At 59.0% G+C, this 115343-nt stretch carries 95 protein-coding genes and 1 pseudogene (1 of these 96 running past the window's edge); 46 read left to right on the top strand and 50 right to left on the bottom strand.

The genetic code is table 11. The features are described from left to right. Both ACM6IO_RS09515 and yedA read right to left on the bottom strand, forming a co-directional pair. Positions 1 to 489: the 5' end (the start) of a DEAD/DEAH box helicase gene (locus ACM6IO_RS09515; RefSeq protein ID WP_008031738.1), read on the bottom strand. The gene continues 846 nt to the left of window position 1, outside the view; only the first 489 of its 1335 coding nucleotides appear in the window; the start codon lies at positions 487 to 489; its stop codon lies off the left edge, out of view. Positions 490 to 541: 52 nt separating this feature from the next. Next, a complete protein-coding gene (gene yedA / locus ACM6IO_RS09510; RefSeq protein WP_414911337.1) occupies positions 542 to 1468 on the bottom strand; it encodes a drug/metabolite exporter YedA in 927 nt (308 codons plus the stop codon). Between the two features lie 166 nt (positions 1469 to 1634). On the opposite strand from yedA, the gene ACM6IO_RS09505 reads away from it, so the two are divergent. After that, positions 1635 to 2087 carry an Lrp/AsnC family transcriptional regulator gene (locus ACM6IO_RS09505; protein WP_008041273.1) on the top strand — a complete coding sequence of 151 codons (453 nt, stop codon included), beginning with the start codon at positions 1635 to 1637 and terminating at the stop codon, positions 2085 to 2087. A 105-nt stretch (positions 2088 to 2192) separates the two neighbouring features. On the opposite strand, the gene ACM6IO_RS09500 is transcribed toward ACM6IO_RS09505, so the two are convergent. From ACM6IO_RS09500 to ACM6IO_RS09490, 3 genes are all read right to left on the bottom strand, one after another. Then, the gene (locus ACM6IO_RS09500) at positions 2193 to 2804 is read right to left on the bottom strand and encodes a PolC-type DNA polymerase III (protein WP_008041272.1); all 612 of its coding nucleotides are present in this window, start codon (positions 2802 to 2804) and stop codon (positions 2193 to 2195) included. 22 nt (positions 2805 to 2826) lie between these two features. Then, on the bottom strand, positions 2827 to 3306 hold the full coding sequence (locus ACM6IO_RS09495; protein ID WP_008031749.1) for an NYN domain-containing protein: 480 nt from the start codon (positions 3304 to 3306) through the stop codon (positions 2827 to 2829). 127 nt (positions 3307 to 3433) lie between these two features. After that, the gene (locus tag ACM6IO_RS09490; RefSeq protein ID WP_414911336.1) at positions 3434 to 4177 is read right to left on the bottom strand and encodes a DUF2076 domain-containing protein; all 744 of its coding nucleotides are present in this window, start codon (positions 4175 to 4177) and stop codon (positions 3434 to 3436) included. A 178-nt stretch (positions 4178 to 4355) separates the two neighbouring features. On the opposite strand from ACM6IO_RS09490, the gene ACM6IO_RS09485 reads away from it, so the two are divergent. Further along, positions 4356 to 5030, top strand: a complete 675-nt coding sequence (locus ACM6IO_RS09485; protein WP_414911341.1) for a YciC family protein — start codon at positions 4356 to 4358, stop codon at positions 5028 to 5030. 66 nt (positions 5031 to 5096) lie between these two features. Further along, positions 5097 to 6176 carry an endonuclease/exonuclease/phosphatase family protein gene (locus ACM6IO_RS09480; RefSeq protein ID WP_414911335.1) on the top strand — a complete coding sequence of 360 codons (1080 nt, stop codon included), beginning with the start codon at positions 5097 to 5099 and terminating at the stop codon, positions 6174 to 6176. Between the two features lie 125 nt (positions 6177 to 6301). Here the strand turns inward: ACM6IO_RS09480 and ACM6IO_RS09475 are convergent, their stop codons facing one another. The 5 genes from ACM6IO_RS09475 to ACM6IO_RS09455 form a co-directional block, all read right to left on the bottom strand. Continuing rightward, positions 6302 to 7138 carry an ABC transporter ATP-binding protein gene (locus tag ACM6IO_RS09475; protein WP_008031755.1) on the bottom strand — a complete coding sequence of 279 codons (837 nt, stop codon included), beginning with the start codon at positions 7136 to 7138 and terminating at the stop codon, positions 6302 to 6304. Continuing rightward, on the bottom strand, positions 7126 to 7929 hold the full coding sequence (locus ACM6IO_RS09470; RefSeq protein WP_008031757.1) for an ABC transporter permease: 804 nt from the start codon (positions 7927 to 7929) through the stop codon (positions 7126 to 7128). Before ACM6IO_RS09470 ends, ACM6IO_RS09475 begins: the two co-directional genes overlap by 13 nt. 9 nt (positions 7930 to 7938) lie before the next feature. After that, positions 7939 to 8925 carry an ABC transporter substrate-binding protein gene (locus ACM6IO_RS09465; RefSeq protein ID WP_280162278.1) on the bottom strand — a complete coding sequence of 329 codons (987 nt, stop codon included), beginning with the start codon at positions 8923 to 8925 and terminating at the stop codon, positions 7939 to 7941. A 398-nt stretch (positions 8926 to 9323) separates the two neighbouring features. Beyond that, on the bottom strand, positions 9324 to 10694 hold the full coding sequence (locus ACM6IO_RS09460; protein WP_414911334.1) for an aspartate aminotransferase family protein: 1371 nt from the start codon (positions 10692 to 10694) through the stop codon (positions 9324 to 9326). A gap of 21 nt (positions 10695 to 10715) precedes the next feature. After that, positions 10716 to 12206: an aldehyde dehydrogenase gene (locus tag ACM6IO_RS09455; RefSeq protein WP_414911340.1), complete on the bottom strand. Its 1491-nt coding sequence runs from the start codon at positions 12204 to 12206 to the stop codon at positions 10716 to 10718. Between the two features lie 225 nt (positions 12207 to 12431). Here ACM6IO_RS09455 and ACM6IO_RS09450 point away from each other — a divergent pair, with 225 nt between their 5' ends. After that, positions 12432 to 13361 (top strand): LysR substrate-binding domain-containing protein, encoded by a 930-nt coding sequence (locus ACM6IO_RS09450; protein WP_008031766.1) that lies wholly within the window; start codon positions 12432 to 12434, stop codon positions 13359 to 13361. A gap of 170 nt (positions 13362 to 13531) precedes the next feature. Here the strand turns inward: ACM6IO_RS09450 and ACM6IO_RS09445 are convergent. Continuing rightward, a pseudogene (locus ACM6IO_RS09445) lies at positions 13532 to 13683 on the bottom strand (ATP-dependent helicase C-terminal domain-containing protein); the annotation flags it as partial. A 418-nt stretch (positions 13684 to 14101) separates the two neighbouring features. On the opposite strand from ACM6IO_RS09445, the gene ACM6IO_RS09440 reads away from it, so the two are divergent. Further along, complete coding sequence (locus ACM6IO_RS09440) at positions 14102 to 14608, top strand: hypothetical protein (protein ID WP_414911333.1); 507 nt, start codon at positions 14102 to 14104, stop codon at positions 14606 to 14608. A gap of 194 nt (positions 14609 to 14802) precedes the next feature. Here ACM6IO_RS09440 and hrpB read toward each other — a convergent pair whose 3' ends face one another. Beyond that, on the bottom strand, positions 14803 to 17322 hold the full coding sequence (hrpB, locus tag ACM6IO_RS09435; protein ID WP_192228043.1) for an ATP-dependent helicase HrpB: 2520 nt from the start codon (positions 17320 to 17322) through the stop codon (positions 14803 to 14805). 109 nt (positions 17323 to 17431) lie between these two features. On the opposite strand from hrpB, the gene ACM6IO_RS09430 reads away from it, so the two are divergent. Together ACM6IO_RS09430 and ACM6IO_RS09425 are read left to right on the top strand one after the other, a co-directional pair. After that, positions 17432 to 17851 carry a hypothetical protein gene (locus ACM6IO_RS09430; protein ID WP_008035153.1) on the top strand — a complete coding sequence of 140 codons (420 nt, stop codon included), beginning with the start codon at positions 17432 to 17434 and terminating at the stop codon, positions 17849 to 17851. 29 nt (positions 17852 to 17880) lie between these two features. Continuing rightward, positions 17881 to 18789 carry a cation diffusion facilitator family transporter gene (locus ACM6IO_RS09425; protein ID WP_414911332.1) on the top strand — a complete coding sequence of 303 codons (909 nt, stop codon included), beginning with the start codon at positions 17881 to 17883 and terminating at the stop codon, positions 18787 to 18789. Here the strand turns inward: ACM6IO_RS09425 and ACM6IO_RS09420 are convergent. Then, positions 18774 to 19802 carry a DUF6515 family protein gene (locus ACM6IO_RS09420; RefSeq protein WP_008044572.1) on the bottom strand — a complete coding sequence of 343 codons (1029 nt, stop codon included), beginning with the start codon at positions 19800 to 19802 and terminating at the stop codon, positions 18774 to 18776. The two genes, ACM6IO_RS09425 and ACM6IO_RS09420, sit on opposite strands and share 16 nt — an antisense overlap. A 435-nt stretch (positions 19803 to 20237) precedes the next feature. Between ACM6IO_RS09420 and ACM6IO_RS09415 the strand changes: the two genes are divergently transcribed. After that, positions 20238 to 20717, top strand: a complete 480-nt coding sequence (locus ACM6IO_RS09415; protein WP_007894448.1) for an Lrp/AsnC family transcriptional regulator — start codon at positions 20238 to 20240, stop codon at positions 20715 to 20717. A gap of 189 nt (positions 20718 to 20906) precedes the next feature. Beyond that, complete coding sequence (locus ACM6IO_RS09410) at positions 20907 to 21116, top strand: DUF2788 domain-containing protein (protein WP_007937369.1); 210 nt, start codon at positions 20907 to 20909, stop codon at positions 21114 to 21116. Here the strand turns inward: ACM6IO_RS09410 and ACM6IO_RS09405 are convergent. From ACM6IO_RS09405 to ACM6IO_RS09390, 4 genes are all read right to left on the bottom strand, one after another. Beyond that, a complete protein-coding gene (locus tag ACM6IO_RS09405) occupies positions 21111 to 21746 on the bottom strand; it encodes a pseudouridine synthase (RefSeq protein ID WP_008035145.1) in 636 nt (211 codons plus the stop codon). The two genes, ACM6IO_RS09410 and ACM6IO_RS09405, sit on opposite strands and share 6 nt — an antisense overlap. 75 nt (positions 21747 to 21821) lie before the next feature. Beyond that, the gene (amn, locus tag ACM6IO_RS09400; RefSeq protein WP_414911331.1) at positions 21822 to 23321 is read right to left on the bottom strand and encodes an AMP nucleosidase; all 1500 of its coding nucleotides are present in this window, start codon (positions 23319 to 23321) and stop codon (positions 21822 to 21824) included. A gap of 174 nt (positions 23322 to 23495) precedes the next feature. Continuing rightward, complete coding sequence (locus ACM6IO_RS09395; protein ID WP_414911330.1) at positions 23496 to 25142, bottom strand: acyl-CoA dehydrogenase family protein; 1647 nt, start codon at positions 25140 to 25142, stop codon at positions 23496 to 23498. 73 nt (positions 25143 to 25215) lie between these two features. Next, a complete protein-coding gene (locus ACM6IO_RS09390; RefSeq protein WP_223434722.1) occupies positions 25216 to 27600 on the bottom strand; it encodes a hybrid sensor histidine kinase/response regulator in 2385 nt (794 codons plus the stop codon). Between the two features lie 314 nt (positions 27601 to 27914). Here ACM6IO_RS09390 and ACM6IO_RS09385 point away from each other — a divergent pair, with 314 nt between their 5' ends. The 4 genes from ACM6IO_RS09385 (at position 27915) to ACM6IO_RS09370 (ending at position 31433) form a co-directional block, all read left to right on the top strand. After that, positions 27915 to 28712: a hydroxymethylpyrimidine/phosphomethylpyrimidine kinase gene (locus tag ACM6IO_RS09385; RefSeq protein ID WP_008044566.1), complete on the top strand. Its 798-nt coding sequence runs from the start codon at positions 27915 to 27917 to the stop codon at positions 28710 to 28712. Between the two features lie 18 nt (positions 28713 to 28730). Then, a complete protein-coding gene (gene thiE / locus ACM6IO_RS09380; RefSeq protein WP_008044565.1) occupies positions 28731 to 29354 on the top strand; it encodes a thiamine phosphate synthase in 624 nt (207 codons plus the stop codon). Positions 29355 to 29369: 15 nt separating this feature from the next. Further along, the gene (hemL, locus tag ACM6IO_RS09375) at positions 29370 to 30653 is read left to right on the top strand and encodes a glutamate-1-semialdehyde 2,1-aminomutase (RefSeq protein WP_008035126.1); all 1284 of its coding nucleotides are present in this window, start codon (positions 29370 to 29372) and stop codon (positions 30651 to 30653) included. A 225-nt stretch (positions 30654 to 30878) separates the two neighbouring features. Beyond that, positions 30879 to 31433 carry a tetratricopeptide repeat protein gene (locus tag ACM6IO_RS09370; RefSeq protein ID WP_008035122.1) on the top strand — a complete coding sequence of 185 codons (555 nt, stop codon included), beginning with the start codon at positions 30879 to 30881 and terminating at the stop codon, positions 31431 to 31433. Between the two features lie 119 nt (positions 31434 to 31552). Here ACM6IO_RS09370 and ACM6IO_RS09365 read toward each other — a convergent pair whose 3' ends face one another. Further along, complete coding sequence (locus tag ACM6IO_RS09365) at positions 31553 to 31882, bottom strand: DUF1820 family protein (RefSeq protein ID WP_007894425.1); 330 nt, start codon at positions 31880 to 31882, stop codon at positions 31553 to 31555. A 135-nt stretch (positions 31883 to 32017) separates the two neighbouring features. Between ACM6IO_RS09365 and miaB the strand changes: the two genes are divergently transcribed. The 5 genes from miaB (at position 32018) to lnt (ending at position 37420) form a co-directional block, all read left to right on the top strand. Then, a complete protein-coding gene (gene miaB, locus ACM6IO_RS09360) occupies positions 32018 to 33346 on the top strand; it encodes a tRNA (N6-isopentenyl adenosine(37)-C2)-methylthiotransferase MiaB (protein ID WP_032832882.1) in 1329 nt (442 codons plus the stop codon). A gap of 205 nt (positions 33347 to 33551) precedes the next feature. Further along, positions 33552 to 34556, top strand: a complete 1005-nt coding sequence (locus tag ACM6IO_RS09355; protein WP_032829221.1) for a PhoH family protein — start codon at positions 33552 to 33554, stop codon at positions 34554 to 34556. Continuing rightward, on the top strand, positions 34549 to 35043 hold the full coding sequence (ybeY, locus tag ACM6IO_RS09350) for an rRNA maturation RNase YbeY (protein WP_008035119.1): 495 nt from the start codon (positions 34549 to 34551) through the stop codon (positions 35041 to 35043). Before ACM6IO_RS09355 ends, ybeY begins: the two co-directional genes overlap by 8 nt. Before the next feature lie 5 nt (positions 35044 to 35048). Then, positions 35049 to 35888, top strand: a complete 840-nt coding sequence (locus ACM6IO_RS09345; protein WP_008035118.1) for an HlyC/CorC family transporter — start codon at positions 35049 to 35051, stop codon at positions 35886 to 35888. 8 nt (positions 35889 to 35896) lie between these two features. Beyond that, entirely contained in the window at positions 35897 to 37420 is a 1524-nt protein-coding gene (gene lnt / locus ACM6IO_RS09340; protein ID WP_414911329.1) for an apolipoprotein N-acyltransferase, read from the top strand. A 125-nt stretch (positions 37421 to 37545) separates the two neighbouring features. On the opposite strand, the gene ACM6IO_RS09335 is transcribed toward lnt, so the two are convergent. Both ACM6IO_RS09335 and ACM6IO_RS09330 read right to left on the bottom strand, forming a co-directional pair. Further along, the gene (locus ACM6IO_RS09335; protein ID WP_414911328.1) at positions 37546 to 38307 is read right to left on the bottom strand and encodes a YdcF family protein; all 762 of its coding nucleotides are present in this window, start codon (positions 38305 to 38307) and stop codon (positions 37546 to 37548) included. Between the two features lie 107 nt (positions 38308 to 38414). Continuing rightward, positions 38415 to 38735 carry a hypothetical protein gene (locus tag ACM6IO_RS09330; RefSeq protein ID WP_008044553.1) on the bottom strand — a complete coding sequence of 107 codons (321 nt, stop codon included), beginning with the start codon at positions 38733 to 38735 and terminating at the stop codon, positions 38415 to 38417. A 279-nt stretch (positions 38736 to 39014) separates the two neighbouring features. On the opposite strand from ACM6IO_RS09330, the gene leuS reads away from it, so the two are divergent. The 5 genes from leuS (at position 39015) to ACM6IO_RS09305 (ending at position 45135) form a co-directional block, all read left to right on the top strand. Beyond that, on the top strand, positions 39015 to 41621 hold the full coding sequence (gene leuS / locus ACM6IO_RS09325) for a leucine--tRNA ligase (RefSeq protein WP_414911327.1): 2607 nt from the start codon (positions 39015 to 39017) through the stop codon (positions 41619 to 41621). 87 nt (positions 41622 to 41708) lie between these two features. Next, positions 41709 to 42314: an LPS assembly lipoprotein LptE gene (lptE, locus tag ACM6IO_RS09320; protein WP_008044550.1), complete on the top strand. Its 606-nt coding sequence runs from the start codon at positions 41709 to 41711 to the stop codon at positions 42312 to 42314. A gap of 39 nt (positions 42315 to 42353) precedes the next feature. Beyond that, positions 42354 to 43391, top strand: a complete 1038-nt coding sequence (holA, locus tag ACM6IO_RS09315; RefSeq protein ID WP_226298101.1) for a DNA polymerase III subunit delta — start codon at positions 42354 to 42356, stop codon at positions 43389 to 43391. Positions 43392 to 43585: 194 nt separating this feature from the next. Further along, on the top strand, positions 43586 to 43750 hold the full coding sequence (gene arfA / locus ACM6IO_RS09310; RefSeq protein ID WP_008035105.1) for an alternative ribosome rescue factor ArfA: 165 nt from the start codon (positions 43586 to 43588) through the stop codon (positions 43748 to 43750). Between the two features lie 62 nt (positions 43751 to 43812). Then, positions 43813 to 45135 carry a lytic murein transglycosylase gene (locus ACM6IO_RS09305; protein WP_414911326.1) on the top strand — a complete coding sequence of 441 codons (1323 nt, stop codon included), beginning with the start codon at positions 43813 to 43815 and terminating at the stop codon, positions 45133 to 45135. 94 nt (positions 45136 to 45229) lie between these two features. Here ACM6IO_RS09305 and ACM6IO_RS09300 read toward each other — a convergent pair whose 3' ends face one another. The 13 genes from ACM6IO_RS09300 to ACM6IO_RS09240 form a co-directional block, all read right to left on the bottom strand. Next, entirely contained in the window at positions 45230 to 46180 is a 951-nt protein-coding gene (locus ACM6IO_RS09300; protein WP_414911325.1) for a S66 peptidase family protein, read from the bottom strand. A 159-nt stretch (positions 46181 to 46339) separates the two neighbouring features. Then, a complete protein-coding gene (lipA, locus tag ACM6IO_RS09295; RefSeq protein WP_008035102.1) occupies positions 46340 to 47365 on the bottom strand; it encodes a lipoyl synthase in 1026 nt (341 codons plus the stop codon). A 1-nt stretch (position 47366) separates the two neighbouring features. Beyond that, positions 47367 to 48014: a lipoyl(octanoyl) transferase LipB gene (gene lipB / locus ACM6IO_RS09290; RefSeq protein ID WP_008044547.1), complete on the bottom strand. Its 648-nt coding sequence runs from the start codon at positions 48012 to 48014 to the stop codon at positions 47367 to 47369. Then, positions 48014 to 48289 carry a DUF493 domain-containing protein gene (locus ACM6IO_RS09285; RefSeq protein WP_008022933.1) on the bottom strand — a complete coding sequence of 92 codons (276 nt, stop codon included), beginning with the start codon at positions 48287 to 48289 and terminating at the stop codon, positions 48014 to 48016. Before ACM6IO_RS09285 ends, lipB begins: the two co-directional genes overlap by 1 nt. Before the next feature lie 86 nt (positions 48290 to 48375). Continuing rightward, positions 48376 to 49533, bottom strand: a complete 1158-nt coding sequence (locus ACM6IO_RS09280) for a D-alanyl-D-alanine carboxypeptidase family protein (RefSeq protein ID WP_008035100.1) — start codon at positions 49531 to 49533, stop codon at positions 48376 to 48378. A 183-nt stretch (positions 49534 to 49716) separates the two neighbouring features. After that, entirely contained in the window at positions 49717 to 50727 is a 1011-nt protein-coding gene (locus tag ACM6IO_RS09275) for a septal ring lytic transglycosylase RlpA family protein (RefSeq protein ID WP_008044546.1), read from the bottom strand. Next, on the bottom strand, positions 50727 to 51737 hold the full coding sequence (mltB, locus tag ACM6IO_RS09270) for a lytic murein transglycosylase B (protein ID WP_008035098.1): 1011 nt from the start codon (positions 51735 to 51737) through the stop codon (positions 50727 to 50729). Before mltB ends, ACM6IO_RS09275 begins: the two co-directional genes overlap by 1 nt. A 17-nt stretch (positions 51738 to 51754) precedes the next feature. Further along, a complete protein-coding gene (rodA, locus tag ACM6IO_RS09265; protein ID WP_050550375.1) occupies positions 51755 to 52858 on the bottom strand; it encodes a rod shape-determining protein RodA in 1104 nt (367 codons plus the stop codon). 31 nt (positions 52859 to 52889) lie between these two features. Continuing rightward, a complete protein-coding gene (gene mrdA, locus ACM6IO_RS09260; RefSeq protein ID WP_008035095.1) occupies positions 52890 to 54785 on the bottom strand; it encodes a penicillin-binding protein 2 in 1896 nt (631 codons plus the stop codon). 9 nt (positions 54786 to 54794) lie between these two features. Continuing rightward, positions 54795 to 55262, bottom strand: coding sequence for a 23S rRNA (pseudouridine(1915)-N(3))-methyltransferase RlmH (gene rlmH, locus ACM6IO_RS09255; RefSeq protein ID WP_007937439.1), 468 nt, complete (start codon positions 55260 to 55262; stop codon positions 54795 to 54797). 9 nt (positions 55263 to 55271) lie between these two features. Beyond that, on the bottom strand, positions 55272 to 55766 hold the full coding sequence (rsfS, locus tag ACM6IO_RS09250) for a ribosome silencing factor (protein WP_008035092.1): 495 nt from the start codon (positions 55764 to 55766) through the stop codon (positions 55272 to 55274). Between the two features lie 72 nt (positions 55767 to 55838). Further along, positions 55839 to 56528: a nicotinate-nucleotide adenylyltransferase gene (gene nadD / locus ACM6IO_RS09245; RefSeq protein WP_414911324.1), complete on the bottom strand. Its 690-nt coding sequence runs from the start codon at positions 56526 to 56528 to the stop codon at positions 55839 to 55841. Position 56529: 1 nt separating this feature from the next. Further along, entirely contained in the window at positions 56530 to 57801 is a 1272-nt protein-coding gene (locus ACM6IO_RS09240; protein ID WP_192228053.1) for a glutamate-5-semialdehyde dehydrogenase, read from the bottom strand. A 177-nt stretch (positions 57802 to 57978) separates the two neighbouring features. Here ACM6IO_RS09240 and ACM6IO_RS09235 point away from each other — a divergent pair, with 177 nt between their 5' ends. Further along, positions 57979 to 58677, top strand: coding sequence for a DNA-3-methyladenine glycosylase (locus ACM6IO_RS09235; RefSeq protein WP_032832881.1), 699 nt, complete (start codon positions 57979 to 57981; stop codon positions 58675 to 58677). A gap of 175 nt (positions 58678 to 58852) precedes the next feature. Further along, the gene (locus ACM6IO_RS09230) at positions 58853 to 60169 is read left to right on the top strand and encodes a bifunctional DedA family/phosphatase PAP2 family protein (RefSeq protein ID WP_192228054.1); all 1317 of its coding nucleotides are present in this window, start codon (positions 58853 to 58855) and stop codon (positions 60167 to 60169) included. A 53-nt stretch (positions 60170 to 60222) separates the two neighbouring features. On the opposite strand, the gene ACM6IO_RS09225 is transcribed toward ACM6IO_RS09230, so the two are convergent. The 4 genes from ACM6IO_RS09225 to ACM6IO_RS09210 form a co-directional block, all read right to left on the bottom strand. Next, the gene (locus ACM6IO_RS09225; protein ID WP_008044534.1) at positions 60223 to 60390 is read right to left on the bottom strand and encodes a hypothetical protein; all 168 of its coding nucleotides are present in this window, start codon (positions 60388 to 60390) and stop codon (positions 60223 to 60225) included. Between the two features lie 129 nt (positions 60391 to 60519). Further along, positions 60520 to 61110 (bottom strand): LON peptidase substrate-binding domain-containing protein, encoded by a 591-nt coding sequence (locus tag ACM6IO_RS09220; protein WP_008035081.1) that lies wholly within the window; start codon positions 61108 to 61110, stop codon positions 60520 to 60522. 10 nt (positions 61111 to 61120) lie between these two features. Then, positions 61121 to 61837, bottom strand: coding sequence for an LrgB family protein (locus ACM6IO_RS09215; RefSeq protein ID WP_008035079.1), 717 nt, complete (start codon positions 61835 to 61837; stop codon positions 61121 to 61123). Further along, positions 61834 to 62196: a CidA/LrgA family protein gene (locus ACM6IO_RS09210; protein ID WP_008044533.1), complete on the bottom strand. Its 363-nt coding sequence runs from the start codon at positions 62194 to 62196 to the stop codon at positions 61834 to 61836. Before ACM6IO_RS09210 ends, ACM6IO_RS09215 begins: the two co-directional genes overlap by 4 nt. A gap of 183 nt (positions 62197 to 62379) precedes the next feature. Here ACM6IO_RS09210 and ACM6IO_RS09205 point away from each other — a divergent pair, with 183 nt between their 5' ends. The 3 genes from ACM6IO_RS09205 (at position 62380) to ACM6IO_RS09195 (ending at position 65326) form a co-directional block, all read left to right on the top strand. Beyond that, positions 62380 to 62835: a MaoC family dehydratase gene (locus ACM6IO_RS09205; protein ID WP_017341009.1), complete on the top strand. Its 456-nt coding sequence runs from the start codon at positions 62380 to 62382 to the stop codon at positions 62833 to 62835. A gap of 103 nt (positions 62836 to 62938) precedes the next feature. Further along, the gene (locus ACM6IO_RS09200) at positions 62939 to 64657 is read left to right on the top strand and encodes a C13 family peptidase (protein ID WP_192228055.1); all 1719 of its coding nucleotides are present in this window, start codon (positions 62939 to 62941) and stop codon (positions 64655 to 64657) included. A gap of 27 nt (positions 64658 to 64684) precedes the next feature. Continuing rightward, positions 64685 to 65326, top strand: a complete 642-nt coding sequence (locus ACM6IO_RS09195) for an oxidoreductase (RefSeq protein ID WP_008042977.1) — start codon at positions 64685 to 64687, stop codon at positions 65324 to 65326. 133 nt (positions 65327 to 65459) lie between these two features. Here ACM6IO_RS09195 and ACM6IO_RS09190 read toward each other — a convergent pair whose 3' ends face one another. From ACM6IO_RS09190 to ACM6IO_RS09175, 4 genes are all read right to left on the bottom strand, one after another. After that, positions 65460 to 65744, bottom strand: coding sequence for a YceK/YidQ family lipoprotein (locus tag ACM6IO_RS09190; RefSeq protein ID WP_008035760.1), 285 nt, complete (start codon positions 65742 to 65744; stop codon positions 65460 to 65462). After that, positions 65737 to 66369, bottom strand: coding sequence for a flavin prenyltransferase UbiX (gene ubiX, locus ACM6IO_RS09185; protein WP_008035761.1), 633 nt, complete (start codon positions 66367 to 66369; stop codon positions 65737 to 65739). The genes ACM6IO_RS09190 and ubiX overlap by 8 nt, the downstream gene beginning before the upstream one ends. Next, complete coding sequence (gene mpl / locus ACM6IO_RS09180; protein ID WP_414911323.1) at positions 66366 to 67715, bottom strand: UDP-N-acetylmuramate:L-alanyl-gamma-D-glutamyl-meso-diaminopimelate ligase; 1350 nt, start codon at positions 67713 to 67715, stop codon at positions 66366 to 66368. Before mpl ends, ubiX begins: the two co-directional genes overlap by 4 nt. A 169-nt stretch (positions 67716 to 67884) precedes the next feature. Further along, on the bottom strand, positions 67885 to 69798 hold the full coding sequence (locus ACM6IO_RS09175) for a sigma-54-dependent Fis family transcriptional regulator (RefSeq protein ID WP_414911322.1): 1914 nt from the start codon (positions 69796 to 69798) through the stop codon (positions 67885 to 67887). A gap of 299 nt (positions 69799 to 70097) precedes the next feature. Between ACM6IO_RS09175 and ACM6IO_RS09170 the strand changes: the two genes are divergently transcribed. From ACM6IO_RS09170 to ACM6IO_RS09105, 14 genes are all read left to right on the top strand, one after another. Continuing rightward, positions 70098 to 71618: an aldehyde dehydrogenase family protein gene (locus ACM6IO_RS09170; RefSeq protein WP_008035766.1), complete on the top strand. Its 1521-nt coding sequence runs from the start codon at positions 70098 to 70100 to the stop codon at positions 71616 to 71618. Between the two features lie 218 nt (positions 71619 to 71836). After that, positions 71837 to 73207 carry an ethanolamine permease gene (gene eat / locus ACM6IO_RS09165; protein WP_414911321.1) on the top strand — a complete coding sequence of 457 codons (1371 nt, stop codon included), beginning with the start codon at positions 71837 to 71839 and terminating at the stop codon, positions 73205 to 73207. Between the two features lie 198 nt (positions 73208 to 73405). Beyond that, positions 73406 to 74800: an ethanolamine ammonia-lyase subunit EutB gene (locus ACM6IO_RS09160; protein ID WP_414911320.1), complete on the top strand. Its 1395-nt coding sequence runs from the start codon at positions 73406 to 73408 to the stop codon at positions 74798 to 74800. Between the two features lie 8 nt (positions 74801 to 74808). Next, on the top strand, positions 74809 to 75633 hold the full coding sequence (gene eutC, locus ACM6IO_RS09155) for an ethanolamine ammonia-lyase subunit EutC (RefSeq protein WP_177318901.1): 825 nt from the start codon (positions 74809 to 74811) through the stop codon (positions 75631 to 75633). Positions 75634 to 75753: 120 nt separating this feature from the next. Then, entirely contained in the window at positions 75754 to 76215 is a 462-nt protein-coding gene (locus tag ACM6IO_RS09150; RefSeq protein ID WP_008042983.1) for a GNAT family N-acetyltransferase, read from the top strand. Between the two features lie 305 nt (positions 76216 to 76520). Then, a complete protein-coding gene (locus ACM6IO_RS09145; protein ID WP_192228060.1) occupies positions 76521 to 77177 on the top strand; it encodes a DedA family protein in 657 nt (218 codons plus the stop codon). 3 nt (positions 77178 to 77180) lie between these two features. After that, positions 77181 to 77993 (top strand): zinc-dependent peptidase, encoded by an 813-nt coding sequence (locus tag ACM6IO_RS09140; RefSeq protein WP_414911319.1) that lies wholly within the window; start codon positions 77181 to 77183, stop codon positions 77991 to 77993. A gap of 113 nt (positions 77994 to 78106) precedes the next feature. Continuing rightward, on the top strand, positions 78107 to 78634 hold the full coding sequence (gene ppa / locus ACM6IO_RS09135; protein ID WP_007990564.1) for an inorganic diphosphatase: 528 nt from the start codon (positions 78107 to 78109) through the stop codon (positions 78632 to 78634). Between the two features lie 226 nt (positions 78635 to 78860). Further along, on the top strand, positions 78861 to 79610 hold the full coding sequence (locus ACM6IO_RS09130) for a S24 family peptidase (RefSeq protein ID WP_414911318.1): 750 nt from the start codon (positions 78861 to 78863) through the stop codon (positions 79608 to 79610). Positions 79611 to 80132: 522 nt separating this feature from the next. Continuing rightward, positions 80133 to 81371 (top strand): tyrosine-type recombinase/integrase, encoded by a 1239-nt coding sequence (locus tag ACM6IO_RS09125; RefSeq protein ID WP_414868167.1) that lies wholly within the window; start codon positions 80133 to 80135, stop codon positions 81369 to 81371. Between the two features lie 321 nt (positions 81372 to 81692). After that, positions 81693 to 85013: an STY4851/ECs_5259 family protein gene (locus ACM6IO_RS09120; RefSeq protein ID WP_414911317.1), complete on the top strand. Its 3321-nt coding sequence runs from the start codon at positions 81693 to 81695 to the stop codon at positions 85011 to 85013. 9 nt (positions 85014 to 85022) lie between these two features. Beyond that, on the top strand, positions 85023 to 91286 hold the full coding sequence (locus tag ACM6IO_RS09115; protein WP_414868165.1) for a DEAD/DEAH box helicase: 6264 nt from the start codon (positions 85023 to 85025) through the stop codon (positions 91284 to 91286). A 1056-nt stretch (positions 91287 to 92342) separates the two neighbouring features. Further along, positions 92343 to 93743 carry a YfjI family protein gene (locus ACM6IO_RS09110; RefSeq protein WP_414868164.1) on the top strand — a complete coding sequence of 467 codons (1401 nt, stop codon included), beginning with the start codon at positions 92343 to 92345 and terminating at the stop codon, positions 93741 to 93743. Between the two features lie 320 nt (positions 93744 to 94063). Then, on the top strand, positions 94064 to 95044 hold the full coding sequence (locus ACM6IO_RS09105; RefSeq protein WP_414868163.1) for an integrase domain-containing protein: 981 nt from the start codon (positions 94064 to 94066) through the stop codon (positions 95042 to 95044). 351 nt (positions 95045 to 95395) lie between these two features. Here the strand turns inward: ACM6IO_RS09105 and ACM6IO_RS09100 are convergent, their stop codons facing one another. The 3 genes from ACM6IO_RS09100 to ACM6IO_RS09090 all read right to left on the bottom strand — a co-directional run bounded on the left by ACM6IO_RS09100 (position 95396) and on the right by ACM6IO_RS09090 (position 98397). Beyond that, entirely contained in the window at positions 95396 to 96301 is a 906-nt protein-coding gene (locus ACM6IO_RS09100; protein WP_414911316.1) for an Eco29kI family restriction endonuclease, read from the bottom strand. Between the two features lie 20 nt (positions 96302 to 96321). Then, entirely contained in the window at positions 96322 to 97536 is a 1215-nt protein-coding gene (locus ACM6IO_RS09095) for a DNA cytosine methyltransferase (RefSeq protein ID WP_414911315.1), read from the bottom strand. A 429-nt stretch (positions 97537 to 97965) separates the two neighbouring features. After that, positions 97966 to 98397, bottom strand: a complete 432-nt coding sequence (locus ACM6IO_RS09090; RefSeq protein WP_414868160.1) for a very short patch repair endonuclease — start codon at positions 98395 to 98397, stop codon at positions 97966 to 97968. Positions 98398 to 98792: 395 nt separating this feature from the next. Here ACM6IO_RS09090 and ACM6IO_RS09085 point away from each other — a divergent pair, with 395 nt between their 5' ends. The 4 genes from ACM6IO_RS09085 to ACM6IO_RS09070 are packed head-to-tail and all read left to right on the top strand — an operon-like array spanning position 98793 to position 104456. Further along, the gene (locus ACM6IO_RS09085) at positions 98793 to 101138 is read left to right on the top strand and encodes an ATP-binding protein (RefSeq protein WP_414868159.1); all 2346 of its coding nucleotides are present in this window, start codon (positions 98793 to 98795) and stop codon (positions 101136 to 101138) included. Continuing rightward, positions 101135 to 102811, top strand: a complete 1677-nt coding sequence (locus ACM6IO_RS09080) for a DEAD/DEAH box helicase family protein (RefSeq protein WP_414868158.1) — start codon at positions 101135 to 101137, stop codon at positions 102809 to 102811. The genes ACM6IO_RS09085 and ACM6IO_RS09080 overlap by 4 nt, the downstream gene beginning before the upstream one ends. Next, the gene (locus tag ACM6IO_RS09075; RefSeq protein WP_123394583.1) at positions 102808 to 103338 is read left to right on the top strand and encodes a hypothetical protein; all 531 of its coding nucleotides are present in this window, start codon (positions 102808 to 102810) and stop codon (positions 103336 to 103338) included. Before ACM6IO_RS09080 ends, ACM6IO_RS09075 begins: the two co-directional genes overlap by 4 nt. A 2-nt stretch (positions 103339 to 103340) precedes the next feature. Beyond that, the gene (locus ACM6IO_RS09070; protein ID WP_414911314.1) at positions 103341 to 104456 is read left to right on the top strand and encodes a PIN-like domain-containing protein; all 1116 of its coding nucleotides are present in this window, start codon (positions 103341 to 103343) and stop codon (positions 104454 to 104456) included. Between the two features lie 210 nt (positions 104457 to 104666). On the opposite strand, the gene ACM6IO_RS09065 is transcribed toward ACM6IO_RS09070, so the two are convergent. Genes ACM6IO_RS09065 through ACM6IO_RS09040 form a run of 6 tightly spaced genes read right to left on the bottom strand, consistent with a single transcriptional unit; the run spans position 104667 to position 114844 of the window. Beyond that, the gene (locus tag ACM6IO_RS09065; RefSeq protein WP_414911313.1) at positions 104667 to 105482 is read right to left on the bottom strand and encodes a YfaP family protein; all 816 of its coding nucleotides are present in this window, start codon (positions 105480 to 105482) and stop codon (positions 104667 to 104669) included. A gap of 3 nt (positions 105483 to 105485) precedes the next feature. Continuing rightward, entirely contained in the window at positions 105486 to 107105 is a 1620-nt protein-coding gene (locus ACM6IO_RS09060; RefSeq protein ID WP_414911312.1) for a DUF2300 domain-containing protein, read from the bottom strand. Between the two features lies 1 nt (position 107106). Then, entirely contained in the window at positions 107107 to 111672 is a 4566-nt protein-coding gene (locus ACM6IO_RS09055) for an alpha-2-macroglobulin family protein (protein ID WP_414911311.1), read from the bottom strand. Then, entirely contained in the window at positions 111669 to 112319 is a 651-nt protein-coding gene (locus tag ACM6IO_RS09050) for a DUF1175 domain-containing protein (RefSeq protein WP_008035794.1), read from the bottom strand. The genes ACM6IO_RS09055 and ACM6IO_RS09050 overlap by 4 nt, the downstream gene beginning before the upstream one ends. Beyond that, the gene (locus ACM6IO_RS09045; protein WP_414911310.1) at positions 112304 to 114016 is read right to left on the bottom strand and encodes a DUF2138 domain-containing protein; all 1713 of its coding nucleotides are present in this window, start codon (positions 114014 to 114016) and stop codon (positions 112304 to 112306) included. The genes ACM6IO_RS09050 and ACM6IO_RS09045 overlap by 16 nt, the downstream gene beginning before the upstream one ends. Positions 114017 to 114052: 36 nt before the next feature. Next, positions 114053 to 114844: a YfaP family protein gene (locus tag ACM6IO_RS09040; RefSeq protein WP_008042997.1), complete on the bottom strand. Its 792-nt coding sequence runs from the start codon at positions 114842 to 114844 to the stop codon at positions 114053 to 114055. Positions 114845 to 115343 lie beyond the last annotated feature (499 nt).

The following is a 115343-nucleotide window of genomic DNA, read 5'->3' as shown; positions in this document are numbered from 1 at the left end:
CAGGTCGAGCATGCGGTCGGCTTCGTCCAGCACCAGGGTTTGCAACTGGTTGAACTTCAGCGCGTTCTGGCGGAACAGATCGAGCAGACGGCCCGGCGTCGCCACCAACAGGTCGACGCCTTTGCGCAACTTCATCATTTGCGGGTTGATGCTGACGCCGCCATACACCGCATAAGTGCTCAGCGGCAGGTTCTCGGCGTACTGACGCACGGCTTCGTGAACCTGCTCGGCCAGTTCGCGGGTCGGCACCAGAATCAATGCGCGCACCGAGTTGGCGGTGACTTTCGGCCCTTCCATGGCCAGCAATTGCAGCAGCGGCAGCGCGAAACCGGCGGTCTTGCCGGTGCCGGTCTGGGCGGCGGCCATCAGGTCGCGACCGGCCAGCACCGCCGGAATGGCTTGCGCCTGAACCGGCGTCGGGGTCTGGTAGCCGAGCGTCTCGAGAGAGCGCAGCAAGGGTTCGATCAGGCCAAGGGTGGCGAAAGTCATGGGATTACCGTAGGAAAAATCAGCGCGGGTATGCAATGGCGCGCAGTTTACCCTAATTCACACGGGATTCTGTCGGCACCGCTACGGCCGGCTGCACAGGCGCCCGGCGCCACTGTGGCAAACCGATCAGCACCACGGCACTGATGATCACCAGCATGGCCAGCGCTTCTTCGATGCCGATGGTCTCGCCGACAAACACGATCCCCAGCAACACCGCCACCGCCGGGTTGACGTAGGCATAACTGGTCGCCGCTGCCGGACGCACGTTTTTCAACAGGTACATGTAGGCGTTGAAGGCGATGATCGAACCGAAGAAGGTCAGATAGGCCAGCGCCGCCCACCCTTCAATCGGTGGCATGGCTTCCATGTGTTCGCCGCTCAGCGCACTGCCGATCAGCAACGCCACGCCGCCCACCAGCATTTCCACGGCACTGGCCATCGCGCCTTGGGGCAACGGCAAGTGTTTGCTCCAGACTGAACCGAACGCCCAGGCCGCCGCCGCAAAGATCAGCAACATCGCACCCAGCGGGCTCGATTGCAGGTTGGAACCGAGGTTGAGCATGGCGATGCCGATCAGCCCGAGCACAATCCCCGCCCATTCAAGACGGGTATTACGCGCCCCCCAGAAATATCCGCAGAGCAAGGTAAACAACGGCACCGTCGCCACCGCCAATGCCGCGACGCCGGAAGCAACGCCCATGTGTTCCGCCACACTGACCCCGCCGTTACCGCACGCCAGCAGCAAAATCCCGATGATCCCCGCCGCTTTCCACTGCGCCCAGGTCGGTGCCGGCGCCCCGCGCCAGCGCAGGAAGGCGTACATCAACGTGCCAGCAATGACAAAGCGAATACCGGCGAGCAACAAGGGCGGCCAATACTCCACGCCGATACGGATCACCAGATAAGTCGAGCCCCAAATCACGTACAAGGCGAAAAAGGCAGCGATCAACGGTAGGGGAAAACGACGGAGGCCAGGCATGGGGGGCAGCTCGCAGGCAAGGACAAATGAACAGCTATTCTAGAAAGGCGAACAGCAGAAAATAAGTTACAAAACCTGTTTATAGCGCCGGTACACTTTTCAAATCACGGAGATCAGCGCTATATACCGTGTTTTCGAAAGCCAGCCATTTTTCAGGAATTCGCTCATGGACAAATACGACCGCATGCTCCTCAGCGCCCTACTGGAAAACGGTCGTGCGTCCTACGCCGACCTCGCACGCAAAGTGAACCTGTCCGCCCCGGCCGTGGCCGAGCGCGTGGCCAAACTTGAGGCCAGCGGGGTGATTACCGGTTATCAGGCGAAAGTCGACATGGCCAAGCTGGGGCTGCCGATTCAATGCGTGATCGAACTGCGGCTGAACCAGCACGGTAATCAGAAAGCCTACGACGACCTGATCAAAATCCCACAGCTGACCGAATGCCATCGGGTGACAGGTGATCCATGCGTGATCATGCAAGCGGCGGTGGGTTCGATGCCGGAGCTGGAAGAGCTGATCAACCGCATTGCCACGTTCGGGTTCAGCAAGACGTCGATTGTGTTGTCGAGCGCGATAGAGAAGCGCGTGCCGTTGGGGCAGTTGGAGGGGAACGGTAAGTAGTGATGCGGATGACGTTTCGCGGGCAAGCCTCGCTCCTACAGGATTTCATCGTACCCGTAGGAGCGAGGCTTGCCCGCGAAGAGGCCCGTCCGAACACCGCTGAACTTAAAACCCGCGATGGCGCTTGAGGTGTTCGTTGATTTTGGCCGCCGGGACTTTCTGCAAACTGACCAACAGATCATGGGACAACTCGCGCAACCCGTGCTTCTGCCGCAATTCCTGCGCCAGATGCGCCGTCAGGTTGGCCGCCATCTCGGCGTCAGCCATCGCCCGGTGAGCTTTACCGGTGTCAGGCAGTTGGGCGAAGGTGGTGAGGGTGCCGAGTTTGTGATTCGGCGCAGCCGGCATCAGCCGACGGGCCAGTAGCAGCGAACAAGCAAAGTTCTGCAACCGCGTACGCTTGATCCGACCCAGTTCAAAGTCCCAGAACTTCTGGTCGAACGCGGCGTTGTGCGCCAGCAGCGGCGTGGTGCCAACAAACTCGTTGACCTCGTTCATCACCTGTTCAGCCGATGGCGCGGTGCGCAGCATGGCGTTGCTGATGCCGGTGAGTTGTTCGATGAAGGCCGGGACGCGTACGCCGGCGTTCATCAGGCTTTGGTAACGCTCGACGATGCGCCCCTGTTCAAGGATCACCACGGCAATTTCCGTGGCCCGGCAGCTGCTGCTCGGGGAGATCCCGGTGGTTTCAAAGTCGATGACTGCTATGCGTTCCAAACCTGTTTCAACTCCGTAAAAATCAATTCTTGAGCAGCAACGCGCCTTCGATCGGCACGTAGCGGCTGGCGGCGCGGATCAGCGAGTTGGCTGTCAGGCCCGGCACGCCGTAGGCCACCGCTTGTACGCCGTGCTTGGCGATGATGCGTTCCAGCAACATGTCGAAATCACCGTCACCGGAGGCCAGAACCACTTCGTCGACGTGATCGGCGGCGTCCATGATGTCGAGGGTGATGCCCACGTCCCAGTCGCCCTTGGCCGAGCCGTCGCTGCGCTGGATGTAGGGTTTGAGCTTCACGGTGAAACCGAGGTTGCGCAGGATCTGCTGGAACTGCTGCTGTTTGCTGTCGCCGCGATCGATCGCGTAGGCATAGGCTTCGACGATATCGCCCTGCTTGCTGATGTCAGCCCACAGCGCGGCGTAGTTGAAGTGGCAACCATAGGCCTGACGCACGGTGTAATAGAGGTTTTGAACGTCGGCGAACACTGCAATTTTTTTCACCGTGCATCCTCATTCGCGCAGGCGGGATCAGGCACCGGGCCCGAAAAGTTGCCCAGTATGCCAGCCCGGAGGATTGTTCCGCGAATAATCGGCCCGGAGCGCCGCAGCGCTCCGGACGAATGGCGTGTCAGACGAAGGAATCGTCGTCGCCGCCGAAGAACGATGAACTGTCATCGTTGTAGTCGGTGTCGGCATAGTCTTGGGAGTTGTCAGCCACGCGCTGATCGTCGCCCCAGCCGTTGTCACCGCCGTGGTCGTTGACCTGCGCCGGCTCTTCCTTGATCACTTCCACCACTTCCGGCTGCTGGTTGTGATGGAACAGGCTGCTGATGCCCTGTGCCAGCATCACGCCACCCGCCACTCCCGCGGCAGTTTTCAGCGCGCCGCCGAGGAAACCGCTGCCAACCGCCGGCGCCTGCTGTTGCGGCGCGTAGTTCTGCTGCGGTGGCGGCGCAGCGAAATTCTGCTGTGGCGGCTGCGCGTTGAACGACGGCCGTCCCGGCTCACGCCAGCCGCCGCTGGAGGGCGGTGCACTTGGCGCAGGCGTTTCACGGGAACTGCCACCGAAAATGCTCGACAGGAAACCGCCGCTGCTCGGTGCCGGAGCAGGTGCCTGGGACTTGGCCGATTGCAGTTCGGCCTGCAATTGCTGGATTTGCTCGCTGAGTTGCTTGTTCTGTGTGTCGAGGCTCTTGATCGCTGCCTCCTGCACCAGAATCGCCTGGGTCATGAAGTAGCCCGCCGCGGGTTGGCGAGCCAGATGTTCCTTGATCCGCGCCTCGGCCAGGGCATCGCGTGGGGCTGCGTCCGTTTCGGCCTGTTGCAGCCGGGAAAACAGTCCATCGATCAGGGTTTGCTCTTCGGTGTTCATGGCGACCTCGTAGATTGCCGGGGAAATCGTTGACCTTCTCCAGGGAGGATACGGCGCTCGACCTTAATGGAGGCTGAAACAAGTTGTTTCAATGACCTTTACCGAACGTTTACGTTTGCGCCCCGACGCGCTGCATCGGTTAAAGTGGGCCACTGCTTTCAACCTGCGATACCGACTGATGAATCCGTTCGATGTACTGCGTGACTCGCTGTATTTCTTCAAGCGCAATCTGAGCCAGATCGTGCGGCTGTGCCTGCCGCTGGTGATTTTCGAAGCGCTGCTGCAACAAGTGGTCGACCACAACACCGTGCCGGACAGCTTTCCCGGCGTGAGCGTGATCGTCGGCCTGCTGGTATACCCGCTGTACACCGCCGCCCTGATCCTGTTTCTCGACGCGCGCAGCCGTGGCGAATCGCCGCGCAACCGTGACCTGCTGGCGAGGTCCGCGTACCTGTGGCCGCGCTTCGCCCTGCTCACGGCGCTCAATACATTGATGATCCTGCTCGGCCTGTCGTTGTACTTCCTGCCGGGCATCTGGCTGATGGTGACGTTGGCGTTCAGCGAATACCTGCTGGTGCTGCGCGGCCTGGCGCCGCTGGCGGCAATGAAGGAAAGCCTGCGCCTGACCCGCGGTCATTTCCTGCGCATTCTGGTGTGCATCCTGTGTGTGATGGGCCCGTTGTGGGTGCTCAAGGGTGTGACTATCAACGTGTATCCGGAACCGCAGAATCCGGTGATTTCCCTGCTGATCGACAGCGCCCACAGCTTCCTGCAACTGTTCACCAGCGTGGTGTTGTTCCGTTTGTTCATGCTGATCAGCGACGTTCCCGAGAAAATCGACCGGCCGCTCTGATCGTGGGCTTCGGCCCGGCTCTCGGTTATGCTCGGATCCATCTTTTGTAACGCTATAAGCCGAGCCATGACCCGACTACTGCGCTACACCCTGCTGGGCCTGTTGATAGCAATCGGCCTGATTGCCTTGCTGATCTACAGCCTGACCTGGCGCCCCGAAGCCAAGGAAGTTTTGCCCGTCAGTTGCAACGTTCAAGCACCGACACTGGTGCCCGGCCAGGCGTTGAAAGTGATGACCTGGAACGTTCAGTACCTGGCGGGTAAGCGCTATGTGTTCTGGAATGACCTGGCCGCCGGCGACGACGAAAAACCGACGACTGAAGACATGGCCTTCAGCCTCGATGAAGTGGCGCGGGTGATTCGCGACGAACAACCGGACCTCGTGTTGCTGCAAGAGCTCGATGACGGCGCCAAGGCCAGCGATTACCAGAACCAGTTCAAACTGCTTCAGGAACGCCTCGCCGACCTCTATCCGTGCAGCGCCCATGCCTTCGACTGGAAAGCCGACTTCGTGCCGCAACCGCACATCTTCGGCAGTGTCGGCCGGCAACTGGCAACCCTCAGCCGCTACCGGATCGAAAACGCCGAACGCCTGCAACTGCCGGTGGCGCCGACCGACTTCATCAGCCGTCAGTTCCAGCCGAAAAATGCCTTGCTGGTCACTTACCTGCCGTTGAGTGACGGCGGGCAGTTGGCCGTCCTCAACACCCATCTGGACCGCGCCACCCAACCTGACGAAACGCTACAGACCCAGGTGACGGCGGTGGCCAAAGTCCTCGACAAATACGAAAGCCATAGCACCCCGTGGCTGATCGGCGGCGACTTCAACCTGTTGCCGCTGGGGCAATATCGACGCCTGCCCACCGAACAACGCACGCCCTACTCCGCCGACAGCGCGTTGCACCTGTTGTGGGACAAGTACCCGATGATCCCGACCAACAATGAAGCCAGCGGCATCGATCGGGCACGTTGGCTGACGCACTACCCGAATGATCCAGGCTTGAACGGCCCGGACCGCACCGTCGATTACCTGTTTTACAGCCCTCGGATCAAACGGGTCGAGGCGACGGTGCGACAGGACGATACGGTGCGGATTTCCGATCACCTGCCGGTGATTGCGCGGTTCCTCCTGCCGGCTGCGCCGTAATCCGGGCCGGACACAAAACCCTGTAGGAGCCGGCTTGCTGGCGATAGCGGTTTACCAGCCGACACATTTATCGCCTGAAAGGACGCCATCGCCAGCAAGCCGGCTCCTACAAGGGGTCGCGTTGTTCAATGCACCTCCTCCAGGTCGTCATGCAGCAGACCGAAAATATCGCGCTTCATCTCGATGAATGAGCGCTCCATGACCATGTCCAGGGTCCGTGGGCGTTCGATCGGCACGTCCAGAATCTGCTTGATCCGCCCAGGCCTCGCGCCCATCACGTAGACGCGGTCACCCAGCAGAATCGCCTCGTCGATGTCGTGGGTCACGAACAGCACGGTCTTCTTGCTGTTGCCCCAAACGCGCAACAACAACTGCTGCATTTGCAGGCGCGTCTGGCTGTCGAGGGCGCCGAAAGGTTCGTCCATCAGCAGGATTTGCGGGTCATTGGCCAAAGCGCGGGCAATCGCCACCCGCTGCATCATGCCGCCGGACAACTGCTTGGCGTAGTTGTCGGCGAACCCGCTGAGACCGACTTCGTTGACGTAGTAATCGACGATGTCCTTGCGCTGCGCCGCCGCCATGCCGCGACGCTTGAGACCGAACTCGACGTTCTGCCGCACAGTCAGCCACGGAAACAGCGTGTAGCTCTGGAACACCATGCCGCGGTCCGCGCCCGGCCCTTGAACTTGCTGGCCGCCGACGTAGATCTCGCCTTCCGTAGGCTCGTTCAGACCGGCGGTGAGGTACAGCAAACTCGACTTGCCGCAACCCGACGGCCCGACCAGCACGGCGAATTGCTGATCCGGAACTTCGAACGACACCTGATCCAGCGCGGTGAACACGCCGCCGTCGGGCTTCTGGTAACGCAGGCTGACTTTGTCCACTTGCAAACGAGGCGCGGCGTAGGCCGGGGCAGCCATCGGTGTGACGATACGCGGGTTGACGGCAGTTACTGAGCCCATGCGGCAATCCTCAGACGAAGGAAACGGAACAGTTGATCGGTGACCAGGCCCAACAGGCCGATGATCGCAATGGCGAGGAAAATCACATCCACCTGAAAGCCGCGCATGGCTTTGAGGCTCAGGTAACCCAGGCCACTGGAAGCGGCGACCAGTTCGGCGACCACCAGGTACGTCCAGGCCCAGCCCATGGTCACGCGCAAGGTGTCGAGCACACCCGGCAACGAGGCCGGCGCGATCACATGCAACACCGCATCGCGGCGGTTCGAACCGAGTGTGTAAGAGGCGTTGATCAAGTCCTTGGAGATGCCTTTGGACACGTCCGCGATCATCACCAGTTGCTGGAAAAACACACCAAAGATGATTACTGAAACTCGCTGCTCCAGACCGATACCGATCCACAGAATGAACAGCGGCACGAACGAGGTCACCGGCAGGTAGCGGATGAAATTGACCATCGGTTCGAGGAACGCCTGAACGATGCGGAAGCTGCCCATCAGTAACCCCAGCGGCACCGCCACCAGCGACGAAACGACGAAACCGACCACCACCACTTCAAGACTGGCCCACACGTGCAAACCGAGCGTGCCGTCGCGGCTCAGGCGCACGGCGGCTTCGACCACCGCGCCCGGCGTCGGCAAGAACATGCCCGGCACCACGCCGCCGTAAGACAACCCGGCCCACAGGCCAACCAACAACACCCAGGCCAGGCCGCTCGCGCTCCAGATCACCGAAACCGGCAAGCCGGTCTTGGGCGTGATGCAACGACTCAGCCATGAATTGCGCTTGAACATGCGAACCTCCTACAGCGGGCTGACGAAACGGTTGTCGATCAGGTCGTCATTGCTGACGTTGTAGGGTTTGCCCTGCAATTCACTGGCGGTTTCGTTGGCCAGTTTGATCAACGGTTCGCTGTCACCCGGCTTGCCCGGAGAGCCCAGGAGTTTTTCGCTCATGGCCTGATCGTAGAAGCGTACGCCTTGCGCGGCAGCGGCCAGTTCCTTCGGATCGGCGAGGTAGCCGCCAACACCCTTGGCCATGATTTTGTAGGCTTCCTGCGGATGGTCCTTGGTGTACTGCACCGCTTTGTACAGACCGGCGACCAACGCCTTGACGTCTTCCGGCTGTTTCTCGATGACCGTGCAGTTGAGCGCGACCACATCGACAATCACGCCAGGCGTGCTGCTGCTGTCGATCAAGACTTTGCCTTGCTTCTTGTCACGCACCATCGACAGGTGCGGTTCCCAGGTCACGGCGGCAGGCACACGACCGGCGATGAACGCGGTGGCGGCGTCGTCAGCCGTCATGTTCTGCACGGTGATGTCGCTCATGCTCATGCCGTGTTTTTTCAGCAGGTACGACAGCCAGAATTGCGAAGTCGAGCCTTCGTTCACCGCCACGGCTTTGCCTTTCAGCTCCTGCAGGCTCTTGATGTCCTTGCCCACCAGAACACCGTCGCCACCATGGCTGTCATCGAGTGCGGCTACGGCCTTGAAGCAGAATTGCGGACGGTATTTCAGTACTTCGTCGATGGTCGACGCCGAGCCGGACAATTCGCCCGAGGCTTGCGCGGCCATGTACATCGAAGCCTCTTCGACGACAGGCAACTCGACGGTCAAACCGCCTTCCTTGAAGTAGCCCAGGTCCTGGGCGAGGTAGAGCGTGCCGTAACCGACCCATGTGGTATGGCCGATGGACAGGGTGCCGGCCTGGGCGCTGGTGGCGACCGTGGCGGCGATGGCGGTGATCGCCAGTGGATGAGCGACGCGGGTTAGCAAGGACTTGATCATGGAGCACTCCCAAAGCTGTTGATTTAGTTTTGTCATGGGCAGTACGGCCAGCAGCCCTGGAGAAGCGCTGCCACTTGTGGTCTCTGATGGACCTTTTGGTGGGCAGTGTTCGGCTGACTGGCGAGGTCGATGTTGGACCAAGGTGGGGAGAAGGAAAATTAGGAAATATGTCGGTGGGAGTGATGAAAAAACTGGGTAGCGTGCGCGGTAAAAGGGCGGGGTTGGCGGGGGTGCACGGGCTTTGTGCAAAAGGTGAGAGGTGGGGTGAATCGGCAAAAGCTTTCGCGGGCAAGCCTCGCTCCTACGGGTTATGTGTCAGGCCTAAAATCCGAGGCCGACAATAAACCTGTAGGAGCGAGGCTTGCCCGCGAAAAGGTCCGCAGGACCTTCCGGCAATTTTAAAGCCGGCCGTATTCCTGCGCCGTACGATCAACCGCTTTCAGCGTCTTGCCAACCAACTCATCAACCTCTTCCCGACTGGCAATCAACGCCGGCGCCATGATCATCCGCCCCAGCGTCGAACGAATAATCACCCCCTCCTCGAACCCAATCGTGCGGCAACGCCAGGCAATATCGTTCTCGTTGGCAAAGCGCTTGCGACTGGTTTTGTCTTCGGCCAACTGCAACGCCGCCACCATCCCGACACCCTGGATATCCCCCACCAACGGGTGATTGCCGAACACCTCTCGCAAGCACTGTTGCAGGTACGGCCCGATGTCATCCTTGACCCTCGTCACCACCCCCTCATCGCGCAACGCCTTGAGGTTGGCGATGGCCACCGCTGCCGCCACCGGGTGTCCGGAATAGGTCAGGCCGTGGGCAAACACGCCGCCCTGCTCCACCAACACTTGCGCCATTTTCTTCGACAGGATCAGCCCGCCCATGGGGATGTAGCCGGAGGTCAGCCCCTTGGCAATCGACAGCGTGTCCGGCTCGAAACCGAAGTGCTCATGGGCGAACCATTCGCCAGTGCGACCGAAGCCGCCGATCACTTCGTCGGCGCACAACAGCACGTTGTACTTGCGGCAAATCCGCTGAATTTCCGGCCAGTAGCTTTCCGGCGGGAAGATCATCCCGCCCGCGCCCTGGAACGGCTCGGCGATAAACCCGGCGACCTTGTCCGCGCCCAGTTCGAGAATCTTCGCTTCCAGTTGCTGCGCCGCCCGCAGGCCGAATTCAGCCGGGGTCAGATTGCCTTCGTGGGCGAAGAAGTACGGCTCGTCGATGTGCTCGATGTCCGGCAGCATGCCGCCCATTTCGTGCATGAACTTCATGCCACCGAGCGCCGTCGCCGCCAGTGTCGAACCGTGGTAACCGTTCCAGCGACCGATCATGACTTTCTTCTCGGGCTTGCCGAGGATGGCCCAGTAACGGCGCACGGTGCGGATCAGCACCTCGTTCGCTTCGGAGCCGGAGTTGGTGTAGATCGCGTGGCTGTAGTGCCCCGGCAGCAGACTGAACAGCAGCTCCGAAAGCTCGATCACCTGCGGGTGAGTGGTGTGGAAAAACATGTTGTAGTACGGCAGTTGCTCAAGCTGCCGAGCCGCTGCCGCCGCCAGATCCTTGCGGCCGTAACCGAGGTTGGTGCACCACAGCCCGGACATGCCGTCGAGGTAGCGCCGACCATCGTTATCCCACAGGTGCAGGCGCTCGCCACGGACCATCACCCGTGGTCCTTCATCGTTGAGCGCTTTCTGATCGACGAATGCGTGGATGTGGTGCGCAGCGTCGGCGGCCTGGTAGTCGCGGGTTTCACGTGGTGTGGTCATCGCCAGTTCTCCGTTTTGTTATTAGCGCAGTTGAAACCAGGTGGTCTTCAACTGGGTGTATTTATCGAATGAGTGCAGCGACAGGTCACGGCCGAAACCGGACTGCTTGCCGCCGCCGAACGGCACCGTCACGTCGAGTGCATCGACGCTGTTCACCGACACCGTGCCGGCGCGCAATTGCCGCGCCACGCGGTGGGCGCGATTGAGGTCGTCGGTCCACAGCGAAGCGGCCAGGCCGTAGACGCTGTCGTTGGCCAGTTGCAAGGCGTGTGCCTCGTCATCGAACGCCGTGATCGCCAGCACCGGGCCGAACACCTCGTCGCGAAACAGCGGCATGTCCGGGGTCACGTTAGTGAAAATCGTCGGCTGGATGAAGTTGTCGGAGCCGTTGAAAATCGACTGCCGACCACCGCACACCTTGGTCGCACCCTGGCGCTGGGCTTGCTCGATGAACTTCATGATGCGCGCGGTCTGACGGCTGTCGACAATCGCCCCGGCGCTGCTCGACGGGTCCAGCGGATCGCCCGGCAGCCAGCGTTCGGCCTGCGCCTTGAGGCGCTCGACGAACTCGTCATGGATCGAACGCTGCACCAGCAACCGCGAGTTGGCCGAGCACACTTCGCCCTGATTGAAGAAGATGCCGAACGCGGCTTTTTCGGCCGCCAGATCCAGGTCCTGACAATCGGCGAACACCAGGTTGGCGCTCTTGCCGCCGCACTCCAGCCACACCTGTTTCAGGTTCGATTGCGCGGAATACTGCATGAAAAACTTGCCGACTTCGGTGGAGCCAGTGAACACCAGGCAATCGACGTCCGGGTGCAAACCGAGGGCTTTGCCGGTCTGCTCGCCGAGGCCCGGCAGCACGTTGAGCACGCCTGCTGGCAAGCCGGCTTCAAGCGCCAACTCGGCCAGACGCAGGGCAGAAAACGGTGATTGCTCGGCGGGTTTGAGGATCACCGAATTGCCTGCCGCCAGCGCGGGCGCGAGTTTCCATGCAGCCATGTCCAGCGGGAAATTCCACGGCACCACGGCGGCAACCACGCCCAGCGCTTCGCGGGTGATCGTCGCCAGTACGTTCTGCGCGCTCGGTGCGATCTGGTCGTAGAGCTTGTCGAGGCTTTCGGCGTACCAGCGAAAAACCCCGGCCGCGCCCGGCACGTCGATGTTGTAGGCGTCCATCACTGGCTTGCCCATGTTCAGCGAATCCAGCAGCGCCAGTTCTTCGCGGTGGGTCATGATCAGATCGGCCAGGCGCAGCAGCACTTGCTTGCGCTCGTTTGGCGAACGCGCCGACCAGGTGCCGGCCTCGAACACCTGCCGCGCATTTTTGACGGCGGCATTCACTTCTTCATCACCGCACGCTGTCACGTTGGCCAGGCGCTGGCCGGTGGCCGGGTTGATCGCGGCGAAGGTTTGCCCCGACTGCGCCGAACGGGGTTTGCCATCAATCAGGGCCTGGTCGGGAAACGCCAGCGCAGCGGCCTTGTTTTGCCAGTAGGTAAGCTCGAACACGTTCAGATGCTCCATGGGCTTTTCTTGTGAATTGGATGGTGGCCCAGGCCCGTGTCGAGGAAAAATAGTAAAAATGTCTTCGCAGACCATGAAAAAACTGGGCAGCCCATCTCCCCGGTCGTGCGGTATGTGGTTATTGTTCAGGCACAACAACACCGTCGTCAGAACGGACGCAGTCGGCGCAAAAATTGCTGGATGTCGAGTCCATCCACCCCGAGGTTTGCCGTGGCTGCCTACAACCTGCGTCAATTGAAGTACTTCATCACCACCGTCGAATGCGGCAGCGTTGCCGAGGCGTCGCGCAAGCTGTACATCGCCCAGCCGGCCATTTCCACGGCGATCAAAGGCCTGGAAGACAGCTTCGGCGTGCAATTGCTGATCCGTCATCACGCACAAGGCGTGTCCCTGACGCCCAGCGGCGCACGCTTCTACCGCAAGGCCCAGGAACTGTTGCGCATGGCCAAGGAGTTCGAACAGAACGCCCTGGCCGACAACGACGTGGTGGCCGGACAAATCGACATCGGCTGCTTCGAAACCGTCGCGCCGCTGTACCTGCCGCAATTGATTGCCGGGTTCTCGGCGCTGTATCCCGGCGTGAAAATCCGCATCCGCGACGGCGAGCAGCAGGAGTTGGTGCAAGGCCTGACCTCGGGCACCTTCGACCTGGCGATCCTCTATGAACACGACCTCGACGCCACCATCGAAACCGAACCCTTGATGCCGGCGCAGCGGCCTTATGCCTTGCTGCCGGCGGATCATCGCTTTGCTCAACTCAAGCAAGTGTCCCTGCGCGATCTGTGCCTGGAGCCGATGATTCTGCTGGACGTGCAACCGAGCCGGACCTACTTCGTCAGCCTGTTCGAAGAACTGGGCCTGTCGCCGAACATTGCGTTCAGCTCACCGTCGATCGAGATGGTCCGGGGCATGGTCGGCCAAGGGTTCGGCTTCTCGATCCTGGTCACCCGCCCGCACTCGGAGTGCACCTACGACGGGCAGAAAGTGGTGTGCGTGGACATCGTCGAAGACATCACCGGCTCAGGGCTGGTGGCGGCGTGGCTGAAGCGCGGGCAGTTGACCAAACCGGCGCAGCTGTTTGCCGATTACTGCCGCGAACAACTCACCGCCAAGGCCGAAAGATCACACCCGACCTTGTAGGAGCCCGGCTTGCCGGCTCCTACAAGGTGCGTGGATGTTTGAGGAATTGGGGTGAACCCAACCCTGTAGGAGCCGGCTTGCTGGCGATGGCGTCCGTCCAACCAATAAATCATTGACTGACCCACCGCTATCGCCAGCAAGCCAGCTCCTACAGTGTCGGGGTGTGCATATTACTTGCGGGGTTTGATTCGTGCGGTCGCTTCGGCTACCAACGGGTCATCCGGCCAATAATGCTTCGGATACCGCCCCTTCAATCCTTCTTCACCTCGGCATACGTACTGCGCCAGAAGTTCGCCAGATCCTGCGTCACTTGCACCGGTTGGCAAAATGACTCAGCCGCGCAACCTTGCCCAGATACGGCATCAACCCTGTGGTTTCATACAAAGTTTCTAGCAGTGCGAATGAACATCCCGGTCCCAAAAAGCCGTATCGACGCGGCATGTTTAGAATGCCAAAGGTGTTGATTCGTTATCGATTAAATTCCGATTAGTTATAAAAAACTGTCAATTATCACAGTGCGCCGCCTTGAAATTTTCGGTGACAATCAACTAACGCCAAGTTTAATTTTTCCAACTTACCTCATGAGAAATATAAGTAGTGCAAAAGACAATCCGCATTAAAAAGCAACAAAACCCTTAACGACTTTAAAGACCGTTCGCAGCATTTATTTGCCCGGAATTTCTCGCACCAGACTCGTGCGGACGCCTGATTAACATAATCTTCAGTAAGTGGAGAACTCCATGTTCACAATCGTTACAAAGCCTCTACCCTTCATCATGTTCGCCTGCGCTGCATTGTTAAGCGTATATCAACAAGCCGCGGCACAGACGCCCATTAAAGAAACTGTGAAAACAACGAAGACTAATCCAGGCGACCCTTCTCCTGACGTAGATAAACATGTATATAGCTGCGATTTTTCACATCTAAATCAAGCCATCACCGCGGAGGTCGACGAATGGCGCGACACTACCGGCAAACTCAATGTGAAAGTCACAAGGGTTCACCTAACGGAGTATCCAAATCATTCCGAAGCGTCAGCCAATTTGACTGTAAACGCCCCCGGCGCCGTATCTCAGACTCAATATAAAATCCCTATGGACGGAAACTGGCATAGCTCGTCCATTCATGTAGTTGGCAACGGTGGACCTGAACTCCAAGGCAATATGGAGAGACCCTATCAAAACGGATGCAATTTGCACGAAGTAAAGGTACCGGTAGCTGGCCCGCACGTCCTCAAGGAAGAGTGAGGAAATCATTCGGTTCGGCGACTTTACCCGTCACCGCGCAATCGTAATTGAAGTTTTCAGCCAAACTGATGATACGGTAAGCCCATCGATGGCGCGGGGCCAAAGTTGGGCGGCATTTCCCATATCCAAGGGAGTGCCACACTAGATTTGTGGTGTTTGACTGCCGCAGCTTAGAACCCCGACCTGATACGACGTCAGGATTTTCTCGGCTTCGCCCGCGCCGTCGCCTCCGCCACCAGCGGATCATCCGGCCAGTAATGCTTCGGATACCGCCCCTTCAGATCCTTTTTCACCTCGGCGTACGTACTGCGCCAGAAGTTCGCCAGGTCCTGTGTCACCTGCACCGGCCGCCGCGCCGGGGACAACAGATGCAACTTCACCACCTGCCGCCCGCCAGCGATGCGCGGGGTTTCGGCCAAACCGAACAACTCCTGCAACCGCACCGCCAGAATCGGCGGCTGCTCGCTGTAATCCAGACGAATCGACGACCCTGAAGGCACGCTCAAATGATGCGGCGCCAGCTCATCGAGCCGTTGCGGCAGCGGCCACGGCAATAGGTTATGAACAATGCTTGTGAGATCCAGATTGGCAAAATGACTGAGTCGCGAAACCTTCCCCAGGTACGGCATCAACCAGTGTTCAAGGCTTTTGAGCAGCGCAGCATCACTGACATCCGGCCACTCACTCTCGCCCTTGCCGGCAATGTCCAACTGCCGCAACAAAGCCACCCGCGCCTGCCACTGACGCAACTCCGGCGTCCACGGCAACAACTCCAGCCCCTTGCGCCGCACCAGATTCACCAACGCCTGACTGCGCGCTGTTTCATCGAGCCCGGTCAACGGTTCACGGCTGAGGATCAACTCGCCAACCTTGCGCTGACGCTCGGCGCGCAACACGCCTTCACGCTCGTCCCAATCCAGCTGATCGACCACGCGTACCTGTTCGGCGAGCACCGAATCGAACAACGCCGGATCGAAATCCGCCGCCAGATAAATCCGTTCCTCACGCTGCCCCTGACGGCTGCCGAGATCGGCGATTACCAGCCACGGTTGTTTCATCAAGCTGTCGGCTTCGGCGAACAACGCGGCACGGCCGTTGGCCAGGCGATATTCCGCGCCACCCGCTCGACGTTGCTGCGCCACACGGTCGGGATAGGCCAGCGCCAACAGTGCGCCGAGCCAGCGCGGATGCTCCGGATCGCTGACCGGTTCCGACGCCTTGCCACGCAGATAACCACGGTATTGACGCGCCAGTTGCCGCGCTCGCTGAACACCGCCCTGAGCACCGCGTGCGGCACGCTCTTCGCCGGACAACAGCACCAGTCGACTGTGCAGATCGGCGCCGGCACCGCGCAAGATATCCCGCTCGCCGAGCAACGCCGCGACATCGCACGCCATGTCCGCCAAGCCCAGCGCCTGACCGCGCAGCAGCAAATGAGCGATACGCGGATGCGCCGGCAGTTCGGCCATGGCCTGACCGTGGCGGGTCAGCGCTTCGCCATCCAGTGCGCCAAGGCGATCAAGCAAGTCCTGAGCCTGGGCATACGCGGCGGCGGGCGGCACGTCGAGCCACACTAGTTGCGTCGGTGTCACGCCCCAGCGACCGAGCTGCAAAGCCAGACCGGCAAGGTCCGCCGAAAGAATTTCCGCACTGGCATACGCCGCCAGTTGCTCGTGTTGATCCTGCGACCACAAGCGATAACACACGCCCGGCTCCAGCCGCCCTGCCCGCCCCGCACGTTGCGTGGCGCTGGCGCGGGAGATGCGCTGCGTGTCGAGGCGAGTCATGCCGCTGCCTGGATCGAAACGCGGCACTCGTGCCAACCCGGCATCGATCACCACACGCACGCCGTCGATGGTCAGGCTGGTTTCGGCGATGTTGGTCGCCAGCACCACTTTGCGCTTGCCCGCCGGGGCCGGATCAATCGCGGCGCGTTGCGCGGCGAGGTCCAGTTCACCGTGCAACGGGCAGAGCAACACCTGGGTGTTCTCGCCCAACGCATCGGCCAGTTGTTGATGCACCCGGCGGATTTCCGCTTGCCCCGGCAGGAACACCAGGAGGCTGCCGGTTTCATCGTTCAAGGCTTCGAGGATGGTTTGCACCAGGCGCGGTTCGATGAACTCACCGGGCTGGAACGGTCGGCCCCAGCGCATCGCCACCGGGTACATGCGCCCTTCACTGCGCAGGATCGGCGCGTCATCGAGCAACCCGGCCAGGCGTTCGCCTTCAAGGGTGGCCGACATCAAAAGAATTTTCAGTGGTTGATCATCGCGGAACAGTTCCCGGCCATTCAGGCTGAGGGCCAAGGCCAGATCGGCATCAAGACTGCGTTCATGAAATTCGTCGAAGATCAGCAAGCCCACGCCTTCCAGCGCCGGATCATCCTGCAAGCGCCGGGTGAGAATGCCTTCGGTGACCACTTCAATCCGCGTCCGGGGCCCGACTTTGCTGTCCAGCCGAATGCGATAGCCGACGGTTTCACCGACCTTCTCGCCCAGCTCACTGGCCAAGCGCTCAGCCGCCGCACGTGCAGCCAACCGACGCGGTTCAAGCATCAGAATGGTCTGCCCGGCCAGCCACGGCTCGTTGAGCAGGGCCAATGGAACACGGGTGGTTTTACCGGCGCCGGGCGGTGCTTCGAGCACGGCTTCGTGGCGTGTCGCCAAGGCTTCACGCAGGGCGGGTAAAACTTCATCAATCGGCAAAGAAATCATGCTGGCTCCCAAACAGAGGGCCGAGTATAACGGCGAACTGCTCGGCGTTTATCAGGGTCCTAATTCATAGAGACGCCCTTTCGTTTTGAAATTACCCAGGAGATTTCATATGCGTGTTCCCTTTCGCCTGATTGGCGGTGTATTGGTTGCCACCTTGCTGACCCAGGTAACCGCTTGCGGATCGATCTTCTACCCTGATCGCCGCGGGCAGATCGAAGGCAAGATTGACCCGGCCATCGCCGCGCTGGATGCCGTGGGCCTGCTGTTCTACATCATCCCCGGCCTGATCGCGTTTGCCGTGGACTTCGCCACCGGCGCGATCTACTACGCACCGGGCGAGACCGCGCAGGTGGCGCCGGAAAAACTCAAGGAAGCGATCGGTGCTGACGGCAAGGTCGATACCCACAAATTGCAGACTATTCTTGAAACCGAACTGGGCCGCAGCTTCCCGCTGGACGACCCACGTTTGATTCAACACAAGGGCAGCACTCAGCAACTGGCCTTGCTCGGCCTGCAACCTGCCGCGTAATCCGTGCACATAAAGGAATAGCCGCACTTATGATTTCCAGCTCCGAACACGCCCGCCTGCTGCGGCTGGCGACCCGTGCCTCGGTGGCGGTGGCGTGCACGTTGATCGTCGCCAAAGCCATCGCGTGGTGGTTGAGCGGTTCGGTGAGCATGCTCGCCGGGTTGACCGACTCGGCCCTCGACGGTATCGCCTCGCTGCTCAACCTGCTGGCAGTGCATTACGCCCTGCGCCCCGCCGATGAAGATCACCGTTACGGGCACGGCAAGGCCGAATCGCTGGCGGGCATGGCGCAGGCGTTGTTCATTGGCGGCAGTGCGGTGCTGATTGCGTTGCAGGCGTTTGATCGGCTCAAGCATCCGGAACCGGTGGGTGCGCCGTGGATCAGCATCGGCGTGATCGTGTTTTCCCTGGCGCTGACGTTGGCCCTGCTGATGTTGCAGCATCGGGTCGTCAAGGCCACCGGCTCCAATGCGGTGCGCGCCGATTCCCTGCATTACCGTTCGGACTTGCTGCTCAATGGCAGCATTCTGGTTGCGCTGGTGCTGGCCGGGTTTGGCTGGCATCAAATGGACGCGTGGTTTGGATTGGGGATCGCCGCTTACATCTTCTGGAGCGCCATTCAAATCGCCCGGGAAAGTTTTAAGGTGCTGATGGACGAGGAGCTGCCGCCAGACGTCAGCCAACACATGCTCGAACTGGCCTGCAGCGTACCGGGGGTGCTGGGCGCGCATGACCTGCGCACACGGGTTTCCGGCAACCAGTGGTTCGTGCAATTGCACCTGGAATTGCCGGGGGAGCTGACCCTGTCAGTCGCCCACGGCATCAGCGATCAGGCGGCCGATGCAATTCACGCGGTGTACCCGCGAGCCGAGGTGCTGGTGCACGCCGACCCGCAGGAAGTCGTGAAGGCCGCCAGGGCAAATCAGAAACTCACCTGATACCCGCGACTGCTCAGGCAGTTGCCCTGGGCCTGGCGGTAGGCTTGCACCACCGACGGATCCGGCTGGTAGGTGGCCGTGCGCGGATCGAAGCCACTCTGCTGCACTGCGTATTGATAACACTCGTAGCCGTCCTGATTGACCTGCTGCGGCGACTGCCCGTTGGCGGGATACGCCACCACGTCATAGCCATTGCCGGTCGGTTGTGGTTGCACGGGCGGCTCGACCACCACGTAATCCTGAGTGCTTTCCTGATAGGCGTAGTACGAGCCCGCCGCCAGGAACAACAGCGCGCCGCCGATCCACACTTCACGGGCGTAATCAGGCAGGTAGCTGACGCGAATCCCGCGCGGCGGCTGCACCACGACATAACGCGGGCCGAGCGGGCGATACCAGTAGCCGCCGGAGAAGAAATAATCCTGCCCACGATACGGCACGCGGTAGTCGCGGTCCGGGAAGCGGTCGATCACATGCCCGGGACGGTACTGCGGGCCTGGCCCCCAACCGTTACCGTGGCCATTCGGGCGACCGGCCCAATGATGATCGTCGGGACGTGAACCCGGCCCGCCGGTCTGCCATTGCTGGTTGTAACCATTGTTTCGCGGGATGTCCTGATAGTAACCACGTTGCGGCTGCTGGGTCTGGCGCACGGTGTCGGGCCGGCCCTGGATCGGCAAGTCGTTGGCCGGCAATTGCGGCGGCGGCGGTGGCGGCCGCACGGGGCTGTTGAAGTCGCGCGGCGGGTTGTCTCGCGGCTGATTGTTTTGCCACTGCCCGCCATTGCGCGACTGGCCGTTGTTCTCGAACTGACGACTGTTGTCGCCACGAATGATGTCGTTGTTTTGCGGACGCGGCTGATTGTTGCCACCACGGCCCTGATTGTTGCCCTGATGACCGTCCCCACGCTGTCCGTTGTCGGGACCCCGGTTCTGCGGCTCATCGGCCAGCGATTGCGCAGTGACACTGACACACAGCAAACCAACACCGGCCAAACGCCAGATGCGCGACTTCATGCTTTTCCTCACTGCGGGTTAGGGCCTGTACGTAAGACTGGGAAAGCACAGGCCGGTTCTGCAACAGGTTATCAGTCGCGCAACTTATTTATTGAGGGCGGGTGAAAAATTGCGGGCAAAAGAAAAGGGAGACCCGTCGGCCTCCCTTTGAGAACTTCGTCCGTGCTCGACGCTTATGACGTCGGCTCACCTCACGCCGTCTTCTGGACAGTGTGTAGCTCGGGGGCCGGCACATCCCCGGTGGGGGTGGCGGCCGCGACTGGCCTGATTGGGCGAGTCGCTGTGGACTGTTTGTCCGAGCAGTGATTCTGGTGATAAGAATAGGCCTGGGGCGCCGGCAGAGGATTGCGAAGATTGCTCAAATAAACATGACTTGCGCAATTTTTAACCCTGGATAGATAATCTGCCGCAATCGATATGACAAAGGCCTGATTGATGAGCAAACTCGACCGATACGACCTGAGCATTTTGGCGGAATTGCAGCGCGACGCGCGCATCTCCAACCAGGAGCTGGCCGAACGCATCGGCCTGTCACCTTCACCGTGCTCGCGCCGGGTCAAGCAACTGGAAGACGACGGCTACATCACCCGCCAGGTGGCCCTGCTGGATCGCAAAATGCTTGGCCTGAGCCTGACTGCTTACGTGCTGATCGGCATGGACCGGCATACACCGGAGCGATTCGAGAATTTCGAAGCGGCGATTCGCACTTTGCCGCAGGTGCTTGAATGCAGCCTGGTGACGGGGATGGATGCGGACTATCAGCTCAAGGTGGTGGTGCCGGACATGGATCACTATCAGAAATTGCTGCTGGGGCACCTGACAAGGATTGAAGGGGTGACGAGTGTGCGGTCGAGTTTTGTGTTGAATCAGGTGCTCAACAGCACTGAGTTACCGCTGACTCATCTGCGCAGCTGACGACGCCTTCGCGGGCTAGCCTCGCTCCTACAGGTTTTGCGCGAGCCTTTGTAGGAGCGAGGCTTGCCCGCGAAGGGGCCGGAACAGGCGACGAATAGCTGCGACACGCTGCCGCAGGTCAATGCCGCGCCAATCCCCCATGCCGTATACTCCAGCGCCTTTTAGCCCCGCCCTCGCTGGAGATGTCCGATGGATCCTGCAGTATTCGAAGAGTGGATGATGACCGGACTGGTCAGCATTCTGATCATTTTCATGGGTTTCATCGTCTGGGATCTGGCAAAGAAATCCAAGGCCGGGCGCTTCGGTTCGTTCATCCTGTTCTTCGTGCTCGGCCTCGGTGTGGCCGCGTTCGTGATCAAAAGCGTGGTGATCGGCCTGATCGAATCCGGCACGTTATAAGCGCGCCGGCACTTCTTTCCACTGGCCCTGATCGAGCCCTTCGATCGACCAGTCGCCGATCCTGACCCGCACCAGCCGCAACGTCGGCAAGCCGACCGCTGCGGTCATGCGCCGGACCTGACGGTTACGCCCCTCGCGAATCACCAGTTCCAGCCAACTGGTCGGCACGCTTTTGCGAAAGCGCACCGGCGGGTTGCGGGGCCACAGTTGCGGCTCATCCAGTTGCCGCGCTTGCGCGGGCAAGGTCATGCCGTCATTCAGCTCGACGCCATCACGCAAACGCTGCAACTGCTCGGCACTCGGCTCACCTTCCACTTGCACCCAATACGTCTTGGCCAGTTTGTGCTTGGGGTCGGCAATCCGCGCCTGGAGCTGGCCGTCGTTGGTCAGCAGCAGCAACCCTTCGCTGTCACGATCCAGACGGCCCGCCGGATAGATTCCGGGAATCTCGATGAAATCCTTGAGCGTCGCCCGCCCTTCGCCGTCGCTGAATTGCGTCAGCACATCGAACGGTTTGTTGAACAGGATCAGCTTCGGCTCGGCCGGCGGCGCTTTGGCGACACGGCGCGGGGCTGATGACGGGGTGTTCGCGCCAGGGCGGCGGGACACGGGACGTTGGGGACGGGACATGAGCAAAGGAACATCTAGCGGTCAGGGCTGCTAATGCTAGTGCCCTGACCGCCAAATGACCATGACAACTCTCAATCAGCGGAACGGCGGCTCGTCGAAGCTGCGCAGTTTGCGCGAGTGCAATGAGTTGAGTTCGGTGCGCAACAAGTCCACCGCCTCGATACCGATCTTCAAGTGCTGGCTCACCGCGCGCTCGTAAAAGGCGTTGGCCGAACCCGGCAGCTTGATTTCGCTGTGCAGCGGTTTGTCCGAGACGCAAAGCAATGTGCCGTACGGCACCCGCAAGCGATAACCTTGCGCGGCGATGGTGCCGCTTTCCATGTCCACCGCCACGGCGCGGGACAGGTTGATCAACGGACGTTCCTGGGCCCAGCGCAATTCCCAGTTACGGTCGTCGTAAGTCAGCACGGTGCCGGTGCGCAGGCGTTTCTTCAGCTCGTCGCCCTTTTCGCCAGTAATGTTGGCCGCCGCTTGCTGCAACGCCATCTGCACTTCGGCCAGGGCCGGAATCGGAATGTTCGGCGGCACGACCCGATCGAGAATCCCGTCGCGGCGCATGTAGGCGTGAGCCAACACGTAATCGCCAATGGTCTGCGACTGACGCAGACCGCCGCAGTGACCGATCATCAGCCAGCAATGCGGACGCAATACCGCCAAATGGTCGGTGATGTTCTTGGCGTTGGACGGGCCGACGCCGATGTTCACCAGGGTCACGCCGTGGCCGTCGCTGGCGATCAGGTGATAGGCCGGCATTTGATAGCGATGCCAGACCACGCCGGCCGCAATCGCCGACGCTTCGCCGTGATCCATACTCTTTTCGATGATCACGTTGCCCGGCAGCACCATGCGCACGAAACGCGGATCGCTGCGCAACTGCTCGAGGCCATGAACAATGAACTGGTCAACGTAGCGGTGGTAGTTGGTCAGCAGAATCCACGGCTGCACATGGCGCCAGTCGCTGCCGGTGTAATGCACGAGGCGGCGCAGGGAAAAATCCACTCGCGCGGCATCGAACAGGGCCAGCGGCAGCGGGTCGGTGTTTTCCCAATCGTACAAACCGTCAGCGATGCCATCGGTGGCGGCGGACAGATCGGTACTCGGGAACACTCGCGCCAGCACGGCTGCGGTGACGCCGGAGCCGGCCAGTTCATCGCCCTGCTCGACCACATACGGATAAGGAATGTTCTGCTGGCTGATGCCGACTTCCACGGTCACGGTGAAGTCGTGCATCAACGGTACGAGCTGTTCCAGCAAGTATTTACGGAAAGCCGCCGGATGGGTGACGGTGACGCTGTAGGTCCCCGGCAACTGCACCTTGGCGTAGGCGCGGGTGGTTTGCGGGACTTCGCCCTGGCAGTGGTAGGTCAGACGCAGTTCAGGATAACGAAACATCGCACGCTGTTCGGCGTCCGGTTCAACCCGATCCTTGAGGTAACGCTTGAGCGCCTGACTCAGTGCGGTGGTTGCGCGATTGTGCAAGTGAGCAAGCCGGTCCACGGCTTGCTCGGCGGTTTGAACGATAATAAAAGCTTCGGTCACGATCAGCATCCTGTGTTCTGACTTGCAGACCTTCATCTTGCCTGCATCGTCGCTTCACGGGAACAGTGGTGGCTACACAAATGCCAAGTCCACCGCAGGACCAATGTGGGAGCGGGCTTGCTCGCGAAGGCGGTGTGTCAGTCGACATCTCTATCGACTGACACGGCCTCTTCGCGAGCAAGCCCGCTCCCACAGGGGATTCTGCGGTGTTTACAGTAATGGGGTCGAGCGGGCGACGATCGCTTCGACATCCAGCCCACGCGGCAACGCACCGTATACGCGACCGGCGTCGCCAAGACGGCTGGCGATGAACGCATCGCTGACCGCCGAATTGCCGGCCTCCAGCAACAGTTTGGCTTGCAGCCCCAACGCGATGTCTTCGGTGAGCTGCCGCGCACGATACTGAATGTCGCTGGTGTCCTTGAACGCCGCCTGCAATTGGCTGATGTGCGCGGCCAGCCGCTTGTCGCCGTGACCATCGCCCAACTCGCTGAACAACACATCCAGCACGCCCGGCTCTTTCGACAGCGCCCGCAACACATCCAGGCATTGCACGTTGCCGGAACCTTCCCACGTCGAATTGACCGGTGCCTCGCGGTACAAGCGCGGCAGGATGCTGTCTTCGACATACCCGGCACCGCCCATGCATTCGGCAGCTTCGTTGATCATCGCGGGCGCGCGCTTGCAGATCCAGTACTTGCCCACGGCGGTCACCAGCCTGGCGAATTTGGCTTCGTGCCCGTCATCCAGATGATCCAGCGCCTTGCCCATGCGCAGGCTCAACGCCAACGCGGCTTCGCTCTCCAAGGCCAGATCGGCGAGGACGTTCTGCATCAACGGTTGTTCGCTGAGCAGCTTGCCGCCGACGCTGCGATGAGCGCAGTGATGACTGGCCTGGGTCAGCGCCTGACGCATCAAGGCGCTGGAACCGACCATGCAATCGAAGCGGGTCATGGCAACCATTTCGATGATGGTCGGAACGCCGCGCCCCTCTTCGCCGACCATCCACGCCAGCGCACCGCGAAACTCGACTTCGCTGGAGGCGTTGGAGCAATTGCCGAGTTTGTTTTTCAGGCGCTGGATGTAGAACTGATTGCGTGTGTCGTCCGGGCGATGGCGTGGCAACAGGAAGCAGGTCAAACCTTTGTCGGTCTGGGCCAGCGTGAGGAAGGCATCGCACATCGGCGCAGAACAGAACCATTTGTGGCCCACCAGTTCGTAGGCCTGGCCCGGCCCGCTGGCACCCACCGGATACGCCTTGGTGGTGTTGGCCCGCACATCGGTGCCGCCCTGTTTCTCGGTCATCGCCATGCCAATGGTGACACCGGCCTTATGGGCCATGCCGACATTGCGCGGATCGTATTCGGTGGCGAGGATTTTCGGCAGCCACTGCCGGGCGAGATCGGGTTGCAAGCGCATCGCCGGCACACTGGCGAAGGTCATGGTCAGCGGGCAACCGCTGCCGGCTTCGGCCTGGCTGTGCAGGTAGGTCATGGAAGCGCGGGCGACATGGGCGCCGTCCTGTGGATGCGCCCAGGGCAGCGAGGTCAACCCGTGCTCGATAGCCGTGCGCATCAGCTCGTGATACGCCGGGTGAAATTCCACCAGATCGATGCGATGACCGTAGCGGTCGTGGCTGCTGAACACCGGTTTGTTCTGGTTGGCCAGGAACCCCGCGTCCATCAGCGGCCCGCCGGCCAGCGCGCCGTAAGCGTCGATCCGCGACTCGGCCCAACCGGCCCCGAAACGCCGCGACCACTCCTGCAAAGGCAGGTCGATGCGATACAGGTTGGCGCCGTCCAGCGACGGCGGCTGGTTGGTGACTTCGTGGGTTTCGGCGAACTGATGCAGGTTCATGACGGGGCTCCTTTGGTCAGCCAAGGAGTTCAGTTAAGCACTGCCCCGAGGCCGAACAAAGTGGCATATCCGCCTAACTGTCGGCGCTTTCGCCTTGTTTTGGACAAAGCACGCGTCGATACAACGCGGCCTGCAAGTCTTCGAATTTCACCGGTTTGCTCAAGTAATCGATCAGTGCACCGGTTGGGCAGCGCTCCCGATCAGCACTCAAGGCAATCATGAACACCGGCAATTCGGCACACCCCGGCAAGTCCCGGATCTGGCAGCAGACAGACTCCCCGTCGAGGGGCGGTAGCTGACAATCGAGGAGTACAGCGTCGAAGGTTTCACGCTGCAGGACTTCCAGTGCGGCCACCCCGTTGTCCGCCGTACGGACCCGAAACCCGAGCTTGAGCAACATGCCGCGCATCACCAATTGATTGATGCTGTTGTCGTCCACCAGCAGCACCGTGCAGTCCTGAGGCAAGCGCAGGCGCGGGAATTCCCGGGTCATCAATGGCGTTGTCACGCGCTCGACCACCGGCAATTCAAACTCGACGTCAAGCTGGAAGCGGCTGCCGCGACCAGGCTCGGAGCGGTGCGTGAGGTTCCCGCCGAGCAGGTCGACCAGTTGTCGACAGATCGCCAGGCCGACACCGAGGCCGCCATATTCACGGGTCATCGAGCCGTCGAGCTGGAAGAACCGCTGATACAGCGTCGCCTCGCCCAGATCGGTGAAACCGATGCCGGTGTCGATCACCGCAAAGGACAATGCCAGCTTGCCGGGCTCCGCGTTTTTACCCGAGACCCGCAGCGCCACCCCGCCCACTCGCGTGAACTTGATCGCGTTATCCAGCAGGCATTCCAGGCATTGCGCCAACTTGACGTTATCGCCGTACAAGCGGTCCGGCAGGCCCGGTGTCACCTCGACCTTGAAGTCCAGCGACTTGCCCGACGCGTTGCCTTCGAACTGCACGCGCAAGGTATCGACCACGCTGCGCAAACTGAAGGTGGACGCCGAAGCCTTGAGCTTGCCGGCCTGCAATTCGGTCAGGGTAAGAATGCCGTTGACCATGCGCATCATGTCGCGCGCCGAACCGGCGGCCGTTTGCTGGTATTGCTCCAGCTCCGGGTCCATCTCGACGGTTTGCATCAATTCCAGCGAACCGATCACGCCGTTCATGGGGGTGCGCAATTCGTGGGTCAGCGTGGCGAGGAATTCATCCTTGAGCTTGTTACTGTGCGCCAGTTGCTGGTTGAGCACTTCAAGCTTCTGCCCTGCATCGAACAAGGTTTGCGCCTGTTGCTCGCGCATGGCGTTGATGCGGTCGGCCAGGGCCAGGGACAGCAGCGCCACCTCGATGGCCGAACCGATCTGGCTGGAATACATGGTCAGGAATACGTTCGGCAGGTAACCCAGCACCATCATCGTATTGATGATGCCGCCGAGCAAAAACGCCGACCAGGCGATGATGAAATAGCGCGCCACCCGCAAGCCGCGCCACCAGGCGAAAAACCCTGCGGCGAAAATCACCACGGTGAACGACAGGGCCAGCGTCGTCGCCAGGCGCAGGGCCAGGGCGTAACTGGTCATCAATGACAACCCGACGACTACCGCACTGAACGCAATCAACGCCAGCAGCAAGCGATCGAGCCAGCGGCTGAGGGTCGCCGTTTGCAGGAAGCTGCGCGCAAACTGGCTGCCGAACAGCCCTGCGCAACCAATGAAGAACGGCGTCGCGGCGTTGGCCCACCACGGGTTGTCTGGCCAGAAATACTCTACGGCCGCGCCATTCACCGACAGCTGATACAGGCCGAACGAGGCAATATAAAAAATGTAATAGAGGTAGCTGGTGTCGCGCACGCTGAGGTAGATGAACAGGTTGTAGACCAGCATCCCCAGCAACACGCCGTAAATCAGGCCCAACACATAAAGCCGCACCGGCTGTTCTTCGAGGAACGCAGTGCTCGACCACAACGTGACCGGCGCCTGGATCGACCCTTCGCTTTGCAGGCGCAAGTACACGGTTTGCGCTTGGTCGGGCGTAAAGTTCAGATCGAACAGGTAGTTGTTCTGGCGAATCTCGCGACTGCTGAACGGCAAGGCGTCGCCGGTCTGACGGGCCAATTGATAGCTACCGCCGGCATCAGGCAAATACAGATCAAGGTGATCGAGGGGCGGATAGGCCAGTTCCAGCAGCCACGTCCGCTGTGCAGCGGGATTGGTCGGGCGGTAATGCAGGTCGATTTTCAGCCAGAACACCGAACGCGAGTAACCGGCGTTGAGCGTGGCCTTGTCATGGGGCTTGAAGTGTCCGGCAGCGGCTTGCGCGCGGATATCGGCAATACTCGCCTGACCATCGGCGTCTTCGAACACTTGCAGGGTTCGGCCCAAGGGCAGGCTTTGAGTGAACTCATCAAACTCGACTGCGCTTGCCATGAGGGGCAAGCAAAACAGCAACATCAGCAAATAGCGCATTTAAGCCCCAGCGTGGCCTGTCCGGTTATCTCAGGAAGCCCCTCATTCCTTTTGAGTAGACGTAAAACCGGCATTACCTGTTATTGGTTTGGATCCACTCTAGCATAGCCGTTGATGGCCATTGAACACCATTGAAATTTTTCTTGGAAAGGCTCTAGAACGGGTGTTCCAGAGAAGAATATAGAGCCAGAGCTGTTTGCTCGGTCAGATTGTGACAATCCCGGACGACTGCATTTCCTGCCCATGACACTCTATCGGCAGACCTGGCGGGCACTGCACCCGAAAATCGATGTTTGGTGGTAAGCTCGCGCACCATGAATATCTACAGCTCTCGCCCCGTTGTCCTCTGTCTCTCCGGCCACGACCCAAGTGGTGGCGCCGGCTTGCAGGCAGATATCGAAGCCCTGCTTGCCCAGGGATGTCATGCGGCTCCGGCCGTCACCGCCCTGACCGTGCAAGACACGGTCAACGTCACGGATTTCCGCGTCCTCGACCGTGAGTGGGTGCTGGCTCAGGCCAACGCCGTGCTCAACGACTCCGAAGTCGCCGCCGTCAAGCTGGGCATGCTCGGTTCCCTGGAAATGGTCGACACCGTCGTCGAACTGCTTCAGGCGCACCCGCATTTGCCGATGGTCTGCGACCCGGTGCTGCGCGCCGGCGGCGGCGGACGACTGGGCAAGGACGAAGTCGGCTACGCCATGCGCGAACGCCTGCTGCCCCTGGCTATCATCGCCACCCCTAACCTTCCCGAAGCCCGCATCCTCGCTGAACTGCCAGAAGGCACCGCCGACGAGTGCGCTGAAAAACTCCTGCCGTTCGTCAAACACCTGCTGATCACCGGCGGCCACGGTGATGAACACGAGATACACAATCGCCTGTACAGCCGCGACGGTCTGCGCGAAACCTATACCTGCCAGCGCTTGCCCGGCAGTTACCACGGTTCCGGTTGCACATTGGCGAGCGCCCTCGCCGGTCGTCTGGCCCAGGGTGAAAACCTCATCAGTGCCGTGCAGAGCGCGCTTAACTACACGTGGCGCACCCTGCGCGATGCCGAGCAGTTGGGCAAAGGCCAGTTCGTGCCGCGCCGCCTGCCACTGGATTTCTGTTCGTAACGCCATGAGGCTTGCCCGATGAAACTACGTGGCCTGTACGCCATTACCGACAGCCAGTTACTGGCCGGTAAATTTCTTTCGTACGTGGAGGCGGCGCTGGAAGGCGGCGTCACCCTGCTGCAATACCGCGACAAGAGCAGCGACGAGGCCCGCCGTCTGCGTGAAGCTGAAGCCCTGCGCGATCTGTGCGAACGCTACAAGACCCATCTGATCATCAATGACGATGCCGAACTGGCCGCACGCCTGAACGTCGGCGTGCACCTGGGCCAGACCGACGGCCCGCTGACCCCGGCCCGTGCGTTGCTCGGTCGCCAGGCGATCATCGGTTCGACCTGTCACGCGCAACTCGAACTCGCCGAACAAGCGGCCAAAGAAGGCGCCAGTTATGTCGCCTTCGGCCGTTTCTTCAATTCCAGTACCAAACCCGGCGCACCGACTTGCAGCCTCGAACTGCTCGACCAGGCCCGCAGCACATTGCACCTGCCGATCTGCGCGATCGGCGGCATCACCCTGGAAAACGCCGCCCCGCTGGTGGCCCACGGGGTCGATCTGCTGGCGGTGGTCCACGGCCTGTTTGGCGCCGAGAGCACGGCTGAAGTGACCCGCCGCGCCCGCGCATTCAACGAATTACTAAAAATCTGATTTGAGAGCCCCATCATGTCTCGTTCCGAAACGCTGTTTGCCAATGCCCAGAAACACATTCCCGGTGGCGTGAATTCGCCTGTTCGCGCGTTCAAGAGCGTTGGCGGCACCCCCCTGTTTTTCAAACACGCTGAAGGCGCCTACGTCACCGACGAAGACGACAAGCGTTATGTGGATTACGTCGGTTCCTGGGGGCCGATGATCCTCGGCCACAGCCATCCGGACGTGCTGGACGCGGTGCGCAAGCAGCTGGAACACGGCTTGTCCTATGGCGCCCCGACCGAGATGGAAACCGAGATGGCCGACCTGGTCTGCTCGATCGTGCCATCGATGGAAATGGTGCGCATGGTCAGCTCCGGCACCGAAGCGACCATGAGCGCGATTCGCCTGGCCCGTGGTTTCACCGGTCGCGACAGCATCATCAAGTTCGAAGGCTGCTACCACGGCCACTCCGACAGCCTGCTGGTTAAAGCAGGTTCCGGCGCCCTGACCCAAGGTGTGCCGAGCTCGGCCGGTGTACCGGCGGCCTTCGCCAAACACACCCTGACCCTGCCGTTCAACGACATCGACGCAGTGGAAACCATGCTCGCTGAAGTGGGCCAGGACGTGGCCTGCATCATCGTCGAGCCGGTGGCCGGCAACATGAACTGCGTACCGCCGGCACCGGGCTTCCTCGAAGGCCTGCGAACCCTGTGCGACAAGCACGGCGTGGTGCTGATTTTCGACGAAGTGATGACCGGTTTCCGCGTTGCCCTCGGCGGCGCTCAAGCGCATTACGGCGTTACGCCAGACCTGACCACGTTCGGCAAGATCATCGGTGGTGGCATGCCGGTTGGCTGCTTCGGCGGCAAACGCGCAATCATGTCGCACATCGCGCCACTGGGCCCGGTGTACCAGGCTGGCACCTTGTCGGGTAACCCGCTGGCAATGGCGGCCGGCCTGACGACCTTGCGCCTGATCAGCCGCCCAGGCTTCCACGCCGAACTGAGCGACTACACCAGCCGCCTGCTCGATGGCCTGCAACAGCGCGCCGACGCCGCCGGCATTCCGTTCGTGACCACCCAGGCCGGTGGCATGTTCGGCTTGTACTTCAGCGGCGCCGACGACATCGTCACCTTCGATGACGTGATGGCCAGCGACGCGAAGCTGTTCGGCCGTTTCTTCCACCTGATGCTCGAAGGTGGCGTGTACCTGGCGCCAAGTGCATTCGAAGCCGGCTTCACCTCGATCGCCCATGGCGAAGCCGAGTTGAAACTGACCCTGGATGCCGCCGAGCGCGCTTTCGCTGCATTGAAATAACGCTGTACCGCTGACGTTGGCGATTGCCAGCGTCAGCTTTCACCTACATTCCCGCCTCTTTTCCTACTCACCTGCCGATAATCCCCCGCAAAGTGGACGATATATTCCCCGTGCAGCAGAAAAACGAGTAAAGACTTTGTAAGGTTGGCCCTGCTTATTTCATAATGCGCGCTTATTGGATCCCCTCGTTGGGTCCGCGCGCCCTTCAGAGGTAAGTCGATTCCCATGAACCGCACCGGCCGCGCCCTTGCAATGGGCTGCCTGTTGCTCCTTCAGCCCCTGCTCGCGCTCGCACAAGCAGGCGGCAACTCGTTGTTAATCCCAGCGATGGGTCGCTGCACCCTCAATACCCAGCCGCAAGACCTGGCACAGGCGCTCGCCGCCTGTCAGAAAGCGTCGGATGAAGGGGATGCGCAAGCGCAATACGAGTTGGGTGAGTTCTACTACGACGGCAAAAACACCCCGCGCGATCTGAAAAAAGCCCTGGATTACTTCGAAAAGGCCTCGCTGCAAGGCCATGCCCAGGCGCAATTCAAACTCGGCACCATGTTCTTCCACGGCGAAGGTGTACCGGCCAATAACGTTCAGGCGTACATCGTGCTGAAAATGGCGGCGGTCAATGGTGCGGAAGAAGCGCTGGATACGGCGGATGAAGTCGCCGAGAAGATGCCGCGTGAAGAGCTTGAAGTGGCGACTCAGGTGCTTGGGCAGATCTTCCGCAAGTACCTGATGGAATTGCAAAGCGCCGATGGGCGCACGCCGTTTTCGCCTCTTCCCTGATTTCTGCCTCGATCTTTCTGGCCCCTTCGCGGGCAAGCCTCGCTCCTACAGGTCTTATGCGCACACATAACCTGTAGGAGCGAGGCTTGCCCGCGAAGGGCGCGACCCGGTCTTGAGGCTTACTTCTCAGGCATCGGCATCGGAAACGGCATCACATTGCCGACCGCGCCACGGGCTTCGCTGATTTTCGGGGTGCCCAGACGCTCGACTTCGTCGATGCGCACGATCGAATGCATCGGCACAAAACTGCGCACCACGCCCTCGAACTGAGCCTTGAGCTTCTCTTCGCTCGGGTCGACGACCACTTGCGTGCGCTCGCCAAAGACGAACTCTTCCACTTCCAGGAAGCCCCACAGATCACTTTGATAGATCTGCTTGGCGTACATTTCGTACACCTGGCCCTGATTGAGGAAAATCACCTTGTAGATTGGAGCTTCACGTTTGGTCATGGTGGGCGAGCAACACATCGGGGGATAAAAATGAGGGCGCGAACTATAGCATAGCCACCGGACGCGCAACGGTAGGAACCTTGGGACATGTTCCCTATAATGCGCGGTTCTTTGAATCACGTGATGACTGTATCCATGGCCAAGAAGCTTTACATCGAAACCCACGGTTGCCAGATGAACGAGTACGACAGCTCGCGCATGGTTGATCTGCTGGGTGAACATCAGGCCCTGGAAGTCACCGCTCGCGCTGAAGACGCCGACGTGATCCTGCTCAACACTTGCTCGATCCGCGAACGCGCCCAAGACCGGGTGTATTCCCAGCTCGGCCGCTGGCGTGAACTGAAACTGGCCAACCCGGAGATGGTGATCGCCGTCGGCGGTTGCGTCGCCAGCCAGGAAGGCGCCGCCATCCGCGATCGCGCACCGTACGTCGACGTGGTGTTCGGCCCGCAAACCCTGCACCGTCTGCCGGAAATGATCGACGCCGCCCGCGCCACCAAGCTGCCGCAAGTCGACGTCTCGTTCCCGGAAATCGAAAAATTCGACCACCTGCCCGAGCCGCGCATCGATGGCCCGAGCGCTTATGTGTCGGTGATGGAAGGTTGCAGCAAGTACTGCACATTCTGCGTGGTGCCCTACACCCGCGGCGAAGAAGTCAGCCGCCCGTTCGATGACGTGATTGCCGAGATCATCCACCTCGCCGAGAACGGCGTGCGTGAAGTGACGTTGCTGGGCCAGAACGTCAACGGCTATCGCGGCACCACTCACGATGGTCGCCTGGCGGACCTCGCCGAGCTGATCCGCGTGGTCGCCGCTGTCGATGGCATCGACCGCATCCGCTACACCACTTCGCACCCGCTGGAGTTCTCCGACAGCCTGATCCAGGCACACGCCGAGGTACCGGAGCTGGTGAAACACCTGCACCTGCCGGTGCAATCGGGTTCGGACCGCATTCTGTCGGCGATGAAGCGCAACCACACGGCGCTGGAATACAAATCCAAACTGCGCAAGCTGCGCGCCGCCGTTCCGGGGATCTGCATCAGCTCGGACTTCATCGTCGGCTTCCCGGGCGAAACCGAAAAAGACTTCGAACAGACCATGAAGCTGATCGAAGACGTCGGTTTCGACTTCTCCTATTCGTTCGTCTATAGCCAGCGCCCAGGCACGCCGGCAGCCGATCTGGCCGACGAAACGCCGGAAGAACTGAAAAAAGAACGCCTGAACGCTTTGCAACATCGCCTGAACCAGCAAGGTTTCGAGATCAGCCGACAAATGGTCGGTTCGGTCCAGCGGATCCTGGTGACCGATTACTCGAAAAAAGACCCTGGCGAGCTGCAGGGCCGGACCGAGAATAACCGGATCGTCAACTTCCGCTGCGACAATCCAACCCTGATCGGCCAATTCGCCGACGTGCACATCGATGCGGCACAACCGCACTCGCTGCGCGGCTCTCTAATTCAATGACACCACAAAACCTGTAGGAGCGAGGCTTGCCCGCGAAGGCCGCACCACGGTCTGCCTGACAAACCGCGTTATCCTTCATCGCCAGCAAGCCGGCTCCTACAGAATCGAGGTGTGTCAGGTCGAGATATTTAAGAGCTTTCGCACCCGCCTCACTGGCGTTATCCTTGATTTCATCTTAATTGCCCCAGGGCGGCTAAATACGACCTTGAACGCACCCATAGAACCACATCGTTTTATCCTCGAGCCCTTTGAGGCTCGCCGCTTTGCCAATCTGTGCGGGATGTTCGACGAGCACCTGCGCTTGATCGAGCAACGCCTGACCATCGAAATCCGCAACCGCGGAAATCAGTTCGAGCTGATCGGCGACCCCAAACACACCACCTCCGCGGAAAACCTCCTGCGCCGCCTGTACCGGGAAACCAAGGGTACCGAGCTGTCGCCGGACATGGTTCACCTGTTCCTGCAGGAATCGGCCGTCGAAGAGCTGGACAACGTTTCGCCGTCTGAACCCTCCGTGGCCCTGCGCACCAAAAAAGGCATGATTCGCCCTCGCGGCTTGAATCAGCTGCGCTACGTGAAGGAAATCCTCGGCAACGACATCAACTTCGGCATCGGTCCGGCCGGTACCGGCAAGACCTACCTGGCCGTTGCCTGCGCGGTAGATGCATTGGAACGCGAGCAGATCCGCCGCATCCTGCTGGTGCGCCCGGCGGTTGAAGCGGGTGAAAAACTCGGCTTCCTGCCCGGCGACCTGTCGCAAAAGATCGACCCGTACCTGCGTCCGCTCTACGACGCACTCTACGAAATGCTCGGCTTCGAATACGTCGCCAAGCTGATCGAGCGCCAGGTGATCGAAGTCGCGCCGCTGGCCTACATGCGCGGTCGCACGCTGAACAACAGCTTCATCATCCTCGACGAAAGCCAGAACACCACCGTCGAGCAGATGAAGATGTTCCTGACCCGGATCGGTTTCGGTTCCACTGCGGTCATCACCGGTGACATCACCCAGGTCGACCTGCCGAAAGGCACCAAGTCCGGGCTTCACCACGTGATCGAAGTGCTGAAAGACGTGCCGGGCATCAGCTTCACCCATTTCATGCCCAAGGACGTCGTGCGCCATCCACTGGTGCAGCGGATCGTCGAAGCCTACGAGCGCTTCGAGAATCGCGGGGCAGACGAAACACCAAAGGACAGCCGCCGCGATGCTTGAGCTTGATCTGCAACTGGCCACCGAAGCATCTGCGCCAAGTGAAGCCGAGTTCCGCCAATGGTGTGAACTGGCCCTGCGCCAGCGCACCGCCGACTCCGAAATGACCATTCGCCTGGTCGACGAAGCGGAGGGGCGCGAGCTGAATCACACCTGGCGGCAAAAGGACTACGCCACCAACGTGCTGTCGTTTCCTGCCGATGTGCCTGACGAGTTTCTCGACATCCCGCTGCTGGGCGATCTGGTGATCTGCGTGGCGGTGGTCGAGCGCGAAGCCGCCGAGCAAGGCAAGGAACCCAAGGCCCACTGGGCACATCTGGTCATTCACGGCTGCCTGCATCTGCTGGGTTACGACCATATAGATGACGACGAAGCCGAAGAAATGGAAGCACTGGAACGAACGTTGCTTGCTGAGTTGGGCTACCCCGACCCGTACGCGGACGACGAAACAGAAACATCCCCTATCGTTACAACAAAGGATTCAGAGTAATCGCTATGAGCGAAGATCGATCGAGCAACGGGCAGAAGTCATGGCTGGGTAAGCTCACCCAGGCTTTTGCCCACGAGCCGAAGAACCGTCAGGAGCTGCTGGAGCTCCTGCGCGATGCGCATCAAAACAAGTTGCTGGACAGCGAAGCGCTGGCCATCGTCGAAGGCGCCATCCAGGTTGCAGACCTGCAAGTACGGGACATCATGGTCCCGCGTTCGCAGATGATCAGCATCAAGGCGACCCAGACACCCCGCGAGTTTTTGCCCGCCGTGGTCGACTCGGCCCACTCCCGCTACCCGGTCATTGGCGAAAGCCACGATGACGTGATGGGCGTGTTGCTGGCCAAGGACTTGCTGCCGTTGATCCTCAGGGAGAACGGTGACAGCTTCAACATCAAGGATCTGCTGCGCCCGGCCACCTTCGTGCCCGAGTCCAAGCGCCTGAATGTGTTGCTGCGCGAATTCCGCGCCAACCACAACCACATGGCCATCGTCATCGACGAATACGGCGGCGTGGCAGGTCTGGTGACCATCGAAGACGTGCTGGAACAGATTGTCGGCGACATCGAAGACGAGCATGACGTTGAGGAAGACAGCTACATCAAGCCGCTGCCCAGCGGTGATTTTCTGGTCAAGGCCCTGACGCCGATCGAGAACTTCAACGAATTCTTCGACAGCGAGTTCTCCGACGATGAATTCGACACCGTTGGCGGCCTGGTGATGAGCGCGTTCGGGCACTTGCCAAAACGCAACGAAATCACTGAAATCGGCCCTTACCGCTTCCGCATCCTGAACGCCGACAGTCGTCGGATTCATTTGCTGCGCCTGACACCTATTGCCCGTTAAGGACTGACATGCTCCGCGTAACCCGCCCCGGCTGGCCCGGTAACCTGCTGGCCGTGGCGGCCGGTGCACTCACCACCCTGGCCCTGGCGCCGTTCGATATCTGGCCGTTGGCACTGCTGGCGGTCGGGTTCTTTTATGCCGGTTTGCGCGAACTGAACCCACGTCAGGCCTTGGGCCGTGGCTGGTGTTTCGGTTTTGGTCTGTTTGGCGCGGGCACCAGCTGGATCTACTACAGCATTCACAACTTCGGTGGCGCTTCCGTGCTGCTGGCCGGGTTCCTGATGCTGCTCTTCACCGCAGCGATTGCCTGGTTTTTCGCCCTGCCCGCCTGGATCTGGGCGCGCTGGCTGCGACGCAACGAGGCGCCGCTGGCCGATGCCCTGGCATTTGCGGCGTTGTGGGTCGGCCAGGAAGCGTTTCGTGGCTGGTTCCTGACCGGTTTCCCGTGGCTCTACTCCGGTTACAGCCAGCTCGACGGCCCGTTGGCCGGGCTCGCCCCGGTGGGCGGGATGTGGCTGATTTCCTTTACCCTGGCCCTGACCGCCGCACTGATCTACAACGCCTTGCGCCTGGTGAAAGCGGGGCGTAAAGGCTTCATCGCCGCCGGCGTATTGCTGTTGCTCGGCCCTTGGGTCGCCGGCATCGCACTCAAGGGCCATGCCTGGACCACCCCGGCCGGCGAGCCGCTGAGCGTCGCGGCGATTCAAGGCAATATCGAACAAAGCATGAAGTGGGACCCGGCGCAGCTCAATGCGCAATTGGCGCTGTACCGCGACATGAGCTTCAGCTCCAAGCCGGTCGACCTGCTGATCTGGCCGGAAACCGCCGTCCCGGTGCTCAAGGAGTCCGCCCAGGGCTACCTGAACATGATGGGAAACTTCGCCGCGGAACGTAAGAGCGCGCTGATTACCGGCGTACCGATCCGTGAAGAGGTTCACCACCAGAAACGCTTCTACAACGGCATTACCGTAGTGGGAGAAGGCGATGGCACGTACCTCAAGCAGAAACTGGTGCCGTTCGGTGAGTACGTACCATTGCAGGAAGTGCTGCGCGGGCTGATCGCCTTCTTCGATTTGCCGATGTCGGACTTTGCCCGCGGCCCCGCCGATCAGGCGATGCTGCAAGCCAAGGGTTATCAGATTGCGCCGTTCATCTGCTACGAGGTGGTTTATCCGGAATTCGCCGCCAGCCTTGCCGCTCGCAGCGATCTGTTGCTGACCATCAGCAACGACACCTGGTTTGGCACCTCCATCGGCCCGCTGCAACACTTGCAGATGGCGCAGATGCGCGCACTTGAGGCCGGTCGCTGGATGATCCGCGCCACCAACAACGGCGTCACCGGCCTGATCAACCCGTTTGGGCAGATCACTGTCCAGATCCCACAGTTCGAACGCGGCATTCTGTATGGCGAAGTGGTGCCAATGCACAACCTGACGCCGTATCTTGAATGGCGCTCGTGGCCGCTGATCATCGTGTGCGTGTTGTTGTTCGGCTGGGCGCTGATCGCGAACCGGATGGCCAAAACCGTCTGAATCTCTGTAGGAGCGAGCTTGCTCGCGATGGACGTGAACGATGACGCGTGTTTGCCGCAAACAAGCGCCGCTTTCAGACTCATCGCGAGCAAGCTCGCTCCTATAGGGAATGTGCAAGTTTTGGGCTATCGGTAAAACAGCGGATACCCCACCTGCCCCGCCGCCTCATTCAACAACATCCCGCTTTGCCACACCGACTTGAATTCCGGGACCCAGCCCGCCAACGGCCGGGCATTATCCACCCCGAGAAACCCCATCGGCGCCGCCACCACCTCAAAACCCGCCTTCTGAAAACTCCAGACCGCTCGCGGCATGTGCCAGGCCTGGGTGACAACGACCACGCGCTTGACCCCTTCCGGCAACAACACCTCAGCACTGAATTGAGCGTTCTCCCACGTGGTGCGGCTGCCCTCTTCCTGCCAGCGCACGGTCACGCCGAAATCATCGCGCAACGAATCGGCCATCAACCTGGCTTCGCTCGGTGGTGTCCCGTAATGCAATCCGCCGCTGGTCAGGATCGGCAAGCCCGACGCCTTCGCCAGCCGCGCCGCATAGCGTTCGCGCTCCAGCGCGACACCGGTCGGTTGGTCCGCGCCCCAGGCCAGGTCGCCACGTTCGCGCCCCGCACCGAGCACGATGATCGCGTCGGCGCGCTGAGCCAGGGTTGCCCACTCCTCGCGAGCCAGCGGCGGCTCGCGCTCCAGGGCTTTGGCGCCCCATTGCACAGCCACCGGCAGGCTCATCAGCCAGAAGCCGCCCGCCCCCAGCGCAAAGCACACACCGGCAAGGCGCGGTCTTGAGCGGCGAAACCACCAGGCAAGCACCAGCAACAGCAACAAAATGCCGGGCGGCATGAGAAGGTGTTTAACGAAGTAACGAAAAGGCATCGAGCATCTCCTGAAGATGCTCGAAGCCTAAGTGGGTTGACGCAATGCGACAACAAATGCGAAAGGACTATGCTTTAAAAAACCACACGCCATGGGTTCAAGTGCCCTTACTTGAATTGCAGAGACCGGACCTTTACCGCGTCTTTGCCGGGTGCCTTGTCCTTGAGCCAGATGATCTTGGCCGAACGTGGTGCGTCGAGTTGCTTCACTGCTTCTGACAAGCATCCGTGTGTTTCACGTTCACTGCGATCCAGATACGCCTTGACCAGTTCAAACTCTGCGGGGCTCAGGCCACGCAGTTCCAGCTCCAGGGGACGTTCATCGCGCAACCGGCCAGCGGTTTTTGCCGCGTCCAAGGCCAATCCCAGACGATCGATCAGTCTTTCGTACAACTCTGGTTTTGTAACTTTTTGCTGTGACTCAACCATCCCTCACCTCATTGAAGATAAGACTCACTCCCCATTTAGAGCTTAGCTTCCATGAACAAACCGGCTGAACGCCGCGACCAACGGCCCTCGCAGCCATTTCTGCGAGACGCGCGGCAGTAATCAGGGTTTCCCTCGGTAGAGTGCGGTCATGTATGCTACGGCGCTTCCTGTAACTCCACTTCCAGCTCGTCTGGGCACCGAAACGCCGATTTGGCGTGATCACCGTCCAGCGTCGCATTGAAGAGGATTAGGCCACCCCTATTCAGTTCAAAAGTAGCCATGCACGAACAATATCAGCCCCGTGAAATCGAAGCCGCCGCCCAGTCGTTCTGGGACGAGCAAAAGTCCTTTGAAGTCAGTGAACAGCCAGGCAAGGAGACGTTCTATTGCCTGTCGATGTTCCCTTACCCCAGCGGCAAGCTACACATGGGGCATGTGCGCAACTACACCATCGGCGACGTGATCTCCCGCTACCAGCGCATGCAAGGCAAGAACGTCCTGCAACCCATGGGTTGGGACGCCTTCGGCATGCCGGCGGAAAACGCCGCGATGAAGAACAACGTAGCGCCCGCCAAGTGGACCTACGAAAACATCGCCTACATGAAATCCCAGCTGCGCAGCCTGGGCCTGGCGGTGGACTGGTCGCGTGAAGTGACCACCTGCAAGCCCGATTACTACCGCTGGGAACAATGGCTGTTCACTCGCCTGTTCGAAAAAGGCGTGATCTACAAAAAGAGCGGCACCGTGAACTGGGACCCGGTCGATCAGACCGTCCTGGCCAACGAGCAAGTGATCGACGGTCGCGGCTGGCGCTCCGGCGCGCTGATCGAAAAACGCGAAATCCCGATGTACTACTTCAAGATCACCGCGTACGCGGATGAACTGCTGGAGAGTCTCGACGATCTGCCGGGCTGGCCTGAACAGGTCAAGACCATGCAGCGCAACTGGATCGGCAAGTCCCGCGGCATGGAAGTGCAGTTCCCGTACAACGTCGACTCCATCGGCGAAGCCGGCGCGCTGAAAGTCTTCACCACCCGTCCGGACACCCTGATGGGCGCGACCTACGTCGCCGTGGCCGCCGAACACCACCTGGCCACCCTGGCCGCACAGAACAATCCCGAGCTGCAAGCGTTCATCGCTGAATGCAAGGGCGGCAGCGTCGCTGAAGCCGACGTCGCCACCCAAGAGAAAAAAGGCCTGCCGACCGGCCTGTTCGTCGAGCACCCACTGACCGGCGAGAAACTGCCAGTGTGGATCGCCAACTATGTGCTGATGCACTACGGCGACGGCGCCGTCATGGCGGTTCCAGCGCACGACGAGCGTGATTTCGAGTTCGCCCACAAGTACAACCTGCCGGTCAAATCGGTGGTGCGCACCAGTTCAGGTGACACCAACCCGGCGCCGTGGCAAGACGCCTACGGCGAACACGGCACGCTGATCAACTCCGGCGAATTTGACGGCCTCGACTTCGCAGGCGCTTTCGACGCCATCGAAGTCGCGCTGATCAAGAAAAACCTCGGCGCATCGCGTACCCAGTTCCGCCTGCGCGACTGGGGCATCAGCCGTCAGCGTTACTGGGGCTGCCCGATCCCGATCATCCACTGCGGCACCTGCGGTGACGTGCCGGTCCCGGAAGACCAGCTGCCTGTCGTACTGCCGGAAGATGTGGTTCCGGACGGCGCCGGTTCGCCATTGGCCCGCATGCCCGAGTTCTACGAGTGCACTTGCCCGAAATGCGGCGCACCGGCCAAGCGTGAAACCGACACCATGGACACCTTCGTCGAGTCCTCGTGGTACTACGCCCGTTACGCCTCGCCGCACTATGAAGGCGGCCTGGTGGAAAAATCCGCAGCCGACCATTGGCTGCCGGTGGATCAGTACATCGGCGGTATCGAACACGCGATTCTTCACCTGCTCTACGCGCGCTTCTTCCACAAGCTGATGCGCGACGAAGGCCTGGTGAGTTCCAACGAGCCGTTCAAGAACCTGCTGACCCAGGGCATGGTGATCGCCGAGACTTACTATCGTCGCGAAGCCAATGGTGCTTACACCTGGTTCAACCCGGCAGACGTTGAACTCGAGCGCGACAGCAAGGCCAAGGTCATCAGCGCCAAGTTGATCGCCGACGGCCTGCCGGTGGAAATCGGCGGCACCGAGAAGATGGCCAAGTCGAAGAACAACGGCGTTGACCCTCAGTCGATGATTGACCAGTTCGGCGCAGACACCTGCCGCCTGTTCATGATGTTCGCCTCGCCGCCTGACATGAGCGCGGAATGGTCCGACTCCGGTGTAGAAGGTTCGCACCGCTTCCTCAAGCGCGTCTGGCGTCTGGCTCAGGCCCACGTGACTCAGGGCCTGCCGGGCAAACTGGACATCGCCAGCCTGAACGACGAGCAGAAAGTCATTCGCCGTTCGATCCACCAGGCCATCAAGCAGGCCAGCCACGACGTTGGCCAGAACCACAAATTCAACACCGCCATCGCCCAGGTGATGACGCTGATGAACGTGTTGGAAAAAGCCCCGCAAGCGACCGAACAGGATCGCGCGCTGGTTCACGAAGGTCTGGAAACCGTGACGCTGTTGCTGGCTCCGATCACCCCGCACATCAGCCATGAGCTGTGGCATCGCCTGGGTCACGCCGATCCGGTGATCGACGCCGGTTGGCCAGTGCTGGACGACAGCGCACTGGTGCAGGACAGCCTGACACTGGTTATCCAGGTCAACGGCAAGCTGCGCGGCCAGATCGAAATGCCGGCCAGCGCGACTCGTGAAGAGATCGAAGCCGCTGCCCGCATCAACGAAAACGTGCTGCGTTTTGTCGACGGCCTGACTATTCGTAAAGTGATCGTAGTGCCCGGGAAACTGGTCAATATCGTCGCCAGCTAATTGGATCAGGCGCCAGGTGAGCCTGGCGCCGAGTAAAACCTTTCGGGCCGCATGATCGGCCCACATGGTTTCAAGGGGAGCAACAAGATGATCAAACGCAATTTGCTGGTGATGGGCCTCGCGGTCCTGTTGAGCGCCTGCGGTTTCCAGCTGCGCGGCACCGGCACCTATGAAATGGCGATCAAGGAAATCGACCTGAGCGCGCGCAATTCCTACGGTGAAACCGTGACGCTCATGCGTCAGGTGATGGAAAACAGCGGCATCAATGTCCACAGCGGCGCACCTTACAAACTGGTGCTGGCCGACGAAAAAGAAACCCAGCGCATTCTCAGCTACGCAGGCGCCGGCCGTACTGGCGAGTATGAGCTGAATACCGTGCTCGACTACGTCATCCTGGGTCGGAACGACCTGCTGCTGGTGAGCGACAAGATTGAAACGCAGCGAGTCTTCATTCACGACGGCAACAACCTGGTGGGTTCCGACCAGGAAGCCGCCGATGCCCGCAGGGACACGCGTCGTGAAATGGTTCAACGCATGATGATCCGCATGCAACAGCTCACGCCATCTCAGCTGGATCAGTTGCAAGAGACTGCCGAAGCCAGGGCCAAGGCTGAAGCCGCGGCACTGGAAGCAGCGCAAAAGGCTGAAGCGGAAACGCCGCGTCAGTCGCCTGTCGAAATCCCGCAGCAATAAGACTTACGGGGCGCTCAGGCGCCCCGTTTGCCCTCGCCTATGAAACTCGCCCCCGCCCAACTCGCCAAACACCTGCAAGGTGCGCTCGCGCCGGTCTACATCATCAGTGGCGACGATCCGCTGCTGTGTCAGGAAGCCGCCGACGCCATTCGCGCAGCCGCCCGTCAACAGGGCTTCGATGAACGCCAGGTGTTCGCCGCCGAAGCCAGTTTCGACTGGGGAACGCTGCTGCAAGCCGGCGCAAGCATGTCGTTGTTCGCTGAAAAACGCCTGCTGGAACTGCGTCTGCCGTCCGGCAAACCCGGTGACAAAGGTGCAGCCGCATTCATCGAGTACTGCTCGCGACCGGCCGAAGACACCGTGCTGCTGATCAGCCTGCCGAAGCTCGACGGCAGCGCGCAGAAAACCAAGTGGGGCAAGGCGCTGGTCGAAGGTCAGCACACTCAATTCGTGCAAATCTGGCCGGTGGACGCCAGCCAGTTGCCGGGCTGGATCCGGCAGCGCTTGTCCCAGGCAGGCCTGTCCGCCAGCCAGGACGCCGTGGAACTGATCGCCGCGCGAGTCGAGGGCAACTTGCTGGCGGCCGCGCAAGAGATCGAAAAGCTCAAGCTGATGGCTGAAGGCGGGCAGATTACCGTCGAAACCGTGCAAGCCGCGGTGGCAGACAGCGCGCGCTTCGATGTCTTTGGCCTGACCGACGCGATTCTCAACGGCGAAGCCGCTCACGCCCTGCGCATGCTCGAAGGGCTGCGCGGTGAAGGCGTCGAACCGCCGGTGATTCTCTGGGCGCTGGCCCGGGAACTGCGCTTGCTGGCCAACCTCTCGCTGCAATACAGCCAGGGCGTGCCGCTGGACAAAGCCTTCAGCTCTGCCCGACCGCCGGTCTGGGACAAACGCAAACCGCTGATGAGCAAAGCCTTGCAACGTTACTCGGCGCAACGCTGGGCACAGTTGTTGTTGGAAGCGCAGCGCATCGACGCACAGATCAAAGGTCAGGCGGCGGGTTCGCCATGGATGAGTTTGAGCCGGTTGTCGTTGTTGATGGCTGGGCAGAGATTGTCGTTGCCCGCAGAGTAATCGCATAACGGCCGTTCGCGGGCAAGTCGGACCGCCGCACCGCTCGCTCCTACAGTCAATCGATGACCCCGTAGGAGCGAGGCTTGCCCGCGAAGACGTCCGAAAGGTCCTACGCAATGTGGGGTCTAGACAGAACCCCAACTTCGGCAGATTATTTCCCCCCGCAAAACCCCACTCAATCGAGAGATCAGATCATGAGCAAAAAGCCATCTAAACATGGCCCCAACAAGGCCAAATCCATCATCGCCCAGCCACTGTTCCGCAGCCGTCAGGAACGAGCCGGCAAGGGCAAAGGCAGCTACCGCCGCGAAGCCTTCCAGTCTGACAACTGGGAGGCTTCTTACTTTCTGGCGGCCTGAAGGGCAAGCCATCGCTCAACATGTTAAGGTCTGCACCTGATCCGTATTCCCTGGACCCGTGCATGCCCCTTTGTATTTCCCGTCGTTGGCATTTGCGCCAATTGATTGCTGCCTCCAGCCTCGTTCTGCTTGTCGCCTGCGCGGAAAAACCGACCGCCGCCGACGCCCAACCGCTTCAGACCCTTCCCGTCGCGACAGCCCCAGCGGTGATCCCGCCCGTGGTGCCGACCGGTGAAAATCTCGACATCCAGCCGACCCAGACCTTCGCCGAATGGCAGGCGGGTTTCCGCAAGGATGCGCTGGCCGCCGGCATCCGCGCCGACCTGTTCGACCGCGCCTTCGCCAATGTCAGCCTGGACACTAGCGTGATCCGTGCCGACCGCAGCCAACCGGAGTTTTCCCGCCCGGTGTGGGAATACCTCGATGGCGCCCTGTCGCCGTTGCGCGTGCGCAAAGGTCAGGCACTGGTCAGCCAGTACGCCGACATCCTGCAAAGCATCGAACAACGCTACGGCGTCGATCGTCAGGCACTGGTCGCGGTGTGGGGCATGGAAAGTAATTTCGGCCAGTTTCAGGGCAGCAAGTCGGTGATCAACTCCCTGGCGACCCTGGCCTACGAAGGCCGGCGCCCTGGTTTCGCCCACGCGCAATTGATCGCGGCCCTGCAGATCCTGCAACAGGGCGACATCGCGCCGGAGAAAATGCTCGGTTCCTGGGCCGGCGCCATGGGCCAGACCCAGTTCATCCCGACCACCTACAACACCCACGCCGTGGACTTTGATGGCGACGGCCGTCGCGACATCTGGGGCAGCTCCGCCGACGCCCTGGCGTCGACCGCGCACTACCTGCAAAGCTCTGGCTGGCAGAAAGGCCAGCCATGGGGCTTTGAAGTGCAGCTGCCGGGCAGCTTCAACTACGTGCTGGCCGATGGCTCGATTCGCAAGAGCGTCGCCGAATGGCAGCAATTGGGCGTCACGCTGCCTAACGGCGGCCGGGTTCCGGCCGGCTCGGAACACCTGTCGGCGGCCCTGCTGCTGCCGGCGGGCTATCGTGGCCCGGCATTCCTGGTGCTCGACAACTTCCGTGCGATCCTCAAGTACAACAACTCGTCGTCCTATGCGCTGGCCGTCAGTTTGTTGTCCGAGCGCTTCAACGGCGCGGGTTTCATCAATGGCACCTGGCCCAAGGATGATTTGCCGCTGAGCCGTACCGAACGGATCGAGCTGCAAAACCTGCTGAGCGCGCAGAAATACGAAGCGGGCACCGCCGACGGCATCATCGGCGCCAACACCCGCAAAGCGATCCGCAGCGCCCAGCAGTCGTTTGGCTGGCCGGCGGACGGGTATCCGACGCATAAGCTGCTCGAAGGCTTGCGTAACCGCTAAAAGCTTCGCGGGCAAGCCTCGCTCCTACAGGAAACATGTAACACCTGTAGGAGCGAGGCTTGCCCGCGAAGACTGACTATCAGGCGCTGTAGAACTATCGCTTGATAACTACATCCTGCTCCAACACCAATTCCTTATTGCCCGCATCCAGCCGGACCAATGCCCCCATCGGCAACGTCAGGTTCGGATCGCAATGCCCGCTACGCCACCCCGACAACACCGGAATCCGCAACGGCTCGAACGTCTGCTTGAGCAACCGCTCCAGCGCAATCGAATCGACCCCCGCCACATCCCCCACCAGAACCCCGCGCAACTTGCCCAGCGTGCCTGCGAGCCGCAGATGAGTCAGCAGCCGATCAATGCGGTACAACGGCTCGTTGATGTCCTCGATAAGCAGGATCACGCCCTCGGCCTCGATTTCATAAGGCGTGCCCATGGTCGCGGCAATCATCGACAGGTTACCGCCCAGCAAGCGCCCGTGAGCGATGCCAGGCTCGATTGTGGTCAACGGGTAAGCCACCGGGTGCGTCAACACACTGCCCGCCTTCACCTGCCCCCTGAGCATATTGAAAAACGAGGACTCGGTAGGTTTTTGCTTGTCCCCCAACAAATCAGCGTTGAGCAGCGGGCCATGAAAAGTCACGAACCCGGCATAACGGCTGATTGCCATGTGCAGCGCGGTGATGTCGCTGTAGCCGATGAACGGCTTGGCGTTGTTCTGCAATAGTTCGAAATCAATGCGATCGAGCAAACGCGGCGTGCCGTAACCACCGCGCAGGCAAATGATCGCATCGACCTCGCTGTCCGCGAACGCGGCGTGCAGGTCATTGAGCCGCACGTCGTCACTGCCGGCCAGGTAGCCATCCTGCTCATACACACCGGGGAAAATCCGCAACGCGTAACCGCGCGCGCGCATCCAGCTGATGGCCTTATCGGTGTCCAGCGCAGCGGGGCCTGCGGGCGCAATGACGCCGATCAGCCCTTGCGCGGGCAAGGCCGGAACGGGTTTATGGGGAAAAAGAGTGTGGGTCGGTCGAACGGTCATCCATGAATCTCCCTGCGCGAAAGCTTCTGCACACAGTAGTCAGGAACGGGAATAAACAGAAGAGGGACAGTCGCCCCACAGCGTGCAGGAAAAGACTGTAGTTGCCGTAGGCACGGCAAAAAAATGCCCGCAAGGCTGAAAAGCCTTGCGGGCGTTTTGTTACAACGACGAGATCAGTTCAGCTTTAACCAGCTTCGCCTGCTCGTCGGCGTGGTACGAGGAACGTACCAACGGACCGGAAGCGACGTTCTTGAAGCCCATCTTGTAACCTTCCTCGGCGAACCAGGCGAAGGTGTCCGGGTGCACGAAACGTTGCACCGGCAAGTGGCTGCGGGACGGTTGCAGGTACTGGCCGAGGGTCAGCATGTCGATGTCGTGCTCGCGCATGCGCTTCATGACTTCGATGACTTCTTCGTCGGTCTCGCCCAGACCCAGCATCAGGCCGGACTTGGTCGGAATGTGCGGCATCATCTGCTTGAAGCGTTGCAGCAAGGTCAGCGACCACTGGTAGTCCGAACCCGGACGCGCAGCCTTGTACAGGCGCGGCACGGTTTCCAGGTTGTGGTTGAACACATCCGGTGGCTCGGCGGCGGTGATTTCCAGCGCCACGTCCATGCGCCCACGGTAATCCGGGACCAGGGTTTCGAGCTGCACGTTCGGCGACAGCTTGCGGATTTCGCGGATGCAGTCGGCAAAGTGCTGGGCACCGCCGTCACGCAGGTCGTCGCGGTCAACCGAAGTGATCACTACGTATTTCAGTTTCAGGTCGGCGATGGCAATGGCCAGGCTTTCCGGCTCATTCACGTCCAGTGGTTTCGGACGGCCGTGGCCAACGTCGCAGAACGGACAGCGACGGGTGCAGATGTCGCCCATGATCATGAAGGTCGCGGTGCCGCCGGAGAAGCACTCGCCCAGGTTCGGGCAGGACGCTTCTTCGCACACACTGTGCAGCTTGTGTTTGCGCAACAACGCCTTGATGCGGTCGACTTCCGGGGAAACCGGGATGCGCACGCGGATCCAGTCAGGTTTCTTCGGCAGTTCGGTGGTAGGAATGATCTTTACCGGGATGCGTGCAACCTTCTCGGCGCCGCGCAGCTTGACGCCGGCTTCAACCTTGGCACGCGGGGCCGGACGCTCGGTGACATCCAGCGTCGGGATCATGGTTTGCACTGCATCAGTAGTCATATCAGTCGATTCCGCCCGTTAGGGTCGTCTGCTCAGCATAGTCGAGGTGTTTGACGAGCTGCGCGCGCAGCCGGGCACTTACCTCGGCAAATTCAATCGATCCTGCGTGATCGCTCAGCTGGGTCATCGCCAGCCCGGCGTAGCCGCAGGGATTAATCCGTCGAAACGGTTCCAGGTTCATGTCCACGTTCAGGGCCAGGCCATGAAAGGAACAACCGTGGCGGATCCGCAGACCCAGGGAAGCGATTTTCGCCCCATCGACGTAGACACCCGGTGCATCCGGCTTGGCCGCAGCCGTCACGCCGTAGCTGGCCAGCAGCTCGATCAGGCAGAGTTCCATGCGGGTGACCAGGTCACGCACGCCAAAACCCAGCTTGCGCACATCGAGCAACAGATAGGCGACCAACTGGCCGGGACCGTGATAAGTCACCTGACCACCGCGATCGACCTGCACCACCGGAATATCCCCCGGCAGCAACAAGTGCTCGGCCTTGCCGGCCTGGCCCTGGGTGAACACCGGTGGGTGCTCAACCAGCCAGATTTCGTCCGCGGCATCGCTGCCGCGTTCGTTGGTGAAGCGTTGCATGGCATGCCAGACCGGCTCGTACGCCATCTGGCCGAGCTCGCGAAAGCCCAGCGTGCCAGACATCACAGCACCATGTGCACGAAGCCGGTAGCCCGCAGTTCGCTGTTGATGTTGTACAGCTGGTCCTGGTCGGTGGCGACGATGTGCAATTGAATCGTGGTGTATTTGCCGTTGGTGCTTTGGCGTTCATCCACACGGTCATGGTTGATCGTCGCGTGTTTCTTGACGATCTCGATGATCCTGTCTTTGTTGCCAACACCGGTATCGCTGATCACCTTAACCGGGTAATCAACGTTGGGGAATTCGATCTTGGGCGCCTTTACTTCAGTATCGGTCATGGCGTAACGGCCTCGTAAGCGTAAGCCGTGGCGACGGGCATGACCCCGCGCCGGATGAGCGCGGGACCATGCAGGTGCACACTAATTCAGTTGAACAAGCCGTAGAAGAATAGACGGATGCTATCCCACATGCGACGGAAGATACCACCCTCTTCGACGCCATCCAGAGCGATCAGGTCAGCGCTGTGCACCACCTTGTCGTCCAGTTTGACTTCGACTTTACCGATCACGTCGCCCTTGGCGATTGGCGCAACCAGTTGCGGGTTCATGGTCATGCTGGCAGCGAGCTTTTTCAGCTGGCCTTTTGGCAGGGTCATGGTCAGGTCTTCAGCCAGGCCGGCCTTGACTTGATTGGTGGAGCCTTTCCAGACAGGGGCCTGAGCCAGCTCGGCACCTTTCTGATAGAAGGTCTGGGTTTCGAAGAAACGGAAACCGTAGGTCAGCAGCTTCTGGGTTTCCGACGCACGTGCCACTTCGCTGTTGGTGCCGAACACCACGGCGATCAGGCGCATGCCATCACGTACGGCCGAAGACACCATGCAGTAGCCGGCTTCGTCGGTGTGGCCGGTTTTCAGACCGTCGACCGTCTTGTCGCGCCACAGCAGCAGGTTACGGTTAGGTTGCTTGATGCCGTTCCAGAAGAACTCTTTCTGCGAGTAGATCGCATAGTGAGCCGGGTCTTCGTGGATGATCGCGCGAGCCAGCACAGCCATGTCGTGAGCCGACGAGTAGTGCTCAGGGTTCGGCAGACCGGTCGGGTTCATGAAGTGGCTGTTGGTCATGCCCAGGTCGGCCACGGTTTTGTTCATCATGTCGGCGAAAGCGTCTTCGCTGCCGGCGATGTGCTCGGAGAGCGCAACACTGGCGTCGTTACCCGACTGAATGATGATGCCGTGCAGCAGGTCGCTGACGGTCACTTGCGAACCGACCTTGATGAACATCCGCGAACCGCCGGTGCGCCAGGCGTTTTCGCTGACGGTCACCGGGTCGTTTTCGCCGATCTGGCCGCGACGGATTTCCAGGGTCGCGATGTACGCGGTCATCAGCTTGGTCAGGCTGGCTGGCGGCAGACGCTGGTCACCGTTGTTCTCGACCAGCACGTTGCCGCTGCTGGCATCCATGAGCACATAGGCTTTGGCGGCCAGTTGTGGCGGCGACGGCATCATCTCGACCGCGAAAGCGGCAGGCGAGAGGAGCAGCGGGACTAGAAGGCACAGGCGTTTGGCAAAGGTGGTGATGTTCATCCGTCTCTCGAAATCGCTAATGGAAACTGCCCGAAGGCAAAACTAATCTAGATGACCTTCTGACGGGCCATCGCGTGTTCAGTCGTTCACTCAGTACCCTTGCCGGGCTTTTGTTCTTCAACGAGCCAACAACCAGGTTCACCCCTCAAAACCGCAAGTGAACCGTCAATCAAGTACTACGTATTACTCGGCGGTGACCACGCTCGGCGAACCGAGATTGGCCAGGCGCACGCTGTTCTGCACTTGCTGGATTTCACCCGGCGAGCCGATCGGCCCCAGGCGCACCCGATGCAGTGTCTGTTGATTACGCACGATCGAGCTGATGAACACCGGAGCGCTCACCATCCCGCTGAGCTTCGATCTCAGGAGTTCTGCAGCGTCCGGGTTGGCGAACGCGCCCACCTGCAGATACTGGCCAGAGGCTGGTACAGAAGCGTTTTTTTTTGCATCGATCTGCACGGGCACAACGGCCGCGGCGTGTTGCTGCGGCGGCGGCGTCCATTGCTCGACCGTGCCGGCCGATGCGGTAATCGTCGGCGCGGCATTTTGCGCTACTTGTGGCTCGTTGAGCATCAAAGGCGCCGGACGGCCTTTGGCCGCCCACCATTGCTGCGGGTCGATGCCTTCGACCTTGACCCGTGCGGTGCCGGTTTCGGCGTAGCCGAGTTTCTTCGCGGCAGCGTAGGACAAGTCGATGATGCGATCCGAGTAAAACGGCCCGCGATCGTTGACCCGCAAAATCACTGACTTGTTGTTGTCCAGGTTGGTCACCCGAACGTAACTCGGCAGTGGCAAGGTCTTGTGAGCGGCGCTCATGCCATACAGGTCGTAAACCTCGCCATTGGCGGTGTTCTGGCCGTGGAACTTGGTGCCGTACCAGGACGCCGTGCCCGAGGCGACGTAGGTCTTGGATTCTTGCAGCGGGAAGTAAGTCTTGCCCAGCACGGTGTATGGGTTGGCTTTGTAAGGCCCGGTGTGCAGGGTCGGCGTGGCATCCGGGATGCGCGATACGTCGACGTCCCACCACGGTGCGCCATCTTTGTGGGCGCGGTTGATGTCCAGCCCCGGCGCCGAGCGCACGGCGGTGGATGATTTCTGTGACGGTGCGCGGCTGGTCGAACAACTGGCGACCAGCACTGCCAACGCGGCGAATGCCATCAGCTTCAGGGGTTTATTCATAGGCAATGCCCGCATTACTTGACGCCCCGTGCTTGGACCAGCTGTTCAGACAGTTGATGTACTGCCATGGCGTACATCACGCTGCGGTTATAACGCGTGATTGCGTAAAAATTCGTCAGGCCCATCCAGTATTCAGGGCCATTGTCACCTTCCAGGCGGAATGCCGTGACCGGCATATCATCGCGCAGCGCATCATGACTTGACCACCCTAGAGCCCGCAACTCCCCGACGGTTTTAGTCGGTTCGATGCCGGTGGTCAAACCTTCGTCGACCTGATCGCCACGCACATCGGCGCGGCTGACCACCGGTTCGCCGGCCACCCAGCCGTGACGCTTGAAATAACTGGCGACGCTGCCGATGGCATCGTCCGGATTGGTCCAGATATTAATGTGGCCGTCACCGTCGAAATCCACCGCATAGGCGCGAAAGCTGCTCGGCATGAACTGCGGCAAGCCCATCGCCCCGGCGTAGGAGCCTTTGAGGGTCAATGGATCGACCTGCTCTTCCCGGGCCAGCAACAGGAATTCACGCAATTCCTTGCGGAAGAATTCAGCACGGGGAGGATAGTCGAAACCCAGGGTCGACAAGGCGTCGATTACCCGGTAATTGCCGGTATTTCGACCGAAAAAGGTCTCAACGCCGATGATCGAGACAATCACCTGGGCCGGCACGCCATATTCCTGCTCGGCACGGGCGAGCACCGCCTCGTGCTGCCGCCAGAAATCCACGCCGCGTGCGATGCGCGCGTCGGTGATGAACATCGGACGATATTCTTTCCACTGTTTGACCCGTTCGGCGGGCTTGGAGATCGCGTCCAGAATCGACTGTTTGCGCTCGGCTTCGCGGAACACGCCCATCAGCTGTTCACCGGCAAAACCGTAGTCGCGGGTCATTTCACCGACGAAGCCGGCCACCTGGGGTGAGCCTTCGTAATCGCCGGCCAACGCGTCCTGCGCTGTGCCAAGGATGCTTACCAGGCCGACCCATGGCGCGTATCGAGTCGCCCAGCCACGCATTACTTGCATTGAAATCTTCACCTTATTCAAACCTGTGCGATCCACTTGCGATGGGTATGGATCGACATCAAAACCCCAAACGCTGACAGCAGCGTTACCAGCGAAGTTCCTCCGTAGCTAATGAACGGCAACGGCACCCCTACAACCGGCAACAGGCCACTGACCATACCGATGTTGACGAAAACGTAAACAAAAAACGTCATGGTCAGGGCGCCCGCGAGCAGTTTGCCGAACAATGTCTGGGCCTGGGCGGTAATCACCAGCCCGCGACCGATCAACAGCAGGTAAATCAGCAGCAGTGCGCAGATGCCCACCAGGCCGAACTCTTCACCCATCACCGCAATAATGAAGTCGGTGTGGCTTTCCGGCAGGAAGTCGAGGTGCGATTGCGTGCCCAGCAGCCAACCCTTGCCGAACACGCCGCCGGAACCGATGGCGGCTTTTGACTGAATGATGTTCCAGCCGGTGCCCAGTGGATCGCTTTCCGGGTCGAGGAACGTCAGGATTCGTTGCTTCTGGTAGTCGTGCATGATGAAAAACCACATCCCCACGGCCACCGGCACGGCGGCGGCCAGTACGCTGATGATCCAGCGCCAGCGCAGCCCGCCCATGAACAAAACGAATGCCCCACCCGCCAGGATCAACAGCGAAGTGCCGAGGTCGGGCTGACGCACGATCAGAATGAACGGCAAACCGATCAGGAACAGACTGACGCCCACATGCTTGAGCTGCGGCGGCAAGGTGCGCTTGGACAAGTACCAGGCGATGGTCGCCGGCATCAGGATCTTCATGAACTCCGAAGGCTGGAAGCGGATCACCCCCGGAATGTTGATCCAGCGCGTGGCGCCCATGGCGTTGTGGCCCATGACGTCCACCACCACCAGCAACAGCACGCCGACGACATAAGCGACCGGCACCCAACGGGCCATGAAGCGTGGCTCGAACTGGGCGATGACGATCATTGACACCAGGCCGATGCCGAAAGAAGTAGCTTGCTTGGCCAGCAGGTCCCAGCTCTTGCCGCTGGCCGAATACAGCACGAACAGGCTGCCGGCGGCGAGGGTCAGCAGCAGGATCAGCAACGGACCGTCGATGTGCATGCGTTGCAACAGCGTCGCACGGCGACGCATCACATCCTCGCTGGAGAGGATGCGATCGAAATTACTCTTCACGGGCCGTAGCCTCCGCACTGATAGGGCTGGCGTATTCGGCTTTCAGTCGGCCGTCCTGGTCGAGGAGCCAGGCGTCCATGACTTGACGCACCACAGGCGCGGCGACACCGGAACCGGACTCGCCGTTCTCGACCATCACCGACACCACGATTTTCGGGTCGTCGGCCGGCGCGAAGCCGACAAACAAGGCGTGGTCGCGATGACGTTCCTGAACCTTCGAGCGGTCGTACTTCTCGCCCTGCTTGATCGCGACCACCTGGGCGGTACCACTTTTGCCGGCGATCCGGTATTGCGCGCCGATCGAAGCCTTGCGCGCCGTACCGCGCGCACCGTGCATCACTTGCTGCATGCCGTGGTTGACCCGGGTCCAGTCGGACGGATCGCGCAGGATGATGTCCGGCATCGGATTGTCATCCTTCGGCCGCTCGCCTTCGACGGTCTTGGCCAGGTGCGGACGGTTCCACACGCCTTTGTTGGCCACCAGCGCCGTGGCCTGGGCCAGTTGCAGCGGCGTGGATTGCATGTAGCCCTGACCGATCCCGAGAATCAGCGTTTCACCCGGGAACCAGGCCTGGCGCCGGGTCGCGCGCTTCCACTCACGGGACGGCATCAGCCCCGGCGACTCTTCGAACATGTCCAGCGAGACCTTTTGGCCGATGCCGAACTTGCCCATGTAGGCCGACAAGCGATCAATCCCCAGCTTGTGGGCCAGGTCATAGAAGTAGGTGTCGTTGGACCGCATGATCGCCGTGTCCAGATCGACGTAGCCGTCACCGGTACGGTTCCAGTTGCGATACTTGTGATCGTAATTGGGCAGCATGTAGTAGCCGGGGTCGAAGACCCGGGTCGACGCGGTGACAACGCCCGAGTCCAGGCCCGCAATGGCCACCGCGGGCTTGATGGTCGAACCCGGTGGGTAAAGACCACGCAGCACGCGATTGAACAACGGCCGGTCGATGGAATCACGCAGTTCGGAATAAGCCTTGAAGCTGATGCCGGTCACAAACAGGTTCGGGTCGAAACTCGGCTGACTGACCATTGCCAGCACTTCGCCGGTTTTCGGGTCCAGCGCGACCACCGCACCACGGCGACCGCCGAGTGCCGCTTCGGCCGCTTCCTGCAACTTGATGTCCAGACTCAGGACGATGTCCTTGCCGGGAATCGGATCGGTACGCTTGAGCACCCGCAAAACGCGGCCTCGTGCGTTGGTTTCGACTTCTTCGTAACCCACCTGGCCATGCAACTCGGGCTCGTAGAAACGCTCGATGCCGGTCTTGCCGATGTGGTGGGTGCCGCTGTAATTGACCGGATCGAGAGACTTCAGCTCTTTCTCGTTGATCCGCCCCATGTAACCCACCGAGTGCGCAAAGTGCGCGCCCTGCGGGTAATGCCGCACCAACTGCGCAACCACTTCCACACCCGGGAGGCGGAACTGGTTCACGGCAATGCGGGCGATCTGCTCTTCGGTCAGCTCGAACAGGATCGGCACCGGCTCGAATGGCCGACGCCCCTGGCGCATGCGTTTCTCGAAGATCACCCGATCCTCGGGCGTCAGCTCCAGCACTTCGACGATCACGTCGAGCACTTGCTGCCAGTCGCCGGAACGCTCGCGGGTCATGCTCAGGCTGAAGCTGGGCCGGTTGTCGGCCACCACCACACCATTGCGGTCGAAGATCAATCCGCGGGTCGGCGGAATCGGCTGCACATGGACGCGGTTGTTTTCCGACAGGGTCGAGTGGTACTCGTACTGGATCACCTGGAGGAAATACAGGCGAGCGATCAGCACGCCGATCAGCACCACCACTGCAATAGCCCCGAACACGACGCGGCCACGCACCAGACGGGCGTCTTTTTCGTGGTCCTTGATGCGGATCGGCTGGGACATGAGGCAGAACTACTTGTGGTAAGGGTGACCGGACAGAACTGTCCAGGCACGGTACAGCTGTTCGCCGATCAGAATCCGCACCAGCGGGTGCGGCAACGTCAACGGTGACAACGACCAGCGCTGATCGGCCCGCGCACACACTTCCGGCGCCAGCCCTTCGGGGCCGCCGACCATGAAATTCACCGTGCGCGAGTCCAGCCGCCAGCGATCGAGCTCGACCGCCAACTGCTCGGTACTCCAGGGCTTGCCGTGGACTTCGAGGGTGACAACGCGCTCGTTCGGCCCGACCTTGGCCAGCATGGCTTCGCCTTCCTGACGGATGAAGCGTGCCACGTCGGCGTTCTTGCCACGGGTGTTGAGCGGTATTTCCACCAGTTCCAGCGCCAGCTCGGACGGAAGACGCTTGGCATATTCATGCCAGCCTTCTTCCACCCACTTGGGCATGCGTGAACCGACGGCGATCAGTCGCAGTCGCACAGCAATCCCTTACAGCTGGTCTTTGTTGAGCTTGGTGAAATGCTCGTGGGTGTTTTCCGGGCTGTGATGCGCAGCGCTGGCCGAACGGCTCTGCTCTGCACCGGCCCACAGGCGCTCCAGGTCGTAGAACTGGCGAGCCGAGGCGGTCATCATGTGCACGATGACATCGTCCATATCCAGCAGGACCCAGTCGCTGTCGCCCTTGCCTTCTTCACCCAAAGGCTTGACGCCCTGGGCTTTGACGGCTTCGCGGACCTTGTCCAGCATGGCGCCGATCTGGCGGTTGGACGTACCGGTAGCGATGATCATGAAGTCAGTGATGCTCTGCTTTTCACGAACGTCGATGACCTGGATGTCCTGGGCCTTCACGTCTTCCAGGGCTGCCACGGCAACCTTGACCAGCGCTTCGCCAGCCAGCTCAGGGCCGGTTGGCGCTTCTACTGGCAGCGGGGCGCTCTTGAATGTGCCTTTGCGCTTTACTTTAGCTACGTCTTTGTCAGTCATATAAAACTCGTTTTGCTCGTATGTTCGGGCGCTTCGCTACACGCATTCACGTGCCTTGAAGCGCACCCTTTTTCAGTTCGACGCACGGTAAAGTCCGTGCGCATCGATGTAGGCCAGGACCGCGTCGGGCACCAGGAAACGTACCGACTTACCGCTGGCCAGCAGTTGACGGATCTGGGTGGCGGATACCGCGAGCGGCGTCTGCCAGACGAATGCAATCTGTCCGCTCGGCCCTTTAAGGGCCAGCGGGTCGCTCACCGAGCGCGCTGCCAGCAGGTTGCGCAAGGCATCCGGCGGTTCGCTGTCGGCATCCGGGCGTTGCAGCACCAGGATGTGGCAATGCTGGAGCAACTCTTCCCAGCGGTGCCAAGTGGGCAGGCCGCAAAATGCGTCCCAGCCCAAAAGTAGAAAAACCTGGTCTTCAGCAGCCAGTTCGGCACGCATCAGTTCCAGGGTGTCGATGGTGTAGGACGGCTTGTCCCGCTGCAATTCGCGAGCGTCCACCACCAACGGCGCCACACCGGCCACCGCGCATTCGACCATCGCCAGACGGTCCTTCGCCGACACCTGCGGCGTACCGCGATGAGGCGGCCTGGCACTCGGTGTCAGGCGTAACTCGTCGAGCGCCAGCGCTTCGGCGACTTCCAGTGCACCGCGCAAATGGCCGATGTGCACCGGGTCGAACGTCCCGCCCAGCATGCCGATACGTCGAGGCGCAGGTTCGCTGGTGGTTGCCGGGGCCGACGGATTAAGGTCGCCCAAGTCAGACCGACGCCTGGCCGCGCAACTGGCCATCACCGACCACGATGTACTTCTCGCAGGTCAGACCTTCGAGACCCACCGGGCCGCGGGCGTGCAGCTTATCAGTAGAAATGCCAATCTCGGCACCCAATCCGTATTCGAAGCCATCAGCGAAGCAGGTCGGGGTGTTGATCATCACCGACGACGAATCGACTTCCGCGACGAAACGCCGGGTGTCCGCAAGGTTTTCGCTGACGATCGAATCGGTGTGATGGGAGCCGTACTTATTAATGTGCTCGATGGCCTGGTCCAGCCCGTCGACCACGCGGATCGAGAGGATCGGCGCCAGGTACTCGGTGTGCCAGTCTTCTTCAGTGGCCACTGCGGCCTCAATGATCGCCCGAGTGCGCTCGCACCCCCGCAGCTCAACGCCTTTTTCGCGGAACTGGGCAGCTATCGAAGGCAGGAAATCTTTGGCAACGGTTTGATCCACCAACAACGTCTCCATCGCACCGCAAATGCCATAACGGTAAGTCTTGGCATTGAAGGCAATACGCTGGGCCTTCGGCAGATCGGCGTGGGCACTGACGTAAACGTGGCAGATACCGTCCAGATGCTTGATCACCGGCACGCGCGCATCACGGCTGACGCGTTCGATCAGGCCACGGCCGCCACGGGGCACGATGACGTCGACGTATTCAGGCATGGTGATCAGCGCGCCAACGGCGGCACGGTCGGTGGTTTCGACCACTTGAACCACGGCGGCCGGCAGATCGGCTTCGGCCAGGCCGCGTTGAATGCAGGCGGCGATGGCACGGTTGGAATGAATCGCTTCGGAACCGCCGCGCAGGATGGTCGCGTTGCCGGACTTCAGGCACAGGCTGGCGGCGTCGATGGTCACGTTGGGCCGGGATTCGTAAATGATCCCGATCACGCCCAGCGGCACACGCATCTTGCCGACCTGAATCCCCGACGGACGGAAGCTCATGTCGCGAATGGCGCCGACCGGGTCCGGCAACGCTGCAACCTGACGCAGACCGACGATCATGCCGTCGATACGCTCCGGTGTCAGCGCCAGACGTTCCAGCAGCGCAGGTTCCAGGCCATTGGCTCGACCAGCCGCCAGATCCAGCTCATTGGCGGCCGTCAGCTCGGCACGCGCGGCATCCAGCGCATTGGCAGCCGCCTGCAAGGCGCGGTTTTTCTGCGCGGTGCTGGCACGGCCGATGATGCGCGACGCTTCACGGGCGGCGCGACCCAGGCGGGTCATGTAGTCGAGAACGGACTCAGTCATTGTCTGCTGTGATCTTGGCAAAGATGAAAGCGGCAGATTATAGCTGTCGCGTCCCCTGACTAACAGCGGTGACGGGCGGATGGTCGAAATGGAGGGCAATTTGCCGACGTTCAGCCGTGATTAAGCTGCAAATTGTTATCATCACGACTCAATCAGCTTTGATAAATGCCGTTCATCATGTCCAACCTGACTGTTCGTGCGACCGCTGCGGGCCTGCCCACCGGGCTCCCGGACGCATTTTTCGACCGGGATGCGCAAACGCTGGCCCGGGATTTACTTGGCAAAGTCATCCGGCATCGGGTCGGTGAACTGTGGCTCAGCGCCCGGATCATCGAGACCGAGGCCTATTACTTCGAAGAAAAAGGCAGCCATGCCTCTCTCGGCTACACAGAAAAGCGTAAGGCTTTGTTTCTGGATGGCGGCCACATTTATATGTATTACGCCCGGGGCGGCGACTCCCTGAATTTCAGCGCTCAAGGTCCGGGCAATGCGGTTTTGATTAAGTCCGCTTATCCGTGGGTCGATGAGTTGAGCGGCCCGGCAAGCCTGGCGCAGATGCTGCTGAACAATCCCGACGCCCAGGGCCGCCCTCGCCCGTCGCAAAAACTCTGTGCCGGGCAAACGCTGTTGTGCAAGGCGCTGGGTTTGAAGGTGCCGGTCTGGGACGCCAAGCGTTTTGATCATGAAGTGCTGCTGGTGGAGGATGTCGGCCCGGCGCCGGGTCACATCATTCAAACCACACGCCTGGGTATTCCCCATGGGCGCGATGAACATTTGATGTACCGCTTCGTCGATGCAGCTTACGCGCCGTATTGCACGCGAAACCCGCTGCGACGGGGGCAGGTCGAAGGTCGCGATTATTTTTTGCTCACTTGAACAATGAAAATCCCTTGTAGGAGCAAGCTTGCTCGCGATAGTGGTCTGACAGTCGAAGCAGATGTTGCCTGACACTCCGCCATCGCGAGCAAGCTTGCTCCTACAAGGGCCTGTAGTGTTTTGAAGATTGTGTTCGGCCCTTGAGGCCAATTGATTATTCAATGGAGTTGTTTTTATGGGCCCATGGCTCGATAGCGTGACCGGATGGCTGACGGTCAACCCGCAATGGCTGGCTGCGGCGGTGTTCATCGTGGCCTTCGTGGAATGCCTGGCGATTGCCGGACTGATCGTACCCGGCACGGTGTTGCTGTTTGCCGTCGCCGTGCTGGCCGGCAGCGGTGCACTGTCGTTGAGCGAAACCTTGCTGCTGGGATTCGTTGCCGGCGTGCTGGGCGATATCGTTTCCTACTTTGTTGGGCGACATTTCCATCAGAACATCCGGCGCCTGCCCGGCCTGCGCCATCACCCGGAGTGGATCGCCGGTGCCGAGGCTTACTTCCAGCGCTATGGCATCGCCAGCCTGCTGGTCGGACGATTCATCGGGCCACTAAGGCCGATGCTGCCGATGGTCGCCGGGATGTTCGACATGCCGTTCCCGCGCTTCGTCGCCGTCAGCCTGCTGGCCACTGCCGGCTGGAGCGTCGCCTACCTGCTGCCCGGCTGGGCCACGGGCGCGGCGATTCGCTTGCCATTACCGGAAGGTTTCTGGCCTGAGGCCGGGATCGTCGCCGGCAGCATCGCCGTGATGGTCGGCCTGAGCGCAACCAGCAGCCTGCGCCGTCATCGCAAGGCCACGATACTGATCGCCAGCATGAGCTTGTTGATTCTGGCCGGATTGTTTATCGGCTACCCGCACCTCACCGCTCTCGACCAGGGCTTGATGACCCTGGTGCAGGAACACCGCAGCCCGATGCTCGATGAAGTCGCCGTGACTTTCACGCTGATCGGCGAGTTCCGCAACATGCTCCTGTTCAGCGCCCTGCTCACCGTTTTGCTGCTGCTGACCCGGCAATGGCGCCAGGCGATTTTCGCCGGCAGCACGCTGCTCGTCACCGCACTAGGCAATACGCTCACCAAACACTTTTTCGCCCGGTTGCGCCCGGAAGTCCTGAGCGACCCGCTTACCAGCTACAGCATGCCCAGCGGCCATGCCTCGGGCTCTTTCGCGCTGTTTCTGACGCTCGCCGTGCTGGCCGGTCGCGGACAACCGCCAAGGATGCGCCTGACCTGGTTGCTGCTGGGCTGCCTGCCGGCGCTGGCGATTGCCTTGTCACGCGTGTACCTGGGCGCGCACTGGCCAACGGATGTGCTGGCCGGCGCCATGCTGGCGGCGTGCGTGTGTGCGGCGAGCCTGGGGTTGAGTCAGCGCCAGACGCCGCTCAACGCCATGCCACCCAAAGTCTGGTGGCTGGTGTTGCCGGCGATGGTGGTGTTATTCGGCTTCTTCGCGTTGCGGCATTTACCGCACGCAATGTTGCGGTATGCCTATTGATCGAACACAAAAAGCCCGAGCATTGCTCGGGCTTTTTTATCCAGCGAAATTGTTCAAGTACGTCGAGCTTCGCGTTTTTCGATCAGCGCATCCGCGGCATCGGCGGCAGCCTGAGCAGCGACTTCATAGTTGAATCGCTGTTGACTCTTCAGCACGACCAGCATGACCTCAACGGCGCATTGATCCCAGATAGCCTGTTTTTGTGTTGCGTCGGAATCCATCTGCATCTTCCTTTTCAAGTGTGAACCCACTTCCTGTGGGCAGACTTGAAACTATGCGTATCCGTTGCTTCCGACAATGCTGGCCTGAGGCCCAAACTGCTACCAAATGCGTTCATTAGCCCTTCGCTCTCAAGCGAACAACTCACCCTGCAATTCATCGAGCAGCGCCTGGATCGCATCCAGTCGTTGCTGCGGATCATCGAGTTGCAGCAGGTCGATCTTGTCCACCTCGGCGAATGGCAGCAGGTACGCCAACTGATTGGCCAGCGACTGTTGCCCGGTCGCTTCGGTGCCCATGTTCAGCGCTTCGACCATCGGGTGTTCGGCCAGGGCCTTGAGCAGTGCGACGAGGTCGGCATCCTCATCCTGCAAGGGTTGCTCCGGTTCGTCTTCCAGCCACTCGACCTCGGCGACGGTCAACTGATCGCGCTGAACCTCGGTGCGCAACACGTGAAAACGCCGCCCGCCCTGCACCCGAATGCCCAGCAGGCCATTGTCCTGCTGCTTGAAATCGGTGATCAGCGCCTCACACCCGACCAGCGCATAACCTGACGGGGCGATGCCGACCTCCTCACCCTCAAGAATGCACACCACGCCGAAGCCGCCGCCCTGTTTCATGCAGCGACCAATCATGTCCAGGTAGCGCGCCTCGAAGATCTGCAAGTCGAGGATGCAGCCCGGAAACAGCACCGTATTCAGCGGGAAAAGCGGCAAGCTCATAGACATTTCCTTACACCACCATCGACACCGCCAACGGCAGGAACACCGCCGTGGCCACGCCCATCAGACTCATCGCCAGCGCCGCGAAGGCGCCGCATTCTTCACTTTCCTGCATCGCCACGGCCGTGCCCACCGCATGGGCGGTCATGCCCAGCGCCATGCCGCGCGCCTCGGGGCTGTGGACGCCGAGCCGGTTCAGCAGGCTCGGCCCAAAGATCGCCCCGATCACGCCGGTGATCAACACAAAAACCGCCGCCAGCGCCGCGACGCCGCCGATCTGTTCGGCCACCAGCATGGCAATCGGCGAGGTCACCGACTTCGGCGCCATGGTCATCAGGATCATGTGCTCGGCACCAAACGACCACCCCAGCAACACGCCCATGCCGGTGGCAATCACGCCACCTATCACCAGCGTAGTAAATATCGGCCAGAACAACTGCCGAATCCGCCGCAGGTTGAGGTAAAGCGGCACGGCCAGCGCAACGGTGGCAGGGCCGAGCAAAATACTGAGGATCTCGGTGCTCTTGCGGTACTCGGCGTAGGTCAGGCCGCAGCCGACCAGCACGCCAATGACCAACAGCATGGAGACCAGCACCGGCTGCAGAAAAATCCAGCGGGTTTTCTCGAACGCCGCCAACACCAGCTGATAGGCGCCGAGGGTGATGCCGATGCCGAACAACGGATGATGAATCACCGACACCCAGGCGCCCTGCCAGTCGAAGATCATTGCGAGTCCTCGCGGTGCGCGTGGCGTTTGACCATGCGCTGCATCAGCACACCGGCGAACGCCATGGACAGCAGCAGCGACAACACCAGTGCGCCGACGATGGCCCAGAAGTCCGCGGCAATGTCCTTGGCGTAAACCATCACGCCCACGGCCGGCGGCACCAGCAGCAATGGCAGGTAACGCAACAGGCTGCCGGCCGCCAGGCTCAACGGTTCGCCGACCTGGCCACGGCTGATCAGGAACACCAGCAGAAGCAGCAGGCCAATGATCGGCCCCGGCAGCACCGGCAAAAACAAATGGTTGATGGCGGTGCCCAGCAATTGGAACAACACCAGCCAGGTCAGGCCACGTAACAACATCCGTCCTCTCCCCCGAAAAATCGCGCCCGGCATTATAAGCATGCCAACGCTATAGACCGGCATTCGCCAAAAGCATGGTCAGTTGACCGGAGCAATTTGCCATGTTGATCTAAAGTGGTAATCCGGGAGGTCAAATCCCTCCACCTCAAAACTATAAAACCGATGAACCCAAGGAGAGTCTCAATGCCCTATGTTCCAGTTGCAGAGCTCAAAGATTATGTCGGCAAGGAACTTGGACGTTCCGAATGGCTAACTATCGATCAGGAGCGCATCAACCTGTTCGCCGAAGCCACTGGAGACTATCAGTTCATCCACGTCGACCCGGTCAAAGCCGCGCAAACGCCATTTGGCAGCACCATTGCCCACGGTTTCCTGTCGCTGTCGCTGATCCCGAAACTGATGGAAGACATCCTCATCCTGCCTGAAGGCTTGAAGATGGTGGTCAATTACGGCCTCGACAGCGTGCGGTTCATTCAGCCGGTCAAGGTCAATTCGAAAGTGCGCCTCAAGGTCGATCTGACCGAAGTCACCGAGAAGAAGCCCGGCCAATGGCTGCTCAAGGCCACCGCCACGCTCGAGATCGAAGGTTCGGAAAAACCGGCCTATATCGCCGAGCCACTGTCGCTCTGCTTCGTGTAAACGCTCCCGGATGCGAAGCAGCTCACGCTGTTTCGCGACCTCTCTCTATATCTCAGTCATAGAGCTGCGGCATACTCGGTCGCCTAATTGCCCGGATCCCGCTATGCGCTCACTTGCACTCATTGCCTTGACCCTGATGCTCACCGCTTGTGGCGACAGCGAATCGCTGTTGCCGCCCGATGCGCGCCTGCCGGACGGCGGCCGCTATCGCGGTGACCTGGTCAACGGATTGCTGCAAGGCCAGGGTCGAGTCGATTACCCGAACGGCAGCTGGTACGCCGGCAGTTTCGACAAGGGCCAGTGGCACGGCCAGGGCGAATGGCACGGCAGCAACGGCGAGCTGTATCGCGGCAATTTCAACCTGGGGCTGTTCGACGGCCAGGGCACGCTGACCACCAGCGGCAGCAGCTACACCGGCGGCTTCAAGGCGGGTCGGCGCGAAGGCGAAGGCACTCTCAAAGAAAACGGCATGACCTACCGCGGCGAATTCAAGGCCGATCAATATTCGGGGCTCGGCCGTCTGGAACTCGAAGACGGCAGCTCGTATCAAGGTCAGTTCGCCCACGGCAAACCCAACGGCGAAGGCCAGCGTGGCGACGCCAGCGGCAATCAGTTCACCGGGCATTTCAAGGACGGTCAGCTGGAAGGCAACGGGACATTCAACAGCGCTGAAGGCGACATTTACGTCGGCAGCTTCAAGAACAACCAACTGCACGGCAAGGGCCGCTACGAAAACGCCGACGGTGATGTCTGGCTCGGCCAGTTCAAGGAAGGCTCGCTGAATGGCAAAGGCGAGTTGATCGGCGCCGACGGCAGCCACTACATCGGCCAGTTCAGCGACTGGCGCTTCACCGGTCAGGGCCGACTGAACCTTTCAGATGGCAGCTTCTACATCGGCCAGTTCGACGGCGACAATTATCAGGGACGCGGCACGCTGGTGCTGACCGATGGCACCGTGCAGAGCGGCACGTGGGCCAATGGTCAGCGAGTACGCGATGCCGACGGCAAGCTGTTGCCCGACAGCCTTGAACTCGGCTTGCTGGCCCAGGGCCGCTTGCTCGAAGACGCGCTGGCCAATGTGCCGGCTTCGACCCCGGCGATCGAGTTGTACACCTTGACCGTCGGCGGTGACGGCAAGCAGAGCGTGTTCCTGCGTGAATCCGATTATGTCAGCAACATGCTCACCAGCCGTTTCGGTGCGTTTGGCCAGATCCGCCTGGTGAACCATCGCGACCACCTCGTCGACCGGCCGATGGCCACCCGGGAAAACCTGCGCCGTGCGGCGCTGACGCTGGCCGAGCGTAGCGGCCCGGAAGACCTGATCTTCATCTACCTGACCAGCCACGGCACCAGCGAGCACGAACTGGTGCTCGACCAGCCACGCATGGAGCTGTCCGACCTGCCGGCCAACGAACTCGGCGCCGTGCTCGCCCCGCTGAAAAACCGCGACAAGATCATCGTGATTTCGTCTTGCTACTCCGGTGGTTTCATCCCCGCCCTGAAGGACGAACGCACCCTGATCATGACCGCGTCGCGCGCCGACCGCGTGTCCTTCGGGTGCTCGGAAGAAGCCAACTTCACCTACTTCGGCGACGCGCTGTTCGCCCAGGCCCTGAACCAGACCGACGACCTGGAACAAGCCTTCAAGCTGGCCAAGGCCTCCGTGGCCGAGCGTGAATTGGCGGACAGTTTCGAAGCCTCTGAACCGCAAATCTGGGCGCCGAAAACCGTTCTCTCCCATTGGCAGCTATTACGCAAACAGCAGGCACGAAAAGCGCTACAAAGTGTCTCTATCGACAGCAAGGACGCAAAGAGCAACTAAGCTGATCAGTATCAAGGGGGACATATTATGTACTTGACGCCTCAGCACGTATTGCTTGCCGGAGCTACCGGGTTAACCGGTGAACACTTGCTTGATCGCCTGCTCAACGAGCCCACGATCACGCGCGTATTGGCCCCCTCACGTCGGCCGCTGGCCGAGCATCCGCATCTGGAAAACCCGGTCGGCGACCCGGCGATGTTCCTGCCGCAACTTAGCGGTCGCGTCGACATCGCCTACTGCTGCCTCGGCACCACGATCAAACAGGCCGGCTCGGAAGCGGCGTTCCGCGCGGTCGACCTCGACATGGTAGTGGCCTTCGCCAAACGGGCGCGGGAAATGGGTGCGCGACACTTGATCGTTATCAGCGCCCTGGGGGCCGATCGCAGATCCTCGGTTTTCTACAACCGGGTCAAAGGCGAGATGGAGTACGCATTGCGCGCACAAAACTGGCCACAGCTGACCATTTGTCGACCTTCGGTGTTGCTGGGTGAGCGCCTCGAACCGCGCCTGGCCGAGCAGGTCGCCGGTCCGTTGTCCCGCTTGATCCCCGGCAAATACCGTGGCATCGAAGCTTGCCAACTGGCCAGGGCGATGTGGCGACTGGCGCTGGAAGAACAGGATGGGATACGGATTGTCGAGTCGGATGAGTTGAGGAAGCTAGGCAAGTAATTCTTTGTCGTTTGAGCGGACGCCTTCGCGGGCAAGCCTCGCTCCTACAGGGTCAATGGTGAACCTGTAGGAGCGAGCGGTGCGGCGGTCCGACTTGCCCGCGAAGGCCGCAACACCGATCTAACGCCGAACGCTACAACCCACCCGTCGCCTGAAAACTCACGCCGATCACCGTCAACACCGACAACGGCAACAGCAACGTATCAAGCAACGCGCTGGCCGGCAGATCGACACCCGGATAGCTCGGCGCCTCCGCCCCAAAACGATCCATCGCACAGCAACCGCCATTCAGGGCGTACAAATCCAGGCGCGTGCCCGCATACACCACCGGTGCCCCCGGCTTGGCAGCATCCAGCGTGCGCGCCGTGGCGCACCCCGCCAGTTGCAGCGCCAGCACAATCGTCAGCAGCTTATTCATCGCTGGTCAGATGGTGTTCGCCCCAACGCGGCAGCATGTCTTGTGGAATGTTCAGCAGGTTGAGAATCCGCGCCACCACGAAATCGATCAGATCATCGATGGTCTGCGGCTGATGATAGAAGCCCGGCGACGCCGGCAAAATGGTCACGCCCATGTTCGACAACTTGAGCATGTGCTCCAGATGAATGCTCGAATACGGCGCTTCACGCGGCACCAGAATCAGCTGGCGACGCTCCTTCAGCGTGACATCGGCGGCGCGCTCGATCAGGTTGTTACAGGCACCGGTGGCAATGGCCGACAGCGTACCGGTCGAACACGGCACGACCACCATCGCCGACGGCGCACCGGAGCCCGAGGCCACCGGTGACATCCAGTCTTCCTTGCCGTACACCCGAATCTGCCCGGCGGCAGCGCCGGTGTACTCGGTGAGGAAGGCCTGCATCATTTGGGTTTTCGGCGGCAGCGTGACGTCAGTCTCGGTGGCCATCACCAGTTGCGCAGCCTTGGAAATCAGGAAGTGCACCTCGCGGTCTTCGCGGATCAGGCAGTCCAGCAGGCGCAAACCGTACTGGGCGCCCGAAGCGCCGGTCATCGCCAGCGTGATGCGTTCCGGGCCGTTGTTCATTGCAGCGCCTCGGCGAGTTTGCCGTGCAGGCCGCCGAAGCCGCCGTTGCTCATGATCACCACGTGAGTGCCGGGCTGCGCCTGGCTCTTCACACGGTCGATGATGCCTTCCAGTGATTCGCTGACAATCGACGGCACCGTGCACAGCGCCGCCGTTGCGCCCAGATCCCAACCGAGGTTGGCCGGTGCGTACCAGATCACCTGATCGGCATCGACCACGCTTTCCGGCAAGCCGTCGCGGTGCGCGCCGAGCTTCATGGAGTTGGAGCGCGGCTCGATGATGGCGATCAGCGGCGCGTCGCCGATGCGTTTGCGCAGACCGTCGAGGGTCGTGGCGATGGCCGTCGGGTGATGGGCAAAATCGTCATAGATGGTAATGCCGCGGACCTCGGCGACTTTCTCCATACGGCGCTTCACGCTTTTGAACGCGCTCAACGCGGCAATGCCCATCGATGGCACAACACCGACATGCCGCGCGGCTGCCAGGGTGGCCAGTGCGTTGGCAACGTTATGCTGGCCGGTCATGTCCCACTCGACCACGCCTTGAGCGACGCCTTCGAACATCACTTCGAATTTCGAACCGTCTTCGCTCAGCAGTTTGACCTGCCACTGACCACCGGCGCCGGTGGTTTGCACCGGGGTCCAGCAGCCCATCTCGATCACGCGCTGCAATGCCGGCTCGGTGGTCGGATGGATCACCAGGCCTTCGCTCGGGATGGTCCGCACCAAATGGTGGAACTGCCGCTCGATGGCCGGCAGATCGGGGAAGATGTCAGCGTGATCGAACTCCAGGTTGTTCAGGATCGCCGTGCGCGGGCGGTAGTGAACGAACTTGGAGCGCTTGTCGAAGAACGCACTGTCGTACTCGTCGGCTTCGATCACGAAGAACGGCGTGCCGCCCAGACGCGCCGACACCGAGAAATTCTGCGGCACGCCGCCGATCAGGAAACCGGGGCTCATGCCCGCGTGTTCCAGCACCCAGGCCAGCATGCTGCTGGTGGTGGTCTTGCCGTGCGTACCGGCGACGGCCAGCACCCAGCGGCCTTGCAACACGTGATCGGCCAGCCATTGCGGACCGGAGACGTATGGCAGGCCTTTGTTCAGTACGTATTCAACAGCTGGGTTGCCGCGGGACATGGCGTTGCCGATGACCACCAGATCCGGCGCCGGATCGAGCTGCGCAGGGTCATAACCTTGGGTCAGTTCAATGCCCTGCGCCTCGAGCTGAGTGCTCATCGGCGGATAGACGTTGGCATCGGAGCCGGTCACGTGATGGCCCAGCTCTTTGGCCAGAACCGCCATCGAACCCATGAAAGTGCCGCAGATACCAAGAATATGAATGTGCATTAGTCGACCTCGTAAAACATGGCCGCAGGTTAGCGTAGGGAGGCGAAAATCGCACCTTGTGTTTGTAGGAGCGAGCGGTGCGGCGACCCGACTTGCCCGCGAATGCCATCACACGGTTCACCTGATGCACCGCGTTATCGTTCTTCGCGGGCAAGCCTCGCTCCTACGCCTATCGTGCGATGCCGTGTTTACGCAGCTTTCTATAGAGGGTGTTACGGCTGACACCCAACTGCTCGGCGGTATGGGTCATGTGCCAACGGGTTTGCTCCAGCGCATTCAGCAACGCCAGGCGCTCGGCATCATCCAGCGGATGTTCGCAAGGCGGTTCGACGGCAACAACCGGCACCGGCCTGGCTTGTCGAATCATCGCCGGCAAATCCTCCAGCCCGATCCGCCCGCCATCACACAACGCCGCCAAGGTGCGCAGCACGTTGCGCAGTTGCCGCACGTTCCCGGGCCAGGCGAAACCCAGCAACGCCTGGCGGGCGGGCTCATCAATCAGCACCGTCTCCCCGCCCGCCTCTTCCGCCAGCAGGAAGTCGAGCAACTGCGATTTGTCACTGCGTTCGCGCAACGCCGGCAACGCAATCTCCAAACCATTGAGCCGGTAATACAAATCCTCGCGGAAGCTGCCGTCCTGCACCCGCTCCAGAAGATTACGGTGAGTCGCGCTGATGATCCGCACGTTGACCGCCTCCGGCTCGCCGCCAATCGGCACCACTTGCCGATCTTCCAGCACTCTTAATAGCCGGGTCTGCAACGCCAGCGGCATGTCGCCGATTTCATCGAGGAACAAGGTCCCGCCATCGGCCTGCTGCAACTTGCCGCGCATGCCTTCCTTGCGTGCGCCGGTAAAGCTGCCGCCGCGATAGCCGAACAATTCGCTTTCGATCAGGCTTTCCGGGATGGCCGCGCAGTTGAGCGCGACGAAGGCTTTTTCGGCCCGCTGACTGGCCTGATGCACCGCTTTGGCGAAGGCCTCCTTGCCGGACCCGGTTTCGCCGTTGATCAACAGCGGCACATCCCGTTCGAACACACGCAAGGATTTGCGGAAGTCTTCCTGCAAACCCGCATCGCCCAGACAAATGCCCGACAGGCGCGCAGGTTCGGCAACGACCCGACTGGGCACTATCGGCACCGGAATGCTGCGCGGCTGACCGCGCAACACGGCAAACAGGCCGCGCCCGTCACGTGCGCGCAACGGCCAACTGGCGCTGGCATTCACACTCGCACGGCCCAGCAACTCATCCAGCGAGCAATCGAAAAACGCCTCGACCGGTTTGCCCAGCAGCCCGCCGCGACTATGCCCCAGCAGGTTCAGCGCGCTCTGATTGACCGCGCTGATCCGACCCTCGCCGTCGAACGCCAGCAGCCCCTCGCTGAACAGCCCGACGGATTCCGCCTGCAGGTGAAAACGCAGCAACCATTGATTGTCGAAGTAACGCAGGAAATAGCAGCTCTCGATCATCTTCGCCGACAGATTGACCAGGGCCATGGTGTGGAACTGACTTTGCCGTGACACCTCGTGCCGCGCCGAGGACACGTCGAGCACCGCCAGCAGTTCGCCATGCGGATCGAACACCGGGCTCGCCGAGCAGGTCAGGCCAGTATGACGCCCACGAAAGTGTTCGTCCTGGTGAATGGTCAGCGACTGTCGCTCCACCAGGCAGGTGCCGATGCCGTTGGTGCCTTCGCAGGCTTCGCTCCAGTCGGCACCAAGCCAGAGGCCGGCGCGTTCAAAAATCTTCCGCTCGGCGGGTGCCGTCACACAATTGAGGATCACCCCGCGCGCATCCGTCAGCAGCACCGCATGGCCTGCGCCGGACAGCTGCTGATGAAGACTGCTCATTTCGTTGCCGGCGATGTGCAGCACTTGCTGCAAGCGTTCGCGGCTTTCGAGGACACGACCATGCTCCAGCACCGTCGGCGCCATGGTCAGGGCCGGGTCGAGGTGATAGTCCTCAAGACAACGCAGCCAGGAACGGGCAATGGACGGATCGCTGCCGGGACCGTGCAGGTGGGATTTCCCCTGGGTCACGGTCAGCACTTGCTGGGCATGGCGACTCAAATGGTTGTCGTGCATTTCTTATTATTCTCCCCGGGGCTCGGTGACCCGTATTGAGGTGATGCCCGAGCATCCTCCAGCCTAGCCCGCATTGCAATGCTGGCAAGACCGGTCAGTCACAGCTTGTGCCACAAGCGGTACAAACTGTCACGGGGGCTGTACCGAAAGCGTCACAGCCGCCATCCATCCGTCCGACAAAAAACGTGCAAGGCCTTGATTTGCCTAGCTCACAGGGCAGTGGCCCGACCTTTGCTCTACGCTTATAGCAAGCGCACATGCGCCTCTCTAATAAGTACAAAAGCCAAGGAGAAAACACCATGCGTTACGCTCACCCCGGTACTGAAGGCGCTATCGTTTCGTTCAAAGCCAAATACGGTAACTACATCGGCGGCGAGTTCGTCGCGCCTGTCAAAGGTCAGTACTTCACCAATACCTCGCCAGTGAATGGCCAACCGATTGCCGAATTCCCGCGCTCCACGGCCGAAGACATCGACAAAGCCCTGGACGCTGCCCACGCCGCTGCCGATGCCTGGGGCGCCACGTCCGCCCAGGCGCGCTCGCTGGTGCTGCTGAAAATCGCCGACCGCATCGAGCAGAATCTGGAACTGCTGGCGATCACCGAATCCTGGGACAACGGCAAAGCCGTTCGCGAAACCCTCAACGCCGACATCCCGCTGGCCGCCGACCACTTCCGTTACTTCGCCGGTTGCATCCGTGCGCAGGAAGGCAGCGCTGCCGAGATCGACGGCAACACCGTGGCCTATCACATCCATGAACCGCTGGGCGTGGTCGGGCAGATCATCCCGTGGAACTTCCCGATCCTGATGGCCGCGTGGAAACTCGCCCCGGCGCTGGCGGCGGGCAACTGCGTGGTGCTCAAGCCTGCAGAACAAACACCGCTGGGCATCACCGTGCTGGTCGAGCTGATCGGCGACCTGCTGCCACCGGGCGTGCTCAACATTGTGCAAGGTTTCGGCAAAGAAGCCGGCGAAGCGCTCGCCACCAGCAAACGCATCGCCAAGATCGCCTTCACTGGCTCGACCCCGGTCGGCTCGCACATCATGAAATGCGCTGCCGAAAACATCATCCCGTCCACCGTGGAGCTGGGTGGCAAATCGCCGAACATCTTCTTCGAAGACATCATGAAAGCCGAACCGTCCTTCATCGAGAAAGCCGCTGAAGGCCTGGTGCTGGCATTCTTCAACCAGGGCGAAGTCTGCACCTGCCCGTCCCGCGCGCTGGTGCAGGAATCGATCTACGACGACTTCATGAAAGAGGTGATGAAAAAAGTCCTGTCGATCAAACGCGGTGACCCGCTGGACACCGACACCATGGTCGGCGCCCAGGCGTCCGAGCAGCAATTCGACAAAATCCTTTCGTACCTGGAAATCGCCAAGGGCGAAGGCGCCGAGCTGCTGACCGGCGGCAAGGTGGAAAAACTCGAGGGCAGTCTGGCGACGGGTTATTACATCCAGCCAACCCTGCTCAAGGGCACCAACAAAATGCGTGTGTTCCAGGAAGAAATCTTTGGCCCGGTGGTGAGCATCACCACGTTCAAGGACGAAGCCGAAGCCCTGGCCATCGCCAACGACACCGAGTTCGGCCTCGGCGCCGGCCTCTGGACCCGCGACATCAACCGCGCCTATCGCATGGGCCGCGCCATCAAGGCCGGTCGCGTGTGGACCAACTGCTATCACCTGTACCCGGCGCACGCCGCGTTCGGTGGCTACAAAAAGTCCGGCGTCGGTCGTGAAACCCACAAAATGATGCTCGATCACTATCAGCAGACCAAAAACCTGCTGGTGAGCTACGACATCAATCCGTTGGGCTTCTTCTAACCCCGCGCGAAACCGCGTAACGGCCTTCGCGAGCAAGCTTCGCTCCTACAGGATCACGCCGTACCTGTAGGAGCGAGGCTTGCCCGCGAAGGCATCCTCAAACACACCACAAATCACTGCCCTGCCGCTCTGGCACGGGCTTTGCGTGCCCGCTCCACACCAAAAATCAGTTTCCGAAAGTCCAACAGATCAAACAATAAAAAAGACAGCGAGGACTTATGACTTCTTCCACACAGCTCAAACCCACACTCGGCACCCTGCACTTATGGGGCATTGCCGTCGGCCTGGTGATTTCCGGCGAGTACTTCGGCTGGAGTTACGGCTGGGGCACCGCAGGCACTCTGGGTTTCCTCGTCACCGCCCTGATGGTGGCGACGATGTACACCTGCTTCATCTTCAGTTTCACCGAACTGACTACCGCCATTCCCCACGCTGGCGGGCCCTTTGCCTACAGCCGACGGGCCTTCGGCGAGAAAGGCGGCTTGATTGCCGGCATTGCCACGCTGATTGAATTCGTCTTTGCGCCGCCAGCCATTGCCATGGCCATTGGCGCTTATCTGAACGTTCAATACCCGGAACTTGACCCCAAGATTGCCGCCGTTGGCGCCTATTTTGTGTTCATGACGCTCAACATCCTCGGCGTCAGCATCGCCGCCACGTTTGAACTGGTGGTGACCGTGCTGGCCGTCGCCGAGTTGCTGGTGTTCATGGGCGTGGTCGCGCCGGGCTTCAGTTTCAGCAATTTCGTGCTCAACGGCTGGTCGGGTTCGAACGAGTTCACCATTGCCTCAATCCCCGGCATCTTTGCGGCGATCCCGTTCGCGATCTGGTTTTTCCTCGCGATTGAAGGTGCGGCGATGGCGGCTGAAGAAGCCAAGGACCCGAAACGCACGATTCCCAAGGCGTACGTCAGCGGCATTTTGACGTTGGTGTTCCTCGCGATCGGCGTGATGGTGATGGCCGGCGGCGTGGGCGACTGGCGTCAATTGTCGAACATCAACGACCCGCTGCCTCAGGCGATGAAAGCCGTGGTCGGCAACAATTCGACCTGGATGCACATGCTGGTCTGGATCGGCCTGTTCGGGCTGGTGGCGAGTTTCCACGGGATCATTCTCGGTTACTCGCGTCAGTTCTTCGCCCTGGCCCGGGCCGGCTACCTGCCACGTTCGCTGGCCAAACTGTCACGTTTCCAGACCCCGCACCGGGCCATTCTGGCCGGCGGCGTGATCGGCATCGCGGCAATCTACAGCGACGGCCTGGTCAACCTGCAAGGCATGACGCTGACGGCAGCGATGATCACCATGTCGGTATTCGGTGCCATCGTGATGTACATCATCAGTATGCTGAGCCTGTTCAAGCTGCGTAAGACCGAGCCGAACCTGGAACGCAGCTTCCGCGCGCCGGGCTACCCGATCGTACCGGGGATTGCGCTGTTCCTGGCGGTGGTCTGCCTGGTCGCGATGGCGTGGTTCAACACGCTGATCGGCTGTGTGTTCCTCGGTTTCATGGCGGCCGGGTATTTGTATTTCCAACTGACCGCCAAACAGCGCTTCGATGCGCCGGCGGATGCGATGCTCGAAGGCGCCTGAGTTGCACCGGTGCCGGGCTAACTCCCCGGCGCCTGCTTTATTGAAGTGCACACCGCTCCCCCTGTGGGAGCCAGCCTGCTGGCGATTGCGGTCTGACAGTCAGCATAGATTTTGAATGACACACTGCAATCGCCAGCAGGCTGGCTCCCACAAGGGAATGTCAGGGTAATCAAGACTTCTACACATCAGGAGGACACCGTGGCCACATTTGCCCATTCCATCGGCGCCCAGACCTACCGCTTCGCCAGCCTCAAAGAGGTCATGGCCAAGGCCAGCCCGGCGCGCTCCGGGGATTTCCTGGCCGGCGTCGCCGCCCTTAACGATGGCGAGCGCGTCGCCGCGCAAATGGCCCTGGCTGACATCCCGCTGACTCACTTCCTGCAGGAAGTGCTGATTCCTTACGAGGCCGATGAAGTCACCCGACTGATCATCGACACTCACGACAAACAAGCCTTCGCCGTGGTCAGCCATCTCACCATTGGCGGGTTTCGCGACTGGCTGCTCAGCGATGCCGCCGACGAACAGAGCCTGCGCGCCCTCGCACCAGGCCTGACGCCGGAAATGGCCGCGGCCGTGTCAAAAATCATGCGCGTGCAGGACCTGGTGCTGGTCGCACAGAAAATCCGTGTGATCACGCACTTTCGCGGCACCATGGGCCTGCGGGGACGCTTATCCACCCGCCTGCAACCCAACCACCCCACCGACGAACCGGCCGGTATCGCCGCGAGCATTCTCGACGGCCTGCTGTACGGCAACGGCGACGCGATGATCGGTATCAACCCGGCCACCGACAGCATTGCCTCGATTTGCGCGATGCTGGAAATGCTCGACGCGATCATCCAGCGCTACGAAATTCCTACACAAGCCTGCGTGCTGACCCACGTCACCACGTCCATCGAAGCGATCAATCGCGGCGTTCCGCTGGACCTGGTGTTCCAGTCGATCGCCGGCACCGAAGCGGCCAATGCCAGCTTCGGCATCAACCTGAACGTGTTGCAGGAAGGTTACGACGCCGGTTTGAGCCTGAATCGCGGCACGCTTGGGCAAAACCTGATGTATTTCGAGACCGGCCAGGGTAGCGCCCTGTCGGCCAACGCCCACCACGGCATCGATCAACAAACCTGCGAAACCCGCGCCTACGCAGTTGCCCGACATTTCAAACCGTTCTTGGTGAACACCGTCGTAGGATTTATCGGCCCGGAATACCTCTACAACGGCAAACAGATCATCCGTGCAGGCCTGGAAGACCACTTCTGCGGCAAATTGCTTGGCGTGCCGATGGGCTGCGACATCTGTTATACCAACCACGCCGAGGCCGACCAGGACGACATGGACACCCTGCTGACCCTGCTGGGCGTGGCCGGGATCAACTTCATCATGGGCATCCCCGGTTCCGACGACATCATGCTCAACTACCAGACCACTTCGTTCCACGACGCGCTTTACGCCCGACAAACCCTGGGCTTGAAACCGGCGCCGGAGTTCGAACAGTGGCTGGCCAAAATGGGCATTTTCACTCAGGCCGATGGCAAGATTCATTTCGGCGAGCGCCTGCCGCCAGCCTTCCGCCAGGCGATGGGGCAACTGGGATGAGTGTCGAGATGGATAAACCGCCTGTTGATTCAGAAAATCCTTTGCTGGAACTGCGGCGCCTGACCCCGGCACGGATTGCCCTGGGCCGCACCGGCACCAGCATGCCGACCAGCGCACAGCTGGATTTCCAGTACGCCCACGCCCAGGCTCGGGACGCGGTGCACCTGCCCTTCGACCATGCCGGGCTCAGCGCGCAACTGGCCGAATGCGGATACGAAAGTGTGCTTCTGCACAGCGCCGCCACAAACCGCGACAGCTATTTGCAGCGCCCTGACTTGGGGCGGAAATTGAGCGATGAGTCCGCGCAAATCCTGCGCAACCATGCTTCAGCCTATCCCGGCGGCGTCGATCTGGTGATTGTCGTGGCCGATGGTTTGTCGGCACTGGCTGTGCACCGCCACACCGTGCCCTTCCTTTCGCGCATGCGAGAGCAGATCGAAGTCGATGGCTGGACGGTTTCACCGGTGATTCTGGTAGAACAAGGCCGGGTTGCGATAAGCGACGAAATCGGCGAATTGCTGGGCGCAAAAATGGTGGTAATCCTGATTGGCGAACGCCCTGGCCTCAGCTCGCCAGACAGTCTGGGATTATATTTCACCTACAATCCAAAGGTCGGTCTGACGGATGCTTACCGCAACTGCATCTCCAATGTGCGACTGGAAGGCTTGAGTTATGGCATGGCGGCACACCGCTTGCTTTATCTGATGCGCGAAGCCTGTCGGCGGCAGTTGTCGGGGGTCAACCTGAAGGACGAAGCGCAGCTTCAGACGCTGGAGTCGGACGCAGGAGCGGACATGAAAGGTAATTTCCTACTGAGCCTGCCGGATGCCTGAACCGTTTCCGCATTGCGTTTCTGATTCAATTTCAGGCAGGATCGAAACACGGCTGCCCGAGTGAAGAACCGTTCGCCGTCAGAGCATGTGAAGACAGCCACTTGAAGACGAGACCTATCGATGCGGATTATTCAAGCGACCCTTGAACACCTGGACCTGCTGACCCCGTTGTTCGTCAAATATCGCGAGTTTTATGGTTCCCTGCCGTATCCGGACTCGTCCCGGGCGTTCCTCGAGAAACGCCTGCGTCGCAAGGAATCGGTGATCTACCTGGCCCTGGCCGATGACGACGACAAGAAGCTGATGGGTTTCTGTCAGCTGTACCCGAGCTTTTCGTCGCTTTCACTTAAACGCGTGTGGATCCTCAACGACATTTATGTCGCCGAAGACGCCCGCCGGCAGTTAGTGGCTGACAACCTGATGCGCACCGCGAAAAAAATGGCCAAGGAAACCAATGCCGTGCGCATGCGCGTTTCCACCAGCAGCGACAACAAAATCGCACAGAAAACCTACGAATCCATCGGATTCAAGGAAGACACTGAGTTTAAAAACTACGTGTTGCCGATCAGCGACGAGCTTTGATCCGCACCGAGCCCTCGTAGGAGCGAAGCTTGCTCGCGAAAGCGGTATGTCATTCAGCATATCCGCCGGATGCTCGACCGCTTTCGCGAGCAATCGAGCGTCGACCGGCTGCTCCTACAAAAAAAAGCAGACCGCGCCGCCGGTCTTGCGCGACACTCCTCGCTACAAACTCGACGCGCTTTTCACTTCTCAGCCCGTATAATGCCGACCTTTCCGGCTTGTAAGAAAAACTACACCCGTCTGTAGCCTTACGCGAAGTCATCCGCACAGGCCTGCCGAGTCGGGCCGTCACCACAGGTGCCTCCATGGATTTCAACCCGCTCGACCTTATCCTGCATCTCGATGTTTACCTCGACTTGCTGGTAAACAACTACGGGCCATGGATCTACGCCATCCTGTTTCTGGTGATCTTCTGCGAGACCGGCCTGGTGGTGATGCCTTTCCTGCCGGGCGATTCCCTTCTTTTCATCGCCGGCGCCGTGGCGGCCGGTGGCGGCATGGACCCGGTATTGCTCGGTGGCCTGCTGATGCTGGCGGCGATCCTCGGGGACAGCACCAACTACATCATCGGACGAACGGCGGGAGAGCGACTGTTCAGCAACCCGAACTCGAAAATTTTCCGCCGCGATTACCTGCAACAAACCCACGACTTCTATGACAAGCACGGCGGCAAAACCGTGACCCTGGCGCGCTTCCTGCCGATCATCCGCACCTTTGCTCCGTTCGTCGCCGGCGTGGCGAAAATGCCTTACCCGCGTTTCTTCTTTTTCAGCGTCATCGGCACCATCCTCTGGGTGGGCGGTCTGGTGACCCTCGGTTACTTCTTCGGCAACGTACCGTTCATCAAGAAAAACCTCTCGCTGCTGGTAGTGGGCATCATTCTGCTGTCACTGGTGCCGATGATCATCGGCGTGATTCGCAGCCGCTTCGGCAGCGCCGCGTCCAAAGCCGAACCACACTGAACGATGTGGTCGCTCAGCGCCTGGCGTCGCCGGCGCATCCTGGCCAGGCACCCGATTGCCGACGATATGTGGCAGCGGGTGCGCCATCACCTGAGTTTCCTCGACGGCATCAGCGCGGCTGAAGACCAGTGGTTGCGCGAAGCCTGCGTACTGTTTCTCGACGACAAACACCTGACCGCCCTGCCCGGCGTCGAACTCCATCAGGAGCAGCGTTTGCTACTCGCCGCCCAGGCGCAATTACCGTTGCTGAAGCTGGGCGATCTGAACTGGTATCAGGGTTTTCACGAAATCGTCCTCTACCCCGACGACTTCCTCAGCCCGCAGCGCCATCGCGACGCCAGTGGCGTTGAACACGAGTGGGACGGCGAACACAGCGGCGAAGCCTGGCAGCAAGGCCCGATCATCCTGGCCTGGCCCGGCGTGATGACCAGTGGTGGCTGGGAAGGCTACAACCTGGTGATCCACGAACTCGCGCACAAGCTCGACATGCTCAACGGCGACGCCAACGGCCTGCCGCCGCTGCACGCCGACATGCGCGTCAGCGACTGGGCCAGGGTCATGCAAGAGGCCTACGACGACCTCGACGGGCAACTGGAGCGCAACCCGGACGCCGAAACCGCCATCGACCCCTACGCCGCGGAAAACCCCGCCGAGTTCTTCGCGGTCACCAGCGAATACTTCTTCAGTGCCCCGGATTTGCTGTATGAGGCTTATCCACAGGTGTATGAACAGTTGAGGCTGTTTTACCGGCAGGATCCACTGGCGCGTCTGCGGCAACTTCTGGCCGAGAACCCTGTCTATCAGGCACACGACTAAGGTCTACACGACCTCTGATCCGTAGCGTGATCGGCGGAATATGCCTATAATCGCCGCCACTTTTTGGTCAATCCGGCCAAGTGTTTTTGGTCAACTAACGGGGGCACCGCCCAATGAGCTACAGCAAGATTCCGGCTGGCAAAGACCTGCCGAACGACATCTACGTCGCTATCGAGATTCCGGCCAACCACGCGCCGATCAAATACGAAATCGACAAAGACAGCGATTGCCTGTTCGTTGACCGTTTCATGGCCACCCCGATGTTCTACCCGGCCAACTACGGTTACATCCCGAACACCCTGGCTGACGACGGTGATCCCCTCGACGTGCTGGTCGTGACCCCTTACCCGGTTGCTCCAGGCTCCGTGATCCGCGCTCGTCCGGTCGGCATCCTGAACATGACCGACGACGGCGGCGGCGATGCCAAAGTCATCGCAGTCCCACACGACAAGCTGTCCCAGCTGTACGTCGACGTGAAGGAATACACCGACCTGCCAGCCCTGCTGATTCAGCAGATCGAGCACTTCTTTGCGAACTACAAAGACCTCGAAAAAGGCAAATGGGTGAAAATCGAAGGCTGGGCCGGTGCAGACGCCGCCCGCGAAGCGATCACCAAGTCGGTTGCTGCCTACAAAGGCTGAGACGCCACTGGCCTTGCGCCACTGACGACTTGAAAAAACCCCGGTTTATCCGGGGTTTTTTGTGCCCGCAGAAAAGCTTTTAAACGTGTCGTTTAACCATCCGGTGAATCGGTTTTTTCTTGTTTAATTTTTACTCGATACGTCTTACATCCGGTCTTAAATTTCCCTCGTATTTTGAACGGTTCGTTTATTCAAAGCCTCGCCATACGCCCGTAAACTCGTGCCTATGAAGAAAAAAAACACTAGCGGTCCACGGTTTAAAGCGCTCCTCAAAGTAGCGAACATCACGACGACCGGATTCGCCGAATACCTCGGCACGGCGCCGCAAAACGTCCACAACTGGTACACCCGCGGTGTGCCCGATCACTGCATGGAAGCCGTCGCCAGAAAGCTCTCGGTCAACAGCGAGTGGCTCAAATATCTCGAAGGCCCGAAAGACGCCAAACACCTGCGTCTGGTCAGCGACACCGGCAACACCTTCGACGCCCAGGCCCTCCGCGGCATCTACACCGTCATCGAACCCACCGATGTCGAATTGCCCTTTTACAAAGAAGCGCCCGTCGCTCCCGGCTCCAGCAAAACCCACGTGGTCGAGGATACCAGCCACCCCATCCGCCTACCCCGCAGCCACCTCGATTCCCTGGAAATCAACCATGCAGATGCCATCTGCGCCTACATGATCGGCAACAGCATGGCCGAGAAAATTGAAGACGGCTCAACCATCGCCATCGATCGCGGCCTGACCCAGATTGTCGATGGAGAAATTTACGCGATCGAACACGACGGGATGCTGCGCATCAAGTACCTGCACCGAATGCCGGGCAATGGATTGCGAATGCGCAGCCACAACAGCGCCGAGTACCCGGATGAGACTTTCAGGGCTGCGCAAATCGAAGAGCAGAACATCCGGGTGTTGGGTTGGGTGTTTTGGTGGTCGACGCTGAACAAACGTCGCCCACCCATTCCGTTCCTGTAACACCGCGCCGCCTCTTTCGCGAGCAAGCCCGCTCCCACAGGGATTGCGCAGTACCTGTGGGAGCGGGCTTGCCCGCGAAGGCGGTGGAACATTCACCTCAAAACCCGGATCAGCTACCCGATCCCAAGCAACTAACAGCTCTACCCCGCACACCACACTGGGAATTCCCCAAAAAAATCAGTATGCTGCGCCCCACATTTGCGCATCGACCCGCCCCGCGGCTCCGATCGCACCGACAAGGCAGATGATTTTCTCGCCGAGTCCCACAGCCGGACGCAAGATCCGGGTGTACGTTTTGAAGGCTGGCGCGGTTTACCAAAAATGAACCAAGCCAGTCCCCGAGAAGCCGGCCACAAGCCGGCTTTTTAATGTCTTTTTGAAAGCCACTCTCATCTACTGAAAACCGCGAGAGCCTTGCTAGATCAAGGGTTTCAGCCTATTTTCGCTCCTGTGACTTCCGTTTTGATCCGAGGTGTTCCACGCGCAAGTGGGGGAACAAGTGGGGGAACAGAGGGCGAAAAAATGGGCAAACTGACCGCCAATCAAGTCAAAAATTTGGTTGAGGCTGGGACGTACGAAGACGGTGAAGGGCTTCGTCTTTTGGTGAAACCCTCAGGACGAAAAACCTGGGTACTCCGCTTTCAATTGAACGGCAAACGCAGGGAGATGGGTCTGGGGAGCTACCCTCAGCTCGACCTGAAAAAGGCCCGCGCAGCCGCCTATGAAAATAAAGTCCAGATTCTCAATGGCACTGACCCACTCGCAAAACGACAGGCTGAACAAGCCGCTCAGCGGGAAGCCGCACGCCGGGAGCTGGCGCAGCTGATTACCTTCGAGAAGCTGGCCGCTGACTACCGAGACGCCCATGGATCAAGCTGGTCGGAGAAATGGCGCAAGGGCTGGCTGAGGAAACTCGAGCTCTATGCTTTTCCTACTATAGGGAGGCTGTCAGCTGACCAGGTCGAGACCAAGCATCTGATCAAAGTACTTCAGCCACTATGGTCAAGCAAAACGCGGACGGCTGACGAAGTACGTGGGCAAATCGAACAGATCCTCGATGCTGCCAGAGCCCGAGGCCTCAGGACTGGAGAGAATCCGGCTCGCTGGCGCGGTCATCTAGAAAATCTGCTCAGCCGCAACGAGAAGAAAAAAGCTCGCAAACGCCAGCATCATCCTGCATTGAAATGGCAGGACCTACCGAAATTAATGGAAGCGTTGCGCAAGGATCCCAGTCACGTCTCTATCGCGACTCAGTTGCTGATCCTGTCAGGTGCCCGTTCACATATGGTCCGATTTGCACGCTGGGATGAATTCGACCTTGAAGCTGGCCGCTGGTCTTTACCAGACGAGCGAATGAAGACCCGCCAGGCCTTCGCTATCCCACTCGCCCCCGAGGTCGTCTCACTGCTCAAAAATCTTCCCAAGCTCAGCCGCGAAAGCCCATACGTGTTCCCTGGGCGCGGTCGAAGCGGTGTCATGCATGCTAATGGTATTCGTAATTTACTGCACGGGCTCGGCTATGAAGGCATCACTCGACACGGTTTTCGCTCAACGTTCCGGGACTGGGCTGGTGAGAAGACACACTTCCCTCGGGAGATCTGCGAGCTGGCCCTGGCCCATGATGAACGCGGCGAAACTGAGAGTGCCTATTCCCGATCTGACTTTTTTGATAAGCGACGCGAGTTGATGGATGCCTGGGCCGTATATGCCACATCTGCTCCAGTTCACCCGCAAACTAAAAAGGTCGACGACAACTCGTGAGAAACCTGAGAGGCAACAACAGTAGAAGCCATAGTCTTGGCAAGCTATGCGGGTTTGGTGTGCCAAGTGCAGAGCAGCCTATTAGGAGTTGCTAAATGTCAGATCGACACGCTTCATCCATTCTCCATAGATAGCATCCAAAAACCGGATGTACCAAATGCCTAGAGCGACGGACGGCTGAGCATCTCCCCCGAGACACGCCTTGACTTGTGCATTTCGCGCGAAGAGGATGGCAAAGTGCTACGGAGACAGGGACCAGACAACCAGCAAGACATCTGACTCCCAGATAAGTCTGAAACGGTAAGCGAAAGGATTTGCGTTATGACCGCGTACAACAACATTACAAATCCATTAAAAGCTTGGTTGAGCGAGTTTTTGCTCAATCGCGAGCTATTCAAAGGCCCTAGCGGAAAGCCTCTTTATAGCTACCAACTCTCAGAGCATGAATACGGATCGCTACGAAATTTGCTTCGCCAGAACCTCTGTCGAGCAAGCAATCCGCTCCATGTTCTTCATTTGGGAGGCTGTTTTTGCCTGTTCGTCAGTGAGCAGTACCGTAGAAACTACAACAGTTCATGGTCGTGGTCCGGTGCAGAAGCCGAACTTTCTGTCTCGCTTTCGCAAGCCCAGCATTCAGACCTAACCAGCAAGGGATTAGAGTACTGGAAGCGCCCCGTTCGCTACCGTGAAAACGGCCGAGATTGGCTGGGTTCCCTCTTTGCTGAAGGAGGGTTGCCTTGGCCCTTGGTCCAAAAAGATTCGCACGGATTCGGTAAAGCCGTAAGACGCGGAATTAAAAACTTCTTTAGCACCGAAGGTAATCGCCGCACCACTGCCGACCTCATAGCTGACTATGAAGACGAGTTGCCCTCTTCGTTTCGTAACCTAGAGACCCGTCAGCTGCTTGCTGGCATCGTTCAGCAGTTGATGTATCTGGCCGAGCAATATCCACTGAAGAACCATAAAGATCCCGCTGCCTACCTGGATAAAGTAGCCCCTGAGTGGACGGGGGCTTTTCCGATTCCTCTCGACGAAACTAACGCTAGAGGTCTGATTAACGACTGGCTGCGTGACGCGGAGCAAGTGCGTCTAGGTAGAAAAGAAGTTCTCGAACGCGCTAAGGCTTTCACCTGTGAACACTTCCTGCAAGGAGTGCTTCCAGAATGGAAGATTCGAACGGTGTTGACTCTACCAATTGAGAAAACCTTCACCATCGACGTCGCGCAGTTAACTAGTACTCGACTGGAGTTGGCCTATTACGAGGGTGAACACATACTCGCTCGCGGCGCGGCCGTTTATGGCCAGTTGACTGGAGACAAGCTGACGGTTCGTTTCTCAAGTCCCCAGGTCACGCTGGAACGACGCCGATTGGACGAACAAGTGACACTTCGCTTGCTCGACAATGGACGCATGGTCCAGTGCTTCCATTTTGACGGCAGTGCTTTAGATCTCCAGGAAACACCGCTGGTTTTTGAGCAGCGATCGGATCGCTGGCAACTAGTTGGGACTTCCTCTTGCTGCATGGCGGGAAACCTAGCCCGGCTTCGCCTCCCAGTTGGTTTTAAAATCTCATCCGAAGGTGCAGCTCCTGAGTTACTGGCTAAAGACAGCGAGGGCGGCCAGTGGCTAGATACCTCGGCCGATTTGTCTCTACTGAATGGCACAGATCATTACCGGATTGAGCTTAATCAAGCACAAAGCGATCAAAACGAACCAACACTTGCTGGTACTCAGGGGATCTACGACAGCAATCCAAGTGTCACATATCTGGGTTGGCCACGGCTTATGTTGCCCGATGGCTATGCATTTGGGGCCGACGAGATTCAAGAGTTTGCCAATGGACAGCCACTGGATAGTCTTCGTCGTATCGGTCCCACAGGGGTAGTGCGCTATACCCTCAAGAGTCGTTCTGGGAAAATGCTTTTACAACGTCGTTTCGCGGTATTGCCTAAAGAATTTAGCCTCTCACTCTTTCCGGAGGCCAACGAAAAGCCAGCCCGGTTGCAGATCAAAGGCGCCCTACAGCTCGATTTAAAGGTTGGCAGCAATCTCTTGACGGCCAAGCGATTGGACTCAGAGCAATGCGCCACATTCAGCCTTCACCATCTAGGAGAAACACCTCCTGCCAGTTTTACGCTGGAGGTTGGTCGGATAGGTGGCAGCCAGCCCCTACAAATTCGATTGCCTTATCCCTACCAAGGGGCGCGACTAATAGCACCCGACGACACCCCTTCGCGGGTACGTGAACTCACGCTAAACCAGTTAATCGGGCACCGCATCACGCTAACCTCAGGGCTAATTCAGGGCCAAAGCTTCCATATGCAAATGGAATTGGTTTGCGAGGCCACGCCGCACCCCAAGCGACACTACGAGATCAAGGTAGGTTCTACACCAACGTTGCTGAATTTATTCAGCTACCAAAACGACATGTTGCAAATGCTAGGTGCCGTTGATGAGCAGGACGCATTCATTAAGCTCACACTGGAAACAGAGCAACGTCTTCTTAGCCTAAGTATTCGACGCTACAACGGGCGCCTTCAATGGGAGAGTCGAGACACACTTACGATCTGCGAGATGGACGCAGAAAAAATTTTAGACTGCGTCCTAGTCGAAGCGATGCTTCTTTCTGATCCAAAGCAATCGCCAATCCAGCTTGATGAACGTAAGAGCCAAAACGTGGGCACAGGGCAGTTCGATATACCGAACACTATGCACCGTAAAGGCCCTTGGCTGATCTACCCAGCCAAGGAGTGTAAAACTCAGTTCCGTCCTGCCCTCTTCCTTTCCGACGCCACCACCACCGACGGGGCGGCTGAGATTCTCTCGCTGCATAGAGCCACGCAAGTCTTTCACCCGAAAACCAACCCCACCGCTATCAGCCAGCAAATTGCCGCTATGGCGAAAGAGTTTGGTCATAGCGGTTGGCAATACCTGGCGGATTTGAAGCAACACTACGCACACCTACCCTTATCTTCTTTTGAGAGCTGGAGAGCGCTGTCAAGAAATCCGGAAGCTCTGGCTTTCGCTGTCCTCCGGCTTGAGATGGATGAAGTATTTTGCGGCCGAATTCGCGACGAATTGGCCGTTATCTGGGAGGCGATTCCTCTGCCTGTGTGGGCAGAGGTTCATGTGCAGTTTCTGGAAGGATTGGTGGCCACTGGTTTCCCAGAAAGTCTCATTACGAGCCTGGAGTCCAATCGCGCCGCGGTATTGCGCCTGGTAGTTTCGGGCTTCGATTATCTGGGCGACTATCTGCGCACCGGTAACAAAAACAGCCTCACGAAGATTCCTCCTCAATTGGTAGTACCGGGTTGGAACCAAGCATTACGTCAACAACACGCGTCCAACACTAAGTGGCCTACAGATCTCACTGTGGAGCTGACCAACTGGATTTTCCAGACTCCGATACCTGCCTTCCTGAGAGAAATCACACCCGTTGGTTTCACCAAGGCTGTTTCCTATTTACCAATTTTTTTGGCCTACGTGACTGCAGGAAAGGCAACGCTAAACGATTTGCCTGTGCCTATGGCGTATCTGAAATTCGCAATTCGTCTGGTATCTGATTTCGACCGTCAGGGCTGGTTCGCGCCGACTCATGCTCTGATGGTCTCCTATTTGCTGGCCTCTGAAGACGGGGCATAAGGAGTTTCAATGCGTTTTTTCAGGGACTTGATCGAGCAAAGTCTTAACCGCACGAGGGAAGCGACTCTGGGCGTCTTGGGCGTCAACGACTCAGGGCTTCGCCGTCATTTAAGCGAGAAAATGGTAGATGAGCTGGGGGCCGACGGCTGCTTCCTAGCGCCTCCTGTTTTCGAGCACACGTTTGGCTGGAAAGAGTCAAAAGAACGCCTCCAGGATTTAGAGGGCTCATTGCTCTCCAAAAGCCTGCTTAATACGCTACAAAATGCACACGCCTATGTTTTTCCAAGAGACGCCCATCCATATACACACCAGCTTCACGCGTGGCGTACTTTACTCAGCGAGGAACCTCGCTCTGCCATCATCACCAGCGGTACCGGCTCGGGTAAAACTGAGTGTTTTATGGTGCCAATCCTCGAGGATCTAATCCGTGAGCGTGATCTGAAACAGACGCCCTTGGTCGGAGTGAGAGCGCTGTTCCTCTATCCTCTCAACGCCCTAATCAACTCTCAACAGGAGCGTTTGGACGCATGGACGCGCGAGTACGGCAAAGATATTCGGTTTTGCTTGTACAACGGTAAAACTGAAGAGCGCGAAGGTGTAGTTCGCAAGATTCAAGTACTGAAACAAAATCAAATTTTGTCACGGGAACTCTTGCGTAAAGAACCTGCGCCGATACTGATGACCAACGCAACAATGCTCGAGTACATGCTGGTCCGCCAAGTAGACAATCCGATTCTGGAAATTTCAAAACAGCAGCAGTCCCTGCGCTGGATAGTCCTTGATGAGGCGCACACTTACGTTGGTTCCCAAGCAGCAGAAATGTCCCTACTACTGCGTAGAGTTGTCCAGGCCTTTGGTAAAACCCCAGAACAAATTCGCTTTGTTGCAACATCAGCCACCATTGCTGATGTGGATGCCGAAAATAAGTTGAAACGGTATCTCGCGGATCTGGCCGGAGTAAGGCTTGAGCAGGTCGAAGTAATCGGTGGGTCCCGTGTTTGGCCTGATATCCTGTTTAACTCTCAAGAACAAAACATTCCGCTCGAGGAGGTTCAATCCATCGAACCCCAACATGAAGTGTCATCCACCCGATTCGATGCCCTTGGTCAAAGTTCAACTGCTAGATCATTAAGGCATGCCATTGTTAACTCAGCTAAACCGCTCGACCTAGATGACTTGCTTGTTGCGCTTGAATCGAAGCTAAAACCTGGAAATAGGCTAAAACAGCAGCAGGAGGTATTAGGTTGGCTTGATGTTTTAACTGGCACGCGGCTCGAAAAAAATGGCCCTCCCTTCCTAAAACTACGCGCGCACCTTTTCCAGAGGATGCTTCATGGCCTTTGGTCCTGTGTTGATGTGAATTGCAGTGCCAAATCCAAGCATCTGAAAGATTGGCCGTTCGGTAACGTTTACGTGAATCAGCGCGCAGTTTGCGAATGCAAAGCGCCTGTTTACGAGCTGGGCTTTTGCGATGACTGTAAAACCCCGCATTTGATTGCGGAGGATCGAAACGGCGTACTTCATCAGCTAAGCCCATACGCAGGTGATGAGTTTTCTCTCAGCTACGAGAACGGAGAAGAAGAGGCATCGTCTGGAGGTGAAGTTAGCGGTCCCTCCAATAGGACGCCAGTGCAACGCCTTGTGATTGCTGGTTTGCAGGTGGCACAAGACCCTTTCCTTACCGTTAGTCTCGATCTCGACACACACGGTATGTGTGCCACTAACGCAAAACGCCCTATCAACATTGTCATAGCGGAAGACAAAGAAGCCTGCTGTAGCCACTGTGACCACTATTTGCCGAACAACAAAAGCTTTCTGAGAAAGGCCTATCTGGGCGCGCCTTTCTACGTCGCGAATGCCGTCCCAACGGTCTTGGAGTTCTGCCCGGATGCGGAAAAAGATGATAGCAACGGACGCTCCCCAGAAGAGCTACCCGGCCGCGGCCGCAAGCTGATTACCTTTACCGACAGCCGTCAAGGCACTGCCCGCATGGCGGTACGAATGCAACAAGAGGCAGAGCGTTCGCGTCTGCGTGGTTTGGTGTTTGAGACGTTACGAAATGCCCAGGCCAAGGCTGATGCTGAACCTAAAGATGTTCCCACTGGCGATTTCACGGAGCTGATGGTTCAAGCGGAAGGTTTGGAAAAATTGGGGATGGGGGTAATGGCCGCAGAACTTCGTAGACAAGCGAATGCATTACGCTCCGGCGGCTCCCCACAAAAGCGAGTCGCCAGTGTCGACTGGGGGGACATGGTTCAGGAGTTAGCTGCGTCTAAAGATGTTGAACAGTCAATCCTGCGTTATAACCGCTACGCCAATCCCGTTCTCTTTGACGGAAGCCAAGGTGGTGCAACCATGGCTCGCTTGCTCTTGGCTCGGGAATTTGCTCGACGCCCAAAAAATCAAAACAGCACAGAAACTCTCGGCCTGGTCAAAGTTACCTACCGAGGTTTAAAAGAGATTACCTCTACCCCCCCTATGTGGACTGCCACTAGAGGAGTACCTGCAACCGGACCGTTTTCGGCCAGTGGAACTAGTTTAACTCTGGAGGACTGGCACGACTTCCTTAAGGTTGCACTTGATTTTTACGTGCGCGAAAACACCTTTATAAACATGGATCGTGACATGCAGTCCTGGATGGGTAGCAGGTTTACTCCCAAATCGCTGTTTTCTCCAAAAAACGAGATGGAAGAAAGTACAACGATTAAAAAATGGCCTCAAATTAAATCCGGCAATCCGCATCGGCTGGTAAAGCTGCTTGAGCAGGCAACCGGATTGAATCGAACAATCAATACGGATGCAGACAAAATCAACGCTTGGCTAGAGGCAGCGTGGGCCGCCCTTACGCATACACACATCCTCGAGTCTGCCGACCCCGGTCATCGCCTAAAACTAGAAACCCTAAGCTTTTCGCTACTAGAAGAGGGTTGGGTCTGCCCCATAACACACCGTATTTTCGACTCAACGTTTCGTGGATTGACGCCCTATCTGCCGATGAAACTGCGCCCGCAGGACTACCGTTGTCATAAAATACAACTCGCCTCACTGGCCGCCCTCCAAATAGACGGTAGTCCCGTCGCTAAGCAGTTACAGATTCGCGAGCAAGTTTTACAAGACCCGGTCATCCAGCACCTGCGATCGGAGAACCTTTGGACCGATATAAGCGACCGTACTGTGGAAGGCGGGTTCTACTATCGAACCGCAGAGCATTCGGCCCAGCAGTCTGCCCAAAGACTTGATGATTATGTGGAGCTTTTTAAAAAGGGCGATGTCAACGTACTCAACTGCTCCACGACCATGGAGATGGGTGTTGATATCGGCGGTATTTCTGCCGTAGTGATGAACAATTTGCCGCCGCATCCCGCAAATTATTTGCAGCGCGCCGGGCGTGCGGGACGACGTGGTGAGGCCCGTGCCATTGCATACACCCTATGTAAAGCTGACCCTCACAATCAGCGCGCCTTTGCACAGCCCAAATGGCCATTTGTCACAGTCATTCCAGCCCCTACCATCACACTGAGCTCTTCCCGCATTGTTCAAAGACACGTGAATTCGCTGCTGTTGTCGATTTTTCTAAAGTCCAAAACCAGTAGTGACGGAGACCGGACGAGGCTTACCCTCCAGTGGTTTTTTGGTGGCGACGACTCACCCTGCCAGCAATTCAAGAGTTGGCTTGCAAGCTGTCCGGAGGAGTTTTCAGATCCGATCAAACGTCTTGTCAGCGGGACCTGTCTGGACGGGCGCTTGATCAGCTCAATCGCCACTGAAACGCAGGAAGGCGTGCGCAACCTCGAAGAACGATGGCTCGAAGAGTCTCGAAAACTCCACTCCAAGCTACAAGCTGCGACCGATCAGCCTTACAGAAAAGCGCTGGAACTAGAGAAAAAGCGTCACGAAGGTGAATACTTGCTGCGAGATCTTGCGGCCCGTGCATTCCTTCCCGGGTATGGATTTCCTACGGATGTAGTGACACTCAATACTTACAACATTGAGGACTTCAAGCATCAACGAAATCATCCTGAAAGTCGTGAGGACAGTATTTTTAACAACAAGGAGCTGCCTTCTCGCGGCTTAAACATTGCAATTCGCGAATATGCACCAGGATCACAAGTCGTAATAGATGGACGCGTCTATCGCTCTGCTGGGGTCAGCTTGCAGTGGCACGCGTCGGGCCAAGTAAACGAAGCGCAGAAATTTGATATCGCATGGCGATGCTCAAATTGTGGTGCGACAGGTGTTATCGAAAACGCCTATACCAATAGCTCTGAGTTGACGTGTTCCCATTGTGCTCATGCAATTCAACCCAGCGAACGTCGAATGGTGCTCCGCCCTGGCGGCTTTGTAACCGACTTCTATGAAGCCACCACAAACGACATCACCTCACAGAAATTTATTAGGGTTGAGCGTCCACGCATTCAACTGACTGGTGAGACGATTTCGCTGCCCGACAAACGTTGCGGCTTTGTCCGATTTGGCCACGAAGGTAGCGTGTTCCACCACTCCTCCGGCGAAAACGAGAAAGGTTATGCCGTGTGTTTGACCTGTGGACGCGCAGATTCAATGCTGGCATCAGGAGACATTCCTAAAAACTTGCTTCCTGATCAATTCCACCGTCCAGTGGGAGGTATAACAGGCAGTCGTAAAGATTTCGACTGTCCAGGCTCAGCGGTTAAACCAAACCTCTTTCTCGGCTACCAAATTCGCACTGATGTAATGGAGCTTTATCTGAGAAGCCCCCAAACGGGTATGTGGCTCGGGGACAGCATTGCTGAACAAACCATAGCAACAACCCTTGCCGTAGCAATCCGCGAAGTAATCGCCGAGCTGCTAGGTATCGCCAGTACCGAAATGGGGTTCGGTTTCCGTCTTGATCGCGACCTCGAAAGCGGCCAAGGCCGAACCGTTATCCAGCTTTTTGACGAGGTGAGCGGGGGCGCGGGGTTTGTATTAGCCGGCTTAGGTGACACCACCGAATTATTGCGGAAAACATTGGGGAAACTGCACTGTCCAGTGAACTGTGAAAACGTCTGCTCACACTGCCTAGCAGGCCAAGACAGTCGAGTTGAGCGAGAAGAGCTAGACCGTGAACGCGCCACCGCGTGGTTAACTGAGTCTGGCCTAATCGAACACCTCAATCTGCCGAAAGAGTTCGGGGATGTACCAGGCTCCAGTTATTGTTCGACCGGTCCAATCCGCTATTTGAGTTCAGCGATCAATTCGGCAGACCGAAATGATAACAGCACCTCCCTTTTGCTGATAATGAGAGGGGACGTAGAGGACTGGGATCTGGACCACCCCTACTTCCGCGAAAAAATATTGACCTGGGCTATTGCTGACAAACTCAACGTGAAGCTGGCAATTTCTTCGGGTACTGCCTTAAGCAAAGAACAGAAAAACACCCTTTTTGACCTCGCGAATCTTGGTATTGAGCTTGAGGAGTTGGACGAATCTAGCTCGCGAAAAAAACCATATTTGGTAGCCCAAATACAATCCAGAATGGGTACGAAGAGTCTCTTCAGTAGCGATCTATCTGCTGCGACTCCGGGAGCAGCCTGGCTGAACACCAACGACGGAATAGTCTGGGCTAGCAGCAACCATATGCCTCCTTGCTTTGGCGAGTCGATTGAGACTCAGCGCTGGCAACAACGAGAACAAGATGCGAGGGTCATCGAAATCACAAGTGAGCTTGATGGACCTATCAACAGTTTGAATAAGCGACTCACAACTCTTATTGAGGAGCACGCTCCCGAGCTTGCAGACCTAATCGCCACGGACCAAGCGTCGGTCGTTAGCTATTCCGACCGATATTTGAAGTCTCCATGGTCGCTGATGTTGCTAAGCGGCTTTCTCGCTTTCTTTAGAAACGAAAAGCTTGAGTCCCTCCGCATCCAGACCCTTGCACCAAGTGGAGATCAATTTAGTAGCCAAATTAGTCACGACTGGATGCATGCGAACGACCAAGAGGCCCTCCTTAAGCTTTGGTTGGGCAGCCAGTTTTCAATATCGCCAGAGATTCAAATCAAAGATCGAAACAAAGACATTCAACATGGAAGGGTCATCACGGTAGATTGGGTATCTGGCAAACGCTGCAAAATCTTCCTAGACCAAGGAATGGGTTACTGGAGGGGCAAGATGCCTTATCGAGATCAGATGAGTTTTAACTTCCGCGCTGATCATGAGAACCAAGCGCTGCAAATGCTTGAAAAATACAAGTCTGCTCAGATGCACCCTGGCGGCGACTGGCCTACATACATGAGTGTGGTAGTTAGCTAGGCGTTCTATTTGCAGAGAAATGGGCCAGACACATCTGGCCCATTGCGGTTTACTCGGAAAGCTCCGGCCAAGTGAGCTCGCTCACGCCGCCTGCCGGAGGTTTAGCTTCGCGATGTCAGCATCACTAAGACACTCAGGGTTCCTCATACGTCGCGCCTCTGTGAGGTTCGTAGGAACGACGGCAGTGGGTCGGCTTGCCACTCCTCATACCACCAAACATCTGTTGGTACGGATACTGGCGACAGCGGCGACAGCGGCGACAAGCCCCGTCCACCGTGGCTTTGGACGTGGCGACATATGTGGCGACAGTCGCCACTTTTGTCGCTCGCTTCGGTTAAAGGCTTGACCGATTTTGTTCACCCGCGTAGTTACTGGCGCATGGATCGCTGTCATTGACAGCACCAGCCCAGGTAGCCAGAGCCTTCAAGGCTACGCCACACCGTGGCGGTTCAACCCCAAGTGCGATCAGCGTCCGGTAGCTCGCACGATCACAACACCCTTGTGATGGATGCCTACTTCGCCAATCTGTGCAGCAGATTGCATGCTTCATCACCTACTGCCCTGCAGCAACCTCCTCCCTTGGCCCATCCCGCTGCGCCAGACTGCGCCCGTCTCTTTCTCCCGGAAAGAGACGGGCGCTCATCACCCTGCTGCAGACCACGTCTGATCGGGCTCTGCGGCAACTCACCGCGTGACAATCGGCGTGACAAAACCGATTCGACACATCTCGCATTAACGCTGGCTACGGTGCTGCAGCCCAGGACAGGCTGCACCTGACTGACAGTCAGGCATGCCCCGCTCGCGACGATGATGCCCTCCTCCCGCCCATGATCTCGCGGTGCCGGATTCGTCAACCGGTGCAGCCTCCACCCGCCCGCATCTTCGGATGCGTTCAGGAGGCCAGATCGATGGGAAATGCCCGCGCTCTTGGTCGTACAGAGCCGTCCGTTCCGCGTCAGTGAACACCCTCACAGGTCGCAGGGGCCTTATCCCTGATAACACTCAACATCCGTGGCGGGAGCGTGAGGGAAACAACTGCTGAACAGGAGACAGATGATGCTGCAATCAACCTGGAGCTTGCCGCCGCAACCCTTGCTGGAGGCCAACCCGACGCCATTAGATTATCCGGTGGCCGCCCTCGGTGATCTGCTGGGACCGGCCGTCGAGCGCATGGCCGAAGTAATGGGTGTGCCGCAGGCCATGGCGGCGCAATCGGTGCTGGCTACCTCGGCCTTGGCCACTCAGGGGCATGCCAATGTGCAGTTGGATGGCCGGGTCTATCCGCTGTCACTGTACCTGCTCACTATTGCGGCTTCCGGTGATCGCAAAACGGCGGTGGATAAGCTGGCCTTGCAGCCAGCCCGCGAATGGGAACGCCTGCAATGGCAGGCCTACCGCGAAAAACTCAGTCGCTATCGCGCCACACTTGCGCAATCTCAGAAGCAGATGGCAACGATCGATAGCCACACCGACAGGCCAATCCAGATAGAGCCAGAGCCCGTAGCACCAAGACTGATCAGCAGCGAACCGACCATAGAAGCCCTGACCAAAAGCCTGTGTTTGGGTCTGCCCAGCATGGGGCTGTTCAGCGACGAGGGCGGCCAATTCCTCGGCAGCAGCACCATGAGCCGGGACAACCGCCTCAAGGCCGTGACCACTCTGTCCTCGCTATGGGACGGCAACCCCATCGATCGCTCTCGTTCCATGGCAGGAGAAAGCCTGCGCGCCTATGACCGGCGCTTGAGTCTGCATTTGATGCTGCAACCTTACTTGGCGGGACAACTGCTCAAGGATCCGCTACTCAACGGCCAAGGCATCTTCGCCCGTTGCCTGATCACTTGGCCACAGAGCTTGGCCGGACAGCGTTTTTATCAGCCGGTGGATCTCACCCAAGACATCAGCCTCAAACGCTACACCCAACGAATCACCGACCTGCTGCAACGTCCCTGGACGATCGGCAGCGATGGCGCGTTACACCCCAAAGCCCTGCCCCTGAGAAGCCTGGCCCGGCAAACGTGGATCAACCTGCACGACACCATCGAAGCCCAACTCGGCGAGTTCGACGAGCTGGCCAACGTGCGCCCCAGCGCCTCCAAGGCCGCAGACAATCTGCTACGAATCGCCGGCGTCTTTGCGGTACTGGAAGACCGCGACCTGATCGAGGTCACCCACATCCAGCGCGCTTCCTCGCTGATGGATTACTACCTGACCGAGATCCAACGGCTGACCGAACAGGAACCGATCAACACCCAGCGGGAAGAAGCCGATCGGCTGCTGCGTTGGCTGCAGGAAAAACAGTGGTGCCGTTTCACGGTTCGAGATCTGTTGCGCAACGGCCCGCGCTTCGCCCGCAAAAGCAGCCATCACACGTTGGCCCTGCTGGTCGAGTTGATCACTCATCAATGGCTGGGCACCGACGGCCACTCCTTCGAGGTGCGCCATGTTTCGACTCAATGAAGCCCTACGCAACCGGCGCGCCCAGGCGAAAAACGCTCATCATTTACAACTTGTCGCCACCACTGTCGCCACTTTGTCGCCACGCTCCACGCCAGGTACCACGGGGCTTGTCGCCACTGTCGCCGCTGTCGCCAAAAACCAAGGGGACAGCTCACACATCAGTGATCTGATTGAGTGCCTACACCAGGAAGGTGCCGAGTTGTTCTGCCTGGACAACCGGCTGTGTTTTCGTCCCAGTGACTGGGGCCAACTTCCCCCCGTGAACGGCCAGTGGCGCGAGCTATTGGCTTACCTACGCCAACAGGCGAAGGAGCTCCAGGATGGCCCTGGTCGGCAGGCGTGACGGTCGCAACTTTGGTTATGGTCGCCAACTGAGCTACGCCGGTCCGCAGGCGCTCAAGGATCTGTTCGGCGGCGGCCATTTCGCCACGGTCAAAGCCCACAGTGATCGTTGGCTGGCGTTCGTTAAATGGTGCCGGTCCGAGCAAGGTCCTGGCTACAACGATGCGCGGCAGATCGATCGGCAGACGCTACTCAACTATGCCCAGTACTTGCGCCAGCAAATCGACCACGGCGACCTCCAAATCGCCACCGCGCAAAACCGGTTGTCCAGCGTCAACCGAACGCTGGCGGCGTTGCGCGGTGATCAGTATGTAAAAGTCCTGAACCCGAGCCAGACGTTAGGGCGGCAGCGCTCGACGATCCGCACTGTCGCGCCACAAGGGCAGGATCGACAGCACATTGAGCGCATCACTCAGGCACTTGGCGAACAGGGGCAACACCGAATCTGCGCCATCGTACTCCTAGCACGTGAAACCGGTATGCGACTGCGTGAAGCGATCCTAGCCGACCTGCCCAGATTGCAACTTGAGGCGGAAAGGCTCAATCGGATCAATATTCAGGATGGGACTAAAGGCGGTCGATCAGGGGCATCAGCTCCAAGGTGGATAGCCGCGACAGCCCAAGTCCGAACTGCGCTGCATATCGCGCAAAACGTCTCACCACGTAGTAGCCGCAACCTGTTAGCTCACAACGAAAGCTACCAACAGTTCATCCAACAAGTCGTTTGCCCTGCCCGGGAAATTCTGCATAGCCATGGGCTAAAGGGCTTTCACGAACTACGGGCCGCCTATGCGTGCGAACGCTACGGTGAAATCACCGGCCACCCAGCGCCTGTAAACGGTAGTGACGGTTATCGACTAGATAGTGGACTTGATCAAGCCGCTCGCCAGCAGATCAGCATTGAGCTTGGCCACAATCGAATTGATGTGGTGTCTGCGTATATCGGGGGCAGAAAATGACCAAGCCTTTCGACATGGAGCTATTTTTAAGGGGGGTTCTCACAGGCTCAAATGCCACCCGGCAGCGCCACATCAGGCAAGCACAGACGGTGCAGACCTCCATCCTGCGGCGTTGGCAACTCGATAACCCATGGAGATGGCAATACAAGCATATAACTTGGTTTTTGGATAGCCATATTAAATCACGTTCTTCAGCCACTCGATATTACTACATCCTAACTATCCTTTTGATATCCAAAAGAATGAGAAAGGATGAATTCTGGACACTGAAATTAAGAAGACGTTTTTTAATATTTAACACCCCCTACGCAGCTAAAACATATCCCGTGACAGACAATAAAAGCTTAACGCCTATACCGAAGTAGATCCCACTGACTCTTCAATAACTATGTCTTTTTTCGTTGCCGTATAGAACCTATCGCTATCGACTTGCTTCATATCAACCATAAATCTATCAAAAATTTCGTGTATATCTTTGTATGGCTTATTAACTTCCAGATGAGCAGCTATTTGCTCAACAATCTGTTCATACGGTTTTTGATCGATGACCGTAGACTCAGCCCAAGTTCGACCTGGATGTAAGGTATCCCAAGGAGAGCGCTTATTTGCACGAGTATCGGAACTATCACCGTGCTTTCCCAAACCAAAACAAACTTTGGTTTCCGCGTTCCAAATAGGTCTAAAAAAATTAATTAAATAATTCTCCGCAGATGTTTGGAAACCACTCTGCACGATCAAAAATCTACACTCAAAGTCGCTAATATTAAGCGTCGAGTCCACCTTACGAATATTTCTAGCGTGCTCTCTTAGCCTAGCGGAAAGCTTCGTGCCCTGACCAACAGCATCTTTAGCTGACGCTTCATCGGGAGCAGCTTGCCCAATATAAATGGGGTGATCTGTATTCGACAATAACCTGTAAGGGACAAAATCACCTCGGTAGTAAATTGCATAAACTCCAGCCCCATAAAAATCTGGAATTTCAGACAACGGATGCCTAGGTTGCGCCACAAGAGTCAACGCGACTACTCGACCTGCCGTATTGGGGGCTGAAGGGTCGAAAATAGACGTCGGCCGGAGTATAGGATCAAGCTCTTCGGCCGCAGCAGAGAGCCTCCGAGTGATCTCATCTAATGTCAAACGAGCACGTTTGGTTCTTCGCACATCATCGCCTGCTTCAGCAGCAGCGACACGATCCGCTAACGTGTGTAACTCTAAGAGTAAAGCATCAAGTTCCGATACCGACTTCCTAACTGCCATTCCGCAAAGTTCCCTTTATTTCATCGCAGCATCTCACAGACGCTCTCAGCTACATGCTGTGCAAGCCTTACAGGAACAGCATTCCCTAGCTGCCGCATAACTTCTCCCCATGTGCCATCGAAAATGAAATTATCCGGAAAAGTCTGAATGCGAGCGCATTCTCGAACAGTAAAATAACGCACCGAGCCGTCAGGGCGGCGCAACATGTTTTCTCCACCTGGAACACCATGATCGCCCGCTTTCAATGCTTTTGCTGGCTCATCCAACGGGCTTCCTGTATGGCCTGGGTAGCTTCTTGCCCCAGGCTGAAATCGGTGTGCCTGTATCAATGGGGAACTTTTTTTCTCAGGATCGGGCAGGTCAGCAATGGCGTCTCGAACCGTCTGCCAAGGTTGGGGGAGCGTTGTCGCATCGACCTCCTGCAGCGCTGCAAGTTTTTTTTCCATTTTTGCTGGGCGTTCAGGTCGATGACGCTTTGCCACCTTATGCTTATCCCAGTACTCACCTGTTACCCATTGCTCACGCAATAGTGCATCCGCACTATGCGTTTCAATCGGAAACGTCCACGGCCGATGTACATCGGCACGAAAACCTACAATGAAAACGCGCTCACGTTTTTGTGGAACGCCATAATTTGCTGCATTCACCAAGCGAGCCACGACGTGATACTCACTTTTCCGGCCCTTGGTTTTATGCTTTTCTAATCGAGCTAAATGCTCAAGCCATTCTTCGCCAATCTTGGCTTCAAAGCTCGGGTACTCAAGCTGAAGCAGGATGTAGTTAAAATAGTTGTAGAAGGAGGCTCGCGTAAGCCCTCGCACATTTTCAAACACAAAAGCCCGCGGCCTTACTTCCCGCACAGCCCGCACTGCCTGGGGGAACATATCGCGATCATCTAAAAAACCGCGATGCTTTCCTCCCATTGAAAATGGCTGACATGGAGGGCCACCCGTAATCATATCGAGGCCTTCAAACCCTCCAAAGCTAAAGTTCCGAACGTCGCCTTCGGTCACATCTGGCCAATGAGCGATTGGCTCTACACCATGTCGTTTGTTGGTGCGCAACGTTTCGCAAGCGTGCTTACTCCACTCAACGACCGCTTTATGGCCAACGCCGCTTAGGGAAAAACCAAGCCCGAGACCACCTGCTCCCGCGAACAGCTCGATTGACTGCAGCCCATTAGAGACTGCCCCCTCGCAATGCGCAGGAGCACGTGGGAAAATAGTTGTGGCCATTATTCACCTCTTAACCAGGTGGCGTGGTTGACGGTGTCTCGGTGGCTGCCGAGACACCGTCACTTTTGAAAATAGGGGGGAGATTCTACACACATGTGGACCGTGTTTAACGGAACAAACTAGCATTCCATGCATCTGGCATCGCGGCCCCCAATTAACTGTATATAAACACAGCTAAAACTTTGTGAAAAGGCTTCTCCGACCAGCACGCCGTTTCGCTCATACAGTCCTCACCTTTGCCACCCCTCCTTTCTCAATTTTCAACGAATCGCTTCGCGTGCAATCCCCTTTGGGTGATTCGCTTTAGTGAGGAGAAACACAGCTCAGCAGGTTCCAGAGGTTCAGCGGACTACCAGAGGGCTCGCAGCGGTCCTTACCGGCTTATGAGATCCTATAAAAGAGAAAAGAACTCTCACCAAGAGGTACGATTTATTTTAATCGAGCCGTAGATACGTCTCCAAGAAACGATAACAAGAGCTGCTCCAGCTTATTCAAGTCCTTTAGACCACACTCCCAGATCACCAGTGAGTCCCATCCCGCGTCCTGGAGCCGTCTAAGGTTGACCTCGTCGCGCGCCTTGTTACTCTCGAGTTTCGTCTGCCAAAATTCCTGATTCGACTTGGGGATTCTCGCGAGGGCGCACCCTTGATGACGGTGCCAGAAACAGCCATGCACGAAGATAACTTTACGCTTTCGGGAAAAAACCAGATCCGGCTTACCGGGCAGTTTCGCGTCGTGCAGTCGATAGCGAAATCCCGCAGCGTGCAAAAGGCGCCGAACCACCATCTCGGGGTGAGTGTTCTTACCCTTGACCAAAGACATTACGTGGCTGCGTTCACTAGCGCTGATGGTATCTACCATGGCTTTCATCCTTTAATCACTGCGTCTGCAACCAAGACCGTACTCCATGGTTCGCCTTCCTATTCCTTGGCTTTCTAGCTAGAGTTGAATTTCTCGAAGTTCGCCTAAAAGGATTGCTATTGGATGGCACTACCTCAACCGCCGAAAGGCCTGGTTTCTCGCCAAAATGTCAGAATCGACGCCGGGCTTATGGCGTTCTGGACTCAAGGCCAGCGAACTCTGAGATCCAAATGCACAGAACTCGCCATGATTGACAAATTGGACAATCGTAAAGGCTTGGTAGTGCTAGTCCTGGCCTCATTTTTTGAAGTTGCTGATCGCTCAGGTACGTTCCTCAAACCGTCGAACGCAGTTAGTGGTACGTCTCGGCCGAGGCCAGGCACCAAGGTGGGAAAATGACTCAGGAATTAGATCTCACCCCTGCTCCGCGGGTGCTTCAGATGCTCGGCGAAATCAACCTCGAGCAGTGGCGTTGCCTAGCGGAATTAATCGACAACTCGATCGACGGCTTTATCGATTCGGCACGAGCCGGTGGCCCCATTGAGCAACCCGAAATCGCGGTTAGTATCCCTACCGCCGATACTGAGAACGCGCGTGTTTCCGTTAAGGATAACGGCCCGGGGATGTCTCTGGGGGTGCTTGAAAATGCCCTTCGAGCTGGTTGGTCGGGTAATGATCCTCTATCGAAACTCGGCCTTTTCGGCATGGGCTTTAATATTGCAACGGCACGGCTTGGTCTTGTCACGGAAGTTTGGACAAGCCGCAGAGGTGATCCAGAGCAGGTTGGCGTCCGCATTGACCTCGAAGAACTTCGGTCTTCAGGCAATTATAGGGTACCCCGCCAAACTAGACCCAAGGCGAACCATGAAGACCACGGCACGGAGATCATCATTACCCGGTTGAAGTCCGAGCAACGGACTTTTCTCGCTCGTGCGAATAATCGAACTGCCATCAAAAAACATTTAGCGAAAGCATACTCCTCGCTCCTCTCAAGTTCGGAGGCGGGCGCTATACGATTGACGCTAGGCGGCGCAAGGATTACTCCACTTCGTCCATGCGTCTGGGACGAGAGCCGATCAGTGGAGCTACCTGACGGCACAGTGGTAAGCGCATTGGAACGCTTCGACGTCGCGCTGGCGCCGCGGCGATATTGCGAGCATTGCATGCGCACGTTAACGAGCGAGCAAGAACAATGCCCCACTGGCAGCTTGAACTGCAAAATTATCGAGACGCCACGCAAGGTCAGGGGCTGGGTAGGCATCCAACGATACTTAGACAAGACAGACTTTGGTGTCGACTTCATCAGGAATGGTCGAAAGATCGAGATCGGAAATAAGGATCTCTTCACTTGGAGTGATGGAGAGACTGACGAGATTGAGTATCCAATTGACGACCCCAGGAGTCGCGGTCGCTTCATTGGGGAAATCCATCTTGATCATTGCCAAGTAAGTTATACAAAGAACCGCTTTGAGCGCGACGACCCGGCATGGAACGAGATGGTTCGCGTGATCCGCGGTGAGGGGCCCTTACGGCCTAATACCGCACGCCAGAAGGGGTTCGATGGAAATCGAAGCCCACTTTATAAGTTATTTCAAGCGTTCCGCCGGACAAGTCCTCAGGGCAAAAATGGACTTTGGTCTCGAGTGATGGTGGTCCAAGACAATGATCGAGCCCAACAAATGGCTAGTTCATTTGCCAATGCAGACCCCGATTATCTAACAGATGAAAGGTGGTGGCAGCTAGTCGAAGAACAGGATGCAAAAATTTTAGGCGATGTATCTGGCGCGGGTGATGGCATCGCTATTCCCGAAGGTTTTCTCGGAGGAGTTTCAACCCCAGAGAGCTCTGGCGTTAATGAAGAAGCGAGCGCTGGGGCCAGCGAGCCGTTGTTGCTGGCGACTCCCCAGGTAACGCCCCCACCAGCGCGCCGACCGATTTTTGAGCTTACCCGCAAATACATTCATCCTACATTCCGTGCGGAGTTCGAAATAGAGGCATTCTCTGTAGACCCCACAGATCCGCAATTGCCTGTGGGGCAACCTTGGACTGTCCGTTTGGAGGACGTCGCTACACGCACCTATTCTTACCTAGTCGATTTAACACACGAGGTATTTCGGTCTTCGACAATGACCCCGCTAGACGCTCTTCTTGTCGATATCACATATCGAACGATCGAGTTTCTCCGAGGCCATAGCCAGGATGCGACAGTAGCTGGTGTTCTCGCCGAATTTCGTGCGGAGTATTGTGGAGATACGCGATTAGATGAACAGGAGATCATCGCCGTTGCGGGCAGTATTCTGAACGACATCTGCCGCGCCGCAGCCAGCCTTGTAGGTGAGAGTATGGCCAGAACAATATATGAGGAGCTGTCGGTGCGCGAGAAGGAAGGGATCGCTCGTCGAATGGCTGGGCGAGGCGTCGCCGATCCACGAGCGCTGATCGAAAGTGGTAGATATTGGGAGTATGCCGACGGCAGCACCGTCCGGAAGTTGTTTGTTAGGCATCCTGACATTTTTCTCGATGGTAAGTATTGGGAAGATGCCTATGCAGTACTCGACTTTGGTGCAGCGGACGTTACGAACGATGCGCGGTCTTCAACAGTCGCACGCTATGACGCATATCTCGGAGACGCCATCTGGCTCGCAGATCAGACGCCCGCAGACCTCGCACTAGCATCGCGCGATGCCGTAATTCGTGCGACCTGCTCGCTTCGCCTTCTAAGGCCGGATGCAGTGATGTGAGCACAGAGCCATTTCTTGACGCACAGCGTCTATTAAGAGGACCGTGGCAAGCTTTCGAGCGTGACGTAGCTCGGTTGCTTGTGTGTAACGGCTTTGAGGACGTTCGACTGATCGGCGGTTCCGGCGATGCAGGCGCCGATGTTCTGGGTGTTAAAAATGGCGAACTATGGGTAATCCAATGCAAGTTCACCTCCAATGGATACCCATCAGCCACCGCAGTTGATCAAGTCGGCGATGCAGCCCGCTACTATCAGGCCGATCGAATTTATGTTGCGACAAGTCGTCGGGTCGGCCCAGCCATGCTGGCGTCAGTTCAACGATGGAGTGCGCTTGGGGTAATGATTGGAGTGCTGGAGCCAGCAACCCTTTTGGAGATGGCGCGCCGAAGCCCGGAATATCCACCCTGTAGACGTGAACTTCGTGACTATCAACTCGAAGCCGTTGATAAGTTCGTCGGATGTCTGCGCGAAACCGGCCGTGCCCAGGTAGTGCTGGCGACAGGGCTTGGGAAGACAGTCGTATTGGCTGAAAGCATAGCTCAGCTATTTCGTGATGAAGCCATACCTGGAGGGCGGGCATTAGTACTCGCAGGCACAAGAGAATTGGTCGATCAACTGCAAAGGGCATTTTGGGATCAACTTCCAAAATGGATCCCCACACATAGAATGATCGGTGGGGAATCCCCATCAGAATGGGATGGGATTACCTTCGCGACCGTACAAAGTGCTGTGTCACGATTGGAGGACTTGCCAGAATTTGGCCTCGTGCTCATTGATGAGGCGCACCACGTCGGTTCAGACAGTTTCCGCCGAGTAACCGATAAAATGGCAGAGGCAATGATCGGAGGAGTTACCGCGACGCCGTGGCGCGGCGATGGTTATGATATCGACCACTTGCTTGGCCCTCCGGTTGTTCGAGTTGGCATCGCGGAGGGGCTCCAAAGAGGCTTCCTTTGTGAGGCGGACTATCGGTTGCTTGCAGATAACATTGATTGGTCATTCGTGCGATCGCAGTCTCGCAATCGATACTCGCTCACCCAATTAAATAAACTTCTGTTGTTACCAACTCGCGATGAAGAGGCGGCGCGCGCAATTCGCGACACCTTCGATAAAGAGCTTCGACGCTCGGCGATAATTTTCTGCTCCTCTGTGACACACGCGAAAAGTTTCGCGGCAATGTTGAGACTATTCGGCTTTCGCTCCGAGCCGATCACAGGTGACATGGCGCCTCGCGAACGCGACCGAACAATGGCTGCATTTCGCAAGGGCTCCTTAGATGTTGTCACAACCCGCGATTTATTCAACGAGGGCGTCGATGTCCCCGATGTCGATATGATCGTTTTCATGCGCGTCACACACAGTCGACGGATATTTGTACAACAACTGGGCCGAGGGCTGCGTATTAGCCCCAGAAAAAAGAAAGTTGTCGTTCTCGACTTCGTTAGCGATTTACGCCGCATTGCCGAGGTTATCGAATTGGAGAGGGCCGCTCGAGGAGACATCGAGAGGCTACGTCTACCGGGCGTCGTCCAGTTTCGCGACGAGGGCGCAGGCACCTTTATGTTGGATTGGATGAAGGATCAGGCTGATCTTTTTACTCGCGAGGGAGATCCGACACTCGAGCTCCCCGCGTTCGATTTTCCGGCGCCTCACAATAGAGGGGGAACTCAATGACGGCAATTCCAACCGCAATACGTGACGCGCTTAGGGAAAAACTCTGGGAACAGTGTGATGACCTCGGATGGATGTCGCTCCAAGACACAGAGCGTGCACGCTACTACGAGCTTTGGACGCGAGATGCCTCTATTGGTGGGCAACTGGCACATGTAATGGATGCAAGGAAAGTTCGAGTCTACATTAAGGACTCCTTAGTGAAACCTTACGTTCGAGACCGGTTATCACTGAGCGAAACCGAAGTCTGGCGAATGCTTGGCTTGACCCATCTCGACCTCGTAGCTCAGGTTTTTATCAAACCACACGGTCGAAGACTTGAGGATGGCCGTGTCATCGGGTGGGGCCGCAGTCGCGACTGGAAGTCAATTTTAATGACGATTTTCGAGCGCGGTCGCGCGCAGAAATCCTTTTCTTCATTCGGAATCGTTTTACTTGAGAGTGGTAAAACCGAGAGTGAGCGTACCCGCGATCTCGTTAGAGAGGCTGCCGAACGGCTCGGCATCAATAAGTTGGTCTGGCTAGAATGAATATGAAGGATAAATACTCCGGCTGGTACGTGAAGTCAGCTGCGGAGGTGGTGGCGTTATGGGATAACGCAATCTTTGTTGCCGACGCAAACGTTTTGTTGCATTGCCTACGCCATCCCGCTGCAGTGCGTAATGAGCTTCTACGACTATTTGACGCACTCAAGGCATCACTATGGATTCCATATCAGGTTGGGCTAGAGTTTCATCGCAATCGCTTGGATGTCGAACTTGGTGCTCAGGACGCCTATGAAACATTAATTAGGGACCTAGATGCGGTCCTTGAGAAAGCACGCGAGAGACTGCGACAGCTACGCGCGCATCCGACTATCAGCGTGCCCAAAGAGCTTGCCGCATTGGATATATTCGCAGCGGACTTTCGTGGGCGCATGATTGCTGCGCAAACAGCACACCCTTCGGAGGAAATCGCTGAGGCTGTTTCTAGACTTACACAATTGTTGGATGGTCGCATTGGTGATAAGTGGACGCGTGAACAGCTTAACGCGTTGAAGAAAGAAGGCGAGGATCGCTACGCAAAAAAAATCCCACCGGGCTATAAGGACGCCAAGAAGGATGCGGGGGAGTTTGATAAGTTTGGCGACCTCATCATCTGGAAAGAAATGATAGCGAAAGCTAAAGTGGATAACCGTCCGATAGTTTTTATCACAGATGATGTTAAGGAGGATTGGTGGTGGATTCACAAAGGAAGAAAACTCGGTCCTAGACCAGAACTGGTAGAGGAATTCAAAGCTGAAAGTGGGCAAGATTTCCATATCTATGAATTTAGTCAATTTCTTCGATTTGCAGCCGAACGCTTTGCGGAGATGAAGGCTAATGTTGGTCAGGTAGAAGAGAGTCTTCTCGCTGACGAGAAAGCTCGGCAACGACAAAGCGATGCTGCGGAAGCCATTGGGAATGAGATAAAGATCCGGCGACTGGAAGACGAGCGAGATGAAATAATTGCGCTACTGTCCGGGGTACCTGGCACCTCAACGATGACTGTGGCCACAGACCGTGCCGGCCTCCGCACACGCTTGAAAGAGCTCGATGACTTGATTGCGATAAGTTTGAACAAACCTGGTGAGAACGCCGATAGCGAACCTCCCGCTGACGATCGCTGAAACTAATTCAGTTGGCGTATCACAGCCAACTCCAAACGACAAAAAAGCCGGCCGAATGCCGGACAAGATCGCCCAAAAAGTGGGGGAACAGATGGGGGAACGCAACGCTATTCTGAAACACTAATTTATTGTTTTTCAAGCACCTGCATCGATAAAAAGCTAACCACAAGCCGGCTTTTTAATGCCTGAAAGAAAGTACGCAATGCCCAATCACGGATAACTAAACCCCTTAACCAACGTCAACTCCCCCACCGCCCGCATCGGCACCAGAAAAGTCTCCATCTTCTCGTTCGGCGTCCCCTCCTCCGTAATCACGGTCACCTGCGCCGTCGTCAACGGCTGAACCGCATCCTCCTGCCCGTCTTCATCACTCCGATACCCGCCCCCGAAGTAGTTCACGTAAACGAGATACTGCCCCTTGATCGGCGCCGGCATGGCGAAGATTTCCGGCCCATAACCCGTCGTCACGTCCACATCCAGCGCAGCGCCATTGGGCGCAACACGATCGCCATACCAGATGTGCGCGCCATCAGGCGTGATGAGGTGCAAGTCCAGATCCGTGCCGTCGCTGTCCCAGGCCAGCAACACCCGCAATTTCGCGGGTGTCGCGCCGCCACTGGCGTTGAGGAACTGCGTGCGATGGCGTTGTTGGCCATCGGGGCTGCGAACTTCGACGCTGTTGCTGCCGTTGGGGAAGGAGAATGGTCGGTCAAAGCGGCCAGCGGGATCGATCTTCAGCGGCATGCTGACGCCGTTGACGATCAACCGGCCCGGTTCAGTGGACTTGGGTGTGGCTTTGATCTGGCCGGTGATGCGTGCGGTGTTGGCTTGGCCCACCGGCGTGTTCACCGAGGAGGCCGGGTAGTTGACGGTCTGGCGGAAGTTTTCGCCTTCGCCCTCGGCCGCGCCTGTGCGCCAGCCGCCGACGGGGGTGTCGAGTTTGACGGCGCTTTCAGCCGCAAAAACCGTCGGCAATACGCAAACAGTACAAAGGAACAGGAAGACCTGTGGATAACGGAGTTTCATGGCCTATTCCAGCAAGAGGTGGCGGGCGAGCCCTTCGATGTAGGTTTCATCCTGGCCGTTGGGGTGTGCTTCGAAGGCCAGGTGCAGGTATTCGTGGGTCAGGTCGAGGCGGTCTTGCAGCGACAGCACGCCGCGCACGTAAATGCGCTGACGCTCGCGGTCCACAAAAGGACGGCCGAAAGCCAGGCGGCAGACGGCGAAGGTGCTGACTTCGTTGTAGCCGGTTTCGTTTTCGAGGCGTTGGCGCCAGCCGCGTCGTTGGGTTTGCAGCCAGTCTTGGGCGGCGGGCAGTGCTTCGCAGGAGGCGACGGGGTTGTCCCAGCGGCTGAGGCTGGCGCGCGGGTAGGCGTGCAGCAGGATGGCGTCGTAGCGTTGGCCGGCGTTGGCTTGTTCGACGGCGTGTTGCCAGGAGAGTTTGTCCGGGCCGGGTTGGTCGGAGTGATAGGTGACGGTGCTGCCGGCGAGTACCAGGTCACTGGTCCATGCGGCGATGTTGCGTGATTCGGCGGTGGCCGGGCGTGGGGCGACGCGTTGGCGGCTGCTGCTGTCGTCGATGCTCAGGCAGTCGCCGTTGCGGGTGGCGTTTTGCAGCAGGTAGGTTCTTATCGCGATGGCCAGTGCTTTAGCTGCTTCAGCAGGTTCGGCTTTGGCTTCTCGTTGCAGGACGCGAGCGACATATTCTTCGCGGTCCAGACGGGCGATCAATTTATCGCCCACCAAAAACAGTTCTCCGTCGCTATGGATATCGAGTTGGTTGCCATTAGAAAACTCGACGCGAAAATCGCCCTGCAATGGTCCGGAAGAAACAACACGATCCCCCGCCAGAACCCGCCCGATCGGATAACGAGAAAACAGACCGACTTCGACGCAGCGCCCCGCATCCAGAGGCCATTCAACCGGCAGCACCGAAGCCAACGCCTCACCATAATTGCGCAGCACCATTTGACTGGTCCCGCGTCCACCCGCCCAGATCGGCGCGCCATCCGCCAACCAACCGGCAAACCCACCTTGGCGCGACGATGGATCCTGGTCGCCCAACCAGCTCCAGGTTTTCACCCGCAACCGACCACCGAGTTCGCCCACGACATTGCCGTCGGCGGTATTCAACACCACATCCAGCAACACTCGCCGTGCCTGATCCTGCGCGGGCATCACGGCCAGCACTTTAAGCAATTCAGCCACCGACACTCGCGTGGATGGCTGCAATGAAGGCAAGTCCAGCAACCACTCCGGTGCCTGCCGTGCCTGCCAATACGTGCGCCAATCCGCGCCAGCAATGCCCAATCGCGCAGGCTCAAAGTACAAGCCACACGACTTCACCAGCGCCTGATCGCGCTCGATCTTGCCGCCTGCGGTGCAGCAATAGACTTCTTCTTTCGACTGCCCGCGACACTCATACGCAGGCTCACGGGCGTCGGTATCCACCAGCCAGCCGTACACAAACAACTTCCACAGACTGCCCAATGGCGTTTGCAAATCCGAAGGCAACGGTTCGCGAGCAATCACCTGAGTCCGGCTCAGCGACAGCAATTCACCCTTGAAGCCCAGACGCAGCGGCTCGTCCTGCGCCGTCGCCAGCGCAGGGATCAAACACAGCAGCCACCAGAACCAACGCCGGGTCATGTCAGTTGACCGTGACCTGGCCAAGCGCCGGTTTCTGTTCCTGAGCCTGATGCTGCGGCGCGTAGACCTGAGTGAAACGCACCGGCGGCAGGTTGAACTGGCCCTTCTGCGAGAAGCGCACTAAATGGCGCAAACGCAATTCGCCGCTCAAGGCATCCACCGGAATTGCGTAAGCCATCTGGCCCGGCTCAAAGCGCGCCTTCTCCAGCGCCGTCGGTTCGGTGCCCGCCTTGCCCATCAACTTGATGCCCCACGTGGTGCGCTCGACATCCGCGCCCGGTGGCAGCGGCACTTCGATCATGCCGTAGCGCAGCGGTTTCGCGGCTTTGCTGGTGATGATCACTTCGTCCAGATACAGGCTGTCGCTGGACAACGGCTTGGTGCTCACCGCTTCCAGTTTGAAGGTGAAGGCTTCGTCACCCGGCACCAGACGCGACAAGCGACGGGTGATGGTCACCGCCATCGGATCAACCGGCGGTTGTTTGGTCTGGAAACTCAACGCGGCACGCAACGGGCGCTCTTGCGTCCCGCTCAGCGATAGCACTGCCGGCACCGACGAAGCGCCCTGCCACGTCCAATACATCTCACCGGTATCACCGTATTTTTTCTTCCAGCCTTCACCCGGTGCCAGTGCGATGGTGGGCGAAGCCTGCTCGATGCTGCGTTGCAACCAGGTCAGCGCCAATGCGCGTTCCAGGGTCGATTGCTGTGGCAACAAACGTTGCAACAACGCTTGCGCATGAGCCTGATCGAAGCTTTGCAGCGACAGGTTCAAGGCTTCGGCAAACGGCTGCGAACTGACGGCCAGACGCTGTTGCGCATCCGCCAGTTGCCGATTGAAAGCATCCGGCAAAGTGACCTTCGACTGCTTCGCCAAAGAAGCGGTCAACGCACGCGCCGCCGCCAGGCCCAACGCCGAATCCGGATCGCTCATGACAATGCTGTCTTCGCCATCCTCCATCAGCGTCGCGGCATTGCCCTCGCCCGCTTTCGCCAGATCATCCATCAAACCACTGAGCAACGTGTTGACCGGCAATTGCATCTGTTTGGCGAACGACAGGATCAACGCACGCTGCAACAGCGGTGTGTTTTTCGCCTGCTTCGAATACACCTCCAGCACCCGCTGCCAATGCTCCGGCGGCAGGCTCAGTTCCAGCGCTTTGCTGGCGTGCCAGTCGGCGTAATAGGCGTACGCGGTGAGGAACGCGTCCGGCTCACCGTCCATGCCCCACCAGGTGAAACTCGCCGACGGCCCGGCCATTTGCACCAGGCGCAGACGGCTATTTTGCATGATCAGGCGCAAGCGATCGCGGATCTGCGGGTTCGCCGACAAGGTCGGGTAGGCAATGCTCAACGGCAACAAACGACTGGCCGTCTGCTCGACGCCGCCGTACGGATAGCTGAGCAAATCATCCAGTGCCGAACGGAACAGCGCTTGCGGGCTGTCATCCAGACGCAGGCGAATGTCCGTCGCATCTGCCGGCAAGGTCAGCGGCGTATCACCGCTGGCCACATCCAGGCTTTGACTCTGCGTAACGAGCCAACCTTCGCCGGTCGCGGTCAGACGCACGGCCAGGGTGTCAGCGGTTTTGCCGTCCTGCACCAGCTCGGCGGTCCACTCGCCACTGGCCAAGTCGAACGCCGGCAGCGCGATGTAATTGATGCCGTTGTTCAGCGTCACCGGCACCCGTTGTTCGGCGCCGGCGAAATGAATCACCAGCTCAGCCTTGACCGGTTTTTCCGCCTGGCTGAAGGCGAACACGCCGAGATCCGGTTTGTCGCCAGTGCGGAATTTGGTCGGGCCGCTCCACTTCAGGTACAGCGGCTTTTCCGAGCGCAGGAATTGCTTTTTCTGCCCGACCTGACCGTCATCGGCGATGGCACGCGCAGTGATGCGCCAGCGGGTCAGCGAGTCCGGCATTTTGAAGGTGAAGCGGGTTTTGCCGTTGGCGTCGGTGATCAATTCCGGCTGCCACGCGGCAGTGTCGACGTCTTCACGACGCGGCCGCTCCAGCACTTTCACACCACGCTCGCTGCGATTGGCTTTGCCCGGCGCACCAGGGCTGCCCGGCAACGCGACGTCGTAGCTGATGAACGACAGACTGGCGCTGGTGCGCACGTTGTTGCGGCGCGGGTGATAGAAGAACTGGTCGATGGTCGGCGCCACTTCCGGTTGCAGCGCGTAGACCATTTCGTCGACAACGCTGACCGTCAGGTGCGCCGGAATCGGCTTGCCCGCGAACTGAGTGGTCAGGTCAACGGACACCGTATCGCCCGGCTGATACACCTCTTTATCGGTGACGATGGCGACGTCGATTTGCGGCGCAACCACCTTGATGCCGGCGTTCTGGAAGCTGTACTGGCCACCCTTGGTGTAGAGCACGGAGAAGGTCAGGTTCGGCGCGAAATTATCCTTCACCGGAATGCGCGCGCGGTATTGGGTGTCGCTGAGTTTTTCCATTTTCAGCCAGTCGCCGCCCTTCGACATCAACGCCGTGGCCTCGACCTTGTCGCGTTCCAGCGACAGCAAGGCATCGCTGACAGGCTCGGGGAAAGTGATCAGCGCGAGGGCTTCGTCGCCCGCCTTGTACTCGGGTTTATCGAGGACGATTTCCACGGTGCCGGGCACGGCTTTGACGCCATCGCCAGTGACCGAATGCCCCGTGGCACCGACCACGCGACCATGGTCATCCTTCAACGTCAGGTTGTAAGTCCCCGGACGTTCGAAGGCCAAGGTGAAGCCTTTATCGCTTGCCGCCAGTTTGCCTTCGCCCGTGGTCTGATCTTCCAGACGCACCCAGCTGTAGCCGCTCGGCGTGACCGCTTTGCTCTGCTCGCTGCCACCTTCGTTGGCGTAGCTGAACGCAACCTTGTCGCCCACCGCACTGAAGCGCTGCGGCGCGTTCAAGCGGAAACTCGCGGCGCCACGGTCGATGAGGATTTCCTTGGTGGTCTTGACCCGATACGCCGCGCCATCGCTGGCGAAAACGGTGAGCATGTAACGGCTAGGTTTTTCGGCGGCGGGCAGGTCGAGGGTCGCGTTGCCCTTGGAGTCGGTGGTCAGTTCGGTGCTGGTCAGCTCCACCGGGAATTGCCCGAGGTATTGCAGCTCGTTATCGACCATCGACAGTTGCTGGGCACGCAGGCTCAGGCTCAACTTGGCATTCGCGACGGGTTTGCCGTCCGGGTACAACAGCACGAGACTGCCTTTCACCGGTTCGCCGGTGCGGTAATCCTGCTTGGCCAGGTTCAGCGAAATCTCGAAGTGCGGCTTGATGTATTCAGCCACTCGGAAGGCACTGCTGTAGGCCTGATCCTTGTAGCTGAAGCGCAGTTCATAACCGCCCGCGACCGCGTTGTCCGGCAGCTGGAAACGACCTTGTGTGCCGGCCTTGGAATCGAGTTTCAACGCCAGCGTTTGCAGCGCGGTGCCGGTGGCATCGAGCACCGTGACATTCACATCCGCCGCCGTCGGCAATACAGAGTCACGGGCGTTCTTGAACTCGCGACCGACGATTTTCAGCGACACCCAATCCCCCGGCCGATACAGCGGCCGGTCCGTAAACGCATAGAGTTTGGTGTCGTAGATTTCGCTGTCGTAATAGAAGTTCTCGGAGACAAACACCCCGCCCTCTTCGTCCTCGCCGATCACGAACGAACGCTCCGGGCTGACGTGCTTCAGGCGCAGCAAACCATCGGCATCGGTGGCGCCACTGCTCATCACGCCAAGGCCATCGGTCCACAACACATTAACCTTCGGCACCGAACTGCCTTCGTGTTTACGTGCGGCCCAGACCAGCAGTTCATCACCGGCAATCTTGCTCACGGCCACGGTGTTGGAAACAAAGACCATGGTGGTCGCACGGTACTTGCCGATCAGCGCTTCCACCAGGTACAGGCCCGGCTTCAGGTTGCCCAACGGGACGTACACATTGCCCGGCGCGACAGTGACGAACTCGCTGGACGAACCGGCGAGGTTCACGCCCTCAGGCGGCTGGATCGGTTTGGCTTGCCACAGTGGATAACGGAACTGGCTCACCACCGGCAGGCCCGGGATCAGAGCGAATTGCGGCTGCGCGTCGTAAGGCGTTGGCGCGGCGATGGCAGTGCCCATCTTCAGTTCCGGCACTTCCTCGGTGACTTGTTTACGCGACTCGTAGGAAAACGCCCGCTGCATCACGCGACGGGATTTGCGGTACCAGTTGTCCCACAGGTACGCGAGGGTATTCGACAGGCCTTCACCCTTGAACTGACCGTCGCTGACCACGCGGTGCAGGTTCTTCTGGCGCTTGAGGAAATCCAGCGGTTTGTCGATGCGGTACACACGAATGTCCGCACCGCCGTAAGGCTCCATGCGGAAACGACGATAGTCACGGCCCGGTGCTTCGAGGCGCACCATCGCCTGTTCGTCGCTGGCAAAACTGCTGTCCGCCAGCAGGAAAAAGCTTTCACCGGCCACCGGCGTGTAGCCGCTCGGTTCGACGGTGTCTTCGGCATTCACTGCCGAAAAAGGCAGGACCAATACCAACAGTAGAGACAGAAAACGCAGCATGCGGGCACCGGTCATTGGGAGAGAAAGTTCAGTCGATAGACGCCGATGAAGTTGGGGTTGGCTGCGTCGGGTATCCATCGGGTGTCCTTCCATGTCATGAGTTGCTGCAGGCTCGCGGAACGCATGCCGTTGTCAGTGGGGGTGGTGGTGCCGGTGTGATAGGCGATGTAGCGGCCCATCCAGATCATCAGGTGCTGGTCGTCGCCCTGATCGAAAAACATCAGGTCGCCGGGCCGGGCTTGCGCCAGGTCGCGGCCCACCAGATGGCTGTTGAACTGAATCAGTTTGATCGCGTTGACGTACGGCCCGACCTTGCCGCCGCCCTGCTGCCATTGCTGGGCGAGACCGCGTTGCGCCTCGCTCAATTGCAGCTCAGGCGGCAGGTAGCGGTTGGACAGGCCATTGCTGCGCAGCCATTTGTCGTCATGAACTTTCAGCGCTTCGTTGGCGGCAAAACGCACCAGCCCCGCGCAGTCCTGCTGATACCAGCGCGGGCTCGGGCCCTGGGTCAGTTGTTCCTGGGCGATGCGCACGAACCAGGCGCGGAATACCTGGGATTGCTGCACGTCGAGCGGCGCGGCGTCACTGGCAAATACCCGACTGCCCAGCAACATCGCCAGCAGGCCGAGGCCTCGGATAAGTGCGGTCACAGCGCTTTCCATTCCAGCGGCAGCCATTGCCAATGGCCGTCGGGCTCGCTGCCTTCCGGCAACGTCAGCGCGTATTTGCCGTAGCCGCCGAGCTTGCGCAGTTTCGGGATCAGGTAAGTTTGCGCGGCGTTGTAGAACACCGGCTCCATGTCCTGCGGCAGGCTGTCGAGGGTTTCCTGTTGCATCAGCTGCGCCATGGAATCCGGGCCGAAGTAGACCGGCATCAACAGGTCTTTCGGCACTACGTCGGCCATCGGCGGGAAGCGTTTGTCGAGGGTGCCGAGGGCTTTGTCCACGAGCTTGTCGTCGAGGGAGAACAGCAGCGTCGAACCGTGGCGCGCCAGGCTCACGCGCATGAACGCCTTGCCGGTGATCGCGTTCGGGTCCTCGGCGTCCTTGGCTTTGTAAGGGCCGAAATTGGAACTGACCTGACGCTGCCACTGGTGGTTTTCACCTTCCTGCTTCTCGACCACCGGGAACGCGTGTTCTTCGACGTTGCCTTCGTAGGCGCCGACCATCGAGCTGAACAAGTTACCCAGGTCGCCGTCGAGTTTGGCGCTGTCGTCGTCATTCAGACTGGCCACCAGCAGCGGCGTGTACAGCCGCGAATCGGCGTACCAGCACAGGCCGGCGGCACCGGCCATGTGCTCGGTCAGCGCCTGGGCCACGGTTTCTTCGGCGCCGAGTTTCACCAGCAGCGGTTTCTGTTGTTCGGCGGCGAGCGGCAAGGCCACGCAAGCGCTGGCGCCCATCGGCATGGCTTGCCAGATCGGTTTGAAATCGAAGTCCGGCTGGTTTTCCAGTTCGTCCATGGCGAGGAAGCTGTGCCAGCCCTTATCGTCCATGTCGAAACGCAGGCCGGCGAAGTTCGGGATGAACCGCTGGTAACCCATGGCCAGCACGCTGGAATTGACCGACAGGCGCTGTTTCACTTCCGGCGCGCGCAGTGGCAGGCCGAAGGCTTCGGGGAAGAGTTTCTGACCGCCTAGCAATGCTTCCAGCGATTGAATCGAAACCATCCCAGGCTCATCGATCGGGCCATTGCTGTTGTCGTACAGTTTCGAAGGATTGGACAGCACCACCAGCTTGTCGCCATGAGAGGCAAACAGCAGCGCCTTGCTGTTGTTGTAGGTGAGCTGAAACAGCGGCACCGTATCGCCGGCGACTTTGATGTCACCAAGTTGCGTCAGCTGCGAATCATCCAGCGCCACTTTGGCCAGCGGCTCCAGCACCTTGGCCAGACCACCGCGATCCATCACCAACAAAAAGTCCTTCAGGCGACCATCCGCCCCGCGCCACAACGCGACATCCGCCGGCTGATCGAAAAGCTGCTCGATCAGGCTGTCCTGCAACTTCAGGTCATGTTCGTAGATGATCCGCCGCAGACTGCCGATCAAGCCGAGGCGATCGGCATGGGCTTCGTAATAGAAGACGAAATCTTCGGTCAGGGTTTCCTTGAGGAACGGCACCGCCAGCAAGTCCTTGGGCAATTGGCTCAAGGAGCGGGTTTCAAGCAGACCGTCCGGGCGGCTCATGCCCAGTTTGTCGCTGGCCAATTGCGCCGCCGGCGCCTTGGGTTTGTGCATGAACCAGCCAAGTCCGGCCGCCACGCCAGCCACCAGGATCAGCCCGCCCAACAGCAACGGCCAGCGCCGGGAAGGTTTGGCAGCAGGTGCGTCAGCAGCCGGGGTAACAGTGTTATCGCTCATGTTCACAACGCCCAGTTCATCCGTGGTGCGGGATGCTTAATAGTTGAAAGTCTTGACCAGCAGCAGGTCACCGATCGCGCGCAGGGGCACGATGAAGGTCTCGCGCTTTTCGTCGACGGTGTTTTCGTTCAGCACCAGGTTGATCTGCGAGGTGATCACCTCGTTCTGGTTGCTGGTCTCATCGAAGTTATAGCCGCCGCTGCCGAAGTTGCCCCAATAGTTCACGTAAACCAGATAGGTGCCATGCAGCGGCGCGGTCATGGTGAACATTTCCGGGCCGGGGCCGTCGACGCCGTCCGGGTCGAGGCCGCCGCCGTTGCTCATCGCCGGGCGAGCCCAGAACGCATGCTGGCCGTCGGGGGTAATGATGTGCAGGTCGAGTTCGGCTTTCGGATCGTCCCAACCCAGCACCACGCGAATCCGCGCCGGGGTACGCAGGTTGTTGGCTTCATAGAATTGGACGCGCTTTAGGGACTGGCCTTCGACGCTGCGCACTTCGACGCTGTTGGAGCCTGCGCCAAACGCATACGGCCGGGCGAAACGCCCTTGGTCGTCGGTGTACAGGTTCAGAGGATTGCCGTTGACCGCCAGCGTGTGTGGCCCGCGCTGAGTGCCGATGGCCTTGAGCTGGCCTTCGATCATCGTGCGATTGCGCTGTACGCCCCGGTCGATGGGCGGCGTTGGGTAGGCGACTTGCGGGTTTTCGCTGCGATCGAGCAGGCCGTTGTAGCGCCAGCCGCCCACCGGTTCCGACAGCTCGGCTGTCGGTTCGGCACAGGCTGCGGTCGCGCAGACCCACCCCATCAGCAATAGAAGAAATGAACGCATGTGATGCCTCCTGCCATGCATAACGAAACCTTGCGCCTGATCCTCGGCGCGTTACAGATCCAAATACTGCGTTTCGTCAGAAAGACCCGTGACTATTGGGTCGTAGAAGGCGCGAAGGTTAGCCATTTGGCGGGTTTTTAACAATCGGATACATCTTGAATTGCGGGGGGGATCACGATGATTGTTGGGTGTGAGCCGAATGATCCTCGTCACTGCAGTAGGGCTGTTACCTGAGAAAGCAGTCCTGCGGATGTATCCGGCACCTTTGTGGGAGCGGGCTTGCTCGCGAAGGCTGTGTGTCTGGTGACGAGTTTTTTGATGGTGTACATATCCGTTTTTGCGGTAACGGCTTCTATTGGTTCCGCCCTTACGGCGGGTTACTTGGAAAAGCGCCAAGTAACCAAGCGCCCGCGCCCCTGACGTACGGTGCCTCGCTAATGCTCGGCATACCCTCGCTCCGGCCCTGCTCCGTGGGCCCGCCGCCATCGGCCATCCATGG

The sequence above is a fragment of the Pseudomonas sp. IT-P44 genome (assembly GCF_949768225.1).
Classification (GTDB): domain Bacteria; phylum Pseudomonadota; class Gammaproteobacteria; order Pseudomonadales; family Pseudomonadaceae; genus Aquipseudomonas; species Aquipseudomonas migulae.
Note: the sequence above shows the minus strand (reverse complement) of the source record. Positions and strands in the feature narration are given on the sequence as shown.

Excerpts from the sequence above, each read along its gene's own strand:
- yedA (WP_414911337.1), bottom strand. The coding sequence starts at position 1,468 with ATGCCTGGCCTCCGTCGTTTTCCCCTACCGTTGATCGCTGCCTTTTTC.
- ACM6IO_RS09505 (WP_008041273.1), top strand. The coding sequence starts at position 1,635 with ATGGACAAATACGACCGCATGCTCCTCAGCGCCCTACTGGAAAACGGT.
- ACM6IO_RS09490 (WP_414911336.1), bottom strand. The coding sequence starts at position 4,177 with ATGAACACCGAAGAGCAAACCCTGATCGATGGACTGTTTTCCCGGCTG.
- ACM6IO_RS09485 (WP_414911341.1), top strand. The coding sequence starts at position 4,356 with ATGAATCCGTTCGATGTACTGCGTGACTCGCTGTATTTCTTCAAGCGC.
- ACM6IO_RS09480 (WP_414911335.1), top strand. The coding sequence starts at position 5,097 with ATGACCCGACTACTGCGCTACACCCTGCTGGGCCTGTTGATAGCAATC.
- ACM6IO_RS09475 (WP_008031755.1), bottom strand. The coding sequence starts at position 7,138 with ATGGGCTCAGTAACTGCCGTCAACCCGCGTATCGTCACACCGATGGCT.
- ACM6IO_RS09470 (WP_008031757.1), bottom strand. The coding sequence starts at position 7,929 with ATGTTCAAGCGCAATTCATGGCTGAGTCGTTGCATCACGCCCAAGACC.
- ACM6IO_RS09465 (WP_280162278.1), bottom strand. The coding sequence starts at position 8,925 with ATGATCAAGTCCTTGCTAACCCGCGTCGCTCATCCACTGGCGATCACC.
- ACM6IO_RS09460 (WP_414911334.1), bottom strand. The coding sequence starts at position 10,694 with ATGACCACACCACGTGAAACCCGCGACTACCAGGCCGCCGACGCTGCG.
- ACM6IO_RS09440 (WP_414911333.1), top strand. The coding sequence starts at position 14,102 with ATGTTCACAATCGTTACAAAGCCTCTACCCTTCATCATGTTCGCCTGC.
- hrpB (WP_192228043.1), bottom strand. The coding sequence starts at position 17,322 with ATGATTTCTTTGCCGATTGATGAAGTTTTACCCGCCCTGCGTGAAGCC.
- ACM6IO_RS09430 (WP_008035153.1), top strand. The coding sequence starts at position 17,432 with ATGCGTGTTCCCTTTCGCCTGATTGGCGGTGTATTGGTTGCCACCTTG.
- ACM6IO_RS09425 (WP_414911332.1), top strand. The coding sequence starts at position 17,881 with ATGATTTCCAGCTCCGAACACGCCCGCCTGCTGCGGCTGGCGACCCGT.
- ACM6IO_RS09420 (WP_008044572.1), bottom strand. The coding sequence starts at position 19,802 with ATGAAGTCGCGCATCTGGCGTTTGGCCGGTGTTGGTTTGCTGTGTGTC.
- ACM6IO_RS09415 (WP_007894448.1), top strand. The coding sequence starts at position 20,238 with ATGAGCAAACTCGACCGATACGACCTGAGCATTTTGGCGGAATTGCAG.
- ACM6IO_RS09410 (WP_007937369.1), top strand. The coding sequence starts at position 20,907 with ATGGATCCTGCAGTATTCGAAGAGTGGATGATGACCGGACTGGTCAGC.
- ACM6IO_RS09405 (WP_008035145.1), bottom strand. The coding sequence starts at position 21,746 with ATGTCCCGTCCCCAACGTCCCGTGTCCCGCCGCCCTGGCGCGAACACC.
- amn (WP_414911331.1), bottom strand. The coding sequence starts at position 23,321 with ATGAAGGTCTGCAAGTCAGAACACAGGATGCTGATCGTGACCGAAGCT.
- ACM6IO_RS09395 (WP_414911330.1), bottom strand. The coding sequence starts at position 25,142 with ATGAACCTGCATCAGTTCGCCGAAACCCACGAAGTCACCAACCAGCCG.
- ACM6IO_RS09390 (WP_223434722.1), bottom strand. The coding sequence starts at position 27,600 with ATGCGCTATTTGCTGATGTTGCTGTTTTGCTTGCCCCTCATGGCAAGC.
- ACM6IO_RS09385 (WP_008044566.1), top strand. The coding sequence starts at position 27,915 with ATGAATATCTACAGCTCTCGCCCCGTTGTCCTCTGTCTCTCCGGCCAC.
- thiE (WP_008044565.1), top strand. The coding sequence starts at position 28,731 with ATGAAACTACGTGGCCTGTACGCCATTACCGACAGCCAGTTACTGGCC.
- hemL (WP_008035126.1), top strand. The coding sequence starts at position 29,370 with ATGTCTCGTTCCGAAACGCTGTTTGCCAATGCCCAGAAACACATTCCC.
- ACM6IO_RS09370 (WP_008035122.1), top strand. The coding sequence starts at position 30,879 with ATGAACCGCACCGGCCGCGCCCTTGCAATGGGCTGCCTGTTGCTCCTT.
- ACM6IO_RS09365 (WP_007894425.1), bottom strand. The coding sequence starts at position 31,882 with ATGACCAAACGTGAAGCTCCAATCTACAAGGTGATTTTCCTCAATCAG.
- miaB (WP_032832882.1), top strand. The coding sequence starts at position 32,018 with ATGGCCAAGAAGCTTTACATCGAAACCCACGGTTGCCAGATGAACGAG.
- ybeY (WP_008035119.1), top strand. The coding sequence starts at position 34,549 with ATGCTTGAGCTTGATCTGCAACTGGCCACCGAAGCATCTGCGCCAAGT.
- ACM6IO_RS09345 (WP_008035118.1), top strand. The coding sequence starts at position 35,049 with ATGAGCGAAGATCGATCGAGCAACGGGCAGAAGTCATGGCTGGGTAAG.
- lnt (WP_414911329.1), top strand. The coding sequence starts at position 35,897 with ATGCTCCGCGTAACCCGCCCCGGCTGGCCCGGTAACCTGCTGGCCGTG.
- ACM6IO_RS09335 (WP_414911328.1), bottom strand. The coding sequence starts at position 38,307 with ATGCCTTTTCGTTACTTCGTTAAACACCTTCTCATGCCGCCCGGCATT.
- ACM6IO_RS09330 (WP_008044553.1), bottom strand. The coding sequence starts at position 38,735 with ATGGTTGAGTCACAGCAAAAAGTTACAAAACCAGAGTTGTACGAAAGA.
- leuS (WP_414911327.1), top strand. The coding sequence starts at position 39,015 with ATGCACGAACAATATCAGCCCCGTGAAATCGAAGCCGCCGCCCAGTCG.
- lptE (WP_008044550.1), top strand. The coding sequence starts at position 41,709 with ATGATCAAACGCAATTTGCTGGTGATGGGCCTCGCGGTCCTGTTGAGC.
- holA (WP_226298101.1), top strand. The coding sequence starts at position 42,354 with ATGAAACTCGCCCCCGCCCAACTCGCCAAACACCTGCAAGGTGCGCTC.
- arfA (WP_008035105.1), top strand. The coding sequence starts at position 43,586 with ATGAGCAAAAAGCCATCTAAACATGGCCCCAACAAGGCCAAATCCATC.
- ACM6IO_RS09305 (WP_414911326.1), top strand. The coding sequence starts at position 43,813 with ATGCCCCTTTGTATTTCCCGTCGTTGGCATTTGCGCCAATTGATTGCT.
- ACM6IO_RS09300 (WP_414911325.1), bottom strand. The coding sequence starts at position 46,180 with ATGACCGTTCGACCGACCCACACTCTTTTTCCCCATAAACCCGTTCCG.
- lipA (WP_008035102.1), bottom strand. The coding sequence starts at position 47,365 with ATGACTACTGATGCAGTGCAAACCATGATCCCGACGCTGGATGTCACC.
- lipB (WP_008044547.1), bottom strand. The coding sequence starts at position 48,014 with ATGTCTGGCACGCTGGGCTTTCGCGAGCTCGGCCAGATGGCGTACGAG.
- ACM6IO_RS09285 (WP_008022933.1), bottom strand. The coding sequence starts at position 48,289 with ATGACCGATACTGAAGTAAAGGCGCCCAAGATCGAATTCCCCAACGTT.
- ACM6IO_RS09280 (WP_008035100.1), bottom strand. The coding sequence starts at position 49,533 with ATGAACATCACCACCTTTGCCAAACGCCTGTGCCTTCTAGTCCCGCTG.
- ACM6IO_RS09275 (WP_008044546.1), bottom strand. The coding sequence starts at position 50,727 with ATGCGGGCATTGCCTATGAATAAACCCCTGAAGCTGATGGCATTCGCC.
- mltB (WP_008035098.1), bottom strand. The coding sequence starts at position 51,737 with ATGCAAGTAATGCGTGGCTGGGCGACTCGATACGCGCCATGGGTCGGC.
- rodA (WP_050550375.1), bottom strand. The coding sequence starts at position 52,858 with ATGCGTCGCCGTGCGACGCTGTTGCAACGCATGCACATCGACGGTCCG.
- mrdA (WP_008035095.1), bottom strand. The coding sequence starts at position 54,785 with ATGTCCCAGCCGATCCGCATCAAGGACCACGAAAAAGACGCCCGTCTG.
- rsfS (WP_008035092.1), bottom strand. The coding sequence starts at position 55,766 with ATGACTGACAAAGACGTAGCTAAAGTAAAGCGCAAAGGCACATTCAAG.
- ACM6IO_RS09240 (WP_192228053.1), bottom strand. The coding sequence starts at position 57,801 with ATGACTGAGTCCGTTCTCGACTACATGACCCGCCTGGGTCGCGCCGCC.
- ACM6IO_RS09235 (WP_032832881.1), top strand. The coding sequence starts at position 57,979 with ATGTCCAACCTGACTGTTCGTGCGACCGCTGCGGGCCTGCCCACCGGG.
- ACM6IO_RS09230 (WP_192228054.1), top strand. The coding sequence starts at position 58,853 with ATGGGCCCATGGCTCGATAGCGTGACCGGATGGCTGACGGTCAACCCG.
- ACM6IO_RS09225 (WP_008044534.1), bottom strand. The coding sequence starts at position 60,390 with ATGGATTCCGACGCAACACAAAAACAGGCTATCTGGGATCAATGCGCC.
- ACM6IO_RS09220 (WP_008035081.1), bottom strand. The coding sequence starts at position 61,110 with ATGAGCTTGCCGCTTTTCCCGCTGAATACGGTGCTGTTTCCGGGCTGC.
- ACM6IO_RS09215 (WP_008035079.1), bottom strand. The coding sequence starts at position 61,837 with ATGATCTTCGACTGGCAGGGCGCCTGGGTGTCGGTGATTCATCATCCG.
- ACM6IO_RS09210 (WP_008044533.1), bottom strand. The coding sequence starts at position 62,196 with ATGTTGTTACGTGGCCTGACCTGGCTGGTGTTGTTCCAATTGCTGGGC.
- ACM6IO_RS09205 (WP_017341009.1), top strand. The coding sequence starts at position 62,380 with ATGCCCTATGTTCCAGTTGCAGAGCTCAAAGATTATGTCGGCAAGGAA.
- ACM6IO_RS09200 (WP_192228055.1), top strand. The coding sequence starts at position 62,939 with ATGCGCTCACTTGCACTCATTGCCTTGACCCTGATGCTCACCGCTTGT.
- ACM6IO_RS09195 (WP_008042977.1), top strand. The coding sequence starts at position 64,685 with ATGTACTTGACGCCTCAGCACGTATTGCTTGCCGGAGCTACCGGGTTA.
- ACM6IO_RS09190 (WP_008035760.1), bottom strand. The coding sequence starts at position 65,744 with ATGAATAAGCTGCTGACGATTGTGCTGGCGCTGCAACTGGCGGGGTGC.
- ubiX (WP_008035761.1), bottom strand. The coding sequence starts at position 66,369 with ATGAACAACGGCCCGGAACGCATCACGCTGGCGATGACCGGCGCTTCG.
- mpl (WP_414911323.1), bottom strand. The coding sequence starts at position 67,715 with ATGCACATTCATATTCTTGGTATCTGCGGCACTTTCATGGGTTCGATG.
- ACM6IO_RS09175 (WP_414911322.1), bottom strand. The coding sequence starts at position 69,798 with ATGCACGACAACCATTTGAGTCGCCATGCCCAGCAAGTGCTGACCGTG.
- ACM6IO_RS09170 (WP_008035766.1), top strand. The coding sequence starts at position 70,098 with ATGCGTTACGCTCACCCCGGTACTGAAGGCGCTATCGTTTCGTTCAAA.
- eat (WP_414911321.1), top strand. The coding sequence starts at position 71,837 with ATGACTTCTTCCACACAGCTCAAACCCACACTCGGCACCCTGCACTTA.
- eutC (WP_177318901.1), top strand. The coding sequence starts at position 74,809 with ATGGATAAACCGCCTGTTGATTCAGAAAATCCTTTGCTGGAACTGCGG.
- ACM6IO_RS09150 (WP_008042983.1), top strand. The coding sequence starts at position 75,754 with ATGCGGATTATTCAAGCGACCCTTGAACACCTGGACCTGCTGACCCCG.
- ACM6IO_RS09145 (WP_192228060.1), top strand. The coding sequence starts at position 76,521 with ATGGATTTCAACCCGCTCGACCTTATCCTGCATCTCGATGTTTACCTC.
- ACM6IO_RS09140 (WP_414911319.1), top strand. The coding sequence starts at position 77,181 with ATGTGGTCGCTCAGCGCCTGGCGTCGCCGGCGCATCCTGGCCAGGCAC.
- ppa (WP_007990564.1), top strand. The coding sequence starts at position 78,107 with ATGAGCTACAGCAAGATTCCGGCTGGCAAAGACCTGCCGAACGACATC.
- ACM6IO_RS09130 (WP_414911318.1), top strand. The coding sequence starts at position 78,861 with ATGAAGAAAAAAAACACTAGCGGTCCACGGTTTAAAGCGCTCCTCAAA.
- ACM6IO_RS09125 (WP_414868167.1), top strand. The coding sequence starts at position 80,133 with ATGGGCAAACTGACCGCCAATCAAGTCAAAAATTTGGTTGAGGCTGGG.
- ACM6IO_RS09120 (WP_414911317.1), top strand. The coding sequence starts at position 81,693 with ATGACCGCGTACAACAACATTACAAATCCATTAAAAGCTTGGTTGAGC.
- ACM6IO_RS09115 (WP_414868165.1), top strand. The coding sequence starts at position 85,023 with ATGCGTTTTTTCAGGGACTTGATCGAGCAAAGTCTTAACCGCACGAGG.
- ACM6IO_RS09110 (WP_414868164.1), top strand. The coding sequence starts at position 92,343 with ATGCTGCAATCAACCTGGAGCTTGCCGCCGCAACCCTTGCTGGAGGCC.
- ACM6IO_RS09105 (WP_414868163.1), top strand. The coding sequence starts at position 94,064 with ATGGCCCTGGTCGGCAGGCGTGACGGTCGCAACTTTGGTTATGGTCGC.
- ACM6IO_RS09100 (WP_414911316.1), bottom strand. The coding sequence starts at position 96,301 with ATGGCAGTTAGGAAGTCGGTATCGGAACTTGATGCTTTACTCTTAGAG.
- ACM6IO_RS09095 (WP_414911315.1), bottom strand. The coding sequence starts at position 97,536 with ATGGCCACAACTATTTTCCCACGTGCTCCTGCGCATTGCGAGGGGGCA.
- ACM6IO_RS09090 (WP_414868160.1), bottom strand. The coding sequence starts at position 98,397 with ATGGTAGATACCATCAGCGCTAGTGAACGCAGCCACGTAATGTCTTTG.
- ACM6IO_RS09085 (WP_414868159.1), top strand. The coding sequence starts at position 98,793 with ATGACTCAGGAATTAGATCTCACCCCTGCTCCGCGGGTGCTTCAGATG.
- ACM6IO_RS09075 (WP_123394583.1), top strand. The coding sequence starts at position 102,808 with ATGACGGCAATTCCAACCGCAATACGTGACGCGCTTAGGGAAAAACTC.
- ACM6IO_RS09070 (WP_414911314.1), top strand. The coding sequence starts at position 103,341 with ATGAAGGATAAATACTCCGGCTGGTACGTGAAGTCAGCTGCGGAGGTG.
- ACM6IO_RS09065 (WP_414911313.1), bottom strand. The coding sequence starts at position 105,482 with ATGAAACTCCGTTATCCACAGGTCTTCCTGTTCCTTTGTACTGTTTGC.
- ACM6IO_RS09060 (WP_414911312.1), bottom strand. The coding sequence starts at position 107,105 with ATGACCCGGCGTTGGTTCTGGTGGCTGCTGTGTTTGATCCCTGCGCTG.
- ACM6IO_RS09055 (WP_414911311.1), bottom strand. The coding sequence starts at position 111,672 with ATGACCGGTGCCCGCATGCTGCGTTTTCTGTCTCTACTGTTGGTATTG.
- ACM6IO_RS09050 (WP_008035794.1), bottom strand. The coding sequence starts at position 112,319 with ATGGAAAGCGCTGTGACCGCACTTATCCGAGGCCTCGGCCTGCTGGCG.
- ACM6IO_RS09045 (WP_414911310.1), bottom strand. The coding sequence starts at position 114,016 with ATGAGCGATAACACTGTTACCCCGGCTGCTGACGCACCTGCTGCCAAA.
- ACM6IO_RS09040 (WP_008042997.1), bottom strand. The coding sequence starts at position 114,844 with ATGCGTTCATTTCTTCTATTGCTGATGGGGTGGGTCTGCGCGACCGCA.